Origin of the sequence: Pseudomonas atagonensis (assembly GCF_011369485.1) — a bacterium.
In the GTDB taxonomy this organism is placed as follows: Bacteria; Pseudomonadota; Gammaproteobacteria; order Pseudomonadales; family Pseudomonadaceae; genus Aquipseudomonas; species Aquipseudomonas atagonensis.
On sequence record NZ_VXCA01000023.1, the window covers coordinates 1 to 112418 of the forward strand.

Consider the following 112418-nt stretch of genomic DNA (forward strand, 5'->3'; position numbering starts at 1 on the left):
GTTTTGCCCGCAGGAAAGTTTTACTCACCTCAGCGAACAAATTTGCACAGTTATTTTCGAATCAGAACACTAGAATACTCCCACCTTTTTCGGAGCCAGAGCCTTTATGTCAGAGTCGGTTGACGCCCCCGGGCTGTCAGATTTACCGCTGGAAGACTTGGTGGCCTGTCATGAGTGCGACCTGCTGATGCGCAAGCCGCAACTCGCGCATGGCGAGAAAGCCCTGTGCCCACGCTGCGGTTACGAGTTGTACGCCCACCGCCATAACGTGGTGCAGCGCAGCCTCGCCTTGGTTATCGCTGCCCTTTTGCTTTACATCCCCGCGAACTTTTTGCCCATCATGCAGCTCAATGTACTCGGGCAATCGTCGCAAGACACTGTCTGGACCGGCGTCGTCGGCCTATTCAATACCGACATGCGTGGCGTTTCCGTCGTCGTGTTCCTCTGCAGTATGGCGATACCGCTGCTCAAGCTGTTGTGTCAGTTGGTGGTTTTGCTGTCGATTCGATTCAATATCGGCCGCAGCTACGGTCTGCTGCTTTATCGCATTTACCACCACCTCAAAGACTGGGGAATGCTCGAGGTTTACCTGATGGGCGTATTGGTGGCGATCGTCAAGCTGGCAGATATGGCAGCCATCACCGTCGGCCTGGGCTTGGCGTGTTTCATCGGTCTGTTGTTGGTTCAGGTCTGGCTGGAAGTGGTGATGTCACCACACCAGATCTGGCAGGCGTTATCGGGGGAAGATGTCCATGCGGGCGATTGATGCGGGCATTCTGATCTGTACCGAATGCCATGAACTGAACAGGCAGGAACCGGGCACCGACGAGCAAACCTGTACCCGTTGTGGTGCGCTGGTTCACCCACGCCGCCCGAACAGTCTGGCGCGAACCTGGGCTTTGCTGATCACCGCGGCAATCATCTACATTCCCGCCAACGTATTACCCATCATGACGGTTAGCTCTTTGGGACAGGGCGACCCCAGCACCATCATGTCAGGCGTGATTCAGTTGGTGCAGCACGGCATGATCCCGATTGCCGCCGTGGTGTTCATCGCCAGTATTCTGGTGCCGACCTTCAAACTTGTTGGCATCGCGTTGCTGTTGTTTTCGGTGCAACGACGCCAGCCGTTGTCTGCGCGTCAGCGCATCTGGATGTACCGCTTTATCGAGTTCATTGGCCGCTGGTCGATGCTCGACATCTTTGTGATCGCCATTCTGGTGGCGGTCGTCAACTTCGGCCGGCTCGCCAGCGTCGAAGCCAATCTTGGCGCCATCGCCTTCGCCAGTGTGGTGATTCTGACGATGCTCGCCGCAGTAACTTTCGATCCCCGACTGATTTGGGATAACACGGAGTCGGACGACGACCATGACTGATTTGCCTGTAGCGAAAACCCGGCCAGCCTCGAACTGGTCCGCCATTTGGGTGTTGCCCCTGATCGCCCTGATCATTGGCGGCTGGCTCGGCTGGCGTGCGTATAACGAAACCGGCATCGAAATTCAGGTGCGCTTCGAAAGTGGCGAAGGCATTCAGGCCAACAAGACTGAAGTGGTCTACAAAGGCATGCCTGTCGGTAAGGTCAAAACACTCAAACTCGATGATGAAGGCAACTCCAAAGGCGTCATCGCCACGGTCGAGATGAACAAGGATGTCGAGCAGTATCTCAAGACCAGCACGCGCTTCTGGCTGGTCAAACCGAGTGTGACGCTGGCCGGTATTACCGGTCTGGAAACGCTTGTCTCCGGTAACTACGTGGCGATCAGCCCCGGCGAAGGCGAGCCGACCCGCAAGTTCAAGGCGTTGGCAGAAGAGCCGCCGTTGTCGGATTCCAAACCCGGTCTGCACCTGACCATCAAGGCCGATCGCCTTGGCTCACTGAACCGGGGCAGTCCGGTGTTCTACAAGCAGATCCAGGTCGGGCAGATCAAAAGCTACGTGCTGTCTGAAGACCAGAGCACCGTTGAGCTCAAAGTGTTTATCGAGCCGACCTACGCCAAACTGGTGCGCAAACACACGCGATTCTGGAATGCCAGTGGCATCAGCATCGATGCCAACCTGTCCGGGGTGAAAGTACGCAGCGAATCCCTGGCGAGTATCGTTGCCGGCGGCATCGCCTTCGCAACACCGGAGAACCGCAAGGACAGTCCGCCCACTGATCCGAGCCTGCCGTTCCGTCTCTACGAAGACTTCGACGCCGCCGCTGCCGGCATCCGCGTCAAGGTCAAGCTCAGTGACTTTGAAGGCCTGCAGGCCGGGCGCACGCCGGTGATGTACAAAGGCATTCAGGTCGGCAATCTGAAAGCACTGAAAATCGACCCGGATCTGAACAGTGCAACCGCCGAACTGACCCTCGATCCATTGGCTGAAGACTACCTGGTTGATGGCACCCAGTTCTGGGTAGTCAAACCGTCGATCTCTCTGGCCGGTATCACCGGACTCGAAGCGTTGGTGAAGGGCAACTACATCGCCGTGCGTCCGGGTGACAAAGGTTCGCCGCCGAAGCGCGAATTCGAAGCGCGCCCCAAAGCGCCGCCACTGGATCTGCGAGCGCCGGGCCTGCACTTGGTGTTGTTCACCGATAGTCTCGGTTCGATCGATGTCGGCAGTCCGATTCTCTACAAGCAGGTCAAGGTCGGTTCGGTTCAGAGCTATCAGTTTTCCAAGACCAAGAAGCAGTTGGTCATCGGCGTGCACATCGAGAAGGAATACGAAAATCTGGTCAACGCCTCGACCCGTTTCTGGAACGTCAGCGGCATTACGCTGACCGGTGGCCTGACAGGCGGAATTCAAGTGAAAAGTGAATCCCTGCAGACCTTGATGGCCGGCGGTATTGCATTCGAAACGCCGCAAGCCAAGGCTCCGTTGCAGAAACGTATCCCGCGCTTCCGTCTGTTCGCCAACCACGACGAGGCCAATCAAAAGGGCGCCGTGGTAACGATCAAGGTTGATCGCGCCGACGGTCTGCGCAGCGGCACGCCGATTCGTTTCAAAGGCCTGGATGTCGGCAAGATTGAAAGCGTCGATCTGACAGATGATCTGCAGTCGGTGATTCTCACCGCGCGTATCACCGAGGTGCCGGAAAAGATTGCCCGGGTGGGCAGCCAGTTCTGGGTCGTCAAACCGGAGCTGGGTCTGATCAAGACCTCGAATCTGGAAACACTGGTCACCGGTCAGTACGTTGAAGTGCAACCCGCGGCGAAAAACCTCGGCCCGCAGAAAAACTTCGTAGCGCTGGCCAGCCCGCCGGAAGTGACCAAGCAGGAAGCCGGTCTGAGTCTGGTCTTGAGTGCTGCCCGACGCGGTTCGCTGAAACCGGGTGTGCCAGTGACCTATCGCGAAATCACCGTGGGTAAAGTCACCGGTTATGAACTCGGCCAGACGGCGGATCGTGTCTTGGTGCACATCCTGATCGAACCGAAGTACGCACCCCTGGTGCGCAGTGGCAGCCGCTTCTGGAACACCAGCGGTGTCGGTTTCGATATCGGCTTGTTCAAAGGCGTGACGGTGCGCACGGAGTCTCTGGAGACTGCGATTCAGGGCGGCATCGCTTTCGCCACGCCGGACGGCGAACGCATGGGCAACCCGGCACGGGCCGAACAGACCTTCCCGCTGTTCGACAAGTTTGAAGATGAATGGCTGACCTGGGCGCCGAAAATCCCCCTCGGCAAATAATCCCGAGCCCATGAAAAAGGGCCGCGATCCAATGGATCGCGGCCCTTTTTTTGTATCCGTCAGTGACGCATCAAACCGCATCCATCTCCGGTTCATCCGCTTCGACATTGACCGTGGCCTTCACCGCATCGTGGCGGCGGATGTACTTCCAGTCCGCCTCGTCGATGTAGATGCCGGCCGGGCCGCTGCCGCCTTCCAGGTCGATGGCGACACTGGCGCAGACCTGCGGCTTCACACTCGCCAGGATCGGCACGAAGCCCAGTTGCAGGCTGGTTTCCAGCAGGGCGGCCTGGTTCTTCTCGTCGATGTCCGCCGCCTCGTCGAGGTAATACGGCAGACGCACACGCCCGGCCAGGTCGCGGTCCATCAAGTGCAGTAACAAGTACATGTTGGTCAGCGCCTTGATGGTCATCGTGGTGCCGTTGGACGCCGCGCCGTCGATGTCGGTGTGGATAACCGGCTGGCCGTTGACCTTGGTGATCTCGAACGCCAGTTCGAACAAGTCCTTGAGGCCGAGCTGGTTGTGGTTCGCCGCCACCAGCCGCGCCAGGTATTCCTTGGCTTCTTCGTTCTTGTTGTCTTGTTCGGCGCTTTGGCTCAGGTCGAACACCGACAGGGTTTCGCCTTCTTCGTACTGGCCGGCGCTGTGGATGATCTGGTCGATGTGCTTGAGCGCTTCCTTGTTTGGCGCCAGCACGATGCGGAAGCTCTGCAGGTTGGACACCTGACGCTTGTTGATCTCGCGGTTGAACAGTGCCAGTTGGTGCTCGAGGCTGTCGTAGTCGCTGCGGATGTTGCGCAGCGTCCGGGCGATATCGGTTACGGCTGCACGACGGGCCTTGCCCAGGGTCAGGGCTTCGTCGGTACGGTGCGCGTAAGCGTTGATCAGCAACGACAGGCGGCGCTCCATGTCGTCTTCACTGTCGAACTTGGCCACGCCTTTCAGGCGCACTTGTGCGTACAGCGCTTCGATCTGGCCATCGGCACGCAGCAAGCCTTGCCAGCTGTCCTGATAGTCGTTGAGCAGTGGCAGCAGGTTATCCATTGAATCGTCGACCGGGTCCATGAACGGAGTGCCGAACGGCAGATCCGCCGGCAGCAACTGACGGCGACGCAGGGCGTCGTCGAGGGTGCGTTGCTTGGCTTCCATGTCGGCGATCTGCCGGCCGACCAGTTGCAGCTTGGCGGACAGTTGCTGGACGCGTTCGGTAAAGGCATCGCTGGATCGCTTGAGCTCGTCCTGCGCGCCTTCCATCTGCGCCAGTTGCTCGAGCTTGTCGCCTTCTTCTGCGCTCAGGGTCTGGGTGCGACGGAAATCTTCCAGGGCTTTCTGCGCGTCCAGTACCTGCTGGTACAGCGCTTCGGTCTGGGTCTTGCTCGCAGCGCGGTCGGAGGCAACCGCTTGCTGGGTCTTGAGTTGTTTGAGCTCTTTTTCCAGGCGCTCTTTCTGGTCGCGCAACGCTGCACGGTCGGCCAGCGCTTGCAAAGCCGGCGGCTCGATGTGCGAGATGTCGATCGACAGGCCCGGCACTTCGAAACGCTCGCCCTTGAAGCCATCAAGGATCAGCTCAACCGATTTGACCCACTCGCCATCGTCGTCGAGGGTGATGCCGTGGTCGCCCAGCGGCAGGCTGAACAGCGCGCTGTTGAACAGACGCATCAGGCGTTCGACGTCCTGTTGCGAAAACTCTTCGCGCAGGCGGGCGTAGCTGTTGTTGTCGGCGTGATCGAGTTGCTGCTTCACCGACTTCAGGCGTTTTTCCAGATCGCGAAGACGTTCTTCGAGATCCTCGGCGCTGAACTGACGGGACTGAGCCAGCGCACCGGCCAGTTCGTCGTGAGCGTCCTTGGCCGCCAGCAGTTGCTGCTCCAGAACCTTGACGTCATCGACCAGCGCGAAGCGGTTCTTCAGCACCGACAACTCGCCGAGCCAGCGCTGGATGCCGGAGATTTCCCGCTCCAGACGCATCAGTTCCTGAGTGCCACCGCGCTGATCGTTTTGCAGATCGTCCTGCTCGCGACGGTAGTGCTCGGCCTGAATCGCCAGTTCTTCCTTGCGCGCACCGGCGTAATCCGACCAGGTGCCGAGCAACGAATCGAGTAGCGGCGACAGGCGATGCAGTTTGCCGCGCAGCACGTCGCGCTGTTTCACGCCGTTGGCCAAGGCTTCGACCAGCGGGCCGGCAGCGACCAGCGAGTTGTAGTCCTGTTCCATGCGACGCACGTCGCGGAAGGCTTCTTCGCACGCCGCGATGTAATCGACGCTGCCGGAACGCAGGCTGTGTTCGAAGGCATCGAGGAACAACTGCTTGAGCTTGGCCGCCGTGATTTCACGCATGTGCAGCAGGTTGATGAACAACGCACGGAAGGTCTTCAGGCTCTGCTCGCTGGTGGAGCGCAGCGGGATCAGGGTCAGATCCAGTGGGATCGACGTATGACCGCCGACCAGCAAACGACGCAGTTCATCCGGTTTGAGTTCGTAGGCTTTCAGGCCTTCTTTCTCAAGGTTGCTGAACAGCTCCTTCTGGCGCAGGCAGGTATCGTTTTTCTGGTAGTGAGCCAGATCAAGCTTGCCGGCATAGGCGAAGAACTGGTGACCGAAACCGCCACCCGGTCCGCGACCGACCACGCCGATCACGTGCGGGCCATGAGGCAGGTTCACTTCGACAAGGATGTAGCTAGTGTCGGACGCAAAGTAGAAACGCCGGGATTGTTCCAGGCTGTACTTGCCGAAACTCATGTCCGACATGCGCGCCAAAATCGGAAACTGCAAGGCGTTGATCGAGGCGGATTTACCGAGGTTGTTCGCGCCGTAGACCGACAGCGGTTCTTCCAGCGGGAACAGGCCGAGGCTGTAACCGGCGGTATTCAAAAGGGCAAAGCGGCGGATGCCGTAGCGTTCCTGGCTCATGCGTCGGACTCCTGTTCTTCGGCAATGGCGCGGGCCAGTGCGTCTTCTTCGCTTTCTTCTTCAAACTCTGAGAGATCGAGCGGGTCGTCGGTTTCCAGAAATTTGGCCTCGGCGGCTTCGTCGATCAGCACCGGTGCCGGCAGCGGCAGAACGCTGTGCACGCTGGCGGCCAGGTCGCGGTCTTGCTGAACCGACAGGCAGACATCGAGGAAACGGTGCATCGGCGGCAGGAAACGGTACACGCCGTTTTCTTCGCCGGCGAAACCGAGCTGGGTCATGCGGCGCATGATCTTTTCTTCCAGCTCTTCAACGGTCTGTACTTCGGCCTGAATGAACAGGTCGCGGTATTTTTCCAGCAGCGACGGCAGTTCTTCGCGGCCGAGGCTGCCGCCGTCGAGCACGGCGATCGGGTCGCGGCCCTGATCGGCCAGATGCTCGACGAGTATGAAGGTGAACAGCGCCAGACGCTGGGCAGTCTTGTTCACCGCCGCAGCGGCCATGTCCGGGACGAAGTAATAGAAACCACGGGTGTCGCAGACCAGTTCAAAGCCAAGCGCCTTGAACAGCGTGCGGTACTGATCCTGGAAGTTCGACAGTTGCGCGTACAGCTCCGGGTCGCGGCGGCTGACGTGGTAACCCTTGAACAGCTCGCGGAAGATCGGCGCGAGTTGCGACAGTTCGGAAAGATCAAGATGCATTGGGGATGCTCGCAGAATCCTCGGCGGCGGTGTCGCCGGTCGAGAGCAGGGCGAAGGAGCGCAGGCTGACCTGGTGCTCATGAGTGTGGTATTCACGGCGTTCCAGACGCTCGCGCTTGAAGCGTTTTTCCCGCGACAGGCGCGAGAACCAGTAAAGCAATTCGTCGGTCGCGCCGTCCGGTTCCTGCTCCAGCAGCCAGGTCATCAGATCCGGCATTGGCAGCGATTCTTCGCAACGGTCGACCATCTCGCGCACGGTGCGCGGTGCGCGCGGGGCATCGCCGGTCTTTTGCGACTTGTGCGCCTTGGGGAAGCGCGCCGGTTTCGGCTCGAAACGCGCCAAGGCGTAGACGTAGGCTTCGACCTGACTGGCGCTGCCGAGGAAGGTGCTTTGCGGCCGGGTAAACAACGGCATCGCGGCTTGCGGCACGGCGTCGATGCCTTTGCGGCGGATCGCGGCCAGCGCCAGTGCAGCACCACGAGTCACGGCGTTATGCCGGCGTGCTTCTTCACGCAGCGGCAGCAGCAGTTCACGGGCGTGACGCAGAGTCAGTTGGGCGCTGGTCTGCATTTCGAGGATGCGCGCGTGGGTGCGCAGCAGCATGTCGTCATCGACCAGATGGCCGAGACGCTGCTGTTCGCTGAGCATCTTCAGCAGCACGGTTTCGACCTTGCGCACGCCTTGTTCGAAGGCGCCGTCGGCGTTCACCAGATCGATCATCGGCTCGACGTATTCGTCCCAGGTCGCCAGCACTTCGGCGTAACGCTGACGCAGCGGAATCTGCCGGTCGCTGGTCTTGGCTCGTTCAGCCACGGCCACCAGCGCCTGTTCGTCGTTGTCGAGTTTCTTCAGAACGTCGCGCACGCGCATGTCGAGCAGACGCAGCTGACGCGCCAGATCATTGCCATCGCGGACATCGAACGCATCCTGGATGTAACCGGCCAGACGCTCGAGGTGGCGCAGATAAGCTTCGATCTCCAGGCACAGGCCCAGTCGGTGTTCTCGACGCAGGTAGGCGAGGAAGTCGTGAATCTGCGCGTTCAGCTCGAAACGGTTCGGGCTTTTCGCCACGGGCACCAGAATATCGAGGCGAATCCACACGTCGAGCAGACTGGTGATGTCCTGCGGCGTGCTGTCCAGTTGTTGGGCGGCCAGTTGCGTGCGCAGTTCGTTGAGGCTCAGTGTGCCTTGGTCGAAGTGCTCGCACAGTGGCTCCAGAAGTGCCCAGTGTTCAGCGAGGGCGCGCAAGACGCGCTTGGGTTCGATCATCGGAATGGCCGGCTGGTTGGCGATTAAAAGCCGCGATTGTACTGCATCGCGGGCGATGCGATTCACTCTCGGGACGGGCTGTCGCATTCTGGCGATAAAGCGCCCGGGTAAAGTCTATCGATCAACCGCAAGCGATCTTGAGCGAAGGGCGGTAGAATCAGCCCACTTCAGTTATCCACAAGTGGCCGACCCTTGCTAATCGAGTCCCGCCGCCGCGCCTATTTGAACGCCATGCAGGTGGTCAACTGGCTGCCGCGCACCGAATTGCCTTTCGCCGCGCCGTCGCGGCCCGAGCTGCTGGACATGCCCGAGCCCGAGGTCGTGGCGCAGGTTGTGCCGATGCCGCAGGTCGAAACGCCCGTGCAGCCTGCTGCGCGACCGTCTGAACGGCCGAAGATCGAAGTGCCGCGCCCGTCGCTGGCGAGCACCCGAACCGGTGCCAAACCGGTGGCGGAAGTCGACGACACGCCAGTGGTCGTCAAACCGGCCCCCGTGCCGCCACCGCGATTCGCCCTGCAATTGTTGCGCGCCGGACGTTGCCTGTTGCTGGTCGAGTTACCCACAGGTGAACCGTTCCAGAGCCGCGATCCGGCCTATCTGCTGCTCAAGGACATGCTGCGCGCCGCAGGTCTGCCAGATGCGCCGCAAATTGTCGGCGAGCCGGTGCGCTGGCCGTGGCTCAATCGCGGCACCATGGATCAAGGCCCGGACGCGGCGCGCGACTTCGTTCAGGGCTTCCTGTCGGTACAAATGGAAGCGGCGCCGTGTGCGTGCCTGTGGCTGATTGGCCTGCCGGCCGTGCGGTTTGCAGGTGAGGCGGACGCCGAAGCGTTCAATCGTGAATTGCAGATCGAAGGTCTGGGCTCGGCCTGGGCCATCCCGGGTCTGGAATTGTTAATGGAAGAGCCACAGCGCAAAGCCGCTGTGTGGCAAGCCATGCGTCGGCTGATGACGCGCTGGAAAGAATCGAATGAGTGAAGCTGTATCGTTCCGCCCGATGACCGAGGCGGATCTGGACGTTGTATTGAAGATCGAATACGCGGCGTACAGCCATCCCTGGACTCGCGGGATTTTTCTCGACGGGCTGGGCAAATACCAGATCTGGCTGATGTTCGAAGGCCAGCAGCAAGTCGGTCACGGCGTGGTGCAGATCATTCTCGATGAGGCGCATCTGCTCAACATCACGGTCAAACCGGAAAATCAGGGGCGCGGGCTGGGGCTGACGTTGCTGGAGCATCTGATGTCGCGCGCTTATGCGGCCGAGGCGCGGGAGTGCTTTCTTGAGGTGCGTGACAGCAATACCGCGGCGTTCAAGCTGTATGAACGTTATGGTTTCAACGAGATTGGCCGGCGTCGGGATTACTACCCGGCGGTGGGCGGGCGTGAAGATGCCGTGGTCATGGCCTGCACCTTGGTTGACTAGAGCTAAAAGCATCGCGAGCAGGCACACTCCTACAAATTGAAATGCATTCCCCTTTAGGAGTGAGCCTGCCCGCGATAGCTATTTAACCAGCGCCACAGGTCAGCGCTTGCCATCCATCGGATCACGTCGCGCCAGCTCCGCTTCATCCAGACCGTTGCCACCGCCAATTTCATCCTCATCGACAATACTCAAATCCCAATCGGCCTGATTGCCTTCGCCGGCCTCTTCGGCATCCCGCGCGCCGTCTTCATGAATCAGCGTTTCCGGGCTCAGGTCATCGTCAGTCGGCTCATGATCGCTGACGGAAGCCCCGGTCATCCCGGCCTCACGCACACGCTCATTGGGCATCAGTTGCTCACGTTCACGCTCCGGGATTTCATCGCCGATTTTCGCGCTGGGCTCTTCGTCGTCGAAATCCAGCTCATGCACCGAGCCCATGCGGTCTTCGTTATCATCGATGGGTTCCGGTTGCACCGCATCGTACGGACGTCGTGAATCAGTCATGGCAATTCCTCATACTGTGGGCCTTACTGAGTGGACTCACCGGGCACACGAGAATTCCAAAGAAAAACACCTGCGGTTCTTGCGTGACCCCGACGTGCGGTCGTCTGTCATACCAGCGCATCTTTCTTGAGGCCTTACACATGCACGACTTACAAGATCTGATTGATAACAACGAGCGTTGGGCTGACGCGATCACCAAGGAAGACCCGGACTTCTTCGCCAAACTGGCGCGCCAGCAGACACCTGAATACCTGTGGATCGGCTGTTCCGACGCGCGGGTGCCGGCGAACGAAATCGTTGGCATGCTCCCGGGCGATCTGTTTGTTCACCGTAACGTCGCCAACGTGGTGCTGCACACCGACCTCAATTGCCTGTCGGTGATCCAGTACGCGGTGGACGTGCTCAAGGTCAAACACATTCTGGTCACCGGCCACTACGGTTGTGGCGGTGTCCGCGCGTCGATGCAGGATCGCCAGTTCGGCCTGATCGATGGTTGGCTGCGTTCGATCCGTGACCTGTACTACGAAAAACGCGAAGAGCTGGCCAAACTGCCGACCGAAGAAGAACAGGTCGATCGGATGTGCGAACTTAACGTTATCCAGCAAGTGGCCAACGTCGCCCACACCAGCATCATCCAGAACGCTTGGCATCGTGGGCAGAGTTTGTCGATTCACGGCTGTATCTACGGCATCAAGGACGGTCGCTGGAAAAGCCTGAACACCACCATCAGCGGTTTCGAGCAGTTGCCGCCGCAATACCGTTTGCGTCCGGTCGGCGCGTTGTAATCCGGTTCAGCATCAGTTGTGATGTCGCCAGCGTTGTAAAAAGGCGTAGCCCTCAATGTTCGGCGACTCGTTGTAACCGGTGATCCAGCCTCGGCAATGGGGCGAGCCGCACCCGCAGGCAAACTGATGCAGCAGTTTGTCTTCGGTGGCGGCGTAATCCATGGTCAGTCGGTCACCCGGCTGAATGTCCTTGAGTGCCCACAGCCACATCTCACTCCAATCGAGAAACACGTTGGGATCGCAGGCGTGTTCCAGCAATCCGCAAAAGCGCGGGTCGTAAATGTGGATGCCCGGTTGCAGTTGCCGGGTCTGTCGGCAGCGATAGGGCAGCAGTTGTCCGGAAACGCGGCACATCCGGCTGATGCGCAGAAAATCCCGGCGTGCCGACACGGCCGTGGCATTGCCCCGGCTGTCGCGGATGATTTCAAAATCGCTGCGAGACGGAAACCCGAGCCGTACGGGCAGCCCGGCGAAGGGATAAATACCTTTGTCATGGCGGTTACCCAGATCTGCAAGTGCACGATTGTTCATAACGATCCTTGTTTCTCGGGTGTTGCGACTTCCGTAGGCTGACGTCCTGTCAGTCCTGCAACACGCTGTGGATCCAATCCTGTTCCATGTCATCCTGCCGGTCTACTGTCAGATCTGACAGGCGTGATAGCCGTATTCCTGCGTCAGCCATGGCTGACACAGGAATGACTTGATCCACTTAAAGGTGTGGCACCGGCACGGCGGTGGCGGGGAGTGCGCCCTTGAGTTGCTGTAATTGCGTTTTGATCGGCGCAGTGGCGCATTTGGCAGCCGCCTGGTCGGCAGGCAGATGGCGGATCGAGGTGTAGAACAGCTCGCAGGTTTTGACTGCCTGCGTGACTTGCCAGCTCTGGGTGCAACGGTTGAGCTGCGCTTTCGCGTCGCTCTTCGGCTGGCTGCCCATCCCGGCCTGCCAGCAGGCGGCGCTCAAGTCCTGCCCCATGACTTTTAGACCAGCCGCGTCGGCTTTGGCCTGGGCATCATCGCCGGTGTAGTTCGCAGGATCTGCCGCGTACCAGATGTAACTGGGGTGGTTCGATCCCAGTACCGGCACATTTACCCCGGGACTCGGGCTGATGCTGGCCAGGCCCAGCACATTCACACTCGCCCCGTATTGCTGCTTGAGCCAGTTGCGCACCGGCGCACCGAACGCGACCATCGGCAGGGCATTACCGTTGGCGTTCTGGCTGACTTGTTTGACCATGCTGGTCTGGTAGTCGGTGAAGTAGGCGTAGATCCCTTCCAGATCCTTGCCGGCAGTGGCGGGCGCGGCAATCGGGGCAATGTCGACGATGGTTTGATAAGCCGGCGTCCGGGTCGCGGCGATGCCGTTTTCAGTCAGCAGCGCGGCCCAGCGGTCAGTGGTGTTCGAGCGCAGATAATCCTGCGCCTGGGTCAGTGAATAATCCGGCGGAAAGTGCAGCAATTCGACGCTTTTGCGGTTTTCCACAGCCATGCCCAGCGGCAGAAACAAATACCAGTTGTAAGCCCACTTGCCATCAGCGTTGAGCTTGCTGGCGCCGGCATACGCCAGATCACCGGCGTCGAGCAACGCCGCCAAGGGTTTTTCGTAACCTTCGGGCACGCCGCTGATTTTGGCGTAGAGCTGATCGTTTTCAGTCTTCACCAGCACTTTGGCATCGGTGTAGCCGTCGCGTTGCACGCTTTGGCTCAGGTAGTGCGCGGCAGTCTGCTCCAGCGTCCAGTTGCGAAAGCAGATCACGCTGCAGTTGTTCGGATAAGCGAAAAGCCGCGTGACGCGTTCGGTGCTGCCCAGTTTCAGTGCGACATCGGCGTGGGCGGCAGCACTCAAGGTGAGCGCGGCGAGGGCCAGTGCTGCGGGGGCCAGCGTTGTGGGTATAAGTCCTGCGAGTTTGAACATGCTCAGATCCTTTTCAGCGTGATTCCCTTGGGGCGGGGGCGCCTCATAGTGGATCAGCCGCGTGACACAGAAAAGCCGTCACTCGCAGATTTTTGCAGCCCGCCTCCGCAGACGTCGTCAGCCCTGAAAATGCAGGGCGTTGGTCAAGTCACCCATGGGTTTCTGACCGCGAGCGCTCATCGCTTCATCGCGTTGCTTGAGGCCGTCGAGGGTTTCGAGCTGGAACACGCGGGTGATCAGGCGCAGGATCGATGCCGTGTCGTAAACCGTGTGATCGACCGTGCCCTTGCGCGCAAACGGTGACACCACCAGCGCCGGAACGCGCGAACCCGGGCCCCAACGGTCGCCCTTGGGCGGCGCAACATGATCCCACCAGCCGCCGTTCTCATCGACGGTGACGACCACCACCATGTTTTTCCACTGCGGACTTTCCCGCAGCACTTTCAGTGCGCGGACGATGTGCCGATCCCCGGAGGCCACGTCGGCGTAACCGGCGTGCATGTTGAGATTGCCCTGAGGTTTGTAGAAGGTCACCGCCGGCAGCTTGCCGGCCTCGGCGTCGGCGAAGAACTTGTTGCTGCTCGACTCGTCGCCCAGACCCGCATCGCGCAGACGCTTGTTGCGCTCCTCGGGATGATCCGGGCCTTGCTGCTTGAAGTAATTGAACGGCTGGTGGTGATACTGGAAGTTAGGGATTTTCGGAATGCCACCGGAATCCTTGAACTGCTCCAGCGTCGCCTGCCAGGCCCCGGCGTACCAGGCCCAGTCGATGTTCTTTTTCGACAGTTTGTCGCCGATGTGTTCGTGGGTCTGCGCAACCATGACGTTGGGCAGATCGGGTTTCGAATAGGCCGGGCGCTCCGGGTCGCGAATCCAGGTCGGCCAGTAGGGCGGGGCGAGGGTGTTCACGCCAAAACCATCCGGGGTCAGCGCGCTCGGGCCGAACTGCGGTGGGCCGGTCATGGCGCTGGCGGGCGATTGCTCAAGCGGCTTGAGGCGTGGATCGGCGGGATCGTCACTTTGCAGCGCGGCGATCTGCGATTTGGCCACTGAATTGCCGACGTCCGGGTAAAACGGCGCGGTGGCGCTGATCAGGTACTGGTGGTTGAGGAACGAGCCACCGAAGGCGCCTTGGAAGAAGTTGTCGCAGAGCACGAACTCCTGCGCCACGTCCCAAAGACGCAACGAATAACGGCTCTGTGCGTAGTGGCCCATGGTCAGACCACCGGAATCGGCCCAGGCGACAAAGCTGTCGTTCTTGCCGCCATTGATCTGCATCTGGTTCTGATAAAACACATGCCACAAATCCCGTGTCACCAGACCGAAGGGCAGGTCTTCACCATTTGGGCCCTTGAGGGCGAACGGTGCGTTGGGCAGGTTTTCCTGAAATTGGGTGGCGCTGGGGTAGGTCACGCCATCAAGGGTTTGCGGGCCGATCTGCAGGGTGCCGCCCCAGACTTGTGGCAGGGTTTGCAGCAGGCTGCCATCGCGGTCGCGCTGCTGGTAATCGGCAGGCTTGAGCGCCGACAAGGGTTTCTCGACGCCGGGGAAATCGCCGAACAGGTTATTAAAACTGCGGTTCTCGGCGTAGATCACCACCACCGTCTTCACCTGATCGCGCAGAGCCTTGTCCAGCTCGGCGGGCGTCAACGGATGCTCGATCGGTTTGCCGGGCTGCTCGCCGGCATTGCCGCACCCGGCCAGCGTCGCGCCGACGCCCAGTACCGCAACGCCGCCGAGGAAGCGGCGGCGGCTGGTGTCAGTGGGATTGGCGGATTCAGGTGCGCCCGTGCCGTCTGTCTCGTCTTTCATTCGTCAGCCCGCTTTGCTTAATTGTTTCAGTTTGTTTCGGGCGGACGCTAGCAAGGCAATGTGACGGTTGGGTGACAGTCTGAATGGGTGACAAAAAGAAGTAGGAGCTGGCCAAGCAGCCCCCATCCTTGTTTTTTGCTCGATTACAAAAGACGCAGCGCGAGCTCGTTGCCTGCGCGCAGGTACTCAACCTGGGCCGTCACCGCATCCTTGACGATCGCTTCGCCGGTATCAGTCAATCTGGCTTTTTTGGCATCAATGACGGCGCTCTGCAGCAACTGCATTGCAACATCCATTGCTTTTTGGAAAGCCGTCACGTTGTTGTGCTGGCCAAACTCTTGGACGACAGTCTCCATGCGCCGATCAGCGTCATCTCGAAGCGCTCTGTACTCGACAACGGAGACGCTGCCATCCTGGTAAATCTCACGGATCAGTTCTTCCAGCGTTTTGGAAATCGGGGTCATCGGTTCTTCCTTGGACAGGGGTTATTGATCCCAGACAAGCTAAACGATGGTGAGGCTTGGCAAAGTCAGCTCTGTTCCACGCGATACGTGGGACAGAGCGACAGCTTTTGTAAGAAGAGTGTTTGTCTGTTGTCGGAATGCTCTAAAGCCTTCCGTTTCACGGCGGCGAGTACATCAATCTCGCTGTAAATCTAGCCAGGTATCAGTTGCTGCACGGAGTAACCGAGACGGCTGGCGAGGATGACGCCGGTCATGATCAGCAAAAACAACAATTGCAGCGGACTGAAATGCGCCCAGTGCAACGCCGTCAGCCAAGGGTGGCGGTTGCTGAAGTCTGCGTCGAGCGAGCCGATGCGCCGCTTGTGCCAAAGCCCGATGACGATCACGCCGATGTAAGTAAATGCCCCCAATGGCCCCAGCAACAGCGAAAACAGCAAGACCATGACGGCCTGCGGAACGCCGTGACGAATCACCAGCCAACGGGTGTCAGGGTTCCAGTGGCGGGGGATCAGCCCTTCGGTGAGCCATAGATCGAAAACAATGATGTGGGCGGTAAGCACCGCCCACCAGCTCAGGGCAAAGCGGAAAAACCACACCGGTGCGCAGGCAAACAGCATGGGAATGAAGACAATGCTGGCGGCGGATCTGTCTTTGCCAGTCAGATAAAACAGGCCCAGCGCCAAGGCAATCGCGGCCCAGACCCGTATCCAGGTCTCGGCGGCAATCGGTCGCGGGAAAAAGCGCCGCCAGTAAAAGACATTGGCGTAGGGCAGGCGTGCCAGAAGCTCGGGGTAGCGCCATTTGAGCGTTTCCGACAAATCGTGACAGGCCTGCCATTCATTCTGACCGAACGTGTCGATCATCTTCTTCTGCTGGAGAGGTTTGAGCGGATTGACCAACAGGTGCGCCGCCTGCACGTCGGCCGCCCAGGTGCGATCGCTCTCGGCCTTGGCACGCAGATTGTCGTAGAAACTTTCCTGATTGCAGCGCTCGATCAGCGCCTCCCAGAGCCAGTCCGGTTGTGGGTGCAGACCTTTGTTGTCGTCCCAGCCGAAGAGCTGGCCGATACGGTCGAACAGCGGCACGCTCCATTCGCTGTCATTGAGCAACTGCAGCAGGTTTTGCTGCCACTGTTCGCGCCGATCGAAAACCTGCAGCCAGGGCTGAGCGGTGTAGCGCTTGAGCAGGTTGAGGAATTCACGCTCGCTTGGCGTTTCGAGCAACGCGCGCAAATTTTCCTGGTAGTCGGACATCAAGCTCAGGGCGAGGCTGTCGCGCTGCCACTCGCTCATGGCGATCTCTTGCCACGGCCCCAGCCAGCCCAAATGCTCAACCGCCCAGACGAGCACTGCACTGCGCAGTCGCGGATGATCGAAACACAGTTGCAGCAACAAGCGTTGGAAAGCCTCGGCGCACCCTTGCTGTCGGGCCTGCTCCCAGCGCTCGTCGAGGTTGTCTTCGCTCAGGCCATCGAGCAGGGCCCAGGCGGTTTGCGATTCTGCCGCATGCGCGTCGTGGTCAGTGTCGACGTCCAGTGGTTCGCTGTGGACGGCCATCGCAGAAGGGGCGACAAACGGCTCTGGCGCTGCCGGGTTGAGTGGTGCGAACGCCTTCTGCGAGAAGTCAGGCGCTTGGTCTTGCATCGCGCTGTGCTGACGTGCCAGCGCCGAATCCAGAGCCATCGCCGCGAAAACGCTCGCCTCGGTGGCCACGAGAACGTCGTTTTCCTCCTCTTTGTCCTCGGCATTGTCGAGGCGCCATTGAGCGATCGCCTGCGCGCGCTCGTAGGCATCGCGCAAGCGCTGGAAGCCTTCGGGATCTTCATCGGGGCGGAAGGTTTTCAACAGACGTGCGTAACTGCGCTTGATCTCACGAAGCTCGGCGTCATCGGACAGTTGTAAAACGGACCAGCAATCCATGGCAGTGCTCCTTATTGCCACGGCGTGCGATCAAGTTCACTCAAGTGTCGGCTCAGTTCGGTGCGCACTTCACGGATCTGGCGCTCATCCTGGGAGTCGAGCGCGATCTGGAATTGCTTGGCCCAGTGGCCAATCTGCTCGCGCAGATCGCCGAGACTTTCCTGATAGAGACGTTCCAGGCGCGCGGTCAGCAGCGTGTTGACCTGTTGCTCGCGCGGGTGGATTTTCAGCTGCGCGAGGTTCTGCAAGCGCTGCTGGATTTCTTCCGGTGTGAGCACGCCAGGATTGTTTTCGATCACCAGCGAGTGTGTCTGCCCGGTCAGTGGAATGCTCACCTGCGCTTCCAGCAAACCGTTGTTGTCGTAGGTGAAGCGCACGTCGAGTGAGACTTCGCCGGCCTTGCGTTTCGGCACTTTGATGTCCAGTTCGCCCAGCGCGACGTTGTCTTTGACCAGACGACTTTCGCCCTGAAAGATCCGCACAATCACGTGTTCCTGATTGTCATGCAGTGTCTGCACGGTTCTGACCCGGCTGACCGGCACGATGCTGTTGCGTTCGATGATCGGCAGGTAATGGCCGCTCTCGTATTGGCGGCCGACCTGAGTCGAGGTCTCGATGCCCAGGGTGTAAGAGCAGACATCGGTCAGCACGACTTCTTCGAGCGCGGCCGCGCGGGCCTTGAGTGCAGCTTGAATGGCCGCGCCTTGCGCCACGACCTGATCCGGATCGAGGGTGATCGACGGGAAGCGACCGAACAGCCCGGCCGCGAGTTTGCGCACCAGCGGCATACGCGTCGTGCCGCCCACCAGCAGAATCTCGTCGAGGTCGCTGACGCGAATGCGCGCATCGCGCAGCGCTCGCTCGATAGGCGCGCGCAGACGTTCCAGCAGCGGCATGTACAGGGTTGCCAGTTGTTGCTGGGTGATGGTTTGTGTCCAGTGGCGCTCGCCCAGTTGCAGACGGAACTCGGCGCTGGTGTCCTGACCCAACGCCTTGCGCACGCGCTCGGCCTCGCGGCGCAGCGGCTGGATGACGCTGTTGCGGTCAGGGAAATCGGCGGCAGTGCGGTGCTGTTCGATGAAGTGCTCGAGCAAGACGCTGTCGAAGTCTTCGCCGCCGAGGAAGTTGTCGCCGGCGCTGGCGCGTACTTCCATGACCCCGTCGAACAACTCCAGAATCGATACGTCGAACGTACCGCCGCCAAGGTCGAACACCAGGAACGAAGTTTCCTTGTCGCGCTGGTGCAGCCCGTACGCCAGTGCCGCGGCGGTCGGCTCGTTGATCAGCTTCTCGACCTTCAGGCCGGCCAGTTCGCCGGCGATCCGCGTGGCCTTGCGCTGGGCATCACTGAAGTAGGCCGGCACGCTGATCACCGCTTCGGTGACGGTATCGCCAAAGGCCCGTTCAACGTCTTCTTTCAGGCTTTTGAGGACCAGCGCCGACAGCTCCTCGGGACGGAACGCTTTGTCGGCCAGGTAGACTTCGGTGGCGCTGCCCATGTGGCGTTTGAACAGCGACGCCGTCAGGCGCGGGTGCGTGTGCAGGCGCTCGCGGGCCGCCTGGCCGACCAGAATCCGCCCCTGATCATCCAGGCCGACCACGCTGGGCGTCAGGAACTGACCCAGAGCGTTGGGCACCAACTCGGTGGATTCGCCACGCCAGACGGCGACAAGGCTGTTGGTGGTTCCCAGGTCAATCCCTACGATCATTGCAACGAACTCCGTTTGCGCTTGAAAAAAAATGAAACAAATATGGGCGCGCAAGAATATTACCGAGTGCATGACGCGGTAAAGAAAGATGATGGCTCTGAGCCATTATTTACGACGGAAAGCCGTGCAGCAGACGCACGGCTCTGCATTCGGAAGGCGCAACGCGTAGCGCCGATCACTCATCGGCGCTGCGCGTTTTGTTTACGGCATCACCGGCGGTGTGTACGCCAGGGTGGTGCCCAGCGCCCACAACAAAAGCAGCACCAGCGGTGTGTGCACGAGCAATTGCACGAACGAGAAACCGATCAGATCCCGCGCCTTCAAGCCCAGCACACCCAGCAGTGGCAGCATGTAGAACGGGTTGATCAGGTTCGGCAGCGCTTCGGCGGCGTTGTAAATCTGCACCGCCCAGCCGAGGTGATATTGCAGGTCGTTGGCGACTTGCATCACGTACGGCGCTTCGATGATCCACTTGCCGCCACCGGACGGAATGAAGAAACCGAGGATCGCCGAGTACACGCCCATCAGCAGCGCATAAGTGTCGTGGGAAGCGATGCTGACAAAGAACGTCGAGATGTGATGGGCCAGCGTTTGCGCATCGGCGCCTTTGACGGTGGTCATCAGCGCGGCAATCGAGCCGTACAACGGGAACTGGATCAGCACGCCCGTGGTGGTCGGTACGGCTCGGGCCACTGCATCGAGGAAGCTGCGCGGGCGCCAGTGCAGCAGCGCGCCGAGCATGATGAACAGGAAGTTGTAAGTGTTCAGCCCGGAAATCGCGGTAATCGCCGGTTTCGTCGAAAACTCGTGGAACAGCCATCCCGCCGCCAGCAGCACCAACACGATGATCAGCAGCGGACTGTGCTCCAGCCATTCACCCGGCCGGGTGCGCGGTTGCAGTGGCGGCAAGTTGAAGGCCGGGTCGATGCCACAGGCCTTGGCGTCGCGCGCAGAGTTCGGCCCGGGTGCGGTGGCGTAGGCGATGATGATCGAGATCACGATCAGCGCCAGCAGCATCACCCCGGACTGCCAAAGGAAAATCGTTTCGGTGAACGGGATAACGCCGGTGATCGACAGAATCGACGGCGGCAGGCTGCCGGGGTTGGCCTGCAACTGCGCGGCTGACGACGACAGGCCCAAAGCCCATACCGCGCCAAGGCCCAGATAGGCAGCGGCGCCGGCGGCGCGGTAATCCATTTTCAGGTCGGTGCGGCGGGCGAGGGCGCGCACCAGCAAACCGCCGAACACCAGCGACAGTCCCCAGTTGAGCAGGGACGCGACCATGGAGATCAACGCGACCCAGGCGACAGCGGAGCGGCCGTTTTTCGGGATACGCGCCAGGCGATCAATCAGCTTCACGGCGGGTGGCGAACTGGCGACCACGTAACCGCCGATCACCACGAAGGCCATCTGCATGGTGAACGGAATCAGACTCCAGAACCCGTCACCGAAGGCCATCGCGGCGTCCGTGGGTTTGGCGCCCATGGCCATTGTGGCCAGCGCCACGATGATGACGGCGAGCGCGGCGAATACCCACGAATCGGGAAACCAGCGTTCGGCAAAGCTTGAGCAGCGCAAGGCGAAGCGCGCAGAGCGGCTATCTTCGATATCAACGGCCACAGGAATACCTCGGATTTTTATGGTTATTTTGGGTCCGCAGGACGATCAGTGCTTTGGTGGGAGCGGGCTTGCTCGCAAATGCGGTATATCAGTCGATATTGATTTGGCTGACACACCGCATTCGCGAGCAAGCCCGCTCCCACAGGTTCTCACTGGGTTGTCGGGCTGTGGACAGGCCTCAACAGTAAATCAACCGCTGCGGTTTTGTGAGCCGGTTTTGCCAATTCAGGACTATGGTCTAACGGGTTGTCCAACCGCCCATTTGCGTAGACCATGGGCGCCTTGGTTTTTTGCCTGTGACAGAGTTCTTTGCCATGACTGCCCAAACCCCGGCCAAACCTGCGCCGTTCAGCCGTTCCGACTATAAGACCCTCGGCCTTGCGGCCCTTGGCGGGGCGCTGGAGATTTACGATTTCATCATTTTCGTATTCTTCGCCCTGACCCTCAGCCAACTGTTCTTTCCGCCGGAAATGCCCGAATGGCTGCGCTTGCTGCAGAGCTTCGGGATTTTTGTCACCGGGTATCTGGCGCGCCCGCTGGGCGGGATCCTCATGGCGCACTTCGCCGACCGTTTGGGACGCAAGAAAGTCTTCAGCCTGAGCATCCTGATGATGGCGCTGCCGTGCCTGCTGATCGGCATCATGCCGACGTACGCGCAGATCGGTTATTTCGCGCCCCTGTTGTTGCTGGCGTTGCGCATCTTGCAAGGTGCTGCGGTGGGCGGTGAGGTGCCGAGCGCCTGGGTGTTCGTCGCCGAACACGCACCGACCGGGCATCGCGGTTATGCCCTGGGCTTTTTGCAGGCCGGGTTGACCTTCGGGTATTTGATCGGCGCGTTGACCGCGACGTTTCTCGCACAAGTCTTCACGCCGGCGGAAATCCTTGATTACGCCTGGCGTTATCCATTCCTGCTCGGTGGTGTGTTCGGTGTGATCGGCGTCTACCTGCGCCGCTGGCTCAGCGAAACCCCGGTGTTCATGGCCATGGAGGCGCAGCGTGAAGCGCGGGTCGAGTTGCCGCTGCGCACCGTGCTGCGCGAACATCGTTTGGCCATGTTACCGGCCATGTTGCTGACCTGCGTACTGACGTCGGCGGTGGTGGTGTTTGTCGTCATCACGCCGACCATGATGCAGAAAACCTTCGGCATGAGCGCCAGTCACACCTTCGCTCTGAGCGCATTGGGCATCGTCTTCCTTAATATCGGCTGCGTGATCGCCGGCCTTCTGGTTGACCGCATTGGCGCCTGGCGCACGGTCATGTTGTACAGCCTGCTGCTGCCGCTGGGCATCGGCGTGCTCTATGGCTGTCTGATCGGCGGTGGAGACTGGGTCGGCATTGCCTATGCGATAGCGGGCCTGGGCTGTGGCGTGGTCGGGGCTGTGCCATCGGTGATGGTCGGTTTGTTTCCGGCGCGTATCCGGGTGTCGGGGATTTCCTTTACCTACAACATTGCCTACGCCGCATGGGCGAGCATCACACCGCTGCTGCTGATCGGGCTGATGCCGTGGAGCCCGTGGATCTGCGTGATGTTCTGCGCGATGATGGGGGTGGTGGGCATCTTGAGTGCGGCGTATTTTGGCGCGCGGATGCCGCGTACAGGACAATGCCAGGTGCCCGGAACTGCCTGAGGGCGCACCTCATGACTTTTTTTGACTGACGAGTCGCAAGCACTCTTCAGAAAAGTTTTTCAGTGCCGATGGTTAGGCTGCATCCCGCTTTCTATCCTGCCCATCGGTACTTTCCCATGTTCAATAAACGCCTGAAGCAAGAGCTGGCCACACTTCGTGAAGAACTCTCCAGCCTTGTGCAAGTGAAGGAAAGTCTGGAAAGCGAGATGCTGGTACTGAATCTTGAACCGGACGGCCGGGTTCAATCGGTCAACCAGAACTTCCTCAGCGAGATGCTCTACAAGAGCCACGACCTGATCGGTCGCGCGCTCGAAGACATCGTACCGGCTCACGTCAAGTCCGACGAATTCCACCACCGCTTCAAGAATGCGCTGACGCGCGGCGAGCATTTCGCCGGGGCGGTGCGCCTGTTGCGCGGCAACGGTGAGGAGGCGTGGCTGCGCTCGATCGTGCAGCCGGTGCGTTCTTCGGACGGGCGGATCAAGCACATCTCGCTGTACGCCAGCGACCTGACCCGCACCATCGAAGCTTCTCGCGAACACGAAAACCTGATCGGCGCGCTGGTGCGTTCCACCGCAGTGATCGAGTTCGACCTCAATGGCAACGTGCTTAACGCCAACGAGCGCTTCCTCAATGGCACGGGTTACACACTGGCGCAGATCAAAGGTAAACATCACCGGATGTTTTGCTTTCCCGAGGATTACAACAGTGCCGAGTACCAGAACTTCTGGCGTCGTTTGAACAACGGCGAGTTTGTCGCTGATCGTTTCAAACGCATCGATAGCCATGGTCGTACGGTCTGGCTGGAGGCGTCCTACAACCCGGTGGTCGATGCCAACAACAAACTGTACAAAGTGGTGAAATTCGCCACGGTCATCACCGATCAGGTCAACCGCGAACAAGCCGTGGCCGAAGCGGCCAACATCGCCTACAGCACTTCGCAGCAGACCGACAGCACGGCACAGCGCGGCACCACAGTCGTGACCGAAGCGGTCAACGTGATGCGCGATCTGTCGCGGCACATGCAAACCGCCGGTGAAGGTATTGAAGCGTTGAACGAGCAGTCGCTGGTGATCGGCACCATCGTCAAAACCATCAGCGGCATTGCCGAACAGACCAATCTGTTGGCGCTCAACGCGGCGATCGAAGCCGCGCGTGCCGGCGAGCAGGGCCGAGGCTTTGCGGTGGTAGCGGACGAAGTGCGGCAACTGGCATCGCGCACCAGTCAGGCGACCGACGAAATCGTCGGCGTGGTTCGGCAGAACCAGGAAATGGCGCGCAACGCTGTGGCGCTGATGACCGATGGCAAGCTCCAGGCCGAGCAAGGCCTGGCGCTGGCGGCGGAGGCGGGTACGGTGATTGTCGAAATTCAGGACGGTGCGCAGAAAGTGGTGAACGCCGTCGGCCAGTTTGCCAATCAACTGTCCAACTGATTTGCGCTGATCCCTGTGGGCGCGAGCAGGCTCACTCCCACAGGTTCTGCGTTTCTCCAATGGCCGGCGTTACAATCTGTTTCTTTTCCCCGGAGCAGATCCCCATGAGCGCCGCCCAACGCCGCCCGGTTCCCCTGAACAAAGCCTACCGCCTGCTCAATCACGGGCCGACCGTGCTGGTCAGCGCCGCCCACGATGGCCAACGCAACATCATGGCCGCCGCGTGGGCGATGCCACTGGATTTCGAACCGCCGAAAGTCGCCGTCGTACTCGATAAATCCACCTGGACACGGCAACTGCTAGAAGCGTCCGGCACCTTTGTCCTCAATGTGCCTTGCGTCGATCAGGCCGACATCGTGCAAACCGTGGGCAATACGTCGGGACTGGAAATCAACCAAAATCAAGGACAGGACAAGTTTCAGGCGTACGGCCTGCAGACGTTTGCCGGCGAACTCGTCGAAGCGCCGCTGCTCAACGGCTGTGTGGCCTGGCTCGAATGCCGGTTGCTGCCCGAGCCGCGCAATCATGAGCAGTACGACCTGTTCCTCGCCGAAGTCATCGCCGCCCATGCCGATGAGCGTGTGTTCAGCGAAGGCCGCTGGCATTTCGAAGGGCATGATGGTTTGCGCACTTTGCACCACGTGGCGGGCGGGCATTTCCTGACGATTGGCGATGCGGTGGACGGGAAAACCCTGCCGTTGTGACATTCGCCTGATGGCAAACCAGCGCCGGATGTAGCAAGGTGTGGGGCATTGTCGAACTGATCAGGCGCATGCCCCATGGACCTTTCCCTGTCGAGTTATCTGGCTCCGTTGCTGTCGTTGGCCTTGCTGTGGACAGTCGCGGTGGTCACGCCGGGGCCGAACTTCTTCAACATCGCGCAACTGGCGGTCAGCCGTTCCCGCCGCCATGGTGTGGTCGCAGCACTCGGCGTCGCCACCGGAACCGTGTTGTGGGGACTGGCGGGCGGGCTGGGCATCCAGACGTTGTTCAGCGCGGCGCCGACGCTGTACCTGAGCTTCAAGATTGCCGGCGGCTGTTACCTGATCTATCTCGGGCTCAAGCAATTCAAGCGCAAGGCAGCGATTGTTCCCGGTGCGCCGGACAGTTCCGAGCAGACATTGCTGGGCGCCTACGGACGCGGCTTGCTGGGCAACATGACCAACCCCAAATCAGCCCTGTTTGTCGCCACCATCTTCGCCACCGCCATGCCGGCGCACATCCCGCCCCTGTTGCTGGCGCTGGCGGTAATGACCATGGCGACGCTGTCATTCAGTTGGTACGGCTGCGTGGCGCTGTTTTTCGCCAGCCGCCGGATCGCCGGTGTGTACGAGCGGTCGCGGCAATGGCTGGATCGGTTTGCGGGCGGTTGTTATCTGCTGTTTGGTGTGCATCTGGTGGCTAATCGCTGAGCCCCGGTTACAGGCTGGGTTGCTGCAGTCTGTATCAGATTTGCTTCATTGGTTTGATCAGGCTTTCGGCAGGAATTCCAAACAGCTCATGAAGTTTCCATATCATTGGCAAAGTGAGTGCCCGCTTGCCATTCAACACTTCGTAGACCCTGTTTGTTCGACCGATAGCCGGAGCGAGATCCGCAGCTGACAGGCCTGACTGTTCCATTCGGAATTTGATGGCATCGATTGGATTGGGCAGATCCAGTGGAAACTGTCTGGCTTCGTAGGCCTCAATGAGAGTGATCATGATGTCGAAGTAATCACCTTCAGGGGTACCCGGTTCAGGCTCGTTGTCGAAGAGTGCAGAGACGTTTTTGAGCGCCGCACGGTAGTCTTCTTCGTTATGAATCGGACGTATATTCATGGGTTACTCCATTTCGACGGTATCAGCGTCGATTACATTCATTAACGATCTGCAGATCCTGGCAACATCATTTTTGGAACGGTCACTTACTCTATCCGTGACAGCATATTTTCGGGGTAGGAAAAGGCGACGGTTCGCAGTTGAACAGAACCCGTTGGCAACAAAAAAGGCTTACCTCGCGGTAAGCCTTTTCTCTTTGCCTCGTAGTCTCAATCCCCCAACGCTTCCCCTTCACGCCGTGGGTCTGCGCCACCTGCCAGCGACGCTTTCCCCTGCGCGTCCTTGAGCCGAACAATGGCCTGGGTGCCGCTGGTCATGTCGATTTCGCTCACCGTGTGCCCCCTGTCTTTCAGCGCCTGAATCAGCGCCGGGCTGAACTGGCCTTGTTCCAGTTCGGTCGGGCCGTTGCGGCTGCCGAAGTTGGGCAGGCTGATGGCGCTTTGTGGGTCGAGGTTCCAGTCGAGCAGGCCGACGGTGGTTTTCGCCACGTATTCGATGATTTGCGAACCGCCGGGTGAGCCGACCGTAGCGACGAATTCGCCGCTGTTGCGATCGAAGATCAGCGTCGGCGCCATCGACGAGCGTGGGCGCTTGCCGGGTTCGACGCGGTTGGCGACTTTCTGCCCGTTCTCTTCGGGGATGAACGAGAAGTCAGTCATCTGGTTATTCAGCAGAAAGCCCTGAACCATCAAGTGCGAGCCAAACGCGGCCTCGATGGTGGTGGTCATCGACACGGCGCCGCCCAGATCATCCACCGCGACCACTTGCGAAGTGGAGATGCGCAGCGGCGAGCGATCCGGTGCGTAGGCCACCTGCACGCCGGGCGGTGTGCCCGGTTTGGCGCTGCCCATGCTGCGTTCGCCGATCAGGCTGGCGCGGCTGGCCAGATAACCCGGGTCGACCAGGCCTTTGACCGGCACCGGCACGAAGTCGGTATCGGCGACGTATTGCGCGCGGTCGGCGTAGGCCAGACGTTCGGCTTCGGCGATCAGATGCACGGCTTGTGGATCGGGTTCTATGCCGGCCGGCTTGTCGGTTTTCACCGGTTTCAGCGTTGTCAGGGAAAGGCGTGGATCGCGGGTTTCCAGCGCCTGCAAGGTGCCGAGAATCTGCGCCACGGCAATCCCGCCCGACGACGGTGGTGGCATGCCGCAGACCTGCCAGCGCTTGTAATCGGTGCACAGCGGCGCGCGTTCTTTGGCCTGATAGTGCTGCAGATCGTTCAGCGACAGACTTCCGGGGTTGGCGTGGCCCTGAACCTTGGCGACGATTTCTTCTGCGACCGGGCCTTTGTACAGCGCGTCCGCACCCTCGTTGGCGATGCGTTTGAGCACGGCGGCCAGCGCCGGGTTTTGCAGGCGTGTGCCGACGGCTTTGACGCTGCCATCGGCGTTGAGGAAGTACTTCGCCATCTCTGGCGACTGGCGGATCACCGGGTCGGATTCCAGCAACGAATGCAGGCGCGGCGAGACCGCAAAGCCTTGCTCGGAGAGTTTGATCGCCGGTTCAAACAGCTTCGCCCACGGCAGGCGACCGTGTTGTTGATACGCCATTTCCAGCGCACGCAACACGCCCGGCGTACCGACCGAACGTCCGCCGATCTGCGCCTGCGGAAACGACATCGGTTGGCCATCGGCGCGCAGGAACAGCTTTTCGGTCGCGCCGGCCGGAGCGGTTTCACGACCGTCATAAGTGCGCACCTGTTTGCCGTCCCACAGCACGATCATCGCGCCGCCGCCGATCCCGGAAGATTGCGGCTCAACCAGGGTCAGCACCGCTTGCATCGCAATTGCCGCATCAATCGCCGAACCGCCCTGACGCAGCATCTCGCGACCGGCCTCGGCGGCGAGCGGGTTGGCAGCGGCGGCCATGTGTTGGCTGGCGTGGCGGGTTTGCAGGTCGGTGCGATAACCGGAAGCGGCTTCCGGTGCCTGTGGCAGAGTCGAGGAGGGCGGGGCGTTGCACGCGGCGAGGGTCAGGGCGCTGATGATCAGCGTCAGGGCTGGCAGGCGAAAGCGGCTCAGGGGCAGGGCTGGAAACACGCGGGCTCTCCGTCCGTGGGATAAAAGTCTGAGGGACTTTATCGACCGCTCGGTCGCGACGCAAACCGATGGGCATTTTTGTCTTTCTTTTCAGGGCGGATGTTCGCTAGGGTCAGCGTCAAAGCCATCGAACTGAAACAAGCCCCTATGGGAGCGAGCCTGCTCGCGAATACGGTGTGTCAGCCAGCCTGAATGTTGAATGCGAAACCGCTTCGCGAGCAGGCTCGCTCCCACACATACAAGATCAACAAGAGGCCGAACATGCACAGCGAGTTCCCCACCGAATCCAGCTTCCGCGATCAACGCGAGCAGTTCATCACCGCCGCCAACGCAGCCGGTGCCACGCTCACTTCGTACGCGCATCCGCGTTGCGGGCCTTTTGGCGAGCCACTGAGTACCGACGTCGCCGTGCTCGGTGATCCACAGGCCAGGCGTCGGCTGGTGGCGCTCAGCGGCACTCACGGGGTGGAGGGCTATTACGGTTCCGAATGTCAGATCGATTGGCTCAACGGCTTCATTCCGGGTTCGCTGCCCAAGGATGTCGCGGTGGTCATGGTGCACCTGATCAACCCATGGGGCACGGCGTGGTTGCGGCGGGTGAACGAAGACAACATCGACCTCAACCGCAATCACCTCGATTTCAGCGGGCCGTTGCCGGATAACCGCGCTTACGCCGCACTGCATGAAATCTACGCGTGCACCGATTTGAATGGCCCCGAGCGGCAGCGCGCCGATGCCTTGCTCGATGCGCAGATCAACGAGCATGGCTGGCCGGCGGTGATGTCGATTGTCGAGGGCGGTCAGCATAGCCATCCCGATGGACTGTTTTATGGAGGCCACGCACCGAGTTGGTCAAATCGCACGCTGCACCAGATCATCGATGGGCATCTGGCTGGTGCTGAAACAGTGATGTGTTTTGACCTGCACACCGGCGCTGGCGAGTACGGTCATCCGATGTTGCTGACCATCACCCAAGCGCCTTATCCGGCACTCGCACAAGCTCAGGCGATCTATGGCCCATGGCTTTACACGCTGCACACGGGCGCCGACACCTTGAGCGAAACCGGTGTGGCGGCGACGGCCACCGGTTACACCTCGCAGGCGTTGCTCAATGCGTTGCCCGAAGTGCAACTGATGCCATTCGTGATCGAGTGCGGAACGTATCCGGGGCCAGACGTGCATCGGCATTTGCGTGATGACCATTGGTTACATCTGCATGGCGATCCGCTGGATGCGACGGGGCGGGGGATCAAGTTGAATTTGCTGGAGCAGTTTTATCCAGCGGATCCGGATTGGCGGGCGATGGTGGGGTTGAGGACTCGGCAGATTTGGGAGAAGGGGTTGGCAGCCCTGTCGGCATAGAATCCCGAATAGGTCAGGTAGAACTCTGTGGCGAGGGGATTTATCCCCGATGGACTGCGCAGCAGTCCCATTCATTTTCAATGAAGAAGTGGGGGGCGCTTCGCACCCCATCGGGGATAAATCCCCTCGCCACGGGTTCGGTGTCGTCTCGAGGGATAAAAAGCGCTTATTGCTTAAATCCGGGCAGCCCCTTGGAGGCGCGCCATTTTTTTACGGTTTCGGTGATGCCTTCAGGGGTGCAATCAGCGTCATCCTCCGGCCAGTAAATCAGGTCAGTACCCGCGGGATGCTCGGCGAGCTCACAGAATTTATCCAATAGATCCGCCAGCACCATCTCTGGCGTGCCATCCCCATTAGAAGTGAATATTTCCTGCAATAAGCTAATGAATTGCACTTCGGTGTAATCAGTAATTTTATTTGCCATGAGGTTATTTCCGGTGAATATCTATATGGTTTTTTGGCGTGCTGATCCTTAAGTTCTCGATGTCATACACAGCACCACCGTCCGATACCCGTACAACGTGATGCAGTTCGTAAGTTTTTCTTTTACCCGTAGCATCTTGATACCGGGCATGAGGCGCGCTGCCACTGCGCATAAGCGCAATATTCTGCGGTTTAAATTGCTCAGCCAGTTCTGGATCATTCACAGCCTCAGTCCAAAACGCCTTTCTGAAGGCATCGAAGCTCGAAAACTCCCGCCCCCTGAGCCTATCCGCAATCCGTGTAGGAATCGGCACGCCAACTCCCGTTCCCGCCTCAGCAAGCCATATCCCCGACACATCCTCTCCAACCCCCGTCACCGTGCCCGGCGTCAATCTCGCCGGTTTCGAAAACATCACATACAGCGACTTCAACCCGGTCTCTGCCGGGAACACCAGAATACAATCCTCGGCAGTTATGTCTTTGCCCGGCAGGCCTTCTATCTGGGTATCAGTGTTCTCGGGAATCGGATGAACAAGGATCGTATTCAGTTGCTCGCCGTGTTCCGGATAGACCAGCGGCGGCATTGATCCCAGTGGCCCGCGTTGTGGCGTCCACAAAATGGTGATGCCGTTGAGCTTGGCCTCCATCGCGGTCTTGTCTTTGTTCCACTCGACTTTGACGGTGCGCACCGAGTCATCGCCCAAGGCGCCGGTGTGGATGCCGTAAACCTGCATGAGCCCTTCGGCGTTACGCCGAAACTGAAAGCGCACGCGAGTGGGCGCGCGGCTCATGCGGCGTAGCTGATCGTCGGTGTGCAGGGTGCCGTCGCCCATTCGGGTCGGGAGCATTCCGAGGATAAACACGCTGGCCGGGCCGCCTGCACCGCGAATCGCCCAGTTGAGGCGCTGCTGCAGAATCCCGCCGCCGGCCAAGCGGCCCAAGGCCAGATCGGCACCTATCGCGGTCGCGAGAGCGGTGCTGGCGGACGGAAAAAGCATCGCGCCCGCGACCATGATCTTGCCGAAATTGGCGGTGGGTTCGGGCTCCGTGCCGGCGTCCGTTCGGCACCAGTTTTCTGCCGTGCAGGACTTGGCAAACACCAGGTCTTCGCGAGGCTTGGGCGTAGGCCATTCATCGGTTGGAATGTAGACGGGCTCTGGCGGCGGGGGCGGATTCCAGGCGGCCCACGAACCGTCACCGTACGGACGTTTTCGAAACCAGTCGTCGAAGGGGGATTTGTGCCAGTCCTTGTCCATGGCAACTCCCTGTATGTCCTTGGATCGAGACATGGGAGCTTGTCGGTCAGGCTGGATGTCGATCAAATCGACTGAGTGGGTTGCCGGTGCTTGATCGTACGAAAGATCCGTTTCGTACACCTTTCCAGCACTTTTCCTGCAGTCCTGTCCCGGTCTATTGCTGCGATTGCCGTTGGCACTTTTCTCGAGACATAAAAAAACGGCCTACCTTTCGGTAAGCCGTTTTTAGTACTTGGTGGCTACACAGGCAATTGAACTGAACGCCTAACCTACTGTATTTACTGGGTATTCGTAAGTTGTGATATCCAAGGGATACACTAGGGGATACACGGCGCCGTCTGCTGGGCTGTTTTTGGCTTGCTCGCCGTCGTCCAGAATTCACCATTGACGCTGCTCACCTGTAGCCGACGAACGGTAACCACGCTTCGAACCGACGTCACGAAGCGCTACCCCGGGACGGGGGAGTGGCCGCGGCTACCCGCCATCCCATTTCGGTAGGGCAGGTGCTGATAACTCACCGGCGCCTCTTACAGCCGCATTTCCCTGATGACCTTCCGCGGGTCTGCGCCTTGCCTGAGCGCTCGTCGCGCGTCCTTGGTCAGTTGGTCGAGCGCCTGCTCCTCGAAGGTAGCCGCCATGGCGCTGGCCTTTCTGATGATCAGCAGCGCCAGCTCGGCGGGGATCTTCACTTTCTCGGTTGGCAGGTAATCGCAATCGATCACAGACACGGCGCCGTCCTCTGGCTCGCGGAATGCTGGCGCTGGACCAAATCGCGCCAGCGATGATCTGCAGATGTTATCAGCGCGCAATCGAAATTACCCAAAATCCAGGTAGTTTCCTGCTGCCGGCTCCGGCCCGCTGTCAGGCGCAAGGAGCCCCCAAAATATTAGACGGGGCATCGGCCGATCGGCACCCTGTTTTGGCTGGAGGCCACACGCCACAAGGCCGCCAGACTACTGGGCGGTATTCCGCCAAATGGAATCCGTCTAGTGCCTGTCTAGAATTGGTTGGCGCGCTAAGGATTTATTCGGCTTGGTATTTCAACAACCCATCCCGCCGGCGTAGACCTGACGATTGACCGAGCAATCACCTTGACGGGCGCCCCCTAAGTTTTTGACGAGGCTGGTGCTGGCCAAGTTGCGCGATGCCCGCAAAGCGTTGCTCTGCGTGACCTCCAGCGTGTCGGTGGGCGGTGGAACGCGTCGAATCCGTCAAGACCTGTCAAAAATCTCGTCAAGGATGGTCAAGGGTTCCGCAGCGGCGCGCGGATAGCTGGTACGAGTCAATAGCCCGGCAAGCTACCGGGCGATGTAGGTTCATTCTTGAGATTCGTCATCATCCGCTTCAGGCGGTGGCGCTACGTCGGGAACAATCAACCCACGCGCTTTGCTGCCTAAAATAGTTGCCGCTTGAACCGTCCCGCCCTTGAACCTGCCGAGCACGAAGAGGTTTATGTCGCTGTGGCGAGCAAAAGCCGTGGAAATCTCCTCTATACACTCCGCGGCATTCTGGCCTCGGAATAGATCGGTTTGGAACTGACCGTGTACTTCGCTATAAAGCACGATGCGCCATCGATCCTCCAGACGCTTGAGCTGGAGCACCTGATAGCTTCCGTCCATTCGAGCTGGAACCGTTGCTACTCGACCACGCTGATTAATTGCATCGATTTGGTCCTTTTCTAAGGTGACGTCACCGTATTTGATGCGTTCCGCATCATGGGCGCCTTTAACAAGTGTCATTGCCGACTTGGCTACGTCTGTCTGTAGCTGAACCAGGTGCTCGTTCTGCTGTAGCACGCGAGTCATCAGCGCTGACTTTTGGGCGTCGACCTTTACCTCAGCGTCCTTATCGATCCAATGAACGGCCGTCCATGCTCCGCCCAGGATAAGCGCCGAGCCTAGGATAGTGAGGACCAATTGCTTCCCCGTCATGCGTTCTATGGCCTTCTCTCCCAATTTGGTAAGTGGTTCGACCAGCGTGGCATTGGTGTCTGTTGATCCTTCATGGATCTCAAAGACTAGCTCAATATCCTTGCGCTCTTGATCCGTCATGCCTTTGGCGGTCTTCCCGTACGCGACGGACGCGAAAGCTCTGTTCATAGCGTTCTGGTATTCGATGAACGACTTAAGAACGCCTGTGGGTAGAGAGCTATGGTACCGCTCCCCTTTTATATCGACATCGAAATGAGGCCATCCCTCGAATTGGATGACAACGCTTTGATCGTCAAATTTTCCCTCTAACGCCTGCTCCACTGCCGCAAAGGCGTCGGCCTCGGACTTAATAACTAGCTGAACTACGTCTGACATCCATTTCTCCTAGCAAGGTATTGCAGAGCTGTGGCTCGGGTCGTGCGAGCCGAAGTTATACGTGATCGCGGCGACTCTATAACGTCTGTCATCCGTCAGCTACTCCCGTCGATCCATCGGAGTTCAATTGGTGTGAGACGGTCAACCTCCCCACTTTGACGTGGCCAAGGCGGAACAAGCCCCTGACGCCCACCGGCCTTGGATTCCGTCTCATGCCTGTCTCACATTCCGTCAAAGCGTGGTCAAAGAGGTTCGGGCATCATCCAACCGGTATAAGGGGCGAGTGACCAGGTGAGATCGGGCGCTGCGCCAGACAGTAGCGACTCCATCAGGTTTCGGCGAGAGATTCGTTGGAGGCATGGAGCCTGGTCATATTCCGCAATCGCCCACATCCCACTCTCCCCGAGATCGAATATCACGGTTCGTTGGGATAACAACCAGCCTTCGCGTGGCTTCCGCCATGACCATGTATGCTGCCCGCGATACGACTCCTCGACCGCTCCATCAAAGTCTCTGCCATGGAGTAGTTCCAGCATAGGCCGTGGTGAGGTAGCGGCAGCGATATCGCTCCTACGAAAATATGCGAAGGCTCCTCCATCCAAGCAGGGTTTCCGCCATGCCTTTGTCCACGGAGCGTATACCGGCATGGCCAGTTTGAACTCTCTGACCTTCGGATGATCAGGATCAGGCAGAGCGTCACCGATTCGAATGTTCTCCTTGAACTTCTCCCCGTTTACGATCCAGATCATGCGCTCCCCGTAGAACAGCTCGCGACTGTTCATCTCCTCAAGGCTCATCGGAGAGTTTTGGAGCTCAATTACTGTGCCGTCTGGGCGCTTCACGTCAGCGATATGCTTTTCGCCAGCATGGTCATGGGCCACAACCTCTTGCCACTCAAACGGAAACAAAGCTTTCCAGGCGCGATGCCATGGGCCTTCATTCTCCATCCATGGATCGCAGTGCCGCCGGCCAGCATGAGCCCAATGCCAGCGTATGATCGGGCCACATTTCGCCTGTGCGGGCTTTCCGCAGAGAGGACATTCGCCTTTGAGTCCAGGCGCCGGCGCAGAGCGCTCCCCGCCGACAAGCGCTACTTCCATTGATGGCATACCCGTATCCCTCCACATGATGCGAATCAATGTAGCCGAATATGCGAACCCTTACTCAGTCATGGGGTGTTTCCCCATTGGGGGAAAACGTTCACTCCGTACTGAAGAGCAATATGCCGTTCGTTATGCCGGCTTCCAGAAGAAACACTGCTTATGGTGGAAACCTTAGTGGAAACCTCCAGGCGCCAACCATAACTTTTGATAACAGTGACGCGGGGCGCCCACCCGAGGTTTTACGACTTTGTCGCGAAAGGTCGGGATGGGAACGACGGTTCGCGCGCAATGGCGGTTGCGAACCAAGTGCGAACTTGCTGGCGGCTTCCAGTGCCAGGCGCGTACCTGGCTGCGTACCAGCGTTGGGAATCTCGCTCCCACAGGGATTTCGCGGGCCTTTGGGTGCGTGAGGATCGTGCGTGAGGACGTGCGCGAAGGTTCATTCGGTGACCGGTGGGAGTGGTCACTACTGATGGTCACCGCGAATGGTCACTGGCTGGATGCCTGGCCCAAATGCCGACCTGAGATCAATGCTGCGCGTACTAACTTTTGCTAACGGATGGTGGATACCAGCGTGGATACCGGTCCGCATGATTCGCCCCGGCGACTCGACATCAATCAGCCCCAAAACCTGACAAAACCTGACATCGTGAGGAGTGCGTCACGGGTGCGGAAGGTTGACAATTGTTGACATGGCCGTCGGCTCAAGCCTGCCATCCTTGGGTTCGTCTGCAAAGTTGCTACGGTCACGCGGGATACGCGGCGTACACCTTCGTGGCGATGTAACAGAAGAATGAGATCAGCATCGTGAGGTTGCGCAGGCGATACATCGTCTTCGTGCGAGCGGCCACCTTTTCCACTGCCTCATGAGCAAGTCGGCGCATGGCGGCATCGTTCAGTTGACCCATCTCGATCATGTGAAGGTATTTTGAGTTGGTGTTCATCGTCGAGATCGTCGCCTCAATCCGAAGAAACCCAAATATTGCGCTTACCGCCATCATGAAGAGGGTTGTCAGATACATAGTCGACACGTTCAGGCCAATGGGGCCAAAGGGCATTGTCTGAGCGAGATACGCGCAGGCTGCCATTGATGCCCCTAAGACAAATCGATCAAAGTTCGCGGTTTCGGTGCTCGCGCTCTGGTGGAGCTGAACGCTTCGTTCAGTCATTTTCAAAGTCCTTGATTGGTTACCAATGGTGGTTACCACGCTTGGTTACCAACTTGATGAAGGGGCGGTGGACGGCTCAATCCTTGGAGCCGCCCTCCGCCTCATTCTGGCTATAGCGAACTTGGGCGAATATCTAGCCCGACATTAGTGTCGCCGCCGATGCGAAAACGCTTCACCTGGCCGGGTTGGACTGTGGCGGACTGCTCTTTCAATGGACCAGCCCAGCTACATAGACCCGACCCGCGCTCATCAGCACCCAGTCCGATAAGGTGTTCGCCGGCGGGAACATACAGACTCAAAGCTTCGCCTGTGTCGATCCGAGCAACCGCGCGGCCATCGAGATGGACTGCGACAAAGCAGCCCCCAGCAACGAATCCGGTGTCGCGCGTCACCTGAATTGTTCCGTACGGGCCCGCTGGCTTTTTCCCATAGCTCATCACCCTGTCACTCGGCACGGGTTTGGCTTTATCGAAGGCAACCGGTGATGTGGAGCACCCCGTCATCAGTACTAGCAAAGCTGTTGCGGCGAAAAGTTTTAACATGAGAACTCCTTGTCTTGATGCCGCAACTCTAGCACCAGCGCTTGACGGTCACACCTTGTCTTCAGCCAGGATCGAGGCCGAAATGATCATCCCGCCCCACCGGCGTTCGCCGATGCAGATCGGTACCGGGTTGCCGCTGGCCGTGGTGTTTCGTGCGCTGCCGAATGCATAACTCGGCCTGTTTTCCGGGGCTGCGCTTTGTTTCAGTCCACCCTGCTGCGAGCTAATTAATTGGATCGCGCCGCCAATAGCGGTCGCATACCCGGCAGCTGCCAACGCGCTCGCAAATGGGGATGCTGCTCCTCCGGATGCATAGGTAATGAATGCCGAGGCGGCAATCATTACAACCCCGAGAATTGTCTGGAGAACACCAGCGCGCTTGCTTCCAGAAATCACGGGTACGATTTTTAAAGATTTGGTGCCCCCTAGGTCAAAGCGACTTGTTCCGACGTTTTCCCCGTTTCGGATTATCGCGAACTTCATACCCAGCCGGGCCAATCGGTCAACCTCCTCTGAAAATCCCTCGACCGTTGATCTCAGGGCTTTGAAGACCTCCCACGTACTGCCAACGTCAAGCAGGTAGTCCTTTTTGCGGAAGAACTTTCGACCGAGGATGCTGGTGAGCTCGATAGTTGTTTTTGGGGTGTAATGAATAGCTAGCGCTGCCATTGGTTTTATTCCTGTGGGTTGGTGGTTGGTGCGGTGGTGCCCAAGCGAATGGCGAGCAGGGATCGCGACATGCGGGCCTGATCGAATATCACTTGCTCATGCAGAGGGTTGTAGTTCCAGATCCGGTCGTGGATTGCTTTGTACGCCCTTGCACCACGAAACGTTCCTCGCAGCAGTTCGGCCGAAACTCGCGCCTCCTCCTCAGTAAAAAACGGCCCGTCGATGGTCACCTTCACGCCATCGCGGACATGCTGGACATCCCAAACCAAATAGCCGGAATCTGGTCCCTGACTCAGAGGGTGTGACTCAAACCGATTGGTTTTGCATGCTTCCTCGAAGCGATCCCGATGTGTCTGCGGGAGGCTAGCTGCGTTGCTGTCCTGTTCCGTCATATGTACCTCTGGTGCGCCGCAGGCGCTGGTTATTGGCTGATGCCCGGTTGCGTTGCTCCGTGTCGCGACACCTTTTCGTGATTCGCAAAACGTGTCGCGTAATTTGGCTTCTACTTGCCGACGATGCTCAGGGTGGGCGGAAGCTTTGGGCCAAACGGTGCGCCAGGCGCGAAAGGGTCTGGCCGCAAATGCTCTGGGCAGTCCCTGATGAAGTTGGCGGTCGCGATCTGACAGGCGTTGAATAACGGCGCGTCATTCCATTCCTGCCTTCGGCGTGCGGCGCTGTCCTCTAAGGAATGGGCGAACACCAATTCCGCCAAACCTTTCACGCCGTCCTTCCTCGCCTCCTCCCGCTCCACGGCGTTCACCGCCAGCAGATCGCACACCCGGTCGAAGCCCAAGCCATCCATCAAGCCTTCGGTGTCCAGCATCAGCGACCGGCCGAACGCGCCCAGCACCTTGCGCACGTCATCCCATTCAGCGCTCCGATGGTCCGAAGACTTCTGCTGAATCTCGTAGATCTTGTTGGCGGTGAAGGGCAGGTAGTGGCGCAGCTTGCTGGCCTCCCGCCGTATGGCTCGGCGCTCGGTTCGGATGTCGTCTGCTCTCTGGCCGAGGATGCGACAGAGCCGGCGGGTGGTGATCAAGCTTGTGCTCTTGCTGGCGCCTGGCTTCTGCGCGATTTCCAGCAGGGCTATGACGATGTTGGTCTTCATGGCTGTGTCTCCATGGGCGTGCGGTCGTAATCAGCGCGCAGCTCGGCACCAGCGCCGCAATAGCGATTAGTGGGCGCGTAGCACGATCGGCAGGCCATGATGTGGTTGAGGTATGCGTCGCGCGCCCGCCGCCACTCAGGCGCGGCTGTGGCGGCGCTTGCGTGAGGCTCAGTCACGAACTGGGGGCGACGCTCTGCATGGGTGATCAGCGCCAGCGACGGACGAGGCGCAGGGCGTCGCGGGTTCTCCGTGGAGGTATTCGCGATGGTCGGCGGCATGTGATCGAGCAGGCTGGAAAGGAGGCTCACGGCTTCACCTCGCCCGATTTGCACCATTGCCCAAATGTGTCTGTGAAAAAAAAACGGGGGAACGGGGGAACAGTGGGAACACCCAATGATTCCGGGGCTTTCAGAGGGGGATTTTGTACCCCACGTTTTTTTGTGGGGAACAGTGATAACCAAACGTCAGGAAAGCACTGATCGCTTATATTCAAAAACATGTTTGTGTTCCCCCTGTTCCCCAAACACCAAATAAGGGGGAACGGCTACAGGCCGCGTCTTTGCTGGCTGTTCCCCCGTTCCCCCTGTTCCCCACGTTTGTACGTTCCTGTGAAGTCGGGCATTCGCCTCTGGTGTTGGCGGAGGTCATACGGCACCGCCTTCGCCATCCAGAGCTTCCGGGTCGATGACGTACAGCCGAGCAGATCCGCCGGCGGGGATGCGGTACTTTTTGGTCTTTCGGCTATCTCGATCGGTGTCGCGCTTGGCCAAGGCACCGCCAACCTCCAGCGCCTTGATGACGCGGGTGAGGCCGAACCCGTGGGCGGCTTCGATGAGTGCGGACTTGTTGAACAGGAACAGTCGCTTGTTGGCGACCACCTCCCAGTACCCGGCACGGTTGAAAACCTTTGCGTCCGCCTCTGGGGCGTCCACGTCCGAGAATCGGCTGCTGCCGTGCTTGTCGATAAAGTCGATGATGCCGGCCAGGATCTGGCGGTCTTCGGCATTCCCTCCGCCGACACGGGAAAGCCATTCGCCGTAGAGCAGGCGGCAGTCGGCGAGGGCGGTACCGGGCTCCCACGGGAGCAGTCCGTAGGCGATGGCCATCTCGCCAGCCAGCGCGATCACGGCGAACCGGTCAGCGACACGGCCGGCCTGCGCGTTGTCCTCTACGAACTGGGCGCGGATGCCGTCAAAGTCACTGAGCAGGCCGGGCTTATCGTCGTCGGCGACCAGACGCTCCACGAACGCTGGTCCAAGGTGGCCATGGTGGGCGCCGACGGACACGGTGAGCTGGCGGTGGAAGTCCGCGCCCTCAAGCCCGTGTAATTCATCAAAGGCGCGATGGGTGCGGGTGCCGGCGTTCACGTCGACCATGCGGAGTTCGGCGCCAGCATGGGCAGCGTTACCGGATATGGCGGCGTGCTCGGACAGCGACCGCTCGCCGCTGGAGAGCGTGAGGAGGCGCCAGCTCAGTTTCGCCCGGCCTTCACGCTCTCTGGTCATGGTGCCTTTACCCTGACCATTGGCGAGAGAGTAGGCCATTTCCTGTACCCGCTTGGGGTCGGCGCGCTTGATCTCGTCCAGCGGCAGGATGGTGTCGTTACGACTGGACGCCTCGATCTCAAGCCCGCCCTTGGTCATATCCCAACTGGCGGCGAAAACGCCCGGGTCACCCCACACGGAGGAGCCGATCAGTTGAGCCAGCGACTTGCCGCTCGAGCTGTCACCGACCAAGTGAACACCGCCGCCCAGCACGCCGACCAAACTGAGCAACGGGCCAGCCAGCGAGCAGCCGATCGCCAACGTCAGCACGGGATTGCCCGCACATTTGGCGGCCACTTCGGCCTGCCACCGCGCCAGCTCGCCGCGCTGACTGAACAAAACTTGAGCCCTGTTGCTCGCCTGATATCGCACGTTGGCGGTGCCGATCGTTCGCCCGGGTAGCACGAACGCGCCTGATTCATGCCAGCCTGGCCGGCCGGTGGTAGCGAACACCTCGGCGGGGTGCTGGTCGAGAAGGTACTCCATGAACGTGCCGCGCTTCTTGAGCGCGATGATTACGCCCATGCCGAAGAGTGCCCGGCGAGCGTCCTCGCCGCTCCCGCCGAACACCTCCATGGCGATAATCCATTCCTTGATGCCGCCCTCCGTGACCAGGCGGAGCAGACGCCCTTCGCTGCCGTCGTCGCTGTTGGTCGTGCGCGCCACAACCGTGACGGGGCTGGAGATCCATTCGTCGGTGATCGGTCGGTCGGCAGCGTCGCTCTCCGCGTCGTCGTGATCGGCGGCGGTGCGCTTGAAGCTGTGCCAGTACACCCCTGGGCGCAGCTTGCGGCCGTTCTCGTTGGTTACCCAATGCTCGTACACCGCCCAGCAGGGACGCGCTGGTGCAATTGTGGCGGCTTCCGGCCGAAGGGTGATCACGTTGGCGTCAGGCTTGGCCATTGGCGAGTTTCCAGTTTGCAAGGTCGTTGAAGTCAGTCAGGGATTCAGGTGCGTTGTCTGGCCAGTCAGGAAAAGCGACCTCACCACCCACGGCTGCGGCTGCTGCGTTTGCAGCGGCGCGGCCTGGGTTGCCTTCGGTAAGGCGATCATCGTCGCCAGCTACCACAATTGGCTGGGCTGGGTAGCGCGAGCGGAGACCCATAGCGGCCGGCATCAAGTTGCCAGCGTTCATGGCTGCGGCAACCGCGTATCCGCCGTGCTGATGGAGGCTGGCGCCGGTCGCCCAACCTTCGCAGATACAAAGCACCGCGCCGGGCTGGATGATGCCCAGCGGGGAATAGGTGCCCTTGATCCGCCCGCCAAAGAGAAAGCGCTTGCCGCCGTCCGGTGCGATGCGTTGTAGGTTGACCAGCCGACCGTCGAGGTACAGCGGAACGAGCAATTCAGCCCCGCGCTGGCGCAAGCCGTAGGAGCGAACGCCCTTCGCCACCAGATACGGATGGTCTGGTGATGCCCGGCGCGCGTTGCGCCACAAGTGATTGGCCTTTGCCGCCGCTCGCTCATGGCGCTGGCGCTGTTCGGCCTCTCGCTGGCGCCTGGCCAGCTCAACACGTTCGCGGATCTGGGCCGCTTCGCGGGCGTCCACCGGTTCGCGACTACACCAGGTGCTGGCGCCTCCGGCTTTCCAACTCCCGAAAGCACCGGATGCAATGCCGTCCAGGTACAGCACATACCAGCCGTTGAGCGAACCAGGCTTATCTTCCGGCACACGGAATCGGTGGATTGCACCGTCGGGCTCTGGAATCCAGTCGAGGGGGCCATAGACGGACTGGAGCGCATCACGGAATAGGATCGTTGCCTCAGTCATGCGACCCCCTTCGGCGGGGTAAACCGCTTGGCCAAACTCTCCAGTTTCCGAGTCAGGCGCTCGAGCTCATCGCAGTGACGGCCTTGGTCGCCTTCGGAAATGCGCAGCTCCAAGAAGCCGACCAGCGTTTCCACCAGCAGCACATAGCTGGCGCTGTCGATATGAGCGCCGGCAGCGGGTGGGCCGCCACTGCTCTTGCGATTGATTGGGGTCACGTCACCCATGGCTGACCTCCCGTCGATCAGCGCCAGCAAAGGCCCGGCAAACTTGACCGTTGTTTACACCCTGCCAACGGGTGAAGTCGTCAATGGAGTCGACCAAGCACGCCGTGACCTGGGCGCCGGCGCTACGCATAACTACGCGTCCGCACTCGGCGTCGGCCTCAGTCAGGAACGGACCCAGCAGCGCTTTAGGCGCCTTCGGATGGGTCACATAAAACAGTTCGTTGGCTTTCTTCAGGCAAGCCGATCCCGTTGACGCAGATGCGCCGTTTTGAAATTTCATGGTCTTAACCCTTTATCGAATCAGCGTTTCGCGCCGAGTGCGCGTCGATCGTCTGCGTCCGGTGTGCCCGTTCTGCAGCCATAAATCCAAGCCCTTCATTCGCCTTTTTGAGCGCGGCCTTGTCGTCGACCTGGGAAAGCCGCAATCGCGAGCCAACAGCCGACGCCTCGGTGAACTTGCCGATCTCTGCCATGAACCCCATGACTTGGGCCTTAAGCGTTTCCAGCTCCTCAGGGGACGCCTGGCTGGCGCGGTCGATCCACGAAGCGGCGATGTATTTAAGGTGGTCGCCATCAACTCGCTGGGCGTAATTGCTCATGTGTTTCAAGGCGATCAGCGCCAGCGCGCCGCCGGTTGCCCAGCCACCGCTATAACCACCGATCAAGGGAACATCCCAGTACCCGATGCGCCCCATCGGGTCGGTATAGACGGTGTTGCCGACGTAGGGGAGGCGGTGAGCCGGGAGGGTTCTGCGGCGTTTGAACATCATTGGCTGAATCATTGGGACGCCTCCTGTTCGGCGATGACCTCACCGAGGAGATCGGCCCAAGCCATGGCTGTGTGCTGTGCGAACATGGCCGTCACACGGGCCACAGCGATGTGAGTCGAGGGCGAAGCGATCAGCGCCAGCGACATCGCCAGAAGCACCAGAATGTCCTGCGCATCTCGCAGATCTTCGACCACGCCTGCGTTGGTCTTGAGCGTGCCAGTCATACCTCACCTCCGAGGTTCGACAGGTTGTCACTCAGCAGCTCGAACGACTGCTCCACATCCCCGAGATGCGTTTCTGCCAGGTACACGCCGAGGTTCGACAGGCCGGGAACGTTTTTCCCATCGGAGTGTTTTTGGTCGTCACGAATGGCAGTCATCAGGGCCAGCATCCAGTCGCTGAACTCGCGGCAGCAATCGAGCTGGAAAAGTGCCTCTTGGGCCACCTGCTGGCAGGTACCGGCTTTCGATTTGCTCGTCATTGCGCACCCCCTTCACCCATTTCGGTGCGCTTGCCTACCACGCCGTGCGAGGCGCCCAGGTGGCGATGGCGCCAGCAGAAATTCCCGCTGAACGTGCGGATCTGCTCAATATGGCGGGCAATGTCACACGCCAGCTCATTGTCGTAACCACCCATTGCTGGAATCACGAACGTCAGCAGGATTTTCTCCAGCTTTTTGTGCTCTTCGCGGGCGAAATTCATAGAGCACATATCACGAGCATCGATCATTGCTTCGCTCAGGATTTCCCCTTCAATTGGGGAGGCGTCCGCGAGGACGCAAAGGTCGCGGCTCATTGAGCACCTCCTGTAACAAGCAGGTGCTCATAGTCCTCGATGAAACAATCCACCGAGTTCGCGTGGTCCATCGCGACGAACGCACCCAGTGAGGCGAGGCGCGACTGGTTGGAGTGTTGCGGGGAGGATTCTTTGAGGGCGATCAGCAGCGCTTCTAGCTGCTGCAAAACCTCTTGGCAGCCCCTCAGGTGCTCGAATGCATCATTCGCAACTCGATGCGCGGAATTGGCGACAGTCATGCGACACCCCCGGCAGATTCGAGGTCGCGGACGATGGAAATGTGTGCGTTATAACGGGCGAGGCGAGTAGCTAGGGAGGAGTTTGCGCGGAGTGCGCTCAACGCCATGCGGCGGTGAGCAAATGCGCGGACTTTGGACGGAATTAGGGCGTGTTTCATGGGTGTAGCTCCGTTTACTTCACTGGAGCCACTCCTATCTGCCGCCAAGCAGGGTAGGGTGGCGAGTTGCACAGGATTGGCGGACCGGGGTAAACGGAACCCGGCGCACCCGAGGGTGCTCCTGCGCAACCCGCCATAACACGAGAATGCGGACGCAAAAAAAGCGCCTGCAATCGTAATGGGGGCGCTGTTGCGCCGTTTACTGTTCGACCCGCCAAGGTCGGTCGCTGAATTTGCAGCGACAGGCGAACCATACCGGCGGGCGTGACTGCTGGCAAGAAGACTTATCGACCGTTCATCGCTGATCATGAGGGGAGCATTCATGCTGCCACCTTTTGGCGGGATGCGCCCGTCTTCTCAAGCATGGCCAGAACGTTGCGCCCGCGCTTGTGTTCGGAAGCAGGCAGGCTGTAGCGGGTCACCAGGCAAGGCAGACCCCAATGGTTCGGCACACGCTCCATCAGGCGGTTGAAGTTCAGACCGTAACCGTTGGACAGACTGCTGATGGTCGAGTGAAGGCAGTGGTCGCCCAAACGCTCGGCCTCGAAGCGATTGAGGCTCAGGTCTTTGAGGAAGTGGCCTAGGACGCGACTGATCTTTGTCGGTGCTTTCCCGGTGCTGGTGGTAATATCGGCTTGAGATTTTTCCGGGCTGGCCTTTTTGGGTTGGCCTTTTTTTTGGTCGGTCATTTATGCGGCCTCTCCACGCAGAGCGATGCGCTGGCGCACCCATGCCTGGACCTCGGCCAGCACAAAGCCGACCGGCGAACCGCGCGACTTGCTGTTGCTCAGCGGCACGGGACGCGGAAAGGTCGGATCGTCTTTGAGGCGTTTGTACACGGTGGGGCGAGCGAGGCCAGTGATGGCCTCAAGGTCCGGCATGCGAATCAGGGTGATCGCCGGGTCAAAGTTCTGTGCAGAGACAGCGGAAGGCTGGTGCGGCGTATTGATGGTGTGCATTTTGCGTTTCCCGATACTGATTTAGACAGGAAACACATTGCGTCGGCGCGGCTATTGTCGAAAATGTATGACATGTCGGCGTGCCGTCACGTCATACCAATCTGTCACTTACCGGCAGCGATGTCAGAGCGGTCTGACACATTGTCAGGCTTGATCGCACTCGCCAATTCCGCGGCCTGGCGCACTGGGATGCCTCGCTCCGAAATGAAGCTCTGGATGCTTTTCTGCAAGGGCGGACGCTCTGGATCGTACTCAATCCAGAATTTGATCGTGGCCTGTTGGGCGGCTGACAGAGCTCTTGTCGTATATGGGAATGTGAGCGCCCCAGTATCGGTTGGACCATTGCTGTCATGGGTGATGGGTATCAGCAGCGGCTTATCTCCCGGCAGTGGGCTGTCCGGCTGCGCAGTCGCTACCGCGTCGCTTGATTCGGCTGCCTCCATCTCGTCGATTGCGTGGAATTGGCGGAGGACGTACGACATACCCCACGCTGCGCACAACATGCCGCTTGTGCTGCCCATGACTATCCACCCCAGCGTGTCATAGCCGTACTTTTTCAGAGCCAAAAACACGCACAGCAGGATCATGCCGGCGACCATGCCCGCAAGAAAAAGGCCGAGCTGGTGGTTGTAGTATTCACGCTTCATCTGCCGCTCCCTCCCAGGAGCCCCAATTGGCTAGATTGGCTGACCAGGCGGTTGGGAATCCCGCTTTTCGTCCCGTCGGACTAGATCAGCCAAAACTCTATGCTCTCCAGATACTGGCTATTCAAACAGTAATGGCGGCCAGTCTATATCTGTCTATCTATCAGATGAAAGCGCCGTGTCATGCGCGTTTACCGAAGTGTCCCTGAACCACAACACCGCCCGCGAGACCGTCGAGGTAGTTCGCATACCATTGCATCATCACTGTGCGCTGCGGCAGATACTTGGCTTTGTTGTAAACGCCAGCGACGCCAGGCTTCTTGTGGGAGAGTTGGGCCTCGATGTGGTTCTCGTCGAACCCGTTTTCATTGAGGACTGTCGAAGCGATGTGTCGGAACCCGTGCCCGGTCTGGCGACCCTCATACCCCATTCGCCGCAGTGCCATCAGGAACACTGTGTCGCTGCGGGGCTTCGTGCGGTCGCTGCGGCCGGGGAAAAGCAGGGGGTTGCCACCGGTGTACTTGCGCAACTCTTCCAGCGCCTCGATCGCCTGAGTGGAGAGGGGGACCAAATGCTCCAACCCCTTTTTCCGCCCCTTCCGATTCACCGGGACAGTCCAGATCTTTTTATCAAGGTCGAACTCTGACCACTCCGCCTCGCGCAGCTCGCTGGGGCGCACGGCAAAAAGGCTCAGTAAGCGCAGGCCGAGGCGGACATCGTGGGCATGTGGATATGCGGCAATCGCGCGGATCAGGCCGGGCAACTCGTCTTGCGTTACGTGGGCGTAGTTCTCGGCTTTGCCTGACTGGAGATACTTCTGCAGGCCTTCCAGCGGATTGTGCGTCGCGCGACCGGTCACCCGGGCCAAGTCGTAAACGTCGCGGCAATAGGAGCGAACCCGGCTCATTTGCTCAAGGATTCCTTTCTGCTCCATGCCGCGCAGAAACTCCATCCATTCGAGTGGGGTGATATCCACGAACTGGCGTTTGCCGAACACCGGGAAGACGTGACGCTCCAGGGCGCCGATGATCCGCTTCGCCGTGCCGGCGTCCCAGTTGGTCAGGCGGGACGCGTACCACTCCCGCGCCAATGGCTCGAATGTCTCGCCGGCGATATCCCGATCTGCCTTTTTGCGGGCTTGTTTCGTGACGATGGGGTTTTTGCCGTCGGCGGCATCGGTGCGCAGATCGGCAGCTTTCTGCCTGGCGGCCGATCCGCTCACCTCTGGGTAACCGCCGAGCCCGAGCCATGACCATTTGCCGTCTGGCTTCTTGTACCGGAGCTGCCAAGACTTTTGACCGTCAGGCTTCACGCGAAAATAAAGGCCGCTCCCGTCGAGTTCGCGATACTCCTTGGCGTCAGGCTCAAGGCCGGCCAATGCGGTATCGGAAAGGGGGCGGCGTTTTATCTCGGAGCGCTTCATTTGGGCTTGTATCCCCTCGGTTCAATTATTTGTCGAGGATACACAGGGGGATACACGGAGGGAAGGTATAGAGGGATACAGAGAGAGATAGCCAGAAACAAGAAAGCCCGCACTAGGCGGGCTTCTTGAGGTTGTTTAGAGACTCATGGAGACATCTGTAAACAGGTACTTGGTGGCTACACAGGGACTTGAACCCCGGACCCCAGCATTATGAATGCTATGCTCTAACCAACTGAGCTATGTAGCCAAGTGGCGCGCATTATTCCCCTGAAATGGAAAAGCGTCAAGCGTAAATTTAAAAAATTTTTCTACGCTTTCAACCGTTTATCAAAATCACTGGCCGAGCAGCGGCGAAGGGCAGCGTTGGAACCAGCGGCTGGCTTGCTCATAAGCGTGCGCCAGTTGAAGGACAGCGAAGTCGGCCTGGTGCTTGCCGATGATTTGCAGGCCCATCGGCAAACCGTGCGAATTGAACCCGGCCTGAACGTTGGCGACCGGGCAACCCGACAAGGTGCCGGGAATCACCACTTCCATCCAGCGGTGATAAGTGTCCATCGCCACGCCTTCGATGGACGTTGGCCACGGCTGGGTCTTGTCGAACGGAAACACCTGAGCACTGGGCAGCAGCAGGTAATCGTACTTCTCGAACAGCCGAGAAATCGCCCGATACCAGTCACTGCGCACCACCGAGGCGGCAAACACTTCGCTGGCCGACAGCTTCAGGCCGTTTTCCACTTCCCAGATAGCTTCCGGTTTCAACAACGCGCGTTTCTGTGGATCGGCATAGGTAGCGCCCAACGAACCCGCAACCATCCAGTGCCGCAACGTCCGCCAACTGCTCCAAAGCCGCTCAGGTGCGAAACCGGGCTGAACGGACTCAACGTGACAACCGAAGCTTTCGAAGTCGGCAAAGGTCTTCTCGCACAGTGACAGCACGCCTTGCTCCATCGGCAAATAACCGTTGAAGTCGCCCAGCCAACCCAACCGCGTGCCTTTGAAATCGCGCCCCAGTGGTGCCGCAAATGCCTCACCGGATTCAGCGATGGACAGTGGCGCCCGCGCATCGCCCCCGGCCTGCACCGACAACAGCAACGCCGCATCTTTCACGCTGCGCGCCATCGGCCCTTCGTAACCGAGCTGATCGAAAAACAGATCGGCACTGTCATCAAACGGCACACGCCCCTGCGATGGACGAAAACCAAAGACGTTATTGAACGCCGCCGGATTACGCAGCGAACCCATCATGTCGCTGCCGTCGGCCACCGGCACCAGATGCATCGCCAGCGCCGCCGCTGCGCCACCACTGCTGCCGCCCGCCGTTTTGCTCGGGTCGTACGCGCAAGCGGTCGCGCCAAACAACGGGTTGTAGCTTTGCGAACCGAGGCCAAATTCCGGGGTGTTGGTCTTGCCGATAATGATCGCGCCGGCAGCCTTGATCCGTTCGACCATGATGCCGTCGCGCTCAGGCACAAAGTTCTTGTACAGCGGCGAGCCGAGGGTGGTGCGAATACCGTGGGTCAGCGACAGATCCTTGATCGCATGAGGCAAGCCATGCATCCAGCCACGGTATTCGCCGCGTGCCAGTTCGGCATCGCGTTCATCGGCCTGAGCCAGCAGATCCTCAGGTGACTGCAGGCTGATTAGCGCATTCACGATCGGGTTGAAGCGTTCGATATGGGCAAGGTAAGTCTGCATCACTTCCCGGCAGGAAACCTGGCGCAGGCGGATGCGTTCGGCGAGTTCATGGGCCTGCAGCAGGACCAGTTCGCTGATGTTATTAGCGTTCATTGCAAGCGGCCTTTCAGACGGCTGGAAAAACGCCCCGCCGGTGCGACGGGGCGATAGAGGTCAACGCATCAGGTTGGTCCAGAGACGGTCGGCGAGGCGGATCGCACCTTCACCGCAAGTCTTGCTGAACACCACGTTGGTGCCCTCGGGAATGTGCAGTTCCGGCGCGTCCTTGAGCGCTGCGTCGAGGAACGGTTCGACGCCTTTGATCGGGCTCTGGTGCTTGAGGAAGTTCTGCGTCATCGCCGAGTTTTCCGGCTGGCTGAGGAAGGCGATGAACGCCTTGGCATTCGCCGGATTTTTGCTGCCGGTGGGGATGACCATATTGTCGACCCAGGCCAGCACGCCTTCTTTCGGGTAAAGGTATTTCAGTGTCGGCTTCATCTCACGAGCGCGCATCGACGAGCCGCCCCAGAACATCGACATGTCGATTTCACCGGAAGCGAGGTTCTCGCGAATCGAGCCGGCCTTGGAGCTGTAAGTTTTGACGAATGGCTTCTGCGCCTTGAGCAGCGTCAGCACCTGCTGCATCTGTTTCGGGTCTTCGCTGCACAGCGGAATGTTCAGATAGAGGCTGGCCATGTCGACCATGTCGCTGACCGAATCGAACATGTTGATGCGCCCCTGCAACTCGGCTGGCGGCTCATACAAAACCTTGTAGCTGTCGGCCGGGCCTTTGTAGCGAGCGCTGTCGAGCACGACGCTGGTAGTGCCCCAGATGAACGGCACCGAATACGCGCCCTGCGGGTCCCAGCTCGGTTTCTTCAGGTTATCCACAACGCTGGCGTAGTAGGGCTCTTTGACCGGGTCGAAGCGTTCCAGCAGGTTTTCCTTGATCAGGATCGGGATGAACTGGTGCGACGGAATCGCCACGTCATAACCGGCGCCGCCCTGTTTCAGTTTTGCCAACAAGGTCTCATTGGAATCGTAGGAGTCGACGGTGACTTCGATGCCGGTCTGCTTCTGGAACTTGGCGAGAATCTCCGGCGAAAAGTAGCCGCTCCAACTCACCACGTTGAGTTTCTCGGCGGCCTGAACACTGACGGCCATGGTCAGCGGCAATGTCAGGACCAACGAAGTGCCGACGCTTTTTATCCACTTGCTCATGCTATTTCCCCACAGGTCGTAGAAGGTTCAGGCGTTCTTTTTGCCCAACAGGTAAGAGAGGCTGACGAACAGCACCGAGACGCCGAGGATCAGCGTCGACACGGCGTTGACGTCGGGTGTCACGCCCATGCGCAACAGGCCGAAAATGAAGATCGGCAGGGTCGTGGTGCCGGCCTGCGAGACCATCATCGAGATCACGAAGTTATCCAGCGAGACGATGAAGGCCAGCATCAGCCCGGAGAAAATCCCCGGCATCAGCAGCGGCAAGGTCACTTTGCGAAAAGTCCGCCACGGGCCGGCGTAGAGATCGGCCGAGGCCTGCTCCAGCGACAGATCCATGTCGTTCAGCCGCGCACGAATCGGCAGGTAGGCGAAGGGAATGCAGAACACCGTATGGGCGATGATCAGGTTGCCGTAGCCCAGCGACAGACCGATGGTGGAGAACAATGCGAGCGTCGCCACACCGACGACAATTTCCGGCAGCACCAGCGGCAACATGATTGCGCCCATCGACAATTGCAGGCCCTTGAACTTGGCCCCGCGCGAGGTGCCGAGAGCGGCAAGGGTGGCAATCGCCGTGGCGATCATGCTCGCGCACACCGCAATCAACAGGCTGTTGCCGGCCGCCTGGCGCAACGCCTGATTGGCGAACGCGGCGCGATACCAGTCGAGGCTGAATCCGCTCCACACCGTCGCCGACTGGTTGGCGTTGAACGAGAACACCACCAGCACCACGATCGGCGCGTACAGGTACAGATAGAACAGGAAGCTGAAGCCGCCGAAACCGGGAAAGTCCTGCACGCCCAGCCCTTTGCGTTTGAATAGAGCGAGCATCACGCACCTCCTTTGGCGATGCGCTGGCGCTCGGCGCGCAGGGCATACACGGTCAGCACCAGCATCACGGCAGCCATCAGCACCAGCGACAGCGCTGCGCCAAACGGCCAGTTACGCGCATCGCTGAACTGCCGGAAAATCAGGTTGCCGAGCATCATTCGTGTGCCGCCGCCGAGCAATTCCGGGGCGATCATCGCGCCCAGGCACGGCACGAAGGTGAGGATGGCGCCGGCGAGAATCCCCGGTTTGGCGATTGGCAAAACCACTTTGCGCAAGGTGCGTATGCGCCCGGCATAGAGATCCTGCGCCGCTTCGAGCAGGCGGATATCCATCTTTTCCAGCGTCGCGTAAATCGGCAAAACCACGAACGGCGCGTAGGTGTAAACCAGCCCCAGCAGCACCGCGCCGTCGGTGTACAACAACTGCAACGGTTCGTGGATGACGCCTATGCCTATCAGGCTGTTGTTGATCACCCCGGTGTTACGCAGCAACAGAATCCACGCATACGTGCGGATCAGCAGGTTGGCCCAGAACGGTACGGTGATCAGAAAGATCAACAAGCCGCGCCGATGCACCGGCTGCATGGCCAGCCACACCGCGACCGGGAAACCGATCAACAACGTGATGATCGTGGTCAGTCCGGCTATGCCGATCGAGCGAAGCGCGATGATCAGATACGAGTCGGCAAACGCGAGGCTGTCGTCCATCTGCCGCTCGAACAGCAACGAGGTGTAGGCGTCGCTGCTGAAGACCTTGTTGACCCCGCCGTAGGGGTTGGCCTCCATCAGCGAGTAGCCGATGACGATCAGAATCGGCACGACCAGAAACAGGCAGATGGCGATCAGCGCCGGGCTGACACCGAGGAAGCTCTGGAAAGCCTTGCGGCGTTCCAGTGTGTTGGCAATCGGTAAGGCATGCATGGCAATTCCTCCGGCTCAATCGTGCAGGACGCTGGCGCTACCCGGGTCGAACAGCAGACCGGCTTGAGAGCCGACGGCAAAGCGCAGGCTCTGGTCGACGCAGTTGGGCGTACGCACAGTGAGACGCGAACCGTCGCTGAGGCTGACCTGATATTGCAGGTCGGTGCCGAGGTAGATCTGCGCTTCGATCCGGCACGGCAGCGCGGCGTCGGTTGCGGCCGACACCAGATGCAAACGTTCGGGGCGCACCGACAAGGTGACGCTGGCGCCGACTTGCACATCGCTGCACGGTTGCGCCGGCAGCGGGTGCCCCGCTGGGCCGGCGAACGACGCCTTACCGTTTTCCACGCGAGTGACGGTGCCTTCGATGAAATTGGTTTCGCCAATAAAATCGGCAACGAAGCGATTGCGCGGCCGTTCGTAAATGTCCTCGGGGCGCCCGACCTGCTGCACTTCGCCTTCAGAAAGCACGGCGATGCGGTCGGACATGGTCAGCGCTTCTTCCTGGTCGTGAGTGACGAAGATGAAAGTGATGCCGGTCTTGGCCTGGATGGTTTTCAGCTCTTCGCGCATCGCCTGACGCAGCTTCAGATCGAGCGCGGAAAGCGGCTCGTCGAGCAACAGCACTTTCGGATGCGGTGCCAACGCGCGGGCGAGGGCGACGCGTTGTTGCTGACCGCCAGAGAGTTGCGCCGGTTTGCGATTGGCGAAGCGCTCCATCTGCACCAGCGCGAGCATTTCGCGCACGCGCTCGGCGATTTGCGCCTTGGTGAGGACTTTGCCCATCGGCTGCGATTCGAGGCCGAAGGCCAGGTTTTCGGCGATGGTCATGTGCGGGAACAGCGCGTAATGCTGAAACACCGTGTTGACCGGGCGCTGGAAGGGCGGGCGGTCAGCGATGTTTTCGCCGTAGAGGAGAATCTCGCCTTCGGTGGGAAATTCGAAACCGGCGATCATCCGCAGCAGCGTGGTCTTGCCGCAGCCGGAAGGGCCGAGAAGGGTGAAGAATTCGTTGTCGCGGATGTCCAGATCGATGCTTTTCAGCGCCACTGGCCCGGTGTGTGGATCACCGTAAACCTTGCGCACCGAGCGGATCGAGACCGCCAGCGTTTGCAGCGAATGCAGGGCATTCATGCGTTACCTCCGATTCCCCCATCGCCTGCGACTCGCCATGAAAGGCGTTGCCGTCGGGCCATGGATATTATTTTTTTGGGCAGGATCGAGATTGCGTTCGGGTGTGAAACCAGCTGTTTTTTTATTCTGCTGTGGCTCGATTATCAGCCAGGGGTTGCGCGGGGCGACACTTCAATTTAAACATGGCAGTTGTTAGTTTATTTAACAGCCAAAGGTGCCAGGAACCATGCCCGACCACCGTTTGCCGCCGCTCAACGCGGTGCGTGCCTTTGATGCCGCCGCCCGTTTGGGCAGCTATGTCGAAGCCTCGAAAGCCCTGCACGTGACCCAGCCGGCGATTGGCCGTCATGTGAAATTGCTCGAGGACTGGCTGGGCATTCAATTGTTCGAGCGCACCTCGCGCGGGGTCAACCTGACGCCGGCGGGGGAGAAATACCACCGAAAAATCAGTGCCGCGTTGCAACTGATCATCGAGGCCGGCAAAGAGACGCAACCCAAAGACGCCGAGCGCTGGCTGCGGATCATGGTGGTGCCGGGGTTCGCCAAGCGCTGGCTGATGCCAAGAATCGAAGCGCTGCGGCATTTGCGCCCCGGTCTGAAACTGGCCATTGAGCCGAACTCGACCTTCACCGAAGTGGATGGCAAAAGTGCCGATCTGGGCATCGTCTATGGCCTCGACGGGCAATACGCCGACTCACGGGAAACGCTGATTTGCCCGCGCGTATTTCCGATTTGCACGCCGGCGTATCTGGCCAGTATCGAGCCGATCAACAGCCCGGCCGATCTGGTCAGACACGAACTGATCCACGTCGATGACGGCGAATGGTGGAACCTGTGGTTTGCCGCGCACCACCTCGATACTCACCTGAATTCCGACATGCTCTACGTCAACAATGATCACGCGCTGTCAGTCGCCGAGAGCGGGCAGGGCATTGCGCTGGCCAACGAGGTGCTGGTGCGCCATGAACTCGCTAGCGGCAAACTGGTGCGCGCGGTCGACGCGCAAGTGAAGCTTGAGAGTTATCGAGTGCTGACGCCGTCCGCCGAACTCTCGGCGGATGTGGCGTGGTTTGTTCGGTGGTTGAAAACCGAGCTGGAAGCGGATTTCCCCGAAGCGGTGATCAACTGAGACGGAAACGCGCGGTGTTGTCGCTCAGCGCCTTGCTGCCCTGGCTCAAGGTGTCTGCGGCGAGATTCACCGCCCGTGCGCCTTCGAGCAAGCGCACGGCCGCCTGATCGACTTGCTGGATATTGCCGCTGACCTCATCGGCGGTGCTCGCTTGTTCTTCAACGGCAGTGGCGATCTGCGCGAGAGTGTCGGTGACGCTTTGCACCGCGCTGGCGATTTCTCCCAGACGTTCACCGAGGCCAGTGACCGACTCGGCATCGGTTTGCGCCTGACCGCACGCAGCTTCCATCAGGCTTACCGCTTCGTTGACGGTGGCGCGCAGGCTGTCGACCGTGCCGGCAATCTGCGCGGTGGACGATTGCGTGCGTTGCGACAGGCTGCGCACTTCATCGGCGACCACGGCGAATCCACGGCCCTGTTCACCGGCACGCGCCGCTTCAATCGCCGCGTTGAGCGCCAGCAGATTGGTTTGCTCGGCGACACCGCGAATGGTGTCGACCACCAGTTGAATCTGCTGGCCTTGCTCGCTGACCCGTCCGAGTGCGGCAGCGGTGTCGTTCAAGCGCTGATTGAGTTGTTGAATGCTTGCCGTGGTGCGTTGACTGTCGCGACTGCTGTCGGCGGCGATGCGGCGGGTGTGTTGGGCGCTGCCGGAGGCTTGTTCGCAACTTTGTGCGACGCCTTGCGAGGTGGCGGCCAGTTGTGTGGCGGCAGCGGCGATCTGGCTGATCTGCAACTGCTGGGCTTCAACTTCGCCGAGGGCACCGCTGGAATGCTCGTTGAGGCTGCGTACCGCGTTACTCAGTTGCGAGGTCTCGTGATCGACGCCAAGCATGCTGCTGCGCAGTTGCACCACGGCGACGTTGAGCGCGGTGCTGATCGCCGCCAATTCATCGCGGCCCACCACCGGCACTTGCAGGCTCAGATTGCCGTCGCGCAATGCTTCGGCGAGCACCGTAATGCCGCTGGCGCTGCGACGGATCGAGGCTTGCAGGCAGATGAACAAGTACAGCGCCGCGAGCAGCAGGCAGCCGAAAACGGCGGCCACGAGGATGAACTGGCGGATCGCCGAGCCGTGGTAGTCATTAAGCCGTTGATCCAGCGACAGCAGCGATTGCTGGCGCAGCGCCGCGAGATCGCTCAACAACGCGTCGAGGCTGCGTTCGAAGTCTTCCGGTTTGAGATTGATGCTGCCACCGAACACACCGTCATCGAGCACCTTCAAACCGCTGTCGAGGTGTTTGAGACTGTCATGGTATTGGCTGGCCCAACTCTGCTGGTCTTTCGGCAGGCGCGCTTCGAGCAGCGTGGCGGTTTTGACCAGTTGCTCGCGGGCATCGCCGATGCGGCTGCGCAGGTCGCGCAACTGCAAACGGCTCTGCAGGGTGAATTGGCCGGAGACCACCGAAGCCTGGCCGACCGCTGCCAGGCGTCCGACGCGTTCGATCAGATCCGGCGCGTGTTGCGTGGAGATCTGCGTCAGCAGATAGGTTTCCAGCCACGGTGCGAGGGTCAGGCGATTGTCCATGACGATCTGTTCGCGCAACGCTTGCAGGGCGCTCAAGGCATTGGTGAAGCGGTCATAGCCGTCCGGCCACCAACCTACGCCGCTGAGGCTTTTTGAATCGAGGCCGTTGAGTGCGGTTTGCAGCGCATGATAACGCGTGAGGGTTTCACCTTCGGCGCCTTCAATTTTCAAGGCATTGCCCAGATCGCTGATGGCTTGGGTAACCGCAGGCTGCACGGCGTCGAACGCGCCCATGGCAGCAAGGGTGGCTGGCGTCGGCTGGCGATTGGTTTCCGTGGCGCGCCAGCGGGCGGCGCGGTCACGCTGGGCGGCGAGCAGGTTGTCCAGCGCATCGAGGCTGAGCAACTGACGCACGCCGGCACGTTCGCCGGAAATCAGATTGAGCTTGTCGCGATAGTCCTGGCCGATCATCAACAGGCTGCCGGCCAAAGGCAGGATAAACAGCAAAAACAACAGCTGGAATTTACGTGCGAAACCAAACCGCCCCAGCAATTTGATCCCCGGTGAAAGGAAAGCCTGCATGCCCCATGACTCCTCTGGACACCACGCACCATCGGCGTGCATCGCGGTCGTCAGACCTTGATGTCGTGCCCTGCTAAAAGGCCTCGAAAGTTCACTCTCGCCCGCTCTGTAGGCCGGCTCTGTAGCGAAACTTCCCATTGTCGATCACCTTTGTAAGGCGACCGCGTTCAGGGACAGAAGCAAGGCAAGATTCAGACCATGGCGTTGCGCTATCACTTTGCGCACGACGATCTTTCAGTTAGTTAGCTGGCTAAGGGGATGGCGCTGGCGCACCGAAAAATGGCACATTGACGCACCTGCCTGCGTGCACCCATCTGCTGTCCGGAAATTTCCATGGCTATCAGCAACGTTCAGACCGCCGCTGCTTCGGCGTCCGCTCCCTCTCAAAGCAGCCCTCTGGTGATGCGCATCATCGGCGCGGTGGCGCTGGCGCATTTGATCAACGATTTGATCCAGTCGGTACTGCCGTCGATCTACCCGATGCTCAAGGCCAATTACGATTTGAGTTTTACTCAGGTCGGCCTGATCACTTTGACCTTTCAACTGACCGCGTCGCTGTTGCAGCCGTGGGTCGGGTATCACACGGATCGTCATCCGAAGCCGTGGCTGTTGCCGGCCGGTTCAATCTGCACGCTGATCGGCATCGTGATGATGTCGGTGGTTGGCAGTTTTCCATTGATTCTGTTGGCGGCGGCGCTGATCGGAATCGGCTCTTCGACCTTTCACCCTGAAGCGTCGCGCATTGCGCGGCTGGCCTCGGGTGGACGCTTTGGTCTGGCGCAATCGACGTTCCAGGTCGGCGGTAACGCCGGTTCCGCGTTTGGCCCGTTGCTGGCGGCGGCGATCATCATTCCGTTCGGTCAGGGCAACGTGGCGTGGTTTGGTCTGTTCGCGGTGTTTGCGCTGTTCGTGCTGTACCGCATCAGCCGCTGGTACGCCCATCACTTGAACCTGTTCAAGCTCAAGGCCGGGCAGGCGGCGACTCATGGGCTGTCGAAGGGCAGGGTGACCAGTGCGCTGGTGGTGCTTGGGCTGTTGGTGTTCTCCAAGTATTTCTACATGGCTAGCCTGACCAGTTACTTCACGTTTTACCTGATCGAGAAGTTCGACCTGTCGGTGGCCAGTTCGCAGTTGCACTTGTTCCTGTTCCTTGGTGCGGTGGCGGCGGGGACGTTCTTCGGTGGGCCGATTGGCGACAAGATCGGCCGTAAGGCGGTGATCTGGTTCTCGATCCTCGGTGTGGCGCCGTTCACGCTGCTGATGCCGCATGTCGACCTGTTCTGGACCAGCGTTCTGAGCGTGGTGATTGGCTTCATCCTCGCCTCGGCGTTCTCGGCGATTGTGGTTTATGCGCAGGAACTGGTGCCGGGCAATGTCGGGATGATTGCCGGGGTGTTCTTTGGTTTGATGTTTGGCTTCGGCGGGATTGGCGCGGCGTTGCTCGGGCATCTGGCGGATGTGCACGGGATTGAGTATGTGTATTTCCTGTGTTCGTTCCTGCCGTTGTTTGGCGTGTTGGCGATCTTCTTGCCGAAAACCAAAAAGGCCTGATTTACACATGACCCATTGTAGGAGTGAGCCTGCTCGCGATAGCGTTCGATCAGCTACAGATGTGCTGACTGACATACCGCTATCGCGAGCAGGCTCACTCCTACAGGGGGTTGGTGGTGTGACGGAGAATATTTCAGGCACAAAAAAGCCGCGTATCGAACGCGGCTTTTTCTTGGGTGCTGCTTTTACACGTTGAAGCGGAAGTGCATCACGTCGCCGTCTTTAACGATGTAGTCCTTGCCTTCCAGACGCCATTTACCGGCTTCTTTGGTACCGGCTTCGCCCTTGTACTGGATGAAGTCGTTGTAGGCGATGACTTCGGCGCGGATGAAGCCTTTCTCGAAGTCGGTGTGAATCACGCCGGCAGCCTGAGGTGCGGTAGCACCGACCTTGACGGTCCAGGCGCGGACTTCTTCGACACCGGCGGTGAAATAGGTCTGCAGGTGCAGCATCTCGTAGCCGGCGCGGATCACGCGGTTCAGGCCAGGCTCTTCCAGGCCCAGGGCCTCGAGGAACATGTCCTTCTCTTCGCCGTCGTCGAGTTCGGCGATTTCCGCTTCGATCTTGTTGCAGACCGGAACGACCATGGCGCCTTCTTCTTCGGCGATGGCCTTGACCACGTCCAGGTGCGGGTTGTTCTCGAAACCGTCTTCAGCGACGTTGGCGATGTACATGACCGGTTTGGTGGTCAGCAGGTGGAAGCCCTTGATCACTGCTTTTTCGTCAGCGCTCATGTTCTTCATCAGGCTGCGTGCAGGCTTGGCTTCGGTGAAGTGCGCGATCAGTTGCTCCAGCAGAGCCTTCTGAACGACGGCGTCCTTGTCACCGCCCTTGGCGTTGCGCGCGACTTTCTGCAGTTGCTTCTCGCAGCTGTCGAGGTCGGCGAAGATCAGTTCCAGGTCGATGATTTCGATGTCGCGCTTCGGGTCGACGCTGTTGGACACGTGGATCACGTTGTCGTCTTCGAAGCAGCGCACGACGTGAGCGATTGCGTCGGTCTCACGGATGTTGGCGAGGAACTTGTTGCCCAGGCCTTCACCTTTCGAAGCGCCGGCAACCAGGCCCGCGATGTCGACGAATTCCATGGTGGTCGGCAGGATGCGCTTTGGATTGACGATGGCCGCCAATGCTTCCAGACGTGGGTCCGGCATCGGCACGATGCCGCTGTTCGGCTCGATGGTGCAGAAGGGGAAGTTCTCGGCCGCGATACCGGATTTGGTCAGGGCGTTGAACAGGGTGGACTTGCCGACGTTAGGCAGGCCGACGATGCCGCAATTGAATCCCATGGTGTTTCCCCTCGGAGTAGAGTCAGGCCTTCTGGCTGTGCAGGTTTTTCATCGCGCGGTTCCATTCACCGTCGAGGATATCCGGCAGCACGCCGAGGGCAAAGTCGATGCTGGCATCGAGTTTTTCCTGTTCGGCGCGAGGCGCACGACCCAGGACGAAATTTGAAACCATACTGGCGACGCCCGGGTGGCCGATGCCAAGCCGCAGGCGGTAGAACGTATTCTGATTGCCCAATTGCGCAATGATGTCGCGCAACCCGTTGTGACCGCCATGGCCGCCGCCCTGCTTGAGCTTGGCAACGCCCGGAGGCAAGTCGAGTTCGTCATGCGCCACCAGAATTTCTTCAGGCTTGATGCGGAAGAAACCGGCGAGTGCCGCCACGGCCTGGCCGCTGCGGTTCATGTAGGTGGTGGGAATCAGCAGACGAACATCCTGACCCTGATGCGAATAGCGCCCGGTCAGGCCGAAATATTTGCGATCGGCCACAAGGTTCACACCTTGTGCGGCTGCGATGCGCTCAACAAAAAGGGCCCCTGCGTTATGCCGGGTCTGGTCGTATTCGGCGCCTGGATTTCCCAGGCCAACGATCAGTTTGATGGCAGTCACGATAGGGGCCCTTCCTTTGAGTGGTGAGTAACATCGCCGCGATCAGGGAAAGCGGCGAAAGTGGACGAAAATTGCTCATTTACCATGAATGTAAACTCCGCGTTCTCGCCCGCTTTCTCGCTACGTTCCAGTCCGCGATGTTACTTGCTCACTCAGGCTGAACAGAGTGAATTACTCTGCTGCGCCTTCTTCGGTAGCTTCTGGAGCAACACGTGGAGCGTGGACGTTGGCAACAGCCTTGTCATCGCCGTGTGCCAGAGCAACGAATTCAACGCCTTTCGGAGCTTTCAGATCCGACAGGTGAACGATTGCGCCGATTTCCAGAGCCGACAGGTCGACTTCGATGAACTCAGGCAGATCTTTCGGCAGGCAGGTTACTTCGATTTCGTTCAGAACGTGCGAGATCTCGCCGCCTTTCTTGACCGGAGCTTCTTCACCGACGAAGTGAACTGGCACGATAGCGGTCAGTTTCTGGCCAGCTACAACGCGCACGAAGTCAGCGTGCATCACGTGGCCTTTGGCCGGGTGACGCTGCAGAGCCTTGATGATTACGTTTTGCTTGGTGCCGCCAACGTTCAGTTCGATAACGTGGCTGTAAGCCACGTCGTTTTCGAGCAGTTTGGCAACTTCTTTGGCCAGCATGCTGATGGATTCAGGGGCTTTATCGCCACCGTAAACAACAGCTGGAACCAGAGCGGCGAGACGACGCAGGCGGCGGCTCGCACCTTTCCCCAGGTCGGAACGCACTTCAGCATTCAGAGTAAAATCGTTCATTTTGTATCTCCAAAATAGCCATGACCGGAATGACGTTTGCGACCAGCGCCAAACACGGTATGGGCAAAAAAGCCCCGCCCCGACAGGTATGCCGGGGCGGGGCGCTTTTCGTCAACGAGACAATTCGAGAAGGGCAGGACCCTTAACGGAACATCGCGCTGATCGATTCTTCATTGCTGATGCGGCGAACCGCTTCGGCAACAACCGGTGCGATATCCAGTTGACGGATACGTGCACAGGCTTGTGCTGCAGCGGACAGCGGGATGGTGTTAGTCACCACCAGCTCGTCCAGCACGGAATTTTCGATATTCTCGATGGCCCGGCCCGACAGCACAGGGTGTGTGCAGTAGGCAAAGACCTTGGCTGCGCCATGCTCTTTCAGGGCCTTGGCCGCGTGGCACAGGGTGCCGGCGGTATCGACCATGTCATCGACCAGAATGCAGGTACGCCCTTCGACATCACCAATGATATGCATCACTTCAGAGTGATTGGCTTTCTCACGGCGTTTGTCGATGATCCCGAGATCCACGCCCAGGGATTTGGCAACAGCACGTGCACGCACGACGCCACCAATGTCCGGGGACACGATCATCAGGTTTTCGAAGCGCTGATCTTCAATGTCATCCACCAGAACCGGGGAGCCGTAGATGTTATCTACCGGAATATCGAAGAAACCCTGAATCTGGTCAGCATGCAGATCAACCGTGAGAACACGGTCGATGCCGACTACGGTAAGCATGTCAGCAACGACTTTCGCGCTGATAGCCACACGTGCGGAACGCGGACGGCGATCCTGACGGGCATAACCAAAATAAGGAATAACAGCAGTGATACGAGTAGCCGAGGAGCGGCGGAAGGCATCAGCCATCACTACCAGTTCCATCAGGTTGTCGTTGGTCGGGGCGCAGGTCGGCTGAATAATGAAAACGTCTTTACCGCGAACGTTTTCATTGATCTCGGCTGTAATTTCGCCGTCGGAAAACTTGCCGACAGAGATGTCACCGAGAGGGATATGCAGCTGACGTACGACACGCCGAGCCAGATCGGGGTTAGCATTCCCCGTAAAGACCATCATCTTGGACACGCGCAGTACCTAGAGGCTGAGGGTAACCTGGATGAGTATAGAAAATGGCAGGGGCGGCTGGATTCGAACCAACGCATGGCAGGATCAAAACCTGCTGCCTTACCGCTTGGCGACGCCCCTGTATCTGTTGCATCAAGTGCCGAGCACCTGGTTCCTTTAGAGCAGACTTTGCAACTTGCGGTGCAACATCGAAACGTTGCTGCCTTTCGCTACAAACCCTGTAAGGGTCTCTGTCAGAAGGGCCGAGACTTTATCAGCTTCAGCTTTGCTTGGGAAGCCCCCAAACACACAACTTCCAGTTCCGGTGAGCTTTGCTTCGGTAAATTTACCTAACAAATCCAATGCGTTACGTACTTCTGGGTAACGCCTTGCAACCACCGGCAAGCAGTCATTTCGACTGTTTCCCTCGGGAACGGGGCGCACTTTAATGGGCGGCGTGTTACGTGTCAACAAAGGATCGGAAAAAATTTCTGCCGTACTTACAGAGACTTGCGGTACGAGGACCAGATACCACGGTTCTTCGGGATCGACGGGGGTGAGTTTTTCGCCCACGCCCTCGGCAAACGCCGCATGACCTCGAACGAAAACCGGCACGTCGGCGCCAAGCGTCAGGCCCAGCGCGGCCAGGTGATCTTCATCCCAACCCAGTTGCCACAGGTGATTGAGCCCGAGCAATGTGGTCGCCGCATTCGAGCTGCCGCCACCGATGCCGCCGCCCATAGGCAGAACTTTATCAATCCAGATATCGATACCGAGCGAGCAACCGGACTGTTGCTGGAGAGTTTTTGCCGCGCGCACGATCAGATTGCTGTCATGCGGAACGCCTTCGAATTCAGTGTGCAGCTGAATCACGCCGTCATCGCGCACGGCAAAGGTAATTTCATCGCCGTAATCGACAAACTGAAACAGTGTCTGCAGCTCGTGATAACCGTCTTCACGGCGCCCCAGAATGTGCAGCATCAGATTGAGTTTGGCCGGCGAGGGCAGGGTCAGGCGTGCAGGGGTCATCCGTTACTGCCCCAACTTGCGCGGTTGCCAGGTCTTGATCACCAGCGTCACGTCGAGGTCGGTGCCGTGCAGCTTGATCCGCTCTGGCAACCAGTAACCATTCTGTTCGGTGTAAGCGGTGTATTCGACTTTCCAGCCATCCTGTTCCAGGTTGGCCAGACGGCTGTCGGCGTCCAGATTCAGACGGCTTTTGCTGTCCGGTGCCGGCAGGCCACGAACCCACCAGGCCAGATTCGATACCGGCAATTTCCAACCCAGTTGCTCTTCAAGCAGGGCCTCTGGCGATTGCGACTCATAGCGACCCTGGTTGGCGACTTCCAGCGACACCTTGCCCGGACGCCCGGTCAGACGTGCCGCGCCACGACCCAGCGGGCCGGACAGGCGGATGTCGTAATAGTCCTGACGCTGCAGCCAGAACAACGTGCCGCTTCCCGAATCTTTCGGCGCGCGGATGCCTATCTTGCCGTCGATCTGCCAGCCGTCCAGGCCGGTCAGCTGTTGCTTGTTCGCGGCCCACTGAGCCGGACTGCCGTGGCCCTCGACCGATTCGCGAGCGCCGAAGCCCGCGCAACCGGCGAGCAGGGCGATGAAGCTGAAAACAATAACGTGGCGCAAAAACATGAGTTAAAGAGTCTCGGATCCGGTCAGGCGCTTGATGGTACTGCGCAGAATGGTGCTGTCGGGCTGATCCTTGAGGAATTTGCCCCAGACTTGTTTGGCTTCACGCTGGTTGCCCTTGACCCACAACACTTCGCCCAAGTGCGCGGCGACTTCATGGTCGGGGAAGCGCTCCAGCGCCTGACGCAGATATTTCTCGGCGTCATCCAGATTGCCCATGCGGAAGTTCACCCAGCCGAGGCTGTCGAGTACCGCCGGGTCTTCCGGATTGATCTGGTGTGCCTGCTCGATCAGCGCCTTGGCTTCAGCGTAGCGGGTGGTGCGGTCGGACAGGGTGTAGCCCAAGGCGTTCAGCGCCATGGCGTTGTCCGGATCGCGCTTGATGATCAGGCGCAGGTCTTTTTCCATCTGCGCCAGATCATTGCGTTTTTCCGCGAGCATCGCCCGGGTGTAAAGCAGGTTCAGATCGTCCGGGTATTGCTGCAAGGCGGTTTGCAGGACTTTCCAGGCCTTGTCGTCCTGTTTGTTCGCCGACAGGGTTTCCGATTCGATCAGGTACAACTGAATCGCGTAATCCGGTTGTTCATCACGCTCGGCTGCCAGTTTGCTTTGCGCTTCGGCGGTCTTGCCGTTGTTCATCAGAATGTCGGCCTGACGCAGTTGAGCCGGCAGATAGTCGTTGCCCGGGCCAACCTGGGCGTATTCGATCAGGGCGCCTTGCGGGTCGTTGCGTTCCTCGGCAATACGACCGAGGTTCAAATGCGCCGAATCGACGTGGCTTTCGCGGGCGATCAGGTCTTCCAGATAGCCTTTGGCCTCGTCCCAGGCTTTGGCTTCCAGGCACACCAGTGCCAGCGAGTAGCGCAGCTCGTCATCTTCCGGGTATTGCTGAACGAGGCTGGAGAACTCGGCTTTGGCGTCGTCCATCCGGTCCTGTTCGACCAGCATCCGCGCATACGTCAGGCGCAGGCGTTTGTCGTCCGGATACTTCTTGATGTTTTTTTGCAGCAGCGGCAGCGCTTCGTCACCTCGGTTGAGGATCTGTAACAAGCGTGCACGCAACAGAATCGGCGCGATTTCGCCGTCTTCCGGCGGGTTGTCTTCGAGCAGGGTCAGCGCCGCTTTGTTGTCGCCGTCCTGTTGCAACAACAGCGCCTTGCCGAAAATCAGCTGGCTGTTGTTCGGATGACGCTGCAACAAACGGTCGAAACTTTTCATCAGACCGTTGCGGGTTTCCTGATCGGTGTCAGCCGCCGACAGCGCGAGGAAGTCGAAATGGGTGTCGCCCTTGCCCTGCAGGACTTTCTCCATATAGACCATGGAGTCGTCGTAACGCCCGGCTCGGGCCAGTTGCACGGCGGCGGCGCGTTGCGCTTCGAGGTCGTCCGGGGCGTTTTTCGCCCAGATCAGCGCGGTATCCAGAGCAGGCTGATCCGCGCCCAGGTATTCGGCGATACGGAATGCGCGCTCGGAAACGCCGGGATCCTGAGTGTTGATGGCCTGGGTCACGTAGTTGTCCAGGGCAATGTCGAAACGATTGCGCTGGCCGGCGAGTTCGGCGCTCAACAGGCTGAAAACGGTTTCCTCGCTGAACGAGCTGTAAACCTTGGGCTTTTCAGGTGCGGGCGTGGTGTCTTCGACCGGTGAGGCACCGTCCTGCGAAACGGGGGCCAAGGCCTGGCAGCCGCTGAGGAAGACAAAAGCGAGGAGCAACGCGGAAGATCTATTCATATAGGAAGAGGACGACTAACCTGCGGTCGGATCATCATGACACAAGCCTTCGGCCAAACATAACCGAGTCTCAATTGTGCCCATTATAGGGGCCAACCATTGGGACAATAGTCAGCGGTAGTTGTTCTGAATCTGACGAAGGTGGACAATTGCCGGCTTCACGTCACCATCAGCGACCTTGAATGGCCTTCCTTGCACTCGGTATCAACCACAAGACTGCTTCAGTAGACGTCCGCGAGCGCGTGGCCTTTACCCCTGAGCAGCTGGTGGAGGCCTTGCAGCAGCTCTGCCGACTCACCGACAGCCGCGAAGCTGCGATCCTCTCCACCTGCAATCGCAGTGAGCTTTATATAGAACAGGATCAGCTTTCGGCGGATATCGTGCTGCGCTGGCTGGCCGACTATCACCATTTAAGCCTCGATGAGCTGCGCGCGAGCGCTTATGTGCATGAAGATGATGCGGCAGTTCGTCACATGATGCGCGTCGCCTCCGGGCTCGACTCGCTGGTGTTGGGCGAACCGCAGATTCTCGGCCAGATGAAATCGGCCTACGCCGTGGCCCGCGAGGCCGGCACCATCGGCCCGCTGCTGGGGCGTTTGTTTCAAGCGACGTTCAACGCCGCCAAGCAAGTGCGCACCGACACCGCCATCGGTGAAAACCCGGTGTCCGTTGCATTTGCCGCCGTCAGTCTGGCCAAACAGATTTTCAGCGATTTGCAACGCAGTCAGGCCTTGCTGATCGGTGCCGGCGAAACCATCACGCTGGTCGCCCGCCATTTGCACGAACTGGGGGTCAAGCGCATCGTCGTCGCCAACCGTACGCTGGAGCGCGCCAGTCAGCTGGCCGAACAGTTCGGTGCCCACGCGGTGTTGCTGTCGGACATTCCGGCAGAACTGGTGCGCAGTGACATCGTCATCAGTTCGACCGCCAGTCAGTTGCCGATCCTCGGCAAGGGCGCGGTCGAGAGCGCGCTGAAGCTGCGCAAGCACAAGCCGATCTTCATGGTCGATATCGCCGTTCCCCGCGATATCGAGCCGGAAGTTGGCGAGTTGGACGACGTTTACCTCTACAGCGTCGACGATCTCCACGAGGTGGTCGCCGAAAACCTCAAGAGCCGACAGGGCGCGGCGCAAGCAGCCGAAGAAATGGTTTCGGTCGGCGCCGACGATTTCATGGTGCGTCTGCGCGAACTGGCGGCGGTCGACGTGCTGAAGGCCTATCGTCAACAGAGCGAACGGCTGCGCGACGAAGAACTGCAAAAAGCCCTGCGTCTGCTGGCCAACGGCGGCAACGCGGAAGAGGTGCTCGGGCAACTGGCCCGTGGCCTGACCAATAAACTGTTGCATGCGCCCAGCGTGCAACTGAAAAAGCTTTCTGCCGAAGGCCGCCTCGATGCGCTGGCCATGGCTCAGGAACTCTTTGCCCTCGAGGGCTCACCGGATAGCTTTTCGGATAAAAAACCGCAATGAAAGCGTCACTGCTCAATAAGCTGGATATTCTCCAGGACCGTTTCGAGGAACTGACCGCGCTGCTCGGCGACGCTGAAGTCATTTCCGATCAAGCCAAATTCCGCGCTTATTCCAAGGAATACGCCGAACTCGAACCGGTCGTACAAGGCTATAAAAAGCTCCTTGGCGTACAAAGCGATCTTGAAGGCGCGCAGGCGCTGCTCAAGGACAGCGACCCGGACATGCGTGAAATGGCCGTGGAAGAAGTCCGCGAAGCCAAGGAAATGCTGATCACCCTGGAATCCGATCTGCAGCGCATGTTGCTGCCCAAGGATCCGAACGACGGTCGCAACGTGTTCCTCGAAATCCGCGCCGGCACCGGTGGTGACGAGGCGGCGATCTTCTCCGGCGATCTGTTCCGCATGTACTCGCGTTACGCCGAACGTCGCGGCTGGCGTGTGGAAATTCTCTCGGAGAACGAGGGCGAGCACGGTGGCTATAAAGAAGTCATCGCCCGAATTGAAGGCGACAACGTTTACGGCAAGCTGAAATTCGAATCCGGCGCGCACCGCGTACAGCGTGTACCCGCCACCGAATCCCAGGGCCGTATCCACACCTCGGCCTGCACCGTGGCGGTATTGCCCGAGCCGGACGAGCGTGAAGCCATCGAGATCAACCCGGCGGATTTGCGCGTCGACACGTTCCGCTCTTCCGGCGCCGGTGGTCAGCACGTCAACACCACCGACTCGGCGATCCGCATCACGCACATACCGACCGGCACCGTCGTCGAGTGTCAGGAAGAACGTTCCCAACACAAGAACCGCGCCCGGGCGATGGCCTGGCTGTCGGCCAAGCTCAACGATCAGCAAACCGCAGCGGCGGCGAATGCCATCGCCAGCGAGCGCAAATTGCTCGTCGGTTCCGGTGACCGTTCCGAGCGGATTCGCACATACAACTTTGCCCAGGGCCGGGTCACTGACCATCGCGTCAACCTGACCCTTTACTCCCTTGATGAAATTCTCGCCGGTGGTGTTGAAGCTGTGATCGAGCCTTTGCTGGCCGAATACCAGGCTGATCAACTCGCCGCGATTGGTGAATAAATGACCATCATTGCCAGCCTGTTGCGCGCCGCCGAACTGCCGGATTCGCCGACTGCGCGTCTGGACGCCGAATTGCTTCTGGCGGCCGCGCTGGGCAAGTCGCGCAGTTTTCTGCACACTTGGCCCGAGCGCATCGTGCCAAGCGAAGCCGTGTTGGTGTTTGCCGAGTACTTGCAACGCCGTCGCGGCGGCGAGCCGGTGGCGTACATTCTCGGTCAGCAGGGTTTCTGGAAACTCGATCTGGAAGTTGCGCCGCACACGCTGATCCCGCGTCCCGACACCGAACTGCTGGTGGAAGCGGCGCTGGAATTGCTGCCGGCGACCCCGGCGACAGTACTCGACCTCGGCACCGGCAGCGGCGCGATTGCTCTGGCCCTGGCCAGCGAGCGTCCGGCGTGGAAAGTCACCGCCGTGGATCGCGTGCTGGAGGCTGTGGCGTTGGCCGAACGCAATCGCCAGCGTCTGCACCTGAACAACGCCACGGTGCTGAGCAGTCATTGGTTCAGCTCGCTGCAAGGTCAGCGCTTTCAACTGATCATCAGCAACCCGCCGTACATTGCTGCCGCCGATCCGCATCTGGTCGAAGGCGATGTGCGCTTCGAACCGCAAAGTGCGTTGGTCGCCGGTAAAGACGGGCTCGACGATCTGCGCCTGATCATCGCCCAGGCTCCGGATCATCTGGAGGCCGCTGGCTGGCTGATGCTCGAACATGGCTATGATCAAGCGGAAGCCGTGCGCGATCTGTTGCTGACGCGCGGTTTTGAAGAAGTCCACAGCCGCACCGATCTGGGCGGCCATCAACGCATCAGTCTGGGACGCCTGCCGTGCTGAATGATCAGGAATTGCTGCGCTACAGCCGGCAGATTCTGCTGCAACACATCGACATCGATGGCCAGTTGAAGCTCAAGGACAGTCGGGTACTGATCGTCGGCCTCGGTGGTCTCGGTGCACCGGTTGCCTTGTACCTGGCTGCTGCGGGGGTCGGTCAATTGCATCTGGCCGACTTCGACACGGTCGATCTGACCAACCTGCAACGCCAGATCATTCATGACACCGACAGCGTCGGCATGAGCAAGGTCGACTCGGCGCTCAAGCGTCTGGGCGCGATCAACCCGCAGATTGAACTGGTCGCCCATCGTCAGGCGCTGGATGAAGACACCCTCGCCGCCGCTGTGTCTGCGGTCGATCTGGTGCTCGACTGTTCCGATAATTTTTCTACCCGCGAAGCGGTCAACGCCGCGTGCGTGGCCGCCGGGAAACCCTTGGTCAGTGGCGCGGCGATTCGCCTTGAAGGGCAGCTCTCGGTGTTTGATCCAGGTCGCCCCGAGAGTCCGTGTTACCACTGTTTGTACGGGCACGGTAGCGAAGCCGAACTGACTTGCAGCGAAGCGGGCGTGGTCGGGCCGTTGGTTGGCCTGGTCGGCAGTCTTCAGGCGCTTGAGGCGTTGAAGATGTTGGTCGGTTTCGGCGAACCGCTGGTGGGGCGCCTGTTGTTGATCGATGCCTTGGGCTCGCGCTTCCGTGAATTGCGCGTCAAGCGTGATCCGGGTTGCAGCGTGTGCGGATCGCGCCATGCGTGAAGCACCGATCGCGGTGTTCGATTCCGGTGTCGGCGGTTTGTCGGTATTGGCGGAGATCCAGCGCTTGCTGCCCAACGAGTCGCTGCTGTACCTCGGCGATTGCGGCCACATTCCTTATGGCGAGAAGACCCCGGAATTCATTCGCCAGCGCTGCAGCGTCATGGCCGGTTTTTTCCGCGAGCAGGGCGCCAAGGCCTTGGTGATCGCCTGTAACACGGCGACCGTGGCCGGTGTTGCCGACTTGCGTCGTGATTTCCCTGACTGGCCGATTGTCGGCATGGAGCCTGCGGTTAAACCAGCGGCAGCCGCGACCCGTAGCGGTGTGGTCGGCGTGCTTGCAACCACCGGTACTTTGCAGAGCGCCAAGTTCGCAGCCCTGCTTGATCGTTTTGCCACCGACGTGCGCGTCATCACTCAGCCCTGTCCGGGGCTGGTCGAGTTGATCGAGCGCGGCGATCTGGTCAGCGATGAGTTGCGCGCCTTACTCAAGCATTATGTCGATCCACTGCTGGCCAACGGTTGCGATACGATCATTCTCGGCTGCACGCACTATCCTTTCCTCAAGCCGATGCTCAAGTCGATGATCCCCGAAGACATCAGCCTGATCGATACCGGCGCCGCCGTCGCACGGCAACTTCAGCGGCTGTTGGCCGAGCGCGATCTGCTCGCCGATGGCCCGAACCGTTCAGTCAGATTCTGGACGAGTGCTGATCCGGATTACTTGTGCAATGTCCTGCCGCTGCTGGGGCAAACGGCAGTCGACGTAAAAAAATTCACCTTGTAAAAAAAGTGTGAAATAACTGAAAAATCGGCTGAACTTCTGAACAGGCGCCGACTTCTATAGCGTTGAGTTATCCAGAAAACCAAACGATCGTTCCGGAAAAGGAAGTTTCAAAGTGAAGCGACTATTCTGCTTGGCCGCGATTGCGGCCGCACTGATGGGGCAAAGTATTACCGCACAAGCTGCCGGCGTTGAATTCGCCGTCGGTGCTACCAGCGATTCGACAATGACTTATCGCTTGGGCATGAATTTCGACTGGGACAAGAGCTGGCTGCAGAGCGACGTCGGTCGCCTGACCGGTTACTGGAGCGGCGCCTATACCTACTGGGAAGGTGACAAGACCTCCAGCAACAACAGCCTGTCGTTCTCGCCGGTGTTTGTTTACGAGTTTGCCGGCCAGTCGGTCAAACCGTATGTCGAAGCGGGGATCGGCGTGGCGGTGTTCTCCAACACTAAATACGAAGACAATAATATCGGCGGCGCCTTCCAGTTCGAAGACCGCTTCGGTTTTGGTCTGCGTTTCAATGGCGGGCATGAAGTCGGGATTCGTGCGACGCACTATTCCAACGCCGGCCTGGCCAGCAGCAACGATGGGGTAGAGAGCTACTCGCTGCATTACACGTTGCCGTTGTAAGTCGTACGCCTAACCCCTGTAGGAGTGAGCAGGCTCACTCCTACATTTGTTTTTGGGGAGTATCGGAATCAGCGATACGCCGTGGCAATGCCCTGGCGTTCTTCAATGCACTCCGGCGCGCCCATTTCGAACTCGCGGCAGATCAACGGGCGTTTCTCATAGATCGTGCACATCATCGTGTCGCGATCCAGCGCCGCGCACCAGCCGTCGTCCAGACGCAGCATCACTTCACCGCCCCAGTCATCTGTATCGATAAAGCGCTCAGGCACGCCGGTGTCGGTGATCAGCATCACTTCGAGCTGACAGCAGCAGGCTGCGCAGGTCGAACAGGTGACCGCAGGCTCGGTGATTTGCTGATGGGGAATGGTTTTCATGGCGCCAGTGTAAGGCAGTCGCCGATCGGCGTGTGAAAGGTCTGACGGACGCTCAGCCGGCCAGTCGCCTGGCTATCAGGTGCAGCAGCGGAAACAGCAGCGCCCAGAGCAGGCCGATGCCGATCAGCGTGGGCAGTTCGCCGTAGGGGAACGCCACGCCGGCCAGTCGCCCACCGCCGTAGTAGGACAGCGCGCCGCCCACGGCCCCCAGGCTGCTCGCCAGCCACCACGGTCTAGCGCTCCATTGCAGGCAATGACGCAATGTCGTGGCCAGCAAAGCCCAGAGCAGCATCAGCCACAACGGGATCAGCGGCGACGGATCCTCGAAGGCAAACACACCCGCCGCGCGCAGCAGACTGTCCACGGCGGTGCCGACAATCACCACGCTGAGGATCAAACGCCCCTCAGCCGCCCAACTGCTGACCCAACGCAGATGAATCACCAATACTGCCAGCGCCAGCAACAGCCACAAACTGTTCCCGCCCAATACACAGGCCAGCCAGCCGAGCTGAAACAGCACGGCGTTCAGTGCATGCACACGCCATCGCTCAGGCATCGAAACGTCCGAGCAGCGGCGCAGGCATCGCCGCGGGTTTGGCGAGCAACAATTGCGCGGTGCCGATGGTGCGCTCAAGGAAGCCACCTTCGCAGTAGCACAGGTAAAACTCCCACAACCGCAGGAAATAATCGTCGTAGCCCAATTCGCTCAAGCGGCCGTGGGCGCGGCGAAAGTTCTCGTGCCACAGGCGCAGCGTACGCGCGTAATGCAGGCCGAAATCTTCCATGTGCAGCAGGTTCATGTCGGTCTCGCGACTGACCACTTCAAGCATTTTTTGCACGCAGGGCAGGGCGCCGCCGGGGAAGATGTAGCGCTGAATGAAGTCGACGCCGCGCTTGGCCTGTTCATAACGTTGTTCACGGATGGTGATGGCTTGCAACAGCATCAGGCCGTTGCTCTTGAGCAATTGCGCACACTGTTTGAAGTAAGTCGGCAGGAAGCGATGGCCGACGGCTTCGATCATCTCGATCGACACCAGTTTGTCGTATTGCCCGGTGAGGTCGCGGTAGTCCTGCAACAGCAGCGTCACTTGATCCTGCAGACCGAGTTGTTCGATGCGCCGTGCGGTGAATGCGAATTGCTCTTTGGACAATGTCGTGGTGGTGACATGACAGCCGTAATGCTGCGCGGCGTAGAGCGCCATGCTGCCCCAACCGGTGCCGATTTCCAGCAAATGGTCATCGGGTTTGAGCGCGAGTTTCTGGCAGATCCGTTCCAGTTTGTTCAACTGCGCCTGCTCCAGGCTGTCTTCGGCGCTGAGGAACTGCGCAGCCGAGTACATCATGGTCGGGTCGAGAAACTGCTCGAACAGTTCGTTGCCGAGGTCGTAATGCGCGGCGATGTTTTTCTGCGAGCCTCTGCGCGTGTTGCGATTGAGCCAGTGCAGGCCTTGCACAAGGGGCCGGCCGAGGCGAGCCAGGCCACCTTCCATGGCATCGAGCACTTCAAGGTTGCTGACAAACACCCGCACCACGGCGGTCAGATCCGGCGAACTCCAGTAACCGTGGATGAACGCCTCGCCCGCGCCGATCGAACCGCTGCTGGCGACCATGCCCCAGACCGCTGAATCCAGCACATGGATTTCCCCCAGCAACGGACTGCCCGGCGTACCGAACATCAACCGTTCGCCATCCTCGACCACCAGCAATTGCCCGTGTTTGAGCTGACCCAATTGGCGCAATACGCCGCGGCGCAGCAGCGACCCGGTCAAACCGTTGGTGCTGAGCCGACTGACCGACAGGCTAGAGGATTTCATGGCGGTGCTCCTTGGGAGGCACAGAGGCGGTTTGAAAGCTGCCGTCGGCAGCCTGATGAGCAAAGATCGGTGCCCGCTTGAGCAGCAGGCGCAGGGCTTGCCAGTAAATCGCCAACGCGGTTTTCGCGGTCATCCACGGAAAGCGTCGCAAGTAGCGATGCAGGCTGCGGCGGTCGAGGGTTTCGCGTTGCAGATTGAGGGTGGCGTCGAACAGTTTGTGTTCGCCCTGCCAGTCCGCCATGTGCACGCCGAGGTTTTGCGCGGCGGGGCTGAAACTCATGCGGTATTCAAGATCGCGGGGCAGAAACGGCGACACGTGAAACGCCTTGGCCACGGCAAAGTGCTGATGAAAATCCTGCAGATTCACCGGTGCCCGGGCCGGCAACACGTAGTGATAACGTTCGCGCCACGGCGTATTGGTGACTTCACAGACAATCGCTGCCAGTTGCCCGTCGGCCTCGTGGCAATAAAAGAAACTCACCGGATTGAACGACAATCCCCAACTGCGAGGCTGAGTCAGCAGGCACACCGCACCTTGCGGCTCATGACCGATGGCACCGCCGACCAGTTGGCGAACGGCATCGATCAGCTGTACACCGCGCTGGGTGAAGGTCTTGAGGTAATCGGTTTCGCGAAACGAAAACGGCGCGAAGCGACTGTGTCCGGCCAGCCGTGACAGGTTCAGCACTTCTTCCTGTTCGCTCAGATCCAGGTACAGCAAACCGATGCGGTAGCGGAACTGGTGGCGGCGCGGCGAGAAGCGCCGATGGCCGATCCAGCCGCTGTACAGGGCGCTGTTCATAGGGTCTCCCCGAACGAGGCGGCGACGCGCAAGGCGCTGACCACGCCGTCCTCATGGAAACCGTTGGCCCAGTAGGCGCCGCAATAATGGGTGTGCTGCGCGCCATCCAGTTCCGCCCAGCGATTCTGCGCCGCCACCGCCGCGAGGCTGAACTGCGGATGCGCGTAGGTGTATTTGGCCAGCACTTTGAACGGGCTGATGCCGGCGCTCTGATTGAGGCTGACGCAGAACGTGGTGTCGCTCTGGATGCCCTGCAGGATGTTCATGTCGTAGGTCACGGCGGCCTGGGTGTGGCCCGCGCCGCCGAGACGGAAATTCCAGCTCGCCCACGCCAGTTTGCGTGTCGGCAGCAAGCGTGTGTCGGTGTGCAGCACCACTTCGTTGTCGGCGTAGGGCAGAGCCCCGAGAATCGCCCGTTCGGCGTCGCTCGGGCTGCCGAGCAGGTGCAGTGCCTGATCGCTGTGACAGGCGAACACCACTTTGTCGAAACGCTCGATGCCGGCCGGGCTGTGGATAACCACGCCGTGCTCGTCGCGGTCGACCCGCGTCACTGCGCAGTTCAGGCGAATGTTGTCGTGGAAGGCCGCAGTCAGCGGCGCGACATAGGCGCTGGAACCTCCCTCGATTACCCGCCACTGCGGGCGGTCGCTGATCGATAACAACCCATGGTTCTTGAAAAACCGCACAAAGAACTGCAACGGGAAATTGAGCATTTCGGCCATCGGCATCGACCAGATCGCCGCGCCCATCGGCACGATGTAATGCAGGATGAAGCGCTCGCCGTAGCCGCCGGCCTTCAGATAGTCATCCAGGGTCATGTCGCTGGCGATGCGCAGTTCGGCGAGGTCGCGTTGGGCTTCTTTATTGAAACGCAGAATGTCGCGCAGCATGCCCCAGAATCCCGGTGACAACAGATTGCGGCGCTGGGCAAACAGGCTGTTGAGGTTGTTGCCGTTGTATTCCAGACCCGTGTCCGGGTCAGTCACCGAAAAACTCATCTCGGTCGGCTTCGAGGCCACGCCGAGCTGGTCGAGCAGGCGGATAAAGTTCGGGTACGTCCAGTCGTTGAATACGATGAAACCGGTATCCACCGCGTACGGGCGGCCATCGACGGTCACCTGCACCGTGTGCGTGTGGCCACCGACCCAGTCGCTGGCCTCGAACACATGCACCTCGTGTCGGCGATTGAGCAGGTAGGCGCAGGTGAGTCCGGCGATCCCGCTGCCGACAATGGCGATTTTCATGCCGGGTCCTTCAGCGGTGCCGGTTTGCGCACCATGCGCTTGCCGATGGCCAGTTGCAGGCCGGCGGGGAGTTTCGACAGCGGCCACAGCGCGGCCATGAACAAGGCCGGGAAGGCGATCTCCAGCGGCCGTTCCTTGAGCCTGGCGAAGATGTGCCGCGCGGCTTTACCCACAGGCCAACTGAGCGGCATGGGGAAATCGTTTTTCGCGGTCAGCGGCGTTTCGACGAAACCGGGGCTGACCACAGTGACTTCAATGCCTTCATCCGCGAGGTCGATGCGCAGCGATTCGAACAGGTAACGCAATCCCGCTTTCGACGCGCCATAGGCTTCGGCCCGGGGCAGCGGCAGGTACGTCACCGAGCTGGCGACGCCGACCAGATGTGGCGCGGTGCCTTTGCGCAACAGCGGCAGCGCGGCTTCGATGCAATAACTGCTGGCAAGCAGATTGGTGCGCACGACGTACTCGATGATCGAAGCGTCGAACTGTTTGGCATCGACGTATTCGCAGGTGCCGGCGTTGAGGATCACCGTGTCCAGCGAACCCCAGTCTTCGCGGATCTGTTCGCCGATTTCGCGCACGGTCTGGCTGTCGGTCAAGTCTCCCGGCACCACCAGCACTTGTCCCGGATAACGTTGCGACAACACTTTGAGCGGGGCGACCTGGCGCGAACTGACCGCCAGGTGCGCACCGGTTTTGAGGATTTCTTCAGCCAGCGCTGCGCCGATGCCACTGCTGGCCCCGGTCAACCAATAGCGCCGTGGAGGTGTACGACTCATCCCATTCTCCTTTTTAGCCAGGCGATGACCCGGCCCAATACGGGTAAATGTTCATACAACAGCGCCCCGGCATCGAAGTAATCCCGGTGGCGATAAACCTTGTCGCGCCAGAGCAGATGCGAACAGCCGCTGACCCGAATCAGCCGTCCGCCCGACAAACGCGGATGGCGGTAACTCATGACCCAGCGCAGATAACCTTCGCCATCGCCAATCTGGTCGTAACCGTGAAAATCGAAACGCAGCTCGCTGACGTTGGCGTACAGCTCGCTGAAGTAATTACGCAAATGCGCCAGGCCCTGCACCTCGTGCAGCGGGTCGGTGAAATGAATGTCATCGCTGTACAGCTCGCTCAAACGTTGCAAGTTGTCTTTGTTCAACTCGCCAAACTGTCGGGCGAAGCGGCGCAGGAATTCACTCATCGCCTTCTCCTGCAAACGCGCGCGAGGGCAGGTTCTTGAACGCTGTCAGCGCGCGCTCTCGAGATGCGCTCAGGTTGACGATCGGCGAAGGATAATCGGCGACGCCAAACAACCCGCCGAGCTTGGCCGGGTTATGCACGTCCTTTTTGTTCAGCCCGGCGAGCTCCGGCAGCCAGTGCTTGATGAACAGGCCTTCACTGTCGAATTTTTCCGACTGACTCAGCGGGTTGAAGATGCGGAAATACGGCGCCGAATCGGTGCCGGTCGAAGAACTCCATTGCCAGCCGCCGTTGTTGGCCGCCAAGTCTCCATCAATCAGATGACGCATGAAGAAGCGCTCGCCTTCGCGCCAATCGATCAACAGGTTTTTTGTCAGAAACATCGCCACGACCATGCGCAGACGGTTGTGCATCCAGCCGGTATCCAGCAGTTGGCGCATCGCCGCGTCGATGATCGGCAGACCGGTGCGCGCCTCTTGCCAGGCGGCGAGGTCCTCCGGCGCGTCGCGCCAGGCCAGCGCCTCGGTTTCCGGGCGGAAGGCCCGATGACGCGAAACCCGTGGGTAGCCGACCAGGATGTGTTTGTAGAACTCGCGCCACAGCAGTTCGTTGATCCAGGTGACCGCACCGACCTTGCCGCTTTCGAATTCACCCTGATTGCTTTGCAGGGCGGCGTGCAGGCACTGGCGCGGCGAGATCACCCCGGCGGCGAGGTACGCCGACAGCTGACTGGTACCGGGCTTGGCGGGAAAATCGCGTTCACTCTGGTAGTAATCGATTTGTGCGTCGGTAAAGGTCTCGAGGCGACGCCGGGCTTCTTTTTCACCGGCCGGCCACAGCGCGCGCAGGGATTCACTCGGCGTGGCGAAGCCTTTCACGGCAGCGGGAACCGGGTCGCTGTCGATCGCCGGTTTTGCCTGTTTGCCGGGTGCCTTGACCAGCGCCGGCATCGAGCGATGCAAGCGTTCGTAACAGACTTTTCTGAACTGGCTGAACACCTTGAAGTAGGTGCCGGTCTTGGTCAGCACGGTGCCGGGTTTGAACAGCAGCTGATCGAGGTAACTGTGGAATTCGATGCCTTCGGCGTTCAGCGCTTCGGCCACCGCTGCGTCGCGACGGCTTTCGTGGACGCCGTATTCCTCGTTGACGTGCACCGCTTCGATGTTCAGTTGCCGACAGAGTTTGAGTAGCTCTGCCGGCGCCTGATCCCAATGCGCGGCAGTGCGAATCAACACTGGAATATTCAGCGAGCCGAGGCTTTCGCTCAGTGCCTGCAGATTGCGCAGCCAGAAATCCACTTTGCACGCGGCGTCATCGTGTTGTTGCCACTGCTGCGGGCTCAACAGGTACACAGCCACGGTCGGGCCGCGGGCTGCGGCGGCCGCGAGGGCGGTGTTGTCGTGATGGCGCAGATCGCTGCGCAGCCAGATCAATTGCATGAAATTAAACCCATCATTAAATCAGCCCACGCTGAACGAGTGCCTGGTGTGCTGAAAGCAAATCTTCAGCCAGGTACAAATCAGCGATTTCGGAAGTTCTTACGGACAACTCGGCGTGGTGGATGCATACCGTTGGTCCGACAATCATCTTGGTGCAACTGACTCCGTTCAGTAGTTTCGGCAGCGGCGCAAGGAGCATGGCTTTGCTGGAATACAGCAGTACGCCACGGGCTTGCAGGTGATCCGCTGCCAGTGCCAATTCGCCGGCCGGCAGCGGCCAGTCAAACACCTGCACCGGGCAATCGGCGCTGCTGATCAACCACGCGCAAAGCCACAGGTGAGGTTCGAGTGGCAGATCCGATTGGTTGATCAGCAGCAGCGGCGCACCGTGCAACTGGCGATTGTTATGGTAGATGCGTGCGCCGAATTTGCTGCGTAACCAGGAATAAAAGAACACCCGTTCCAGCTGCGCACCGAACTGGCCTTGCCAGCGCTGCTCGAGTTCTGCCAGCAGCGGCATGAGCAATTGCTCGCACAAGGTGCGCGGCGGATAGAGCGCCATGGCTTGATTGACGCTATCGTCGAGGTTGCGCTCGTTGAGTACGGCCACGGCCTGCAGCAAGGTCTGGCGCAACGGCTGCCAGTCGTTTTCGGCCGACTCGGTATAGGCTTGCGGCGTGTCGAGCAAGGGCTTGACCTGACTGACCGCGACGCCGCGATTGAGCCAGGTGAGGATGGTCAGGATGCGTTGCACGTGTTCCGCCGAATACAGCCGGTGCCCCTTGGGCGTTCGCTGCGGGATGACCAGCCCGTAGCGACGCTCCCACGCGCGCAGGGTGATCGCATTGACGCCAGTCTGCCGCGCGACTTCGCGAATGGGCAGCCAGCCTTCGTCGAGGGCTTTCTTGAAGTCGGCGCCGAGGTCTTCGCGGGCGCTGGTATCAGGTGTGTCGTTCATTAGATGGCGTTTCGCAGGCTGAGATTTTCCGGATGCGGCTGCAGGTAAACCTGCTGCGCAATGTACGGATCCGGGTGTTGACGAAAGTGATGCTTGAGCAGCGTCAGCGGCACCACCAGCGGCACGATGCCGAGGCGGTACTGGCCGATGACGTGGACCATTTCCTGTTTGTCTTCGGCGCTGATCGCCTGTTTCAGGTAACCACTGATGTGCTGCAGGACATTGCTGTGCGTGCCGCGTGTGGCGCATTTTTTCAGCGCCGCCATCAGTTCGCTGAAATACCGCGGGCCGAGTTCGACCGGGTCGGTCTGGCCCATGTTGCCGAGCAATTTACCCAGCGATTTGTAGTGCTGCGGGCTGTGGGCCATCAGCAGGTATTTGTAGCGCGAGTGGAATTCGGTCAGGGCTCGGCGGCTCAAGCCCTGTTCAAGCAGATGCTGCCAGGCGCTGTAGGCGTACACGCGGGTGATGAAATTTTCTCGCAGCACCGGATCGTTCAGGCGTCCGGCTTCTTCCACCGGCAAATCCGGGTGCGCGGCGCAGAAGGCTTGAGCGTAGATCCCCCGCCCGCCGCCGGTTACCGGAGCGCCATTGGCTTGGTAGACCTTGACCCGTTCCAGGCCGCAGGACGGCGATTGCTGCATGAAGATGTAGCCGCAGATGTCAGTCAGTTCGCCGGCCATTTTTTCGCCGTATCCGGCAAGGCGCGCGGTGACGTTGAACTCGGGATTGACCGTGCCGACGGCTTCGGGATGCTCAGGATGTCCGACCAGGCGAATGGGCTCACGCGGAATGCCCATGCCGATGGCGACTTCCGGACAGACTTCGACAAATTCGAAATAGTCGCGCAGGGTCCGGCTGCACAGCCGCGCCTCTTTGTGCCCGCCGTTGTAACGCACCTCGGCGCCCATCAGGCAGGCGCTGATGGCGATTTTGGGTTTGCACTCGGAAAGATCGGACATGGGCACCTCGAATCCATACCTGTACAGAGCGTGATCTCTGTACAACTTTTCTTCAGCATAGATTCAAAGTTGTGCAAGTCAAACTATTTGTATAGGTTTTTGAGATGAGGGAGCGCTGTTTATTTCCAGCCTTGCAGCCATTCAGCGTTATTTCGCAGCGTCTGCCATTCAAGCCGCTCGGCGCGTTTGGTGAGTACCGCTTGCAGTTCAATCTCCAGCACCGTGCCGTCCTCATCACGGAACAGCTCGGTCACCAGAAAGTGCTTTTCGCGGTTTTGCGGGTGGGCTGCTGTCCATTTCGACAGCAGCAGTTTCTGCGGATTGAGGCGGTTCACTGCAGGTGTTCGTGCAAACGTCGCGCGGCTTCCTGACCACTGAGCCAGGCACCTTCGACTCGACCCGACAGGCACCAGTCGCCGCACGCGTACAAGCCCAGATCGGCGTCCGCCAGCGTGCCCCATTCGTGGCCGGTTGCAGGCCGGGCGTAGAGCCAGCGGTGAGCGAGACTGAAGGTCGGCGCGGGCATGGCGCTGTGCAGCAGTTCGGCGAACGCGCCGTGCAGTTGCTCGATCACCGCTTCCTTGGGCAGGTCGATGTGTTGCCGGCTCCAGGCGCTGGTGGCGTGCAACACCCAGGTGTCGAGGGTGTTGTCGCGCCCCGGTTTGCTGCGGTTGCGCGCCAGCCAGTCGAGTGGACTGTCCTGCACGAAACAGCCTTCAATCGGCGTATCCAGCGGCGTGTCGAAGCCGAGGGCGACGGCCCACGTCGGCTCCATTTTCACCCCGGCGGCGGCACCGGCAAGTTTCGGCGCGGCGGCCAGTAACGCAGTGGCCTGCGGTGCCGGCGTGGCGATCACTACGTGGCTGAAGGGGCCATGGGTGAAGCCCTCGGCGTCCTGCAGATGCCAGTGTTCTTCGCCGCGATAGACCTCGGTGATCCGGCAAGCGAAATGCACTTCCAGACCGTCGAGCAGGCCGCGCGTGATGGCGCTCATGCGCGGCGCGCCGACCCAGCGGGTCTGCTCGTCCGGCGACAGGTTCAGTTGTCCACCGTGGTAGGTGTAGAGCTGCGGCGTCCACTCGGCGACCCAGCCCTGGCTTTGCCAACGCTGCACCTCAGTGACGAAACGCCGGTCACGAGCAGTGAAATATTGCGCGCCCATGTCCAGTGAACCGGCGTCGCTGCGCTTGCTCGACATGCGTCCGCCGCTGCCGCGACTTTTATCGAACAATTGGACGGTATGTCCGGTCTCAGTCAACGCCTGAGCTGCGGAGAGTCCGGCGATGCCGGTGCCGATGATTGCGATAGGTACAGTCATAGGGGCCTCGTTTACCTTTCTGTACAGACTACGCCGTGGATGAAACCTGTACAATTTTGTTTTTTGGTATAACTTCCAGCGTTCTCGTTCTGACAGCTTGGCCTATGGTTAAACAATAGAGCCTGCCCGATAGAAAAGATCCCTGCTTATAAAAATAGACTAGTGATCCGGGTAAAACGCCACGCGAGGAAGAAGTCATGCACATATTGCTGACCGGCGGTACTGGTTTGATCGGACGTCAGCTCTGCCGGCACTGGTTGCAGCAGGGCCATCGCCTGACGGTGTGGAGTCGTCGCCCGGAAAAAGTCGCGAAAATCTGTGGTGCGCAAGTACGTGGCATCGCCCGTCTGGAAGACGTTGGCGAGGAACCGCTGGACGCCATCGTCAACCTTGCCGGCGCGCCGATTGCCGATCGGCCGTGGACGCATCGGCGCAAGGCGTTGTTGTGGAGCAGCCGCATCAAGCTCACGGAGTCGTTGCTGGTGTGGCTGGAAACCCGTGCGCAAAAACCGCCGCTGTTGATCTCCGGCTCGGCGATTGGCTGGTACGGCGACGGTGGTGAGCGCGAGCTGAGCGAAGATTCACCGCCGGTGATCGACGATTTCGCCAGCCAGTTGTGCATCGCCTGGGAAGAAACCGCGCTGCGCGCCGAGTCGTTGGGGATGCGCGTGGTGCTGGTGCGCACCGGTCTGGTGCTGTCGGCCGAGGGCGGCTTTTTGTCGCGGCTGTTGCTGCCGTTCAAACTCGGGCTGGGCGGGCCTTTGGGCAATGGTCGGCAGTGGATGCCGTGGATTCACATCAACGATCAAATCGCCCTGATTGATTTTCTTCTGCACCGCGATCAGGCCAGTGGTCCTTATAATGCGTGCGCACCAAACCCGGTGCGCAATCGCGAATTTGCCAAGACGCTGGGCAGCGTATTGCACCGCCCGGCGTTCATGCCGATGCCGACCCTGGCGTTGAAAGTCGGCCTCGGCGAGATGTCTTTGTTGTTGCTTGGCGGCCAGAAGGCCACGCCGGCACGCTTGCTGGAAGCGGGCTTCACTTTCCAGTTCACGGATTTACGCGCGGCTCTGGATGATCTCTCCAGCCGCCTCTGAAATAGGACGTTGCATGACCGATCACGCCTTGCTTCTGGTCAACCTGGGTTCCCCGGCCTCCACCTCGGTGGCCGATGTGCGCAGTTACCTCAATCAATTTCTGATGGACCCGTACGTGATCGACCTGCCGTGGCCGGTGCGGCGTCTGCTGGTTTCACTGATTCTGATCAAACGCCCGGAGCAATCAGCGCATGCCTACGCCTCGATCTGGTGGGAGGAGGGCTCGCCGCTGGTGGTGCTCAGCCGTCGCCTGCAAGAGCAGATGAAAGCGCAGTGGAAGCAAGGCCCGGTCGAGCTGGCGATGCGCTACGGCGAACCGTCGATTGAAACGCGCCTGTTGCAACTGGTCGCGGCGGGGCACAAGCGCATCACGCTGGCGCCGCTTTATCCGCAGTTCGCCGATAGCACCACGACCACGGTGATCGAAGAAGCCAAGCGTGTGATCCGCGCAAAGAAACTCGATGTGCAGTTGTCGATCCTGCAACCGTTTTACGATCAGCCGGAATACCTCGACGCGCTGGTCGAAAGCGCCCGGCCGCATTTGCAGCAGGATTACGATCACTTGCTGTTGAGCTTCCATGGCTTGCCGGAGCGGCATCTGACCAAGCTCGATCCGACCGGTAATCACTGCTTCAAGAATGAAGACTGCTGCAAGAATGCTTCGCCGGCGGTGTTGGCCACCTGTTATCGCGCGCAATGCTTGCGCACCGCGAAGCTGTTCGCTGAGCGCATGGGCTTGCCGGACGGCAAATGGTCAGTGTCGTTTCAGTCGCGTCTGGGCAAGGCAAAGTGGATCGAACCGTACACCGAAGCGCGGCTGGATGAGCTGGCGAAAAGCGGCGTGAAGAAGATTCTGGTGATGTGCCCGGCGTTTGTTGCCGACTGCATCGAGACGCTGGAAGAGATCGGCGATCGCGGCAAGGAACAGTTCCGCGAGGCGGGGGGCGAGGAGTTGGTGCTGGTGCCGTGCCTGAATGACGACCCGCAATGGGCGAAGGCGTTGGCCACTCTTTGCGAAAGAGCGCCGCTTGCGTTGTGATGATCGTTCCCACGCTCTGCGTGGGAATACAGCCCGTGACGCTCCGCGTCACTGGACGCAGAGCGTCCCTAGAGGCATTCCCACGCGGAGCGTGGGAACGATCAGAAAAATCTTCAAGCCTTAGATCAGCGGCTCATCCGCCTTCTTGTGCTTCCAGCTGTCATTGCCCGGCAGAATCAGGTTCAGCGCAATCGCCACCACCGCGCACAGCGCGATGCCTTTGAGGCCGAAGTCATCCGGGCCGGTGCCGGTGCCGACCAGCACTCCACCAATACCGAACACCAGCGTTACCGAAACGATCACCAGGTTGCGCGCTTCGCCCAGATCGATCTTGTGACGGATCAGGGTGTTCATGCCCACCGCCGCAATCGAACCGAACAACAGGCACAGAATCCCGCCCATCACCGGCACCGGAATGCTTTGCAGCAGGGCGCCGAACTTGCCGATGAACGCCAGACTGATGGCGAAGATCGCCGCCCAGGTCATGATTTTCGGGTTGTAGTTCTTGGTCAGCATCACGGCGCCAGTCACTTCGGCGTACGTGGTATTCGGCGGACCACCGAACAGGCCGGCAGCGGTGGTGGCAATGCCGTCACCCAGCAGCGTGCGGTGCAGGCCCGGCTTCTTCAGGTAATCGCGGCCGGTCACACTACCGACGGCAATCACGCCGCCAATGTGCTCGATGGCTGGAGCCAGCGCCACGGGAACGATGAACAGAATCGCCTGCCAGTTGAATTCCGGCGCGGTGAAGTGCGGGATCGCAAACCACGGTGCAGCGGCAATTTTCGCGGTATCGACCACGCCGAAATAGAACGCCATGCCAAAGCCGACCAACACGCCGGAAATGATCGGCACCAGGCGGAAGATGCCCTTGCCGAACACCGCCACGATCAACGTGGTCAGCAGCGCCGGCATCGAAATCATCATCGCGGTCTGGTAGTGGATCAGTTCGGAACCATCGCCCGCCTTGCCCATCGCCATGTTCGCGGCAATCGGCGCCATGGCCAGGCCGATGGAAATGATCACCGGACCGATCACCACCGGTGGCAGCAGACGGTCAATGAAGCCGGTGCCTTTGATCTTCACGGCAAGGCCCAGGAAGGTGTAGACGAAACCGGCCGCCATCACGCCGCCCATGGTCGCGGCGAGGCCGAACTGGCCCTTGGCGAGAATGATCGGGGTGATGAAAGCGAAGCTCGACGCGAGGAACACCGGTACCTGACGCCCGGTGACGATCTGGAACAGAATCGTCCCAAGACCTGCGGTAAACAGTGCCACGTTCGGGTCCAGGCCCGTGATCAGCGGCATCAGCACCAAAGCGCCGAAAGCCACGAACAGCATCTGGGCGCCGGACAGCACCGTGCGCCAGAGCGGATCGTTGAACTCTTGCTGCATGGTTACGCGTCCTTCTGCTTGGTGCCGAAGATCTTGTCACCGGCGTCGCCAAGTCCAGGGATGATGTAACCGTGTTCGTTCAAACGCTCATCAATGGACGCGGTGTAGATGGTCACGTCCGGGTGAGCCTTCTCGACGGCAGCAATGCCTTCCGGCGCGGCAACCAGCACCATCGCGCGGATGTCTTTGCAGCCAGCCTTTTTCAACAGATCAATGGTCGCGACCATCGAGCTGCCGGTGGCGAGCATCGGGTCGATGATCATGGCCAACCGTTCGTCGATTTCCGGAACCAGTTTTTCCAGATAAGTGTGGGCTTGCAGGGTTTCTTCGTTACGGGCAACGCCCACAGCGGACACCTTGGCGCCCGGGATCAGGCTCAGCACGCCTTCAAGCATGCCGATGCCAGCGCGCAGGATCGGCACGACGGTGATCTTCTTGCCGGCGATTTTCTCGACCGACACGGTGCCGCACCAGCCTGGGATATCGTAGGATTCGAGCGGCAAATCTTTTGTAGCTTCATAGGTCAACAGGGCGCCGACTTCCTGAGCAAGCTCGCGGAAATTCTTGGTGCTGATGTCAGCGCGGCGCATCAGGCCGAGTTTATGGCGGATCAGCGGGTGGCGGATCTCGAGGATGGGCATGGAAAAACTCCGGCGGCGGGCAAAAAAACCGGCCTAGATTAATCTATCCGAGGGTGATGTCCTATAGGACATTGAGTACGTTAGTCCATTAAGGCTTGATTCGACCTCGCGGGATGCGTACCTTTGCCCGCTTTTCCGAAAAACATCCCCCTGGAGAGCGCCATGTCCGCTGATCTCGAGCATATCCGTCAAATCATGCGAGAGGCTGACTGCCTGTACACCGAAGCTGAAGTCGAGGCTGCCATCGCCCGCGTCGGTGCACAAATCAACGAACAACTGGCCGACAGCAACCCGGTGGTGTTCTGTGTGATGAACGGCGGCCTGATTTTCTCCGGCAAGCTGCTGACGCACCTGCAATTCCCGCTGGAAGCGTCCTACCTGCACGCGACCCGTTATCGCAATGAAACCAGCGGCGGCGACCTGTTCTGGAAAGCCAAGCCGGAAGTCTCGTTCATCGACCGTGACGTGCTGATCATCGACGACATCCTCGACGAAGGTCACACCCTGGGCGCGATCATCGACTTCTGCAAACACGCCGGCGCGCGCAAAGTGCACACCGCCGTGCTGATCGACAAGGATCACGACCGCAAGGCGCGTCCAGACCTGAAAGCCGATTTCGTAGGCCTGCCGTGCGTCGACCGTTACATTTTCGGTTACGGCATGGACTACAAAGGCTACTGGCGCAACGCCAACGGGATCTTCGCCGTTAAAGGAATGTAAGAACCCTGCAGTATCCCCTGTGGGAGCGGGCTTGCTCGCGAAGGCGTCGTGTCAGTCAACATTATTGACCGCTGATACGCCGCTTTCGCGAGCAAGCCCGCTCCCACGGTTGTTTTGTGTGGGCTGATCCGTTTTGTACACCCATGCTAGAGTGCTCGGCCCCGCCCTCCGGAGCCTGTCATGAGCCTCTTGATCCGCAGCTGCGCCGCCCTGTTGCTGACCCTCAGCCTGCCCTTGGCCGCCGCCCCGATGCACAGCCAATTCTTGCCGCCGGACGACCTGACCCTGCGTGATGCCGAGCCTGAGCAGCAGCAACTGTTGCAGGTCACCGACTATTCAGTGGTGGTTGGTGCCCAGCGTCAGTCCAATCAGCAGCCGATTCCGGTCACCTCGCCACTGATGATCCGCCTCAAGGGCAAGTCTTTGAACAAAGGTGCGACGATCAGTCAGGTGCTGGTCAATTTCGATGGCGAAAGCAAAAGCCTGAAAAAGCCGATCTACGACGACAAGAGCAAAACCCTGACGCTGTTTTATCCGCTGGCCCAATACCGGGTGGTGATCGATCTGCTGCGCAACGAAACCATTTATGTGCAGTTCCTCAGTTACGCCAACGGCCACATCTGGGCCGATTTGCACACCGGCAGCACGCGCGCGCGTTGAGCCCTGAGCCTGCGCAGGGGTAAACTGCCCGCCCCGTGTAATGTCTGCGAGCTGGAGTCGGCAATGCGTAAAGATAAGAAACAAGTGATTGGTGACGAGATTGGCGATGAGCAGATCAAGCTGTTCCTCGATTTTGAACCGGTCGACGCCACCTCGCCGTCGCTGCACAAACTGATCAAGGCCTACCGAGGCCTGCGCATCGATGACTTCGAACGCTTCCTGGGCTTTTTCGTTGAAGCCGGCTACGACGTTGATGGCAAGGACGAGCAAGGCAAGACCTTCGTTGACCTGATCGCCGATCAGCGCAACGCCCCGGACTATATCGAACTCATCGAAAAGTCCCGCACCTGAAGTCACTCACAATCCCTGTGGTGAGGGGGCTTGCCCCCGTTCGGCTGCGCAGCAGTCGCAAATCCGTTGATTGCGGTGTGCCTGATTCACCTTGCCAGCAGATTTTGGGGCCGCTTCGCAGCCCAGCGGGGATAAATCCCCTCGCCACAGAAGTCTTGCCAATGTTCACGCGTAAAAAAACGCCCCGCACTCACTGAGTACGGGGCGTTTTTTTATGCCGCAAGATCAAGCGAAGCTTGGGGTCTCGCTGCTTTCTTCAACCAGTTCCAGGGCGATGTTGTTCTGCGTGTTGATCTTGCGATACAGCGCAGCATCGGTTTCCAGAACCTTTTCACGGGCCGGGAAGATTTCCGCGAGCTTGCCAGCCCACTCACCCTTGGCCTTGGCCGGGAAGCACTTCTCGATCAGTTCCAGCATGATCGAAACGGTCACCGAAGCACCCGGCGAAGCGCCAAGCAGGGCGGCGAGGGAACCGTCCTTCGCGGCCACCAGTTCGGTACCGAACTGCAGGATGCCGCCTTTTTTCGGGTCTTTCTTGATGATCTGCACCCGTTGGCCGGCCACTTCCAGGCGCCAGTCTTCGGCTTTCGCCTGCGGATAGAAACGACGCAGGGAATCCAGACGCTGCTCCATCGACTGCATCACTTCGCTGACCAGGTACTTGGTCAGGTCCATGTTGTTCTTGGCCACGGCCAGCATCGGGCCGATGTTGCCGGCGCGAACCGACAGCGGCAGGTCCATGAAGGAGCCGTGCTTGAGGAACTTGGTGGTGAAACCGGCGTATGGCCCGAACAGCAGCGACTTCTTGCCATCGACCACGCGGGTGTCCAGGTGCGGCACCGACATCGGAGGCGAACCCACGGCAGCCTGGCTGTAAACCTTGGCCTGGTGATGCTTGACCACGTCCGGGTTGTCGCAACGCAGCCACTGGCCGCTGATCGGGAAGCCGCCGAAGCCTTTGCTTTCTTCGATGCCCGAAGCCTGTAGCAACGGCAAAGCCGCGCCGCCCGCGCCAAGGAAGACGAATTTGGCGTCGACTTCACGGCTGTTGCCGCTGTTGACGTCTTTGATGCTGACGGTCCAGCCACCGTTGTTGCGCTTGAGGCCGGTCACGCGCTTGCAGTATTTGACCTGGGTGTCCGGTGCGCTGGTCAGGTGCTTGAGCAACTGATTGGTCAGGGCGCCGAAGTTGACGTCGGTGCCGTTCATCACGCGAGTGGCGGCGAGGACTTCGTCCGGCGAGCGGCCCGGCATCATCAGCGGCATCCACTCGGCCATCTTCGCTTTGTCTTCGGTGTATTCCATGTCGGAGAAAGCGTGGTGCTTGCTCAACACGTCGAAGCGTTCCTTGAGGAAGGAAACGCCTTTGTCGCCCTGCACGAAGCTCAGGTGCGGTACCGGACTGATGAAGGATTTGCACGAGCCGAAGGTGCCTTTTTTGGTCAGGTACGACCAGAACTGCTTGGACACTTCGAACTGGGTGTTGATGTGCACGGCTTTCTTGATGTCGACGGTGCCGTCGGCTGCCTGTGGCGTGTAGTTCAGCTCGCACAGGCCGGCGTGGCCGGTACCGGCGTTGTTCCACGGGTTGGAACTCTCCGCAGCACCGGAATCCATCAGCTCGACAACTTCCAGTTTGATCGCCGGATCGAGCTCTTTGAGCAGCACTGCAAGGGTGGCACTCATGATGCCGGCCCCAACCAGTACTACGTCGACTGCTTCGTTATGCGCCATTTAACGCGTCTCCAAAATCTGCAGCACCAAATTGTCGGCATGGCTGCCAGGCGTTCCGGGGCGAGTCAGTGGTGCCCCAGGTAACGGTGGTCAGGTTCGCCATGTCCGAATCTTCGCAATTTTTCGCAACTCTGACGGATGCAGGCGGCCTGGCCTCAAGAGCTCCATGAACTCATTTCAGCACGCGGCTGGCAATTCGACTTATGGTCGAGACATCCGTTTTTGTGCAACCAAATCCGTAGCGGACAGGCTTCAGGCTCCGGTATTCGAGGTATGGCCGGTCCTGTGTCGTTGGGCTGTTTCAGACGCTAATGGTGCATGTTCAGACGCAAAACTATTCATTTGCTCGCCACACTCTTGTGAAGTTGTGAAAACCCGTTTTTTTCACGCTCTTTTGAAGACGTGAACCTCAAAAAGGGCTGTCGAAGCCTGGCACCGTGCCCGCAAGGGCAGAACAACGCGGTGGCCGAGCGTAATGACAGCTCTGCAGATTCGCGAAAAGCGGGGTTTTGCCGGAAGAACAGGCAAGCGCGCCAACTTCACTCGATCTGTGTGGGCGGCTCTCTGTGGGCGATTTTGATGCCAATGCCTGCGCATTGACGCTGTTGCGGGGCCCGATCAGGAGACGTCCTTATAATCGGGGGGAGATTGTATCGAAGAAATGCGGGCAGTTGCTCGTGTTTAATGACTTTTATTAGGCATCCGGTCAGATGCTCAACATCGCCTGCACCCGTGCGCGAGGCTGCGACGCTATGACGCGGGCGCTGGCGGGCAGTGGCTGGTTCAACCAGTTGAGGCGGATTTCATCGATTTCCACCCAACCGTCGCCCATTGGCTGCAGGCTGCACTGTTTGAACGCCTGGCAGTGGCCGTTGCGGTCAAGCAGGGCGAAGCTGCGGTGCAACGGGCGTGGGGCGAACAACGAGATCAGAAAACGCATGGCCGAGTACCTTGTTGGGGGACTGCTTTGAAGGTTGTCAAAGGGCCGTGACGTCAAGGTGTATGGGCGGTGAAGAATGTGTGACAGGAACCGCTTTCGACGGGGTTTGTCAGACATTTCAGTATTCACCGCGCGATGCTGGTGACCCGCAGTGGCCCACCGCTATACTGCCGGCCTGTTTGTGCCTGATTCTGGAGAGAAGAGCATGTTGCAACGCCTGTTGTTCGGTTTGATCACTGTGGCCGGTTTGACTCTGGCCGGCTGCGCCCACAGCCCGCAACAACTGAGTCCGGAACCGAAACTGACCACCCAGCTGGCACCGGTCGGCCGTGGCCAGCCAGTCGTGGTGCGTGTGGTCGACGGTCGTCCGTCGCCAACCCTCGGCACTCGTGGCGGTCTGTACCCGGAAACCAGCGCCATTACCGTGCAGCGCGAGCAGATCCTGCCGAAGCTGCAGGCTCAGGCTGAAGCCGCCGTGCGCCTGCTCGGGTTCACCCCGACCAACAACGCGCCGAATGCACCGCAGCTGACCGTGACCCTGGCCGAACTGAAATATCAGTCGCCGAAAGAAGGCATGTACGTGACCGAAGCCACCATCGGCGCGACCTTCCGCTCCGACGTGCAGAACGCCAACCGTCGTTACAGTGGCCGCTACGGTGCCTCGCTGGATCAGCGTTTCGGCATGGCGCCGAACCAGGAAACCAACACCAAACTGGTCAGCGATGTATTGAGCGATGCGCTGACGCGTCTGTTCAAGGACCCGACCGTGGGTCAGATCCTCGCCGAGTAAGTGTTGCGGCTGATGCAAAAAAGCCCGGTGCCAGCAATGGCCCCGGGCTTTTTCATAACAGCACGATTTTCCTGAACAGCCCTGGAACCTTGTGGGAGGGGCTTGCTCCCGAAAGCGCTGGATCAATCAATTATAAGTCGACTGACACACTGTCTTCGGGAGCAAGCCCCCTCCCACAGGAACGGTGGTGTGTCAGGCAGCTTGGGAGTAGAAGTCGAGCACGCTGACACCCGTCAGCAAATCGGTCTCGGGCAAATCCGCGTGCTGATGCCCGCCCAGCGCGCAATACACCAGCCAGTGGCGATCCTGAACATTGAAAGCGAGGCTGCCGACGAGGCTTTGCTGTTCGTCGTAAGGGGTGATGAGGTAAAGGCGATCCTGGTTTTCAGCGTGGAGCATGACGCGTTCCGTGTCGGTTTCGAGGCGCGCATGGTGGTGCATCCACATGACGAAGCCGTGACACAGGACAGCCATCGGTCGATTGTCGCGTTATTTATCGTAAAGGTGAGGCTTCGCAGGACGGTTTCGGTAGAATCGCGCCGCGGTCGTCGGTCTGGCGCCTGCCACACCGATTACGTTTTGAGGTCTGTGATGTCGCTGCACTTGATGACGCTGTTTACCGCCCATCCCGCCAAATTGATCAACCTGCTGGCGTTGCTGCTGGCATTTCCCGGCAGTTGGCTGCTGCACGCAACCCGTCGCCGCGAACAACGCGCGATGGCCAGCATTGCTGCGCAGCGCCAGGCGCAACCGAACGCCGAGCCGATCCTCGATTGGGCGACGCTGCGCATGAACCGGTTTTTCTATCGCTTCGGATTTGCCTGCCTGGGTCTGGCCCTGATCATCTCGTGGATCAGCACCCGCTACTAAAAGCGAACCCTGTGGTGAGGGGATTTATCCACGTTGAGGGCTCAGCCCCCCCAGCTTTTACCTGAGAAAAACAGAGCCTGCTGCGCAGTCCAACGGGGATAAATCCCCACGCCACAAGTGCACAGTGGTTTGCTTACAGCGCCAACCCAGCCTTGACCCGATACTGATTGCGCACTGGCGTCGCATATTGCAGCACCAGATACGGGCGATGCTCTTCAGGGCAGGCGTCCAGTCGGCTTTGCCATTCTTCCTGCGCCTTGGCCAGCTCATCGGCCGGGAACACCTCAGCGGCTTTCGGCACATTCAATTGCGGATCCGCGTCCGCCCACTGCGCATACGCCAGGTAGTGCACCGGGAATAACCGGTAGCCGCCGAGAATCTGCTTGTCCATTTCGACCGCCAATTGCTTGGTGTCTTCGAACAGCTCTTTGATCGGCGCTGCGAAGTTCACGTGCACCCGGCCCTTGTAGCCGGTAATGCCCTTGGCAATGCTCACATCGTCCTCGCCCGGCGCTTTCGCGTAAGTGCCTGTGGTGGCGCGGATGTACAGCTCGCGGGCCTTGGCCTGGTCGCAGGGGTCGTATTCGTAGCTGATCGACACCGGGGTCAGGTTCAGCGACTGAATAACCTCGCCGAACGGCTCGTCCTTGCGGCTCATGTGGAACATCTTGAGGATCGCCGACTCGGTACGGTCGTCGCCGTCCTTCGCCCGGCCTTCGGCCTGGGCGATCCAGATCGAGGCGCAATCGTTGCGGATCGAGTGGTTGATGTAGGCCGACAGCAATTGATACGCGGCCATTTTCTCGCGGCGCCCGGTGATCGAGCGATGCACGATAAAGCTCTTGTTCAGGCGCATCAGGTCGCTGACAAACGGCTTTTGCAGCAGGTTGTCGCCAATCGCGATGCGCGGCGTTGGCAGGCCGGCGTGGTACACGGCGTAGTTGACGAAGGCCGGGTCCATCACGATGTCACGGTGGTTGGCGATGAACAGGTAGGCGCTGCCGGACTTGAATTGCTCGACGCCGGTATAGGTCACGCCATCGGTGGCGCGCTCGATCGTGTGGTCGACGTAGAACTCGACTTTGTCCTGCAAAGTGGCCACCGAGGTCACGTCGGCAAACTCACGACGCAACCGATGGGCTATAAGTGGTTTGAGCATCCAGCCGAAGGCACCGGCAAAACGCGGGAAGCGGAAGTGGGTGAGGATATCTAGAAACGCCTTGTCGCCGAGCAGTCGTGCCAGTACCGCAGGTACTTCGCTGTCGTTGTAAGGTCGGATGGCATCGAATTCGCCCATCATGCTCTCTTGTTGGAAACGGCTAGGGTAAGTAAAGGTGTTGATCGAACACCACGGGGCACGGTCTGAAAAAGTAGCCAGACAAAAATAGCCCTGCAAATAGACCGGCGATTATACGCACAAGTCACCTGGGAGACCGCGATGCTGGAAAGCGCACTGTATGAATGTCCGTATTGTGGTGAAGAGGTCGAGACGACGGTGGACCTGTCCGGTGGCGATCAGACCTACATCGAGGACTGTCAGGTGTGTTGTCGACCGATCACGTTTGTCTTGCAGGTTCACGGCGAGGATTGGTTTCTGGAAGTCTTCAGTGAAAACGAGTGAGGGGCGCCCATGCAGCGAATCTACGAGCCGGAAAACCTGATGGAAGGTGAAATGCTCAAGGGCATGCTCGCCAGCGAAGGCATCGAGGCGCATCTGGTCGGGCGCGATTTGCTCGGCGGCACCGGCGAGTTGCCGATTTTCGGCCTGTTGGGGCTGTCGGTCGACAACGATCAGGCCGAGTACGCCCGTGAGTTGATCACCGCGTACAATGCCGCGCTGCCGCTGCCCGGCGATGAACCGGAGAGCTTCCCCGGTACGCTGGTCTGTTAGGCTGACGTTCGTTTTATTTCTGAGTTGTGTTGCCCCATGTGTGGACGTTATGCCCTGTTTCGCTGGAACCGCGACTTCGCGGCCCTGCCAGGTTTTCCTGCCGATCAACTGGCGCAGTGGAACATTTCCCCCAATGATTCGGTGTTGATGCTGCGTGCCGCTGAAGACGGCCAGCGCACATTGGCCCGTGCGCGCTGGGGGCTGACGCCACCGTGGCTGACCGATCTGTCGCGTACGCCGGCGCATGCCCGGGCGGAAACCGTGGCGGAGCAGCCGATGTTCCGTGAAGCGCTGCGTTTGCGTCGCTGCCTGCTGCCGGCCAACGGTTTTTACGAGTGGCGCGGCACCCAGCGCAAGCGTCCGTACTGGCTCACACCGGGCGAGGGTTCCTCGCTGTTTTTTGCGGCGATCTGGGAAGCCTATCCGGTGCAGGAACAGGTGTGGCTGAGCACGGCGGTTATCACGCAAGCGGCGGCCAGTCAGCGCCGGCCGTTGATTCTCGATGAGGCGGGGCAGGCAGCGTGGCTGGATCCCGCGACGCCTCTGCATGTGCTGCAGGGGTTGCTCGCCAGTGAGCCGGCGGCGCTGCGCGAGCGGGTGCTGGCGAACATGGTCAACGATCCGAAACTCAACGGGCCGGAGTGCCTGACCCCGGGATAAGTGGGGGTAGATCAAGAGCCCCTCACCTCAGCCCTCTCCCGGAGGGAGAGGGGACTGACTGGGGGATATTGCAGAGCTGCGCCGACTTGAAAGTGCTTTGCCGAATCCATATTCGCCACGATATTTCAGGTCGATGTATGGCGGGAGGCAATTCGATCGGCCCCCTCTCCCTCGGGGAGAGGGTTGGGTGAGGGGCTTTTGCCCTTAAACCTTGAACTGATTGATCAACCGCCGCTGCTGCTCCGCCAGTTTGGTCAGATCGGCACTCGCCGAACTCGACTCATCCGCGCCGCCCGCCACTTCATTCGCCACCTGACCGATATTGATCACATTGCGGTTGATGTCGTCGGCCACTGCACTTTGTTCCTCGGCCGCACTGGCAATCTGCGTGTTCATGTCGTTGATCACCGACACCGCCTGGGTAATCGTTTCCAGCGCCTGCGCCGCTTTCGCCGCGTGCTGCACGCTTTCGTCGGTGCGGTTCTGGCTGTCTTCCATGACCCGCACCACGTCGCGGGTGCCCTGTTGCAGTTGCTGGATCATCGACTGGATTTCTTCAGTGGCTTTCTGGGTTTTCTGCGCCAGATTGCGCACTTCATCTGCTACCACCGCAAAGCCGCGACCCTGTTCGCCGGCCCGCGCCGCTTCAATCGCGGCGTTCAGCGCCAGCAGATTGGTCTGCTCGGCGATCCCGCGAATCGCGGTCAGAATCGCATTGATGTTCTCGCTGTCCTTGGCCAGGTTTTGCACCACGTCCACGGCCTTGCCGATTTCCACCGCCAGCACGCCAATCGAATTCGACGTGTCACGCACAATCTGCATGCCCTGACTGGCCGCCTGATCCGCGTGGCTGGCGGCCTGCGCGGCCTGGGTGGCGTTGCGGGCCACGTCCTGCGCGGTGGCGGTCATTTCCTGCACCGCCGTGGCGACCTGATCAATCTCGGCCATCTGTTTCTGGATGCCGATGTTGGTGCGAATGGCGATGTCGGCCGTGTGTTCCGAGGAGTCGCTGACGCTCTGGACCGACGTTACCACTTGCGTGATCATCGCCTGCAACTTGGCGAGGAAGGTGTTGAAACCCTTGGCGATCGAGCCCAGTTCATCACTGCGATCGCTGGTCAAACGACGGGTCAGATCACCTTCGCCCTGGGCGATGTCATTGAGCATGGCGACCATCTGCTTCAGCGGCCGGGCGATGCCGTGGCCGACCAGCCAGATCACCAACAGGCCGAGGCCGGCGATGAGCAGGCCGACCATGGCCATGCCGAAGGTGTCGGATTTGCGCTGCGCGTCGAGGTCGGCCTGAAGTTTTTGCAGGTCGGCCATCACCGCGTTCAACGGCAATTGCAGCATCAGCGTCCAGCGCGCGTCGGTCTGGCCGATGCCGAACGGCAGGTACAACTCGATGCGGCCCTTGTCCTTGTCTACGGAGTAGGTCACTTCGCCGCGCTTGAGATTGGCGATGTTGGCAATCTGCTGAGCATCAAGGATATCGCTGACCTTTTCGCCAAATTTGCTCGGGTCCTTGGTGTAGGCGACGATCCGCCCGTTGCCGCCGACCAGCGCCATCTCACCGGCACCGCTGTAGAGTTTCTGGTTCGCACCCAGGAGCATTTCCTGAATGAAGTTCACCGACAGGTCGGCGCCGACGATGCCCTGGAAGGCACCGTTGAGCATGATCGGTTCAATAAAGGAGGCGAGCATGACGATCTTGTCGCCGACCTTGTAGGGTGCCGGATCGATCACACAGGACTTCTTGCTCTCTTTCGAGCACAGGTAGTACTCGCTGGCGCGCACGCCGGTGGACAGGACTTTCTGGTCATCGACGTCGACCAGTTTGTCGAGGCCGAGGGTGCCGTCGTCGTTGCGGAACCACCACGGCAGGAAGCGCCCGTTGGCCGCGTCGATGCCCACTACGCTGGTGCCGACGTAAGCGGCGTCGTTGTGATCCAGAGCGTTTTTTTCCCAGCCGATGTAGGTGCCGAGAATCTTCGGGTTCTTTTCGACGTTCTCTTTGATCAGGCTGATCAGTTGTTCACGGCTGACGGACAGTCGTGGCTGGCCATCGGCGCCCGGCGTGCCGAGCAGGGCGTTGACCCGCACCAGTCCGCCGGCAATCAGCAGCGGCGCTTCGAGTTCGCGCTGGATCTGGCTGACCTGGGTTTGTGCCAACGAGGTCAGGCGCTGTTCTATGACTTGCTCGAACTGAGCCTGGGTGCGCTGTTGCACCATCTCTTGCGTACGTGCGCCGGAAAACAGCGCATACAACACCAGCGCTGCAACCACGCTGAGGACGATGGCGCCGGCCAGGGCGGCGACGGAAAACTGGATCGACTTGAACTTCATGGGGGCTCCGCACGCAAGAGGACGTCTGCGCTGATGTATCGGCAGCAGACATCGGGCCATGAGTGGGGCGGGGCGGAATTGAAAGGGCATGTCGCAAATGGATCGGTAGGCGACGCGGTGGCTTGGCGCCTGGCGCAAGTTGTGAATTTTTTGCGACAGCAACCGTGGGAATTATCTGAAAGTCGCTACAGCGCGTCCGGTGTATCTGGCGCCGATACAATTACCCGCCTAGGATACGCGGCAGGTTTTCAGGGAGCTTTTGAATGAACAAGACATTGGTTGTAAGTGCACTGAGCGCAGCGCTGTTGCTGGCCGGTTGTCAGTCGGTCAACACCACCAGCGGCGGCGCCGTCGGTGTGGAGCGCAAGCAGTACATGTTCAGCATGCTGTCCTCGCAAGAGGTCGACCAGATGTATGCCCAGTCGTATCAGAAGACCGTTGGCGAGGCATCCAGCAAAGGTGTGCTGGACAAAACCAGCAATGAAGCCAAGCGGGTACAGGCGATTGCCAACCGCTTGATCGCCCAGGCGCCGAACTTCCGACCGGATGCCGCGCAATGGCAGTGGGAAGTCAATCTGATCAAGAGTGATGAACTCAACGCCAACTGTGGTCCTGGCGGCAAGATCATTTTCTACACCGGGCTGATCGACAGCCTGAAACTCACCGACGATGAAATCGCTGCGGTGATGGGCCATGAGATTGCTCACGCCCTGCGCGAGCACGGTCGTGAAGCGATGTCCAAGGCCTACGGCATTGAAATGGCCAAGCAGGGTGCGGGCGCGTTGCTCGGTCTGGGTCAGGACAGCCTGGCGCTGGCCGACACCGTGGCCAACTACGGGATGACGCTGCCCAACAGCCGCGCCAACGAAAACGAAGCCGACCTGATTGGTCTGGAACTGGCCGCACGCGCCGGGTACAACCCGAACGCGGCGATCACGTTGTGGAACAAGATGAGCAAGGCCTCGGAAGGCGCACCGCCGGAATTCATGAGCACGCACCCGGCGTCGTCCAGCCGGATCGCTTCGTTGCAGGCGGCGATTCCGAAGGTCATGCCGCTGTATGAGAAAGCGCCGAAGTCCTGAAGCAATGATCGCTCCCGCACTCGATGCGGGAGCGATCTGCCGGATCAGACCCAGCCACTGCTCTGCATCGCCTTGTACACCGCGACGATTGCCAGAATCAGGAATGCCGAAGCCGCGAGGCGACGAATCAGCGTCAATGGCAGTTTCTCGGCCGCAAAATTACCCGCCAATACCACCGGGACGTTGGCAATCAACATGCCCGCCGTCGTACCGATGATCACCAGCCACAGCTCGGGATATTGCGCAGCCAGCATCACCGTGGCGATTTGGGTCTTGTCGCCGATTTCAGCCAGGAAGAAGGCGATCAGTGTGGTCAGGAACGGCCCGAACTTGCGTGCGGTGCTGGCTTCATCGTCGTCCATCTTGTCCGGAACCAAAGTCCACAACGCGGTGGCGGCGAAGCTCGCAGCGAGAATCCAGTGCAGTACAGAATCGGAGAAGAAACTGCCGAACCAGGCACCTACCGCGCCGGCTGCTGCGTGGTTGGCCAGGGTCGCGGCGACAATACCGGCAATGATCGGCCAGGGTTTGCGGAAGCGAGCGGCGAGAATCAGCGCGAGCAGTTGCGTCTTGTCGCCGATTTCGGCCAAGGCAACGATTGCGGTGGGAACGAGTAACGAGTCCAGCATCAGGATTTCCTAAGGGGCGGGTCGACACGGCTATGACACGTACAGCCTTCCCGCCCCGGGTAAGGTGTGCGTGTCATAGGTCTTGTCAAACCCTGCAATCCGTCTGGTGCGGACGCTTGGGTCGCATACGCCATGATCTGAGGATCAAGTATGTTGACGTATGCCGGACGAGCTGGGTGCTCGTGGGAGACTACTCCCCTAGGACGGAGCGGATTCTGCCTAGGCAGAATCCATTCGGCAAGTGCTAATTTTCAGCCGCGCTTGGCCCGGTAAATCCGGAAACCATTGCCTTCGGCCTTGATCGCGCACACGCCCAGGTGCTCTTCGATCAGTGGCTGATACTTCAGGAAACTGTTCGCCACCAGGCGCAGTTCTCCGCCGTTTTTCAGATGTTTGGCCGCTTTTCGCAACAAGTTTTCGGTGGCGAAATAATCGGTGTGGACGCCGACATGGAACGGTGGATTGCTCAAAATCGCATTCAGACCCATGGGCGCGGCATCGATGCCATCACCGGTCAGCACGTCAGCTTCCAGACCGTTGGCAGCCAGCGTCAGGCGGCTGCTGGCAGCGGCGAAGGCATCGACGTCGAGCAATGTCACCTGATTGTGCGGATAACGGCGTTTCACCGCCGCGCCAAGCACACCCGCGCCACAACCGAAATCGAGCAAGTGGCCGCTTGGCAGTTTGTCCAGATGCTCCAGCAGCAGGGCGCTGCCGCGATCCAGACGACCATGGCTGAACACCCCCGGCAGGCTGATGACTTTCAGCGGGCCTTCGGCCAGCGGCAATTCATACGTCTGCGCCAGACTTTCCAGCGATTTGGCTTCTGGCGCGTTGGCCACGGTGACTTGCCAGAGTTGGCAATGACGGGCGCTGTCGAGTTTGCGCGGCTTGCCGAACGGGTTCAGTTGCTTGGACGCGCCCTCGATGCCGCTGCGTTTTTCCCCGACCAGAAACACATCACGGCCCGCCAGTCGCGAGGCGACGGCGTTGAGGATGTAATCGGTCAGATCCTTGGACTTGGGCAAAAACACCACGGCACTGTCGAATTCGCGTTCCGGGACATTCACGCCGAAATGACTGCGGCCTTCGAAACGGGCATCGTGTGCGGCCTGATCGCCGGCATGCCAGCACCAGCCAAAGGCCTTGGGCAGGCGCCCGAGCAAATCGTCGGCGGGCAGACCGGCCAACAACAGCGAACCCTGAAACAACTCGGGCTGACGAAGCAGTACTTCACTGCGCGGATCCATAACTGCTCCTCAAAAAAAGTGCCGCAGTTTATCAACTGACGACGCGCAGCGCCTTACCGCTGAAGAACGCCTGCGCGTTTTCAGTCAATTGACCGACGATGCGTTGCCGCGCCTCGCGACTGCCCCAGGCGTTGTGCGGCGTGACGATGAGGCGCGGGATGTCGTTGGCCAGCAGCGGATTGCCCTGGGTCGGTGGTTCGACACTGAGCACATCGGTGGCGGCGCCGCCGAGATGGCCGGCACGCAAGGCATCGGCCAGCGCCTGCTCGTCGATAAGGCCGCCACGGGCAGTGTTGACCACGAACGCGCCGGGTTTCATCGCCGCCAATTCGCGTGCGCCGATGAAGTGGCGAGTGTGTTCATTGAGCGGGCAGTGCAGGGTAAGGGCGTCGATCTGCGGCAGTAACTCGTCGAGTGGCAGGCGATCGGCGCGGGCCGGGCGCCCGGGGATCTGGCCGAGCAGCACACGCATACCGAAGGCTTCGGCGAGGCGCGCAACGGCGCTGCCGAGTTCGCCGTGGCCGAGCAGGCCGAGGGTTTTGCCTTCGAGTTCGACAATCGGGTAATCGAGCAGGCAGAACTGTTTCGCTTGCTGCCAGCGACCTTCGCCCACGGCTTTCTGGTAGTCGGCGAGGCGGGTGGCGAGATTCAGCAGCAACATGATCGTGTGCTGCGCCACTGACGGCGTGCCGTAAGCCTGGCAATTGCACACGGTGATGCCGTGCGCGCGCGCGGCCACCAGATCGACGTTATTGGTGCCGGTGGCGGTGATCAGGATCAGCTTCAAGTCCGGGTTGGCGGCCATCGCGGCGGCGTCGATCAGGATCTTGTTGGTGATCGCCACGCTGGCGCCTTGCAGGCGTTCGCTGACTTGCTCGGGCAGTGTCTGGGCGAAGAGTTGCAGATCGCCGAAACATTCGCGCAACGGACTGAGGTCGAGGTCGCCAAGATCGAGCGACGGGTGATCAAGGAATACGGCGCGGCGCGTGTTCGTCATCAACTGTACCTTTTAGGCTTTGAACGTTGGGCGTAATCTGCCGAGCCTACCAGATGAAACAATTGGTTACGCAGACCCCGCCGCGGATACATATCCCCTTGCCACAAGTACTGCGTTTCCTACAGATATTTATTGACCAAGCTGCCCCAGAGGAGCCCCCATGTACTGGACCGAGTTCTTGACCGTTGCATTGATCCACTTGCTCGCTGTCGCCAGCCCCGGCCCGGACTTTGCTGTGGTGGTGCGCGAGAGCGTGACCCACGGTCGACGCGCCGGGACCTGGACGGCGCTCGGTGTCGGCACGGCGATTTTCCTGCACGTTGGTTATTCGCTACTGGGTATCGGTCTGATCGTTTCCCAATCGATCATGCTGTTCAACGCCTTGAAATGGGCCGCTGCCGCTTACCTGCTGTACATCGGTTTCAAGGCCTTGCGTGCGCAACCTGCCAAAACAGTGACCGACGATCTGCACAAGGAAGCCGGTGTGCGCACGGCGCGCGGCGCTTTCACTTCGGGCTTCGTTACCAACGGCCTGAACCCGAAAGCCACGCTGTTCTTCCTGTCGCTGTTCACCGTGGTGATCAACCCGCACACGCCGCTGGCCGTGCAGGCCGGTTACGGGATCTATCTGGCTGTCGCGACAGCTATCTGGTTCTGCCTGGTGGCGATGCTGTTCAGCCAGCAGCGCGTGCGCGCCGGTTTCGCCCGTATGGGCCACTGGTTCGACCGCACCATGGGGGCGGTGCTGATCGCGCTGGGCGTGAAAATCGCGTTTACCGAAATGCATTGATCGATGAAAACCGGCAAATGCTGGCGCAAAGCTAGCATTTGTACGGCTGTGCAAATCATTCCTTCGGCTGATTTGGCTGGCGTATAAGGGTTTTAGAGTACCAATCTCTACGCCAACACCGTGCAGTCAGAAAAGGGATTCTTATGTTGCAGACTCGCGTCATTCCCCCGGCCGATGGGGCCTACCAGTATCCATTGCTGATCAAGCGGCTGCTGATGTCCGGCGCCCGTTACGAGAAAACCCGCGAGATCATCTACCGTGACCAGATCCGCTACAGCTACCCGACCCTGATCGAGCGCGTGGCACGCTTGGCCAACGTGCTGACGGCGTCCGGCGTGAAGGCGGGTGACACCGTTGCGGTGATGGACTGGGACAGCCATCGTTATCTGGAGTGCATGTTCGCCATTCCGATGATCGGCGCAGTGATTCACACCATTAACGTGCGTCTGTCACCGGAGCAGATCCTCTACACCATGAACCACGCCGAGGACCGCTTTGTGCTGGTCAACAGCGAGTTCGTCGGTCTGTATCAAGCGATCGCACCACACCTGACCACGGTCGAGAAAACACTGCTGTTGACCGATCTGCCGGAGAAAACCGCCGAGCTGCCGAACCTGGTCGGCGAGTACGAGCAACTGCTGGCGGCCGCCAGTCCGCAATATGCCTTCCAGGATTTCGACGAAAACTCGGTCGCCACCACGTTCTACACCACCGGCACCACCGGCAACCCGAAAGGCGTGTACTTCACCCATCGGCAACTGGTGCTGCACACCATGGGCGTGTCGACCATCATGGGCGCCATCGACAGCGTGCGCCTGCTCGGCACCAACGATGTGTATATGCCGATCACCCCGATGTTCCACGTGCATGCCTGGGGCTTGCCGTACGTGGCGACCATGCTCGGGCTCAAACAGGTTTATCCGGGGCGTTACGATCCGGAGTTTCTGGTCGAGTTGTGGCGTAAGGAGAAGGTCACGTTTTCCCACTGTGTGCCGACCATCCTGCAAATGCTGCTCAACGCCAAAGGTGCGCAAGGCACTGATTTCGGCGGCTGGAAAATCGTCATCGGTGGCAGCGCACTCAATCGCACGCTGTACGAAACCGCCAAGGCGCGCGGCATTCAGCTCACCGCCGCGTATGGCATGTCGGAAACCGGGCCACTGGTTTCCTGCGCGCATCTTAATGATGAGCTGATGGCCGGCACCGAAGACGAGCGCACCACTTACCGGATCAAGGCCGGTGTTCCCGGGCCGCTGGTTGAGGCAGCGATTGTCGACGCCGAAGGCAACTTCCTCCCGGCCGACGGCGAAACCCAGGGTGAACTGGTGCTGCGTGCGCCGTGGCTGACCGAGGGGTATTTCAACGAGCCGCAGAAGGGCGCAGAGCTGTGGGCCGGCGGCTGGCTGCACACCGGGGACGTGGCGACACTCGACAGCATGGGCGTGATCGACATCCGTGACCGGATCAAGGACGTGATCAAGACCGGTGGCGAGTGGATCTCCTCGCTCGACCTCGAAGACCTGATCAGTCGTCACGCGGCGGTACGCGAAGTAGCAGTGGTGGGCATTGCCGATCCGCAATGGGGCGAGCGCCCGTTTGCCCTGCTGGTGATCCGTGAAGGGCACGTGATCGGGGCACGGGAACTCAAGGAGCATCTCAAGCCGTTCGTGGAATTGGGCCATCTGAGCAAGTGGGCGATTCCGAGTCAGATCGCCCTTGTTACCGAAATTCCCAAGACCAGCGTCGGCAAGCTCGACAAGAAGCGCATCCGCCTCGACATCAGCGAATGGCAAAGCAATAACAGCACCTTCCTTTCGACACTTTAAGTGTCTGCTGGCGCGCCGAAAACGGCGCGCCAGACCCACCAAGCAAGCGCTTGGCTTGTGAAATCGAAAAATTAGGCCATCCTTGCCGTGCCGACATGCGTCGGACTGGCGAAAGGACTGTTCCAGAGTGGTTGGCAGCTGCAAATCACACTTTAGAGGGATCAAGCAGTACCCCCTGCTGGCTATAGTCCGCTCAAGGATTTTTAAGAACGGGGCACACGCACAAAACGGGGCGATGCATCTTTGGAGTGATTTCGGGCCGCCACTGGCACCCGGTCATCCACAACGTTTTTAAAAGTACTCACTGCCATAACAATAATGCACATGGAGTAGCGTCGATGACCTCAGTAAACCAGTTCTGGCGCCGGGCGAAACTGCCTCTGGCGGTCAGTCTTGCTTCTTCGCTCGCCGGGCCCGCATTCGGCGTCAGTTTCAACGTGGGTGAAATCGAAGGTCAGTTCGATTCATCGTTGTCGATCGGCGCCAGTTGGTCTACCCAGAATCCGAACAAGAACCTCATCGGCGTCAACAATGGCGGCCACGGTCTGTCGCAGACCTCAGACGATGGCCACGCCAACTTCAAAAGTGGCGAAACCTTTTCGAAAATCTTCAAGGGCATCCACGACCTTGAGCTGAAGTACGGCGACACCGGCGTGTTCGTCCGTGGCAAATACTGGTACGACTTCGAGCTCAAGGACGAAAGCCGCGAGTTCAAGGACATCAGCGATTCAGGCCGTAAAGAGGGCGCCAAGTCCTCCGGCGGGCAGATCCTCGACGCCTTCGTTTATCACAACTATGCAATCGCCGATCAGCCGGGTTCCGTGCGTCTGGGCAAGCAGGTAGTGAGCTGGGGTGAAAGTACTTTTATCGGCGGCGGCATCAACTCGATCAACCCGATTGACGTGTCTGCGTTCCGTCGTCCGGGTGCCGAGATCAAGGAAGGCCTGATCCCGGTCAACATGTTCTACGTGTCCCAGAGCCTGACCGAGAACCTCTCGGCCGAAGCGTTCTATCAACTGGAATGGGACCAGACCGTTGTCGACAACTGCGGCACCTTCTTCTCGCAGCCGGACATCGTTGCCGACGGTTGCAACGACAACCTGCGCGTACTGAACAAGCGTTCGCAGATCCCGGCCATCGCTTTGGGGCCGTTGGCCGCAAACGGTGTCGATGTCGACCAGGAAGGCGTACTGGTGCGCCGTGGTCCGGATCGCGATGCGCGCGACAGCGGTCAGTGGGGCGCGTCGTTCAAATACATGTATGAACCGCTCGACACCGAGTTCGGCGCCTACTTCATGAACTACCACAGCCGTGCGCCGATCTTCAGCGCCACCGGTGCGCCACAATCGGTCTACAACACGGCGCGCGGGCTGCCGGGGCCTTTTGCGGCACTTGCCCCCCTGCTGGTTGCGGGCAACTCGAATTACTTCATTGAATACCCGGAGGACATTCGCCTCTACGGTCTGAGTTTCTCCACTACCCTGCCTACCGGTACGGCGTGGAGCGGTGAAATCAGCTACCGTCCGAACGCACCGGTACAACTGAACTCCACCGATATCCTGTTCGCCGGTGTACGTCCGCTGGGCGGCGCACTGACCAACGCTTCGATCCTCAATGGCGTGCCGGGTCAGGATCTGCACGGTTACGAGCGCAAGGAAATCACCCAGATTCAGACAACGTTCACGCACTTCTTCGATCAGGTCATGGGCGCCAGTCGTCTGACCCTCGTGGGTGAAGTCGGCGCGACCTACGTCGGCGGTCTGGAAAGCCGTTCCGACAAGCGTTACGGCCGCGATCCGGTGTATGGCCCGGGTGAATTGCCGGCCACGGGTGGCGTCAACACTTGCGCCAACATTCTCAACGCCAGCACCATCAATGGCGCCGGGCCTGGCTCGCCGCAGAACAACCGCAGCCGCAATTGCGACAATGACGGTTTCACCACATCGATGTCCTGGGGCTATCGCGGCCGTGCGATCTGGGAATACAACGACGTCTTCGCCGGTGTGAACCTCAAACCGAACGTGGCCTGGTCCCATGACGTCAGCGGTTACTCGCCTGGCCCTGGCGGCAACTTCGAGGAAGGTCGCAAGGCTGTCAGCCTGGGCGTTGATGCCGAGTACCAGAACACCTACACCGCGAGCCTGGCTTACACCAACTTCTTCGACGGCAAGTACACCACCGTGGATGACCGCGACTTCGTTGCGCTCAGCTTCGGCGTGAACTTCTAAGCACTGCATTTCAGGACGAACACACATATGAAAATAACAAAGAGTCTGTTCCACGCCGGTGTTCTGGGCCTGTCGCTGCTGGCGACCGGCGTGATGGCGGCGGTACCCGCCGCTGAAGCCGACAAGCTGGGCAAAAGCCTGACCCCGATGGGCGCCGAAATGGCTGGTAACGCCGACGGTTCGATCCCGGCCTGGAAGCCGCTGCCGAAGAATGCCGGCAGCGTCGACAGCAAGGGTTTCCTGTCCAACCCGTACGCCAGTGAGCAACCGCTGTTCACCATCACCGCGAAGGATGTCGACAAGTACAAGGACAAACTCGCGCCGGGCCAGTACGCGATGTTCAAGCGCTACCCGGACACCTTCAAAATGCCGGTCTATCCGTCCCATCGCGGTGCGACCGTGCCGGATGACGTGTTTGCCGCCATCAAGAAGAACGCCACCACCACCAATCTGGTCTCTGGCGGTAACGGTCTGGAAAACTTCGATACCGCCGTGCCTTTCCCGATTCCGAAAAGCGGCGTTGAAGTCATCTGGAACCACATCACCCGTTATCGTGGCGGCAGCGTGACCCGTCTGGTGACTCAGGCCACGCCGCAACCGAACGGCTCGTTCAGCCTCGTGTACTTCCAGGACCAGTTCGTGTTCCGCGACAAGATGAAGGACTACGACCCGAAAAACCCGGGCAACATCCTGTTTTACTTCAAGCAGAAAGTGACCGCGCCGGCACGTCTGGCCGGTGGTGTACTGCTGGTGCACGAAACTCTCGACCAGGTTAAAGAGCCACGTTCGGCGTGGGTCTACAACGCCGGTCAGCGTCGTGTGCGCCGTGCGCCACAAGTGTCTTATGACGGCCCGGGTACCGCAGCGGATGGCCTGCGTACCTCCGACAACCTCGACATGTTCAACGGTGCACCGGATCGTTACGACTGGAAGCTCGAAGGCAAGAAAGAGATGTACATCGCCTCCGACAGCTACAAACTCGACGATCCGAAGCTGAAATACGCCGACATCATCAAGGCCGGCCACATCAACCAGGACCTGGCGCGTTACGAGCTGCGTCGCGTCTGGCACGTGGTTGCAACCCTGAAGGAAGGTCAGCGTCACATCTATGCCAAACGTGACTTCTACATCGACGAAGACACCTGGCAGGCTGCGGTGATCGACCACTACGACGGTCGCGGTCAACTGTGGCGTGTGGCCGAGGCACATGCCGAGAACTACTACGACAAGCAAGTGCCGTGGTACGCCCTGGAAACCCTCTACGACCTGCAGTCCGGCCGCTACCTGGCACTGGGCATGAAGAACGAAGAGAAGCAGGCGTATGACTTTGGCTTCACCGCTACCACCAGCGATTTCACCCCGGCCGCTCTGCGTCAGGACGGTGTTCGCTAAACCGCTGTAAACGCGAGGCCGCATCCTCGTGAAAACGCCCCGACTGGTTCGGGGCGTTTTTTTTGCACAGGGATTTTGTAGCCATTTGTAGCAACAACTTTCATAACCGCTTCGTTTAAGGCTAGTCTGCGGACATCTGCAACGCCGCCAATAGCCATTCAAACAAGAGCCGGCCATGACTGATCTGTCCCCACTTCCGGGTCCCGCAAGCGTTGCCGTCGCGGCACTGGATGGACGTTTTTTCCGTCCGCCGCTGCCTGACGGATATGTATTGCGACCCCGCCTTTGCGAGCGGCTGCAAGCCGGACTCGGTGGACGCCTGTTGCTGGTCAGTGCTCCCGCCGGTTTCGGCAAGAGTTCGCTGGCGGTAGAGTTCTGTCAGAGCTTGCCTGCGCACTGGCAAAGTCTCTGGTTGGGGTTGAGCCCGCGAGACAGCGATCCGGGGCGCTTTCTCGAACGCTTGCTGGAAGGCTTGCAGGATTATTTTCCCGACTTGGGCAGTCGCGCGCTGGGCTTGCTGAAGATGCGCCAGCGTCACCAGCCGTTTGCCTTTGAAGAGTGGCTCGATGGCCTGCTTGATGAACTGACACTGCAGCTTGATCCTGCGAAGCCATTGCTGCTGGTACTCGACGATTACCATCTCGCCCAAGGCCCGGTGCTCGACCGTTGCCTGCAATTTTTCCTCAATCACTTGCCCGATGGCCTGCTGGTGATGGTCACCAGTCGCCAGCGTCCGGACTGGCATCTGGCGCGTTTGCGTCTGTCGCGGCAATTGCTTGAACTGCATGAACAGGATTTGCGCCTGACCCACGACGAAGCCCTGACGCTGCTCGATCGCCACAGCACATCGTTGCGCGGCGAGGCTTTGGAAAGCCTGATCCAGCGCAGCGAAGGCTGGGTTGCCGGGCTGCGTTTCTGGCTGTTGGCGGTGTCTGAAGCCGGCAGCGAAGCGGCGTTGCCGCAAGTGCTCAACGGTGGGGAAGGGCTGATTCGCGACTATCTGCTCGAAGAAGTCATCGATTGCCTGCCTGCCGAAGTGCAGGCGTTTCTTTACGACACCGCGCCGCAGGAACGCTTTTGCAGCGAGCTGTGCGACGCCGTGCGCGAAGCCCATGACAGTGCCGAGATCCTGCGATTTCTGCTGGCGCACCAGGTGTTTCTGGTACCGCTGGACGAGCATGGGCACTGGTTCCGCTATCACCACCTGTTTTCCGATTTGTTACGCAGCCGCCCGATTGCTCAGGCAATGGTGCCGCCCGCGACCCTGCACTTGCGCGCCTGTCGCTGGTTCAATGCGCAGGGTTTGCTCGACGAAGCGGTCGAGCAGGCGTTGCGTGCCGGGCACCTCGATGTCGCGGCGAATCTGGTGCAAAACCTTTCCGAGGAGCAACTGCTCGCCGAGCAGAATGTCGGCATGTTGTTGCGCTGGAAAATGGACTTGCCCGACAGCCTGCTGATCAGCACACCGCGTCTGATCGTCCTCTACAGCTGGGCGCTGGGGCTGGCCTGCCAGCTCGATGCCGCTGAAGAACTCTCCAGCCACTTGAGCCGTTTCCTCCCGGCGCCGTCCGCCACTGCGCAAAAGTCGATGCTGGCGCAATGGCTGGCGCTGAGCGGGATCATCGCCCGGGGGCGCGGACATCGTGAGCTGACTTTGCGATATTGCACCGAAGCGTTGGAGAGCCTGCCCGCCAAGCGCTACGGTCAGCGCCTGATGTGCCTGTCGACCTTGTCCAATCTGGCGATTGCCGATGGCGATCTGTGGCGCGCTCGCGGCCTGAACCGCGAATCCCTTGAGTTGGCGCAACGCGTTGGCAATCCATTGTTTGAAGCCCTGGCGCATTACGATCGCGCGCGGGTTCTGCAATCCCGTGGCGAGATTCTGCGCGCGCTGGATGAAGTGCATCAGGGGCTGGAACGTTTGCGCGGCTTGTCGCCGCAACGCTTGTACGCCGTGCGCGCGCGCCTGACCTTGTACGAGGGCTTTCTGCTGGCGATGCGCTTGCAACCGCAAGCCGCGCGCGTGCGCTTATTGGCCGGGATTGGTGAAGCGCGGGCCTGCCGCGATATCAGCGTGTTGATCGGCCACTGCGTGATCGCGCGTCTGGACGGCGCCACGGGCGAGTTCGCCAAAGCCTTCGCCGAACTGGCCGAAGCCGAACGCCTGATGCATATCTGGGACGTGCCGCCGATCTACTACCTGGCGATGATCACCCTGGTCAAATGCGAACTCTGGCTGGCGCAGGGTCGCACCGATCTGGCCGAAGCGTGGCTGGCGCGTCTGGGCCAGACCTACACGGGCGAGCGCGCGGCCGCACCACCGGAGTTTCATCCACAACTGCCGCTGCATGTCGAATTGCAACAGGCGCTGCTGGACATGATTCAAGGCCAGCCGATGCTCGCCGAAGGGCGGCTGAACGTGCTGCATGAAAACGGCCAGCAAACCGGCCGGCAGTTACTCAGCGTGATGGCGTTGACACAGAAGGTGGCGTTGTTGCTCGCCAGTGGGCGTGAACCGGAAGCACGCAAGACGCTGAACCTGGCGTTGGAAGCGGCGGGGGGGGGCGTATTGCAGCCGTTCGATGCCTTGGTGAAGTCGCATGGCGACTGGCTCCGTGGGCAATTACTGGCTTCACCCGCGCTGGCGGGGCAGCAATTGCTCGAACACTTCCCGCGCGCCGCGCCACGTCCAGTCGTGGAATCCGCTTCCACCGAACAACTCAGTAGCCGCGAACTCGCGGTGCTGCGCCTGATCGCCCAAGGCTGTTCCAATCAGCAAATCAGCGAGCAGTTGTTTATTTCGCTGCACACGGTGAAAACCCATGCCAGCCACATCAACAGCAAGCTTGGGGTGGAGCGCAGGACGCAGGCGGTGGCGCGGGCCAAAGAATTGGGGTTAATGGTCTAGCGACGGTAAAATCCCGAATCGACCGTTTTCGACGGTGTTGAACAATGCTCAGGATTTCCCATGACCGTTCCAGGCCCAGCGCTTATCCGCGAAACCTTTCCCGTCGGCCCGCTCCAGTGCAACTGCACCATCATCGGCGATCCGATCACAAAGAAAGCCATCGTCGTCGATCCCGGCGGCAACCCTGACCTGATCATGGCGCGCCTCGATGCGCATGGCCTGAAGGTGGTCAGCATCATCCACACCCATGCGCATCTCGATCACTTTCTCGCCTCGGGGCAGATGAAAGAGAAAACCGGGGCGACCCTGCATTTGCACAAGGACGACCAGTTTCTCTGGGACAACCTCGAGATGCAGTGCCAGATGTTCGGTGTGCCTTATACGCCCGTGCCACCACCTGATCGCTGGTTGAGCGACGATGAAGAGCTGGCTTGCGGCTGCGGCGTGGCGCTGCACACGCCGGGTCATACGCCAGGTTCCATGAGCTTTTGGTTTTCCGAGGCTAAGCTGTTGATTGCCGGCGACACGCTGTTTCGTCGCGGCGTAGGGCGCACGGATTTGTGGGGCGGCGATCAGGCGACCATCGTGCGTTCGATCAAGCAGCGGCTGTACACCCTGGACGAGGATGCGACTGTGGTGACCGGACATGGACCGGATACGCGTCTGGGGGATGAAATGCGCGAAAACCCGTTTGTGCGGGCCTAAATATTTTGTCACGAGTGCGCGGCGGAATTTTTGTGCATTGTCATGATCCAACGCCCGCAGAGGTCTATTGCCAAACGGCCGCTGCATCACAGAATGCAAAAGTAGGAGCTCTCAATGTTCACCAAGCGTCGTTTGATTATTGTCGCTACTGCCGTGGCCTTGCTGTCCGGCTGCGCCTCGCCCAACCCGTATGACAATCAGGGCCAGGCCGACGGTGGCTCCCAGGGCATGAGCAAAACCGCCAAGTACGGTGGACTCGGTGCTCTGGCCGGCGCACTCGCCGGTGCCGCCATCGACCACAACAACCGTGGCAAGGGCGCCTTGATCGGCGCGGCGGTCGTCGGCGCTTCGGCGGCCGGTTACGGCTACTACGCCGACAAGCAGGAAGCCAAACTGCGCGCCAGCATGGCCAACACCGGGGTGGAAGTGCAGCGCCAGGGTGATCAGATCAAACTGATCATGCCGGGCAACATCACCTTCGCCACCGATTCGGCGAACATTGCGTCGAGCTTCTATCAGCCGCTGAACAACCTCGCCAACTCGCTGAAAGAGTTCAATCAGAACCAGATCGAAATCGTCGGTTACACCGACAGCACCGGCAGCCGCCAGCACAACATGGACTTATCCCAGCGTCGTGCGCAGAGCGTGGCGACCTACCTGACCTCGCAAGGTGTCAGCGGCGCCAACCTGTCGGCCCGTGGCGCCGGCCCGGATAATCCGATTGCCAGCAACGGCGACGTCAATGGCCGCGCACAGAACCGTCGGGTTGAGGTCAACCTGAAGGCGATTCCAGGCCAGCAGTATGGTGGTCAGCAGCAACAGCCAGGCACAGTTCAGCAATATCCGTAACTGAAAGCCTGAATGAAGAAATGCCCGGTCCTGTGATCGGGCATTTTTGTGTTTGGCCTGTGCAGGCTCCTTCGCGAGCAAGTCCGCTCCCACATTTTGAAATGCATTCCCCTGTAGGAGTGAGCCTGCTCGCGATGGCGATCAACCAGACACTACAAAACCATCAGATACAAAAAAGCCCCCGGACATCCGAATTGTCCGGGGGCTTTTTGTTTACAGCGAAGACTGATTACTTCTTCAGGCCGTAGTGCTCGTCGAGCATGCCCGGAGCATTCGGGGTCTTCGGTGCGTAGTCACGCGGCGGCTCCTGATCGCGCGGAGGCGTCAGGCGTTCGCGTGGCGACTGCACGGCATCGGCGTGCAGGGCGGCGATCAGGCGCTGGCGGGTCTGCTCGTCCAGGGCCAGACGATTGGCGCCCTCGGCGAGGTGATCCTGCACTTCCTGATAGCTCTGGGTCAGCTTCTTGACCAGAGTTGCAGTGCTGTTGAAGTGGGTGACCACCTCGTTTTGATAACTGTCGAAACGCTCCTGGATATCATCCAGTTGACGCTGCGTGCGGCTCGGCGCCGCGTTTGGCACAACGCGCGCGATCAGGAATCCAATGGCGACACCCACAACCAGGGCAAGAGTCGGTAACAACCAAACTAAGAGCGAGTGTTCCACGAGTCCTTCCTCTATAAACGGCTTTGCTTTACGTTAACGGCTCGAACCTGCGCTGTATACCGCGATTCACTCGCAATAGATTGGCACAGACAATTTGCTAGACGAGTCGACCCGATTCGAGGTCACGGAGTTCCTTCCTTGCTGATGCGTGAAACCCCTGTAGTGATTGCCGGCCCTGTCGGCCAAATCGAAGCACTGTACCTTGACAACGAGCAGCCGCGCGGCATCGCGCTGATTTGTCACCCGAACCCGGTGCAGGGCGGCACCATGCTCAACAAAGTCGTCTCGACCTTGCAGCGCACCGCGCGCGACGCCGGCCTGATTACCTTGCGCTTCAACTATCGCGGCGTCGGCACCAGCGAAGGCGCCCACGACATGGGCACCGGCGAAGTCGATGACGCGCAAGCCGCCGCTGCCTGGCTGCAGGAAAAACACCCGAATCTGCCGCTGACCCTGTTCGGTTTCTCCTTCGGTGGATTTGTTGCAGCAAGTCTCGGCGGCCGTCTCGAAGCCCAAGGCGTGCAGCTCAAGCACCTGTTCATGGTCGCCCCGGCGGTGATGCGTCTTGGCGAGCAGGATCAACTGCCGCAACACGGCGAACTGACGGTGATCCAGCCGGAAACCGACGAAGTCATCGATCCGCAACTGGTTTACGACTGGTCGGAAAAACTCCAGCGCCCCCATGAGCTGCTGAAAGTGGCAGAATGCGGACACTTTTTTCATGGCAAGCTGACCGATCTCAAGGATCTGATCCTGCCGCGTCTCTCGAATTGATTGCAGTCTGACAAGCGATTACCCATGACGAACCGTACCCGTATCCTCACCGGCATCACCACCACCGGCACGCCGCACCTGGGCAACTACGCCGGCGCGATCCGCCCGGCGATTCTCGCCAGCCGCGACAGCAATGCCGACTCGTTCTATTTCCTGGCCGACTACCACGCCCTGATCAAATGCGATGACCCGCTGCGCATTCAGCGCTCGCGTCTGGAAATCGCCGCGACCTGGCTGGCCGGTGGCCTCGATGTCGACCGCGTGACCTTCTACCGCCAGTCCGATATCCCGGAAATCCCCGAGCTGACCTGGCTGCTGACCTGCGTTGCCGCTAAGGGTCTGCTCAACCGCGCGCATGCCTACAAGGCGTCGGTGGACAAGAACGTCGAAAGCGGTGAAGACCCGGATGCCGGTATTACCATGGGTCTCTACAGCTACCCGGTGCTGATGGCGGCGGACATCCTGATGTTCAACGCGCACAAGGTGCCGGTCGGCCGTGACCAGATCCAGCACGTGGAAATGGCCCGCGACATCGGCCAGCGCTTCAACCACCTGTTCGGTCAGGGCAAGGAATTCTTCACCATGCCCGAAGCGCTGATCGAAGAAAGCGTGGCAACGTTGCCGGGCCTCGACGGTCGCAAGATGTCGAAGAGCTACGACAACACCATTCCGTTGTTCTCCAGCGCCAAAGAGATGAAGGACGCGATCTCGCGGATCGTCACCGACTCCAAAGCGCCAGGCGAAGCCAAGGATCCAGACAACTCGCATCTGTTCACCCTGTTCCAAGCCTTCGCCACACCGGCGCAGGCTGACGAGTTCCGCAGCGAATTGTCGGGCGGTCTGGGTTGGGGCGAGGCGAAGAATCGTCTGTTCCAGTTGCTCGACAGCGAACTGGGCGAGGCGCGCGACAAGTACCACCAGTTGATCGAGCGTCCGGCAGACCTGGAAGACATCCTGCAGATCGGCGCGAAAAAGGCCCGTGCCGTCGCGACGCCATTCCTCAACGAACTGCGCGAAGCCGTTGGCCTGCGTTCTTTCTTCAATCAGGTGCAGGTGGCGGCGACCACCAAGAAAAAAGCCGCGAAAGCTGCACGCTTCGTCAGCTTCCGTGAGGACGACGGCAGCTTCCGTTTCCGTCTGCTGGCGGCCGATGGCGAACAACTGCTGTTGTCGCGCAACTTTGCCGACGGAAAAACCGCTGGCCAGGTGACCAAACAACTGCAATCGGGTCAGGCGCTGGATGTACGCAGCGAAGACCTGAGCTTCAGCGTATGGCTGGAAGGCGAGTGCGTCGGCGACAGCCCGGCGTTCGCCGACGTGGCTGCGCGCGATGCGGCCATCGAGGCGCTGCGCGTTGCGCTGACCCCGGTTCAGGACTAATCGGCGGCGCGGCCCGACCAAGGGCCGATTGCCATTCCCACGGGCCGTCGCTACAGTGACGGCCCGTTTTTGTTGCCTTGCTAACGAATTATGACGCCCCTAGAACGATACCAAGCTGATCTGAAACGCCCGGACTTCTTCCACGATGCCGCGCAGGAAACCGCTGTGCGTCATTTGCAGCGTCTGTACGAGGATCTGATCGCCGCCGATCAGAACAAGCCGGGCCTGCTGAGCAAGCTGTTCGGTAAAAAAGATCAGAGCCCGGTCAAGGGCCTGTACTTCTGGGGCGGCGTCGGTCGCGGCAAGACTTACCTGGTCGACACCTTCTTCGAAGCGCTGCCGTTCAAGGAAAAGACCCGCACCCACTTCCACCGCTTCATGAAGCGTGTGCACGAAGAGATGAAAACTCTCGGCGGCGAGAAAAACCCGCTGACCATCATCGCCAAGCGT

At 59.9% G+C, this 112418-nt stretch carries 111 protein-coding genes, 2 tRNA genes, 2 pseudogenes and 1 riboswitch (1 of these 116 running past the window's edge); of the genes and pseudogenes, 41 read left to right on the top strand and 74 right to left on the bottom strand.

Annotated elements, in window-relative coordinates:
- Positions 1-106 precede the first annotated feature (106 nt).
- From F2P67_RS14405 to F2P67_RS14415, 3 genes are read left to right on the top strand one after another with little or no spacing between them, the layout of a single operon-like run.
- Positions 107-766 carry a paraquat-inducible protein A gene (locus F2P67_RS14405; RefSeq protein ID WP_166221105.1) on the top strand — a complete coding sequence of 220 codons (660 nt, stop codon included), beginning with the start codon at positions 107-109 and terminating at the stop codon, positions 764-766.
- The gene (locus tag F2P67_RS14410) at positions 753-1376 is read left to right on the top strand and encodes a paraquat-inducible protein A (protein ID WP_166221106.1); all 624 of its coding nucleotides are present in this window, start codon (positions 753-755) and stop codon (positions 1374-1376) included. Before F2P67_RS14405 ends, F2P67_RS14410 begins: the two co-directional genes overlap by 14 nt.
- Positions 1369-3672 carry a PqiB family protein gene (locus tag F2P67_RS14415; protein WP_166221107.1) on the top strand — a complete coding sequence of 768 codons (2304 nt, stop codon included), beginning with the start codon at positions 1369-1371 and terminating at the stop codon, positions 3670-3672. The genes F2P67_RS14410 and F2P67_RS14415 overlap by 8 nt, the downstream gene beginning before the upstream one ends.
- 70 nt (positions 3673-3742) lie before the next feature.
- On the opposite strand, the gene mksF is transcribed toward F2P67_RS14415, so the two are convergent.
- Genes mksF through mksB form a run of 3 tightly spaced genes read right to left on the bottom strand, consistent with a single transcriptional unit; the run spans position 3743 to position 8551 of the window.
- A complete protein-coding gene (mksF, locus tag F2P67_RS14420) occupies positions 3743-6583 on the bottom strand; it encodes an Mks condensin complex protein MksF (protein ID WP_166221108.1) in 2841 nt (946 codons plus the stop codon).
- Complete coding sequence (gene mksE / locus F2P67_RS14425; RefSeq protein WP_166221109.1) at positions 6580-7281, bottom strand: Mks condensin complex protein MksE; 702 nt, start codon at positions 7279-7281, stop codon at positions 6580-6582. The genes mksF and mksE overlap by 4 nt, the downstream gene beginning before the upstream one ends.
- Positions 7271-8551, bottom strand: a complete 1281-nt coding sequence (gene mksB / locus F2P67_RS14430) for an Mks condensin complex protein MksB (RefSeq protein ID WP_166221110.1) — start codon at positions 8549-8551, stop codon at positions 7271-7273. Before mksB ends, mksE begins: the two co-directional genes overlap by 11 nt.
- Before the next feature lie 231 nt (positions 8552-8782).
- Here mksB and F2P67_RS14435 point away from each other — a divergent pair, with 231 nt between their 5' ends.
- Together F2P67_RS14435 and rimI are read left to right on the top strand one after the other, a co-directional pair.
- Complete coding sequence (locus tag F2P67_RS14435) at positions 8783-9529, top strand: energy transducer TonB (RefSeq protein WP_166221303.1); 747 nt, start codon at positions 8783-8785, stop codon at positions 9527-9529.
- Positions 9522-9974 (top strand): ribosomal protein S18-alanine N-acetyltransferase, encoded by a 453-nt coding sequence (gene rimI / locus F2P67_RS14440; protein WP_166221111.1) that lies wholly within the window; start codon positions 9522-9524, stop codon positions 9972-9974. The genes F2P67_RS14435 and rimI overlap by 8 nt, the downstream gene beginning before the upstream one ends.
- Before the next feature lie 99 nt (positions 9975-10073).
- On the opposite strand, the gene F2P67_RS14445 is transcribed toward rimI, so the two are convergent.
- Complete coding sequence (locus tag F2P67_RS14445) at positions 10074-10478, bottom strand: serine kinase/phosphatase (RefSeq protein ID WP_166221112.1); 405 nt, start codon at positions 10476-10478, stop codon at positions 10074-10076.
- Between the two features lie 140 nt (positions 10479-10618).
- Here F2P67_RS14445 and can point away from each other — a divergent pair, with 140 nt between their 5' ends.
- The gene (gene can / locus F2P67_RS14450; protein ID WP_007912954.1) at positions 10619-11263 is read left to right on the top strand and encodes a carbonate dehydratase; all 645 of its coding nucleotides are present in this window, start codon (positions 10619-10621) and stop codon (positions 11261-11263) included.
- Positions 11264-11275: 12 nt separating this feature from the next.
- Here can and F2P67_RS14455 read toward each other — a convergent pair whose 3' ends face one another.
- The 7 genes from F2P67_RS14455 to F2P67_RS14485 all read right to left on the bottom strand — a co-directional run bounded on the left by F2P67_RS14455 (position 11276) and on the right by F2P67_RS14485 (position 20699).
- Positions 11276-11794: an SET domain-containing protein-lysine N-methyltransferase gene (locus F2P67_RS14455; protein WP_246226505.1), complete on the bottom strand. Its 519-nt coding sequence runs from the start codon at positions 11792-11794 to the stop codon at positions 11276-11278.
- Positions 11795-11972: 178 nt separating this feature from the next.
- On the bottom strand, positions 11973-13175 hold the full coding sequence (locus F2P67_RS14460) for a hypothetical protein (protein ID WP_166221114.1): 1203 nt from the start codon (positions 13173-13175) through the stop codon (positions 11973-11975).
- 117 nt (positions 13176-13292) lie between these two features.
- Positions 13293-14987, bottom strand: coding sequence for an acid phosphatase (locus F2P67_RS14465; protein ID WP_166221115.1), 1695 nt, complete (start codon positions 14985-14987; stop codon positions 13293-13295).
- Positions 14988-15130: 143 nt separating this feature from the next.
- Positions 15131-15451, bottom strand: coding sequence for a hypothetical protein (locus tag F2P67_RS14470; RefSeq protein ID WP_166221116.1), 321 nt, complete (start codon positions 15449-15451; stop codon positions 15131-15133).
- Positions 15452-15642: 191 nt separating this feature from the next.
- Positions 15643-17370, bottom strand: coding sequence for a J domain-containing protein (locus F2P67_RS14475; RefSeq protein ID WP_166221117.1), 1728 nt, complete (start codon positions 17368-17370; stop codon positions 15643-15645).
- Positions 17371-17381: 11 nt separating this feature from the next.
- Positions 17382-19079: a molecular chaperone HscC gene (locus F2P67_RS14480; RefSeq protein WP_166221118.1), complete on the bottom strand. Its 1698-nt coding sequence runs from the start codon at positions 19077-19079 to the stop codon at positions 17382-17384.
- Between the two features lie 201 nt (positions 19080-19280).
- On the bottom strand, positions 19281-20699 hold the full coding sequence (locus tag F2P67_RS14485) for a TIGR00366 family protein (RefSeq protein ID WP_166221119.1): 1419 nt from the start codon (positions 20697-20699) through the stop codon (positions 19281-19283).
- Positions 20700-21013: 314 nt separating this feature from the next.
- Between F2P67_RS14485 and F2P67_RS14490 the strand changes: the two genes are divergently transcribed.
- The 5 genes and pseudogenes from F2P67_RS14490 (at position 21014) to F2P67_RS14505 (ending at position 25172) form a co-directional block, all read left to right on the top strand.
- Complete coding sequence (locus F2P67_RS14490) at positions 21014-22327, top strand: MFS transporter (RefSeq protein WP_166221120.1); 1314 nt, start codon at positions 21014-21016, stop codon at positions 22325-22327.
- Between the two features lie 206 nt (positions 22328-22533).
- Positions 22534-23220: pseudogene (locus tag F2P67_RS28110) on the top strand (PAS domain-containing protein); the annotation flags it as partial.
- Positions 23221-23322: 102 nt separating this feature from the next.
- A pseudogene (locus F2P67_RS28115) lies at positions 23323-23760 on the top strand (methyl-accepting chemotaxis protein); the annotation flags it as partial.
- Between the two features lie 104 nt (positions 23761-23864).
- On the top strand, positions 23865-24464 hold the full coding sequence (locus F2P67_RS14500; protein WP_166221122.1) for a flavin reductase family protein: 600 nt from the start codon (positions 23865-23867) through the stop codon (positions 24462-24464).
- A 75-nt stretch (positions 24465-24539) separates the two neighbouring features.
- The gene (locus F2P67_RS14505) at positions 24540-25172 is read left to right on the top strand and encodes a LysE family translocator (RefSeq protein ID WP_166221123.1); all 633 of its coding nucleotides are present in this window, start codon (positions 24540-24542) and stop codon (positions 25170-25172) included.
- Between the two features lie 34 nt (positions 25173-25206).
- Here F2P67_RS14505 and F2P67_RS14510 read toward each other — a convergent pair whose 3' ends face one another.
- Positions 25207-25578 carry a helix-turn-helix domain-containing protein gene (locus F2P67_RS14510; RefSeq protein ID WP_166221124.1) on the bottom strand — a complete coding sequence of 124 codons (372 nt, stop codon included), beginning with the start codon at positions 25576-25578 and terminating at the stop codon, positions 25207-25209.
- A 209-nt stretch (positions 25579-25787) separates the two neighbouring features.
- A complete protein-coding gene (gene ggt, locus F2P67_RS14515) occupies positions 25788-27620 on the bottom strand; it encodes a gamma-glutamyltransferase (protein WP_166221125.1) in 1833 nt (610 codons plus the stop codon).
- A gap of 261 nt (positions 27621-27881) precedes the next feature.
- Between ggt and F2P67_RS14520 the strand changes: the two genes are divergently transcribed.
- The gene (locus F2P67_RS14520) at positions 27882-28982 is read left to right on the top strand and encodes a DUF2817 domain-containing protein (protein WP_166221126.1); all 1101 of its coding nucleotides are present in this window, start codon (positions 27882-27884) and stop codon (positions 28980-28982) included.
- A gap of 166 nt (positions 28983-29148) precedes the next feature.
- Here F2P67_RS14520 and F2P67_RS14525 read toward each other — a convergent pair whose 3' ends face one another.
- The 29 genes from F2P67_RS14525 to F2P67_RS14665 all read right to left on the bottom strand — a co-directional run bounded on the left by F2P67_RS14525 (position 29149) and on the right by F2P67_RS14665 (position 51868).
- The gene (locus tag F2P67_RS14525) at positions 29149-29406 is read right to left on the bottom strand and encodes a bacteriocin immunity protein (RefSeq protein ID WP_123449295.1); all 258 of its coding nucleotides are present in this window, start codon (positions 29404-29406) and stop codon (positions 29149-29151) included.
- Positions 29407-29410: 4 nt separating this feature from the next.
- The gene (locus F2P67_RS14530) at positions 29411-30661 is read right to left on the bottom strand and encodes an S-type pyocin domain-containing protein (RefSeq protein WP_166221127.1); all 1251 of its coding nucleotides are present in this window, start codon (positions 30659-30661) and stop codon (positions 29411-29413) included.
- A 527-nt stretch (positions 30662-31188) separates the two neighbouring features.
- Positions 31189-31389, bottom strand: coding sequence for a hypothetical protein (locus tag F2P67_RS14535; protein ID WP_101161837.1), 201 nt, complete (start codon positions 31387-31389; stop codon positions 31189-31191).
- Positions 31390-31977: 588 nt separating this feature from the next.
- A complete protein-coding gene (locus tag F2P67_RS14540; protein ID WP_166221128.1) occupies positions 31978-32967 on the bottom strand; it encodes a hypothetical protein in 990 nt (329 codons plus the stop codon).
- A gap of 242 nt (positions 32968-33209) precedes the next feature.
- The gene (locus tag F2P67_RS14545) at positions 33210-33914 is read right to left on the bottom strand and encodes a hypothetical protein (RefSeq protein ID WP_166221129.1); all 705 of its coding nucleotides are present in this window, start codon (positions 33912-33914) and stop codon (positions 33210-33212) included.
- Positions 33915-34816: 902 nt separating this feature from the next.
- Positions 34817-35239 (bottom strand): hypothetical protein, encoded by a 423-nt coding sequence (locus F2P67_RS14550; protein ID WP_166221130.1) that lies wholly within the window; start codon positions 35237-35239, stop codon positions 34817-34819.
- 110 nt (positions 35240-35349) lie between these two features.
- Positions 35350-35781 (bottom strand): hypothetical protein, encoded by a 432-nt coding sequence (locus F2P67_RS14555; RefSeq protein WP_166221131.1) that lies wholly within the window; start codon positions 35779-35781, stop codon positions 35350-35352.
- Positions 35782-35829: 48 nt separating this feature from the next.
- Entirely contained in the window at positions 35830-36450 is a 621-nt protein-coding gene (locus F2P67_RS14560; protein WP_101161847.1) for a tail assembly protein, read from the bottom strand.
- Positions 36451-36455: 5 nt separating this feature from the next.
- Positions 36456-36842, bottom strand: a complete 387-nt coding sequence (locus tag F2P67_RS14565) for a hypothetical protein (RefSeq protein ID WP_122602319.1) — start codon at positions 36840-36842, stop codon at positions 36456-36458.
- Positions 36843-36952: 110 nt separating this feature from the next.
- Entirely contained in the window at positions 36953-37558 is a 606-nt protein-coding gene (locus tag F2P67_RS14570) for a hypothetical protein (RefSeq protein ID WP_166221132.1), read from the bottom strand.
- A gap of 644 nt (positions 37559-38202) precedes the next feature.
- The gene (locus F2P67_RS14575) at positions 38203-40005 is read right to left on the bottom strand and encodes a DUF927 domain-containing protein (RefSeq protein ID WP_166221133.1); all 1803 of its coding nucleotides are present in this window, start codon (positions 40003-40005) and stop codon (positions 38203-38205) included.
- Positions 39992-40873: a toprim domain-containing protein gene (locus F2P67_RS14580; RefSeq protein ID WP_166221134.1), complete on the bottom strand. Its 882-nt coding sequence runs from the start codon at positions 40871-40873 to the stop codon at positions 39992-39994. Before F2P67_RS14580 ends, F2P67_RS14575 begins: the two co-directional genes overlap by 14 nt.
- Positions 40870-41097, bottom strand: coding sequence for a hypothetical protein (locus tag F2P67_RS14585; protein ID WP_166221136.1), 228 nt, complete (start codon positions 41095-41097; stop codon positions 40870-40872). The genes F2P67_RS14580 and F2P67_RS14585 overlap by 4 nt, the downstream gene beginning before the upstream one ends.
- Entirely contained in the window at positions 41090-41377 is a 288-nt protein-coding gene (locus F2P67_RS14590) for a hypothetical protein (RefSeq protein WP_166221138.1), read from the bottom strand. The genes F2P67_RS14585 and F2P67_RS14590 overlap by 8 nt, the downstream gene beginning before the upstream one ends.
- A 4-nt stretch (positions 41378-41381) precedes the next feature.
- Entirely contained in the window at positions 41382-41879 is a 498-nt protein-coding gene (locus F2P67_RS14595; protein WP_166221140.1) for a hypothetical protein, read from the bottom strand.
- A complete protein-coding gene (locus F2P67_RS14600; RefSeq protein WP_166221142.1) occupies positions 41876-42091 on the bottom strand; it encodes a hypothetical protein in 216 nt (71 codons plus the stop codon). Before F2P67_RS14600 ends, F2P67_RS14595 begins: the two co-directional genes overlap by 4 nt.
- Entirely contained in the window at positions 42088-42348 is a 261-nt protein-coding gene (locus F2P67_RS14605) for a hypothetical protein (RefSeq protein ID WP_166221144.1), read from the bottom strand. The genes F2P67_RS14600 and F2P67_RS14605 overlap by 4 nt, the downstream gene beginning before the upstream one ends.
- The gene (locus tag F2P67_RS14610; RefSeq protein WP_122602311.1) at positions 42345-42662 is read right to left on the bottom strand and encodes a hypothetical protein; all 318 of its coding nucleotides are present in this window, start codon (positions 42660-42662) and stop codon (positions 42345-42347) included. The genes F2P67_RS14605 and F2P67_RS14610 overlap by 4 nt, the downstream gene beginning before the upstream one ends.
- Positions 42659-42901, bottom strand: a complete 243-nt coding sequence (locus F2P67_RS14615; protein WP_122602310.1) for a hypothetical protein — start codon at positions 42899-42901, stop codon at positions 42659-42661. The genes F2P67_RS14610 and F2P67_RS14615 overlap by 4 nt, the downstream gene beginning before the upstream one ends.
- A gap of 478 nt (positions 42902-43379) precedes the next feature.
- A complete protein-coding gene (locus tag F2P67_RS14620; RefSeq protein WP_166221146.1) occupies positions 43380-43748 on the bottom strand; it encodes a hypothetical protein in 369 nt (122 codons plus the stop codon).
- Positions 43749-44018, bottom strand: a complete 270-nt coding sequence (locus tag F2P67_RS14625; protein WP_166221148.1) for a helix-turn-helix transcriptional regulator — start codon at positions 44016-44018, stop codon at positions 43749-43751. It lies immediately after the preceding gene.
- A gap of 104 nt (positions 44019-44122) precedes the next feature.
- Positions 44123-44665, bottom strand: coding sequence for a hypothetical protein (locus F2P67_RS14630; protein ID WP_166221150.1), 543 nt, complete (start codon positions 44663-44665; stop codon positions 44123-44125).
- A 178-nt stretch (positions 44666-44843) separates the two neighbouring features.
- A complete protein-coding gene (locus F2P67_RS14635) occupies positions 44844-46085 on the bottom strand; it encodes a tyrosine-type recombinase/integrase (protein ID WP_166221152.1) in 1242 nt (413 codons plus the stop codon).
- 170 nt (positions 46086-46255) lie between these two features.
- Positions 46256-46332, bottom strand: a tRNA-Met gene (locus F2P67_RS14640).
- An 86-nt stretch (positions 46333-46418) separates the two neighbouring features.
- On the bottom strand, positions 46419-47873 hold the full coding sequence (locus F2P67_RS14645) for an amidase (protein ID WP_166221154.1): 1455 nt from the start codon (positions 47871-47873) through the stop codon (positions 46419-46421).
- A 60-nt stretch (positions 47874-47933) separates the two neighbouring features.
- Entirely contained in the window at positions 47934-48980 is a 1047-nt protein-coding gene (locus F2P67_RS14650) for an ABC transporter substrate-binding protein (protein WP_166221155.1), read from the bottom strand.
- A 27-nt stretch (positions 48981-49007) separates the two neighbouring features.
- A complete protein-coding gene (locus F2P67_RS14655; RefSeq protein ID WP_166221156.1) occupies positions 49008-49814 on the bottom strand; it encodes an ABC transporter permease in 807 nt (268 codons plus the stop codon).
- The gene (locus tag F2P67_RS14660) at positions 49814-50734 is read right to left on the bottom strand and encodes an ABC transporter permease (protein ID WP_166221157.1); all 921 of its coding nucleotides are present in this window, start codon (positions 50732-50734) and stop codon (positions 49814-49816) included. The genes F2P67_RS14655 and F2P67_RS14660 overlap by 1 nt, the downstream gene beginning before the upstream one ends.
- Positions 50735-50749: 15 nt before the next feature.
- Complete coding sequence (locus tag F2P67_RS14665) at positions 50750-51868, bottom strand: ABC transporter ATP-binding protein (protein WP_166221158.1); 1119 nt, start codon at positions 51866-51868, stop codon at positions 50750-50752.
- 226 nt (positions 51869-52094) lie between these two features.
- On the opposite strand from F2P67_RS14665, the gene F2P67_RS14670 reads away from it, so the two are divergent.
- Positions 52095-52997 (top strand): LysR substrate-binding domain-containing protein, encoded by a 903-nt coding sequence (locus tag F2P67_RS14670; protein ID WP_166221159.1) that lies wholly within the window; start codon positions 52095-52097, stop codon positions 52995-52997.
- Here F2P67_RS14670 and F2P67_RS14675 read toward each other — a convergent pair.
- Entirely contained in the window at positions 52990-55047 is a 2058-nt protein-coding gene (locus tag F2P67_RS14675) for a methyl-accepting chemotaxis protein (RefSeq protein ID WP_166221160.1), read from the bottom strand. The genes F2P67_RS14670 and F2P67_RS14675 overlap by 8 nt on opposite strands.
- 333 nt (positions 55048-55380) lie before the next feature.
- On the opposite strand from F2P67_RS14675, the gene F2P67_RS14680 reads away from it, so the two are divergent.
- Positions 55381-56598 carry an MFS transporter gene (locus F2P67_RS14680; RefSeq protein ID WP_166221161.1) on the top strand — a complete coding sequence of 406 codons (1218 nt, stop codon included), beginning with the start codon at positions 55381-55383 and terminating at the stop codon, positions 56596-56598.
- A 185-nt stretch (positions 56599-56783) separates the two neighbouring features.
- Here the strand turns inward: F2P67_RS14680 and ychF are convergent, their stop codons facing one another.
- From ychF to F2P67_RS14720, 8 genes are all read right to left on the bottom strand, one after another.
- Positions 56784-57884 (bottom strand): redox-regulated ATPase YchF, encoded by a 1101-nt coding sequence (ychF, locus tag F2P67_RS14685; RefSeq protein ID WP_103306068.1) that lies wholly within the window; start codon positions 57882-57884, stop codon positions 56784-56786.
- A gap of 22 nt (positions 57885-57906) precedes the next feature.
- A complete protein-coding gene (gene pth, locus F2P67_RS14690; RefSeq protein WP_166221162.1) occupies positions 57907-58491 on the bottom strand; it encodes an aminoacyl-tRNA hydrolase in 585 nt (194 codons plus the stop codon).
- 171 nt (positions 58492-58662) lie between these two features.
- Positions 58663-59265, bottom strand: coding sequence for a 50S ribosomal protein L25/general stress protein Ctc (locus F2P67_RS14695; protein WP_166221164.1), 603 nt, complete (start codon positions 59263-59265; stop codon positions 58663-58665).
- A gap of 142 nt (positions 59266-59407) precedes the next feature.
- On the bottom strand, positions 59408-60349 hold the full coding sequence (locus tag F2P67_RS14700) for a ribose-phosphate pyrophosphokinase (protein ID WP_003171603.1): 942 nt from the start codon (positions 60347-60349) through the stop codon (positions 59408-59410).
- A gap of 45 nt (positions 60350-60394) precedes the next feature.
- Positions 60395-60469: transfer RNA gene (locus F2P67_RS14705), tRNA-Gln, on the bottom strand.
- 36 nt (positions 60470-60505) lie between these two features.
- Entirely contained in the window at positions 60506-61357 is an 852-nt protein-coding gene (gene ispE, locus F2P67_RS14710; RefSeq protein ID WP_166221166.1) for a 4-(cytidine 5'-diphospho)-2-C-methyl-D-erythritol kinase, read from the bottom strand.
- A 3-nt stretch (positions 61358-61360) separates the two neighbouring features.
- Positions 61361-61978, bottom strand: coding sequence for a lipoprotein insertase outer membrane protein LolB (gene lolB, locus F2P67_RS14715; protein WP_166221168.1), 618 nt, complete (start codon positions 61976-61978; stop codon positions 61361-61363).
- Between the two features lie 3 nt (positions 61979-61981).
- On the bottom strand, positions 61982-63706 hold the full coding sequence (locus tag F2P67_RS14720) for a tetratricopeptide repeat protein (RefSeq protein ID WP_166221170.1): 1725 nt from the start codon (positions 63704-63706) through the stop codon (positions 61982-61984).
- A gap of 182 nt (positions 63707-63888) precedes the next feature.
- On the opposite strand from F2P67_RS14720, the gene hemA reads away from it, so the two are divergent.
- From hemA to F2P67_RS14750, 6 genes are all read left to right on the top strand, one after another.
- Positions 63889-65175: a glutamyl-tRNA reductase gene (gene hemA / locus F2P67_RS14725; RefSeq protein ID WP_166221172.1), complete on the top strand. Its 1287-nt coding sequence runs from the start codon at positions 63889-63891 to the stop codon at positions 65173-65175.
- Complete coding sequence (prfA, locus tag F2P67_RS14730) at positions 65172-66254, top strand: peptide chain release factor 1 (RefSeq protein ID WP_166221174.1); 1083 nt, start codon at positions 65172-65174, stop codon at positions 66252-66254. The genes hemA and prfA overlap by 4 nt, the downstream gene beginning before the upstream one ends.
- Positions 66255-67085 (top strand): peptide chain release factor N(5)-glutamine methyltransferase, encoded by an 831-nt coding sequence (gene prmC, locus F2P67_RS14735; RefSeq protein WP_166221176.1) that lies wholly within the window; start codon positions 66255-66257, stop codon positions 67083-67085. It begins immediately after the preceding gene.
- Complete coding sequence (locus F2P67_RS14740) at positions 67079-67834, top strand: molybdopterin-synthase adenylyltransferase MoeB (RefSeq protein WP_166221178.1); 756 nt, start codon at positions 67079-67081, stop codon at positions 67832-67834. Before prmC ends, F2P67_RS14740 begins: the two co-directional genes overlap by 7 nt.
- Positions 67827-68618, top strand: a complete 792-nt coding sequence (gene murI, locus F2P67_RS14745) for a glutamate racemase (protein ID WP_166221180.1) — start codon at positions 67827-67829, stop codon at positions 68616-68618. The genes F2P67_RS14740 and murI overlap by 8 nt, the downstream gene beginning before the upstream one ends.
- Positions 68619-68730: 112 nt before the next feature.
- Positions 68731-69249 (top strand): acyloxyacyl hydrolase, encoded by a 519-nt coding sequence (locus F2P67_RS14750; RefSeq protein ID WP_166221182.1) that lies wholly within the window; start codon positions 68731-68733, stop codon positions 69247-69249.
- Positions 69250-69317: 68 nt separating this feature from the next.
- Here F2P67_RS14750 and F2P67_RS14755 read toward each other — a convergent pair whose 3' ends face one another.
- The 12 genes from F2P67_RS14755 to F2P67_RS14810 form a co-directional block, all read right to left on the bottom strand.
- A complete protein-coding gene (locus F2P67_RS14755; protein WP_166221184.1) occupies positions 69318-69623 on the bottom strand; it encodes a YkgJ family cysteine cluster protein in 306 nt (101 codons plus the stop codon).
- Positions 69624-69675: 52 nt separating this feature from the next.
- Positions 69676-70179, bottom strand: coding sequence for a DUF2878 domain-containing protein (locus F2P67_RS14760; RefSeq protein ID WP_166221186.1), 504 nt, complete (start codon positions 70177-70179; stop codon positions 69676-69678).
- Complete coding sequence (locus tag F2P67_RS14765; RefSeq protein WP_166221188.1) at positions 70172-71437, bottom strand: SAM-dependent methyltransferase; 1266 nt, start codon at positions 71435-71437, stop codon at positions 70172-70174. The genes F2P67_RS14760 and F2P67_RS14765 overlap by 8 nt, the downstream gene beginning before the upstream one ends.
- Entirely contained in the window at positions 71424-72239 is an 816-nt protein-coding gene (locus F2P67_RS14770) for a DUF1365 domain-containing protein (RefSeq protein ID WP_166221190.1), read from the bottom strand. Before F2P67_RS14770 ends, F2P67_RS14765 begins: the two co-directional genes overlap by 14 nt.
- Entirely contained in the window at positions 72236-73483 is a 1248-nt protein-coding gene (locus F2P67_RS14775; RefSeq protein WP_166221192.1) for an NAD(P)/FAD-dependent oxidoreductase, read from the bottom strand. The genes F2P67_RS14770 and F2P67_RS14775 overlap by 4 nt, the downstream gene beginning before the upstream one ends.
- A complete protein-coding gene (locus F2P67_RS14780) occupies positions 73480-74262 on the bottom strand; it encodes an SDR family NAD(P)-dependent oxidoreductase (protein ID WP_166221194.1) in 783 nt (260 codons plus the stop codon). Before F2P67_RS14780 ends, F2P67_RS14775 begins: the two co-directional genes overlap by 4 nt.
- Positions 74259-74681, bottom strand: coding sequence for a nuclear transport factor 2 family protein (locus F2P67_RS14785; protein WP_166221196.1), 423 nt, complete (start codon positions 74679-74681; stop codon positions 74259-74261). The genes F2P67_RS14780 and F2P67_RS14785 overlap by 4 nt, the downstream gene beginning before the upstream one ends.
- A complete protein-coding gene (gene phrB, locus F2P67_RS14790; protein WP_166221198.1) occupies positions 74674-76119 on the bottom strand; it encodes a deoxyribodipyrimidine photo-lyase in 1446 nt (481 codons plus the stop codon). The genes F2P67_RS14785 and phrB overlap by 8 nt, the downstream gene beginning before the upstream one ends.
- A gap of 16 nt (positions 76120-76135) precedes the next feature.
- Entirely contained in the window at positions 76136-77077 is a 942-nt protein-coding gene (locus F2P67_RS14795; protein WP_166221200.1) for a MerR family transcriptional regulator, read from the bottom strand.
- Positions 77077-78039, bottom strand: coding sequence for a YbgA family protein (locus F2P67_RS14800; protein WP_166221202.1), 963 nt, complete (start codon positions 78037-78039; stop codon positions 77077-77079). The genes F2P67_RS14795 and F2P67_RS14800 overlap by 1 nt, the downstream gene beginning before the upstream one ends.
- Before the next feature lie 119 nt (positions 78040-78158).
- Positions 78159-78374: a TIGR02450 family Trp-rich protein gene (locus F2P67_RS14805; protein WP_166221204.1), complete on the bottom strand. Its 216-nt coding sequence runs from the start codon at positions 78372-78374 to the stop codon at positions 78159-78161.
- Positions 78371-79357, bottom strand: a complete 987-nt coding sequence (locus F2P67_RS14810) for an NAD(P)/FAD-dependent oxidoreductase (protein ID WP_166221206.1) — start codon at positions 79355-79357, stop codon at positions 78371-78373. Before F2P67_RS14810 ends, F2P67_RS14805 begins: the two co-directional genes overlap by 4 nt.
- A 197-nt stretch (positions 79358-79554) precedes the next feature.
- Between F2P67_RS14810 and F2P67_RS14815 the strand changes: the two genes are divergently transcribed.
- Both F2P67_RS14815 and hemH read left to right on the top strand, forming a co-directional pair.
- The gene (locus F2P67_RS14815; RefSeq protein WP_166221208.1) at positions 79555-80457 is read left to right on the top strand and encodes a TIGR01777 family oxidoreductase; all 903 of its coding nucleotides are present in this window, start codon (positions 79555-79557) and stop codon (positions 80455-80457) included.
- Between the two features lie 13 nt (positions 80458-80470).
- Positions 80471-81496 carry a ferrochelatase gene (gene hemH / locus F2P67_RS14820; protein WP_166221210.1) on the top strand — a complete coding sequence of 342 codons (1026 nt, stop codon included), beginning with the start codon at positions 80471-80473 and terminating at the stop codon, positions 81494-81496.
- Between the two features lie 120 nt (positions 81497-81616).
- Here hemH and F2P67_RS14825 read toward each other — a convergent pair whose 3' ends face one another.
- Together F2P67_RS14825 and upp are read right to left on the bottom strand one after the other, a co-directional pair.
- Positions 81617-82891 (bottom strand): uracil-xanthine permease family protein, encoded by a 1275-nt coding sequence (locus F2P67_RS14825; protein ID WP_166221212.1) that lies wholly within the window; start codon positions 82889-82891, stop codon positions 81617-81619.
- 2 nt (positions 82892-82893) lie between these two features.
- Complete coding sequence (upp, locus tag F2P67_RS14830; protein ID WP_122599134.1) at positions 82894-83532, bottom strand: uracil phosphoribosyltransferase; 639 nt, start codon at positions 83530-83532, stop codon at positions 82894-82896.
- 162 nt (positions 83533-83694) lie between these two features.
- Between upp and F2P67_RS14835 the strand changes: the two genes are divergently transcribed.
- The 3 genes from F2P67_RS14835 (at position 83695) to F2P67_RS14845 (ending at position 85263) form a co-directional block, all read left to right on the top strand.
- On the top strand, positions 83695-84252 hold the full coding sequence (locus F2P67_RS14835) for a hypoxanthine-guanine phosphoribosyltransferase (protein WP_108592715.1): 558 nt from the start codon (positions 83695-83697) through the stop codon (positions 84250-84252).
- Between the two features lie 180 nt (positions 84253-84432).
- Positions 84433-84912 carry a hypothetical protein gene (locus tag F2P67_RS14840; protein ID WP_166221214.1) on the top strand — a complete coding sequence of 160 codons (480 nt, stop codon included), beginning with the start codon at positions 84433-84435 and terminating at the stop codon, positions 84910-84912.
- Between the two features lie 63 nt (positions 84913-84975).
- Positions 84976-85263, top strand: a complete 288-nt coding sequence (locus tag F2P67_RS14845; RefSeq protein WP_025109327.1) for a PA4642 family protein — start codon at positions 84976-84978, stop codon at positions 85261-85263.
- 225 nt (positions 85264-85488) lie between these two features.
- Here the strand turns inward: F2P67_RS14845 and mqo are convergent, their stop codons facing one another.
- The gene (mqo, locus tag F2P67_RS14850) at positions 85489-86997 is read right to left on the bottom strand and encodes a malate dehydrogenase (quinone) (RefSeq protein WP_166221216.1); all 1509 of its coding nucleotides are present in this window, start codon (positions 86995-86997) and stop codon (positions 85489-85491) included.
- A gap of 706 nt (positions 86998-87703) precedes the next feature.
- Positions 87704-87937 (bottom strand): hypothetical protein, encoded by a 234-nt coding sequence (locus F2P67_RS14855; RefSeq protein WP_166221218.1) that lies wholly within the window; start codon positions 87935-87937, stop codon positions 87704-87706.
- A 205-nt stretch (positions 87938-88142) separates the two neighbouring features.
- Here F2P67_RS14855 and F2P67_RS14860 point away from each other — a divergent pair, with 205 nt between their 5' ends.
- Positions 88143-88727: a YajG family lipoprotein gene (locus F2P67_RS14860; RefSeq protein WP_166221220.1), complete on the top strand. Its 585-nt coding sequence runs from the start codon at positions 88143-88145 to the stop codon at positions 88725-88727.
- Positions 88728-88919: 192 nt separating this feature from the next.
- Here the strand turns inward: F2P67_RS14860 and F2P67_RS14865 are convergent, their stop codons facing one another.
- Entirely contained in the window at positions 88920-89126 is a 207-nt protein-coding gene (locus tag F2P67_RS14865) for a hypothetical protein (RefSeq protein WP_008083982.1), read from the bottom strand.
- A 192-nt stretch (positions 89127-89318) separates the two neighbouring features.
- Between F2P67_RS14865 and F2P67_RS14870 the strand changes: the two genes are divergently transcribed.
- Positions 89319-89597, top strand: coding sequence for a hypothetical protein (locus F2P67_RS14870; protein WP_166221222.1), 279 nt, complete (start codon positions 89319-89321; stop codon positions 89595-89597).
- Between the two features lie 133 nt (positions 89598-89730).
- Here F2P67_RS14870 and F2P67_RS14875 read toward each other — a convergent pair whose 3' ends face one another.
- Positions 89731-90894 carry a 1-acyl-sn-glycerol-3-phosphate acyltransferase gene (locus F2P67_RS14875; RefSeq protein ID WP_178120931.1) on the bottom strand — a complete coding sequence of 388 codons (1164 nt, stop codon included), beginning with the start codon at positions 90892-90894 and terminating at the stop codon, positions 89731-89733.
- Between the two features lie 141 nt (positions 90895-91035).
- Here F2P67_RS14875 and F2P67_RS14880 point away from each other — a divergent pair, with 141 nt between their 5' ends.
- Genes F2P67_RS14880 through F2P67_RS14890 form a run of 3 tightly spaced genes read left to right on the top strand, consistent with a single transcriptional unit; the run spans position 91036 to position 92148 of the window.
- Positions 91036-91218 carry a CPXCG motif-containing cysteine-rich protein gene (locus F2P67_RS14880; protein ID WP_020799766.1) on the top strand — a complete coding sequence of 61 codons (183 nt, stop codon included), beginning with the start codon at positions 91036-91038 and terminating at the stop codon, positions 91216-91218.
- 9 nt (positions 91219-91227) lie between these two features.
- On the top strand, positions 91228-91488 hold the full coding sequence (locus tag F2P67_RS14885; RefSeq protein WP_025109321.1) for a putative signal transducing protein: 261 nt from the start codon (positions 91228-91230) through the stop codon (positions 91486-91488).
- Between the two features lie 36 nt (positions 91489-91524).
- Positions 91525-92148 carry an SOS response-associated peptidase gene (locus F2P67_RS14890; protein ID WP_166221226.1) on the top strand — a complete coding sequence of 208 codons (624 nt, stop codon included), beginning with the start codon at positions 91525-91527 and terminating at the stop codon, positions 92146-92148.
- Positions 92149-92352: 204 nt separating this feature from the next.
- On the opposite strand, the gene F2P67_RS14895 is transcribed toward F2P67_RS14890, so the two are convergent.
- The gene (locus F2P67_RS14895; protein ID WP_166221228.1) at positions 92353-94494 is read right to left on the bottom strand and encodes a methyl-accepting chemotaxis protein; all 2142 of its coding nucleotides are present in this window, start codon (positions 94492-94494) and stop codon (positions 92353-92355) included.
- Positions 94495-94757: 263 nt separating this feature from the next.
- Here F2P67_RS14895 and F2P67_RS14900 point away from each other — a divergent pair, with 263 nt between their 5' ends.
- Positions 94758-95576, top strand: coding sequence for a M48 family metallopeptidase (locus tag F2P67_RS14900; protein ID WP_096822780.1), 819 nt, complete (start codon positions 94758-94760; stop codon positions 95574-95576).
- A gap of 44 nt (positions 95577-95620) precedes the next feature.
- Here F2P67_RS14900 and F2P67_RS14905 read toward each other — a convergent pair whose 3' ends face one another.
- The 3 genes from F2P67_RS14905 to F2P67_RS14915 all read right to left on the bottom strand — a co-directional run bounded on the left by F2P67_RS14905 (position 95621) and on the right by F2P67_RS14915 (position 98452).
- On the bottom strand, positions 95621-96205 hold the full coding sequence (locus tag F2P67_RS14905; RefSeq protein WP_007956837.1) for a TMEM165/GDT1 family protein: 585 nt from the start codon (positions 96203-96205) through the stop codon (positions 95621-95623).
- Positions 96206-96292: 87 nt separating this feature from the next.
- Positions 96293-96417: riboswitch (yybP-ykoY riboswitch) on the bottom strand.
- A gap of 39 nt (positions 96418-96456) precedes the next feature.
- Positions 96457-97455 (bottom strand): methyltransferase, encoded by a 999-nt coding sequence (locus F2P67_RS14910; RefSeq protein WP_166221229.1) that lies wholly within the window; start codon positions 97453-97455, stop codon positions 96457-96459.
- Positions 97456-97486: 31 nt separating this feature from the next.
- Positions 97487-98452, bottom strand: a complete 966-nt coding sequence (locus F2P67_RS14915; RefSeq protein WP_166221231.1) for a 2-hydroxyacid dehydrogenase — start codon at positions 98450-98452, stop codon at positions 97487-97489.
- Positions 98453-98612: 160 nt separating this feature from the next.
- On the opposite strand from F2P67_RS14915, the gene F2P67_RS14920 reads away from it, so the two are divergent.
- The 7 genes from F2P67_RS14920 (at position 98613) to F2P67_RS14950 (ending at position 109150) form a co-directional block, all read left to right on the top strand.
- On the top strand, positions 98613-99242 hold the full coding sequence (locus F2P67_RS14920; RefSeq protein WP_166221232.1) for a LysE family translocator: 630 nt from the start codon (positions 98613-98615) through the stop codon (positions 99240-99242).
- 143 nt (positions 99243-99385) lie between these two features.
- Positions 99386-101068, top strand: coding sequence for a fatty acid--CoA ligase (locus F2P67_RS14925; RefSeq protein ID WP_166221234.1), 1683 nt, complete (start codon positions 99386-99388; stop codon positions 101066-101068).
- Between the two features lie 338 nt (positions 101069-101406).
- Complete coding sequence (locus F2P67_RS14930) at positions 101407-103296, top strand: DUF1302 domain-containing protein (RefSeq protein WP_166221236.1); 1890 nt, start codon at positions 101407-101409, stop codon at positions 103294-103296.
- Between the two features lie 27 nt (positions 103297-103323).
- On the top strand, positions 103324-104688 hold the full coding sequence (locus tag F2P67_RS14935; RefSeq protein ID WP_166221238.1) for a DUF1329 domain-containing protein: 1365 nt from the start codon (positions 103324-103326) through the stop codon (positions 104686-104688).
- 175 nt (positions 104689-104863) lie between these two features.
- The gene (locus F2P67_RS14940) at positions 104864-107596 is read left to right on the top strand and encodes a winged helix-turn-helix domain-containing protein (RefSeq protein WP_166221240.1); all 2733 of its coding nucleotides are present in this window, start codon (positions 104864-104866) and stop codon (positions 107594-107596) included.
- Between the two features lie 60 nt (positions 107597-107656).
- Complete coding sequence (locus tag F2P67_RS14945) at positions 107657-108301, top strand: MBL fold metallo-hydrolase (protein ID WP_166221242.1); 645 nt, start codon at positions 107657-107659, stop codon at positions 108299-108301.
- A gap of 114 nt (positions 108302-108415) precedes the next feature.
- The gene (locus F2P67_RS14950; protein WP_103306232.1) at positions 108416-109150 is read left to right on the top strand and encodes a YiaD family glycine zipper/OmpA-like lipoprotein; all 735 of its coding nucleotides are present in this window, start codon (positions 108416-108418) and stop codon (positions 109148-109150) included.
- A gap of 229 nt (positions 109151-109379) precedes the next feature.
- Here the strand turns inward: F2P67_RS14950 and F2P67_RS14955 are convergent, their stop codons facing one another.
- Positions 109380-109814 (bottom strand): ZapG family protein, encoded by a 435-nt coding sequence (locus tag F2P67_RS14955; RefSeq protein ID WP_166221244.1) that lies wholly within the window; start codon positions 109812-109814, stop codon positions 109380-109382.
- A 144-nt stretch (positions 109815-109958) separates the two neighbouring features.
- On the opposite strand from F2P67_RS14955, the gene F2P67_RS14960 reads away from it, so the two are divergent.
- The 3 genes from F2P67_RS14960 to zapE form a co-directional block, all read left to right on the top strand.
- Positions 109959-110588, top strand: a complete 630-nt coding sequence (locus F2P67_RS14960) for an alpha/beta hydrolase (RefSeq protein ID WP_166221246.1) — start codon at positions 109959-109961, stop codon at positions 110586-110588.
- Positions 110589-110612: 24 nt separating this feature from the next.
- Positions 110613-111968, top strand: coding sequence for a tryptophan--tRNA ligase (locus F2P67_RS14965; RefSeq protein WP_166221248.1), 1356 nt, complete (start codon positions 110613-110615; stop codon positions 111966-111968).
- A 90-nt stretch (positions 111969-112058) separates the two neighbouring features.
- Positions 112059-112418: the 5' portion of a cell division protein ZapE gene (gene zapE / locus F2P67_RS14970; protein ID WP_166221250.1), read on the top strand. Its footprint extends 735 nt past the window's final position; 360 of the gene's 1095 nt are visible here — the first part of the coding sequence; the start codon lies at positions 112059-112061; the stop codon falls past the right edge of the window.

Bases quoted from the DNA above. Each gene is read 5' to 3' on its own strand.
- F2P67_RS14605 (WP_166221144.1), bottom strand. From the start codon at position 42,348: ATGACGAGCAAATCGAAAGCCGGTACCTGCCAGCAGGTGGCCCAAGAG.
- prfA (WP_166221174.1), top strand. From the start codon at position 65,172: ATGAAAGCGTCACTGCTCAATAAGCTGGATATTCTCCAGGACCGTTTC.
- hemA (WP_166221172.1), top strand. From the start codon at position 63,889: ATGGCCTTCCTTGCACTCGGTATCAACCACAAGACTGCTTCAGTAGAC.
- F2P67_RS14860 (WP_166221220.1), top strand. From the start codon at position 88,143: ATGTTGCAACGCCTGTTGTTCGGTTTGATCACTGTGGCCGGTTTGACT.
- F2P67_RS14460 (WP_166221114.1), bottom strand. From the start codon at position 13,175: ATGTTCAAACTCGCAGGACTTATACCCACAACGCTGGCCCCCGCAGCA.
- F2P67_RS14410 (WP_166221106.1), top strand. From the start codon at position 753: ATGCGGGCGATTGATGCGGGCATTCTGATCTGTACCGAATGCCATGAA.
- F2P67_RS14890 (WP_166221226.1), top strand. From the start codon at position 91,525: ATGTGTGGACGTTATGCCCTGTTTCGCTGGAACCGCGACTTCGCGGCC.
- F2P67_RS14575 (WP_166221133.1), bottom strand. From the start codon at position 40,005: ATGGCCAAGCCTGACGCCAACGTGATCACCCTTCGGCCGGAAGCCGCC.
- F2P67_RS14540 (WP_166221128.1), bottom strand. From the start codon at position 32,967: ATGTCAGACGTAGTTCAGCTAGTTATTAAGTCCGAGGCCGACGCCTTT.
- F2P67_RS14565 (WP_122602319.1), bottom strand. From the start codon at position 36,842: ATGACGGAACAGGACAGCAACGCAGCTAGCCTCCCGCAGACACATCGG.
- F2P67_RS14720 (WP_166221170.1), bottom strand. From the start codon at position 63,706: ATGAATAGATCTTCCGCGTTGCTCCTCGCTTTTGTCTTCCTCAGCGGC.
- F2P67_RS14480 (WP_166221118.1), bottom strand. From the start codon at position 19,079: ATGATCGTAGGGATTGACCTGGGAACCACCAACAGCCTTGTCGCCGTC.
- F2P67_RS14555 (WP_166221131.1), bottom strand. From the start codon at position 35,781: ATGTTAAAACTTTTCGCCGCAACAGCTTTGCTAGTACTGATGACGGGG.
- F2P67_RS14900 (WP_096822780.1), top strand. From the start codon at position 94,758: ATGAACAAGACATTGGTTGTAAGTGCACTGAGCGCAGCGCTGTTGCTG.
- F2P67_RS14435 (WP_166221303.1), top strand. From the start codon at position 8,783: ATGCAGGTGGTCAACTGGCTGCCGCGCACCGAATTGCCTTTCGCCGCG.
- F2P67_RS14825 (WP_166221212.1), bottom strand. From the start codon at position 82,891: ATGCAGCAAGAGTTCAACGATCCGCTCTGGCGCACGGTGCTGTCCGGC.
- F2P67_RS14520 (WP_166221126.1), top strand. From the start codon at position 27,882: ATGCACAGCGAGTTCCCCACCGAATCCAGCTTCCGCGATCAACGCGAG.
- F2P67_RS14405 (WP_166221105.1), top strand. From the start codon at position 107: ATGTCAGAGTCGGTTGACGCCCCCGGGCTGTCAGATTTACCGCTGGAA.
- F2P67_RS14595 (WP_166221140.1), bottom strand. From the start codon at position 41,879: ATGATTCAGCCAATGATGTTCAAACGCCGCAGAACCCTCCCGGCTCAC.
- F2P67_RS14475 (WP_166221117.1), bottom strand. From the start codon at position 17,370: ATGGATTGCTGGTCCGTTTTACAACTGTCCGATGACGCCGAGCTTCGT.
- F2P67_RS14695 (WP_166221164.1), bottom strand. From the start codon at position 59,265: ATGAACGATTTTACTCTGAATGCTGAAGTGCGTTCCGACCTGGGGAAA.
- F2P67_RS14500 (WP_166221122.1), top strand. From the start codon at position 23,865: ATGAGCGCCGCCCAACGCCGCCCGGTTCCCCTGAACAAAGCCTACCGC.
- F2P67_RS14965 (WP_166221248.1), top strand. From the start codon at position 110,613: ATGACGAACCGTACCCGTATCCTCACCGGCATCACCACCACCGGCACG.
- F2P67_RS14635 (WP_166221152.1), bottom strand. From the start codon at position 46,085: ATGAAGCGCTCCGAGATAAAACGCCGCCCCCTTTCCGATACCGCATTG.
- F2P67_RS14625 (WP_166221148.1), bottom strand. From the start codon at position 44,018: ATGCACACCATCAATACGCCGCACCAGCCTTCCGCTGTCTCTGCACAG.
- F2P67_RS14560 (WP_101161847.1), bottom strand. From the start codon at position 36,450: ATGGCAGCGCTAGCTATTCATTACACCCCAAAAACAACTATCGAGCTC.
- F2P67_RS14530 (WP_166221127.1), bottom strand. From the start codon at position 30,661: ATGGACAAGGACTGGCACAAATCCCCCTTCGACGACTGGTTTCGAAAA.
- F2P67_RS14580 (WP_166221134.1), bottom strand. From the start codon at position 40,873: ATGACTGAGGCAACGATCCTATTCCGTGATGCGCTCCAGTCCGTCTAT.
- F2P67_RS14505 (WP_166221123.1), top strand. From the start codon at position 24,540: ATGGACCTTTCCCTGTCGAGTTATCTGGCTCCGTTGCTGTCGTTGGCC.
- F2P67_RS14655 (WP_166221156.1), bottom strand. From the start codon at position 49,814: ATGCTCGCTCTATTCAAACGCAAAGGGCTGGGCGTGCAGGACTTTCCC.
- F2P67_RS14925 (WP_166221234.1), top strand. From the start codon at position 99,386: ATGTTGCAGACTCGCGTCATTCCCCCGGCCGATGGGGCCTACCAGTAT.
- phrB (WP_166221198.1), bottom strand. From the start codon at position 76,119: ATGCAATTGATCTGGCTGCGCAGCGATCTGCGCCATCACGACAACACC.
- F2P67_RS14775 (WP_166221192.1), bottom strand. From the start codon at position 73,483: ATGAAAATCGCCATTGTCGGCAGCGGGATCGCCGGACTCACCTGCGCC.
- F2P67_RS14470 (WP_166221116.1), bottom strand. From the start codon at position 15,451: ATGACCCCGATTTCCAAAACGCTGGAAGAACTGATCCGTGAGATTTAC.
- F2P67_RS14905 (WP_007956837.1), bottom strand. From the start codon at position 96,205: ATGCTGGACTCGTTACTCGTTCCCACCGCAATCGTTGCCTTGGCCGAA.
- F2P67_RS14600 (WP_166221142.1), bottom strand. From the start codon at position 42,091: ATGACTGGCACGCTCAAGACCAACGCAGGCGTGGTCGAAGATCTGCGA.
- F2P67_RS14795 (WP_166221200.1), bottom strand. From the start codon at position 77,077: ATGAACGACACACCTGATACCAGCGCCCGCGAAGACCTCGGCGCCGAC.
- F2P67_RS14930 (WP_166221236.1), top strand. From the start codon at position 101,407: ATGACCTCAGTAAACCAGTTCTGGCGCCGGGCGAAACTGCCTCTGGCG.
- F2P67_RS14765 (WP_166221188.1), bottom strand. From the start codon at position 71,437: ATGAAATCCTCTAGCCTGTCGGTCAGTCGGCTCAGCACCAACGGTTTG.
- F2P67_RS14645 (WP_166221154.1), bottom strand. From the start codon at position 47,873: ATGAACGCTAATAACATCAGCGAACTGGTCCTGCTGCAGGCCCATGAA.
- F2P67_RS14760 (WP_166221186.1), bottom strand. From the start codon at position 70,179: ATGCCTGAGCGATGGCGTGTGCATGCACTGAACGCCGTGCTGTTTCAG.
- F2P67_RS14800 (WP_166221202.1), bottom strand. From the start codon at position 78,039: ATGTCCGATCTTTCCGAGTGCAAACCCAAAATCGCCATCAGCGCCTGC.
- F2P67_RS14620 (WP_166221146.1), bottom strand. From the start codon at position 43,748: ATGACCGACCAAAAAAAAGGCCAACCCAAAAAGGCCAGCCCGGAAAAA.
- F2P67_RS14915 (WP_166221231.1), bottom strand. From the start codon at position 98,452: ATGACGAACACGCGCCGCGCCGTATTCCTTGATCACCCGTCGCTCGAT.
- F2P67_RS14610 (WP_122602311.1), bottom strand. From the start codon at position 42,662: ATGAGCCGCGACCTTTGCGTCCTCGCGGACGCCTCCCCAATTGAAGGG.
- lolB (WP_166221168.1), bottom strand. From the start codon at position 61,978: ATGTTTTTGCGCCACGTTATTGTTTTCAGCTTCATCGCCCTGCTCGCC.
- F2P67_RS14910 (WP_166221229.1), bottom strand. From the start codon at position 97,455: ATGGATCCGCGCAGTGAAGTACTGCTTCGTCAGCCCGAGTTGTTTCAG.
- F2P67_RS14570 (WP_166221132.1), bottom strand. From the start codon at position 37,558: ATGAAGACCAACATCGTCATAGCCCTGCTGGAAATCGCGCAGAAGCCA.
- F2P67_RS14755 (WP_166221184.1), bottom strand. From the start codon at position 69,623: ATGAAAACCATTCCCCATCAGCAAATCACCGAGCCTGCGGTCACCTGT.
- F2P67_RS14445 (WP_166221112.1), bottom strand. From the start codon at position 10,478: ATGACTGATTCACGACGTCCGTACGATGCGGTGCAACCGGAACCCATC.
- F2P67_RS14615 (WP_122602310.1), bottom strand. From the start codon at position 42,901: ATGACTGTCGCCAATTCCGCGCATCGAGTTGCGAATGATGCATTCGAG.
- F2P67_RS14835 (WP_108592715.1), top strand. From the start codon at position 83,695: ATGTCCGCTGATCTCGAGCATATCCGTCAAATCATGCGAGAGGCTGAC.
- mksE (WP_166221109.1), bottom strand. From the start codon at position 7,281: ATGCATCTTGATCTTTCCGAACTGTCGCAACTCGCGCCGATCTTCCGC.
- F2P67_RS14585 (WP_166221136.1), bottom strand. From the start codon at position 41,097: ATGGGTGACGTGACCCCAATCAATCGCAAGAGCAGTGGCGGCCCACCC.
- F2P67_RS14770 (WP_166221190.1), bottom strand. From the start codon at position 72,239: ATGAACAGCGCCCTGTACAGCGGCTGGATCGGCCATCGGCGCTTCTCG.
- prmC (WP_166221176.1), top strand. From the start codon at position 66,255: ATGACCATCATTGCCAGCCTGTTGCGCGCCGCCGAACTGCCGGATTCG.
- can (WP_007912954.1), top strand. From the start codon at position 10,619: ATGCACGACTTACAAGATCTGATTGATAACAACGAGCGTTGGGCTGAC.
- F2P67_RS14950 (WP_103306232.1), top strand. From the start codon at position 108,416: ATGTTCACCAAGCGTCGTTTGATTATTGTCGCTACTGCCGTGGCCTTG.
- F2P67_RS14780 (WP_166221194.1), bottom strand. From the start codon at position 74,262: ATGAGTCGTACACCTCCACGGCGCTATTGGTTGACCGGGGCCAGCAGT.
- F2P67_RS14675 (WP_166221160.1), bottom strand. From the start codon at position 55,047: ATGCAGGCTTTCCTTTCACCGGGGATCAAATTGCTGGGGCGGTTTGGT.
- mksF (WP_166221108.1), bottom strand. From the start codon at position 6,583: ATGAGCCAGGAACGCTACGGCATCCGCCGCTTTGCCCTTTTGAATACC.
- F2P67_RS14865 (WP_008083982.1), bottom strand. From the start codon at position 89,126: ATGCTCCACGCTGAAAACCAGGATCGCCTTTACCTCATCACCCCTTAC.
- F2P67_RS14855 (WP_166221218.1), bottom strand. From the start codon at position 87,937: ATGCGTTTTCTGATCTCGTTGTTCGCCCCACGCCCGTTGCACCGCAGC.
- ispE (WP_166221166.1), bottom strand. From the start codon at position 61,357: ATGACCCCTGCACGCCTGACCCTGCCCTCGCCGGCCAAACTCAATCTG.
- F2P67_RS14660 (WP_166221157.1), bottom strand. From the start codon at position 50,734: ATGCATGCCTTACCGATTGCCAACACACTGGAACGCCGCAAGGCTTTC.
- F2P67_RS14490 (WP_166221120.1), top strand. From the start codon at position 21,014: ATGACTGCCCAAACCCCGGCCAAACCTGCGCCGTTCAGCCGTTCCGAC.
- F2P67_RS14455 (WP_246226505.1), bottom strand. From the start codon at position 11,794: ATGAACAATCGTGCACTTGCAGATCTGGGTAACCGCCATGACAAAGGT.
- murI (WP_166221180.1), top strand. From the start codon at position 67,827: ATGCGTGAAGCACCGATCGCGGTGTTCGATTCCGGTGTCGGCGGTTTG.
- F2P67_RS14630 (WP_166221150.1), bottom strand. From the start codon at position 44,665: ATGAAGCGTGAATACTACAACCACCAGCTCGGCCTTTTTCTTGCGGGC.
- F2P67_RS14510 (WP_166221124.1), bottom strand. From the start codon at position 25,578: ATGAATATACGTCCGATTCATAACGAAGAAGACTACCGTGCGGCGCTC.
- F2P67_RS14465 (WP_166221115.1), bottom strand. From the start codon at position 14,987: ATGAAAGACGAGACAGACGGCACGGGCGCACCTGAATCCGCCAATCCC.
- rimI (WP_166221111.1), top strand. From the start codon at position 9,522: ATGAGTGAAGCTGTATCGTTCCGCCCGATGACCGAGGCGGATCTGGAC.
- F2P67_RS14545 (WP_166221129.1), bottom strand. From the start codon at position 33,914: ATGGAGAATGAAGGCCCATGGCATCGCGCCTGGAAAGCTTTGTTTCCG.
- F2P67_RS14680 (WP_166221161.1), top strand. From the start codon at position 55,381: ATGGCTATCAGCAACGTTCAGACCGCCGCTGCTTCGGCGTCCGCTCCC.
- ychF (WP_103306068.1), bottom strand. From the start codon at position 57,884: ATGGGATTCAATTGCGGCATCGTCGGCCTGCCTAACGTCGGCAAGTCC.
- F2P67_RS14880 (WP_020799766.1), top strand. From the start codon at position 91,036: ATGCTGGAAAGCGCACTGTATGAATGTCCGTATTGTGGTGAAGAGGTC.
- hemH (WP_166221210.1), top strand. From the start codon at position 80,471: ATGACCGATCACGCCTTGCTTCTGGTCAACCTGGGTTCCCCGGCCTCC.
- F2P67_RS14845 (WP_025109327.1), top strand. From the start codon at position 84,976: ATGCGTAAAGATAAGAAACAAGTGATTGGTGACGAGATTGGCGATGAG.
- mksB (WP_166221110.1), bottom strand. From the start codon at position 8,551: ATGATCGAACCCAAGCGCGTCTTGCGCGCCCTCGCTGAACACTGGGCA.
- F2P67_RS14920 (WP_166221232.1), top strand. From the start codon at position 98,613: ATGTACTGGACCGAGTTCTTGACCGTTGCATTGATCCACTTGCTCGCT.
- F2P67_RS14650 (WP_166221155.1), bottom strand. From the start codon at position 48,980: ATGAGCAAGTGGATAAAAAGCGTCGGCACTTCGTTGGTCCTGACATTG.
- F2P67_RS14415 (WP_166221107.1), top strand. From the start codon at position 1,369: ATGACTGATTTGCCTGTAGCGAAAACCCGGCCAGCCTCGAACTGGTCC.
- mqo (WP_166221216.1), bottom strand. From the start codon at position 86,997: ATGGCGCATAACGAAGCAGTCGACGTAGTACTGGTTGGGGCCGGCATC.
- F2P67_RS14665 (WP_166221158.1), bottom strand. From the start codon at position 51,868: ATGAATGCCCTGCATTCGCTGCAAACGCTGGCGGTCTCGATCCGCTCG.
- F2P67_RS14840 (WP_166221214.1), top strand. From the start codon at position 84,433: ATGAGCCTCTTGATCCGCAGCTGCGCCGCCCTGTTGCTGACCCTCAGC.
- F2P67_RS14525 (WP_123449295.1), bottom strand. From the start codon at position 29,406: ATGGCAAATAAAATTACTGATTACACCGAAGTGCAATTCATTAGCTTA.
- F2P67_RS14940 (WP_166221240.1), top strand. From the start codon at position 104,864: ATGACTGATCTGTCCCCACTTCCGGGTCCCGCAAGCGTTGCCGTCGCG.
- F2P67_RS14550 (WP_166221130.1), bottom strand. From the start codon at position 35,239: ATGACTGAACGAAGCGTTCAGCTCCACCAGAGCGCGAGCACCGAAACC.
- F2P67_RS14875 (WP_178120931.1), bottom strand. From the start codon at position 90,894: ATGGGCGAATTCGATGCCATCCGACCTTACAACGACAGCGAAGTACCT.
- upp (WP_122599134.1), bottom strand. From the start codon at position 83,532: ATGCCCATCCTCGAGATCCGCCACCCGCTGATCCGCCATAAACTCGGC.
- F2P67_RS14895 (WP_166221228.1), bottom strand. From the start codon at position 94,494: ATGAAGTTCAAGTCGATCCAGTTTTCCGTCGCCGCCCTGGCCGGCGCC.
- F2P67_RS14785 (WP_166221196.1), bottom strand. From the start codon at position 74,681: ATGAGTGAATTCCTGCGCCGCTTCGCCCGACAGTTTGGCGAGTTGAAC.
- F2P67_RS14810 (WP_166221206.1), bottom strand. From the start codon at position 79,357: ATGACTGTACCTATCGCAATCATCGGCACCGGCATCGCCGGACTCTCC.
- F2P67_RS14590 (WP_166221138.1), bottom strand. From the start codon at position 41,377: ATGAAATTTCAAAACGGCGCATCTGCGTCAACGGGATCGGCTTGCCTG.
- F2P67_RS14960 (WP_166221246.1), top strand. From the start codon at position 109,959: ATGCGTGAAACCCCTGTAGTGATTGCCGGCCCTGTCGGCCAAATCGAA.
- F2P67_RS14670 (WP_166221159.1), top strand. From the start codon at position 52,095: ATGCCCGACCACCGTTTGCCGCCGCTCAACGCGGTGCGTGCCTTTGAT.
- F2P67_RS14870 (WP_166221222.1), top strand. From the start codon at position 89,319: ATGTCGCTGCACTTGATGACGCTGTTTACCGCCCATCCCGCCAAATTG.
- F2P67_RS14935 (WP_166221238.1), top strand. From the start codon at position 103,324: ATGAAAATAACAAAGAGTCTGTTCCACGCCGGTGTTCTGGGCCTGTCG.
- F2P67_RS14885 (WP_025109321.1), top strand. From the start codon at position 91,228: ATGCAGCGAATCTACGAGCCGGAAAACCTGATGGAAGGTGAAATGCTC.
- F2P67_RS14945 (WP_166221242.1), top strand. From the start codon at position 107,657: ATGACCGTTCCAGGCCCAGCGCTTATCCGCGAAACCTTTCCCGTCGGC.
- F2P67_RS14815 (WP_166221208.1), top strand. From the start codon at position 79,555: ATGCACATATTGCTGACCGGCGGTACTGGTTTGATCGGACGTCAGCTC.